The following is a 101,035-nucleotide window of genomic DNA, read 5'->3' on the forward strand; positions in this document are numbered from 1 at the left end:
AGAGCCCAATTAAGGCGAGGGGCTTGAAGGCTTGTGAAGGTATCTTTTGCCTGTTGAAGATACCATTTTTGGTGGATGATTAACTTCAACTTCTAAGCCTTTTTGGGGGTAGGTGTTGATGGCTTGGAAGCTTTAGGTGTTTTGGGTTGTTCGAGTGGAATTTCCTCAGCTGCTGATTCAGTTGATGTTTGTACGGCTTCTTGTTCTATCTGCTTAATTTGTTCAACTCCCTTGTCAGGCTTTATCTTTGTTTTAACATCAACAAAAGGTTTAGCAGCATTTGCACGCTTGAGACGTGCGTAGACTTGATTAGAAATCTCCACAAATGGATTATTGGGAGTTGAAGTTTCAAAACGAACAGTGCTTTTATTATCGCCAACAACACACATTGGCTTGGTGATGATTGCTTTCATCTTCGCTCCTTTTGAGGCAATGAATTAATGACATCATTGGTTACTGAATGGCTTTTGATATGTGCAAAATAGATTAGTCTGTTTTAACAATAAAAACAGCAACTTAATCCTTTTTGAAAGCTTAAGATTTTACCAAACTTTAGGAGATATTTTTGAATTTTAGACACAACACACCTAGAGACAGCACAGCCATTAAATAAAAATTTTTACACATTGTCAAGAGAAAAAATCTATATTTTGTACATTTTTTGTTTCTAAAAATCTAGACTTAGTATTCAGATAAACAAGAGATGCAATAATAATCCCATTTAAATGAATCTTTTACTTGGCTTTTTGCCTCGTTTCAAAGAACGATGTTTTACGGCACGAGATAAAGATTTGAACCAACTACGTAAGAAATGTTGCTAGCTTAGCAAGGACTTCGTTCATAATCATGGGGGGAACTGCTTCCATTTTCTTTCCCTGACGCACTCCAATATCAAGAGCACGTGGTTGGTCACAACGTATTATGCCCGTTGTATGTAATCCCACTCCCATTAATGAGACAGCAAAGCCTGCTGTTCTAGCAAAATTTCCTCCGCTTGTAATAGGCAAGACAATAGGTGTTTTCGTTACACGATTAAACGCTTCCGGTGATACAATTAATACAGGACGCGTTCCTTTTTGTTCATAACCCGAAGATGGATCAAGAGATACTAGCCAAATTTCGCCTCGCTTCATCACAACAGCTCTTTACCAACAGGTTTAGCATCAAACCATTCTATATCCTCATCTACAAAATCATCTGACGGATTACATTGGGCTAACAATTCATCAAGAGTATAATTAGGAAATGTTTGTGGTTTCACAACTAATTGTCCATTATCAATAGTCAAACCAACTTGCGCATTTTCAGTAAGATGAAGGACATCAAGCAGTGAAGGTGGTATAGAAAGCATCACTGACCCTCCAACTTTACGTAATTTCGTTGTATGCATAAAAACAACCTCTCTAAAATATTATATAAAAATATAACATTTTAAAAGCTATTTCAAGAGCTTCTGATGCTTTTATAAATATACTAGTAAAACATTTAGCATTTATTTTTTTGGTTAAAATATTTCTGGAGAGCGTTAAGGACTATTCGCAATGAAGGTACAAGGTACGGTAATTCTTGATCTTCACTAACAAGATACTGTAGCGCAGCATAAAAATTATGCTGTCTGTAAAGGTGTTGTGTTTCTTTTATTACCTCTTGCATATTCAAAAATTGTTTTGTTGCAAATTCAACCCATTTTTTTCTAGCTTCTTCATTAGAAGATGAGGGCATTTTATCATAAATTGCACTAGGCAATGTTTTTGCACAGAGATAATCATTTCTCACTTCAAGATATTTTTGTGCAGCATCATACTGATCTTGATTAATCACACCTTGCAGATAAAGCCGTCCGATATAAGTAGCAGAAAGCGGATTTTTTGCTTCTTCTATGGTCAAGCCAAAACGTTTGGCCCGTATTTCTATTGCCAACTTATCAATGGGATCATGAGGCATTTTTGTCCGTGAGATACGACCATTTGGTTCTCTGATACATCCTTTAATTCGAGGACGACCACGTTTTGCATGTTTTTTTCTTTTAGCCATATTTTTTCAATCAGAATGGGACGCTATTGTTAAGAGCTGTTCTATAATCTTGAGCACCTGAAGCGATAGCATAATTTTGAGAAGTAATGGGTGAAGGGGTAGGGGATGCTGATTGCTCTTTCTTCGCATCAAGCAAATACAACTCGCCTTTGAATTGTGGTAAAACAATCTCTGTTGTGTAACGGTCATGCCCATTTTTATTTTGCCATTTGCGCGTTTGTAATTTTCCTTCTACGTAAACTTTTGAACCTTTGTTTAGATACTGAAGTGCAATTTTTGCTAAATGTGGATTAAAAATCACAACTGAATGCCATTCTGTTTTCTCTACTTTTTGATTGGTTTTTTTATCTGTATAGCTCTCAGAAGTCGCTATACTAAAATTGACTATTTCTGCTCCAGAATTCATTGTTTTGCTTTCGGGATTAGCACCAAGGCGTCCGATTAATGTCACTTTGTTTAGCATGTTTTTTCTTACCTTAAATTTGTATTTAAATATGTAAAAAATCTTAGCGTAATTTTATTATTTTTTCAATTATTTCAATGATATATTATTAATTATTAACATATAAAATTATGTTTAATATGCTCTTTGATAAATAATCAATTGACATAAATGCATGGTGTGTAGTATCAAGAGGGTATATATGGCAATCGTTAGTTTTAAGCATAAAGGGTTGAAATTATTCTTTGAAAGAGGAGTCTGCAAAGGCATACAACCCGCGCATGCTAAAAAATTAGCAAACATTTTAGTAATTTTAGATACAATATCCGCGCCTGAACAAGTTACTCTTAAATCGTATCGTCTACATGCGCTTACGGGCGATTTAAAAGGTTACTGGTCAATGCGTGTCAATGGAAATTGGCGTGTTACCTTTCGTTTCATTGGGACAGACGTTGAACTGGTTGATTATCAAGATTACCATTGAGTTTTGAGGTGTTCTTATGATGTACAATCCTCCACACCCTGGCGGCATTTTGAAAGAAGAATTGCTTGATGAATTAGGGTTAACAGTAACAGAAGCTGCAAATCGTCTTGGCGTTGCACGTTTAACTTTATCCCGCGTCTTAAACTGCCATGCGGCGATTAGTATTAACTTAGCTTTACGGTTAGAAAAAGCGGGTTTAAATGATGCGGAATTCTGGCTTAAATTGCAACAAAAGCATGATTTGTGGCAAGCTCGGCATAACAGCCCAATCCCACATATTTCACCTCTAGAGCAAGTAGGGCATCTTTAAAAATACTTAGTCCATCTTTCTTCACACCTAGAGGTCATGTTCTTTAAAATCAAGCAGCCCACGATAGTTTTTTATGCTCTTGTTGATTTTATCGAACGTTGAGAAGAGACAACGTAATCTGAACAGTTTTATAAAATCGGAAATTTTACTATAGCTTTTTAACGGAGCACTGTAGTGTGTAAATAGATATATTTATTAAACTGCGTGTACGTAACATAAGGAAAAATACACAGACTAAAAAAGAATACCAAAGAGCAATATCTGAGTACCAAAGTACGGTATCCAATGGAAAAGAAAGCTTGTACTCCACATACTTAGAAATGAAAGGTAAAGAAACAGTTTCTTTATAACTATTTGGAAAAATTAAAACGATAAGCGCTAAACTTATTAGCTTTAAAAGTCTGTGCATATACTGTTGTAAATCACGTGTTAATGTCTTCCAACCTGTTGTATTGCCGCGTTTGTATTTTGGATTGTTCTGCAACTCAAAAGGAATATGAGAATTGCATAAAATTGCAAAAACCGCTGTGACTATTACCAAAGAAACAGATGCGAATGTCAAAATACTTTGAATAAAGTAGGGATTTTTTTTTAATTCCTAAAAAACATAAAAATATAAAAGTTATAATGCCAAACAAGGCTCTTAGCTGTTTATCTGTGAACATATTTATTTCCTGCGGTTTTCGATAATTTTTTGATCTCTCTGTTGATCTCATCTATAAGAGGTTCGTAATTGAGAATGCTTTTCGGAATAGCACCACCGTAAACCCATGCTTTCACCTGCGCTTTGGTACTAAAATCCGCATTTTCTGGTGTGGTATAATACTGTCCGCCATCAAACTTTTCACACTCTCTTGTACCGTCTTCATATTCGTAGAGGTTGTAAAAATACTCCTCTGCTCCATCCCCCCAAGGAACATAACCAACAGCTGTTGCAACAAACTCTTTTTGCATTGGCTGTTGACGGTTTTTTAAGAACAGGTGTTTTAATATTTTCATGTTTTTAGTCCATAATTTTACCAATTGGTCTATTTACCTAAAATTTGACCGTACAGAGCGTTTTATATTGCGGATATGGTTTCCCCATCGTAAAATCTTTAAATCGCTTTTTACGGTACATTTTTGTCGATTTAAATGCATGTCTAATCGTAAAATGATCAGCACTTTTCACTATTTTGCTAACTTGCAATGTTTTTCATTGTTCCCCCAATCCCATTTAAAACCTTTTCAAGCTCTTGCTTGTGAACAAGCGTTAGTGGTCTAAAATGCTCTTTCGCTGTTTTTTCTTTGAGTGCTTTCTCACGTGTGTTTTCAATTGCTCTACGTACACTTTCGGCTTTTGAAAAAGGGTATTTTCTAGTGCCTGGCAATAAGTTAAAAGCTCTCCACAAGTTGGCATAAATGTTTTTGATATCCCAATTGCTTGACCAGTTACGATATCTTCAACGCCCTTTTTCAGAGCATATGACGAAATGCGGTCCAGCATCATGCCATAGGATAAAACGACGGCTTTAGCGTCTGTATTCGCAGGGACTCTCATGCTTGAGAGTAGGAAAGAAGCTTGTTCAATTTGTTTAACTGAAGCTTTCACAGAGAGCAACGCTTGTAGACGATTGCAAGCATCTAAGGTTTGCGCTTCCTCCTGTTTCGTCAATGTATTCCCAGCCTTCAGCGTCAATGGATACCCCGGACTGATCATTTCCATAATCTTCTCCAGATGAGAGATGATCTCTGAGTTCGTTGAAGCCTTCTGCAAGCTGTTCTGTGAAAGTTTTCTGAGTGAATTTTCCATGATAACCACCTAACCGTTTTTCCTGTTCTAATCTTGCTTTTTTCTTTGCTAGCGTTCCGATAGGGCTTGTAACCCAATTGTACCAAGTCCTTTGCCAATCTCGTTTGTTTGCATTTTTACCTGGGTTTGCTATCCAGTAATTTGTGAACCGTTCGAACTCTAACAGCGCCTCATCATGCGTTAATCCTTGATCGACTGCGTATTGCAAATTAGGTTCAAAATCTTCTGGCAATCGACAACTGCGATTAGCTTGCGCTCGTTTTGCTTTTTTGGGAACGTTCTCTTGCTCGTGAATGGGGGGTTGGTTGTCTACACCCGTTGTGATTTGCTCTGATGTGGTCTCAACAGCAGCAACCTCTGTTGGTTCGTCAACCAAATCGATTGTTGCTAAACTTTCAGAACCAATTTCTTTTTTTGCTAAAACGATAGTTTTAGTTTTTTTATTATATATGTTTGTATTGTTTGTTATAGCATCACAAGCATCATGCTTAGCATCCTTAAGCATGCTGTTAGCATCATGCTTAATATCACAAGCATCATTTGTATGTTTATCCCATCTTGCCTTCGCTGCCTTCTGCGCTCTCTCTGAAAACTTATTCAAATTCTCATTAGAGTTGTTGAGTTCCTCTTCAACCTGTAAACTCCATAAACGACCGTCTTCTAAACGTATCAGTTTCTCATCACTCAATAAAAAATCTAGCGCTTTATTAAAAGCTTTTACTGAACAACCAGAAATGCGTGCTAATATAGAGGCATTCTCAAGAATTGGCTGTCTCTTCTTATACATTAAGCAATATCAACATCATATAAGTCGATATTTGATGCGACGTCATTCCACTAGCATCAGATACCCAATCAGAAGGAAAACAACGAACCCAAGTTAACTTAGTTGACATATTTCCCCTCCTGTTCTTTATTATTATTTAGATCTTCATTGAAGTTATTGAGTTCCTCCTCAACTTGTGAACTCCACAAACGACCATCTTCTAAACGAATGATGTATCCCTCTTCTAGCAAAACATTCAATGCTGTCTCAAATTTCTTTACTGAATAACCAGTGTAATGAGCTAAAACTTTAATATTATAAAAAAGAGGTTCACCAGTACGAAGCATGCGAAATCGCAATCTCATATAGATATTACCTTCTACAGGAGGTAAATAATCGACGACCACCGCCCATTTATCGGCAAACAGTCTCGTCCATGGTATTTTACTGGACATGTATATCCCCTTCTTTCATCAAATATAAAATTGCTAAAGCATCTGCTTCGTTGTCGTCTTTAGGTACATGTCCTTTTGCACATACCGCCTTAATCATTTCTTCTTTTGAGGCGTTGCCTTTTCCTGTCGTCGCCTTCTTAATTGTGCCAACAGGAATGCCTTCATATGGTATCTGATGATGTTCACATCACGCTGTTAAGGTTGCTAGAAAGCCCCCATAAATATGAGAAGCATCTGTACCCACATGCCGGCGCACCTCTTCAAAATACACCGCGTCAATTTCATCAACAGATCTCTTTAGTTCAGTAAGCCACCGTTTAAAGCGTAAATAACGCATACCACCGCCTTCAAAACGGCGTGATTGAAAATCTTCTGTATCGCTTGTTATATGACCATCCGCACCACGTATCGCCCAGCCTGTCTTAGTCCCTAGATCAAGACATAAAATGGTTTGTGCGTTAGTGATCATAATCCCCCCTTAAGGCTCTACGTATTTATATGTGTGCTATGACAGAGCGTGTTGTGATTGCTTGTCTTGAAAAAATGTTTATGAAAAAGTATCCTCCCAGCGATTCTAAAAAATTGGGGGGAGTTATGATGCAAGAATGGGTAGTTGATAAGGTTGTATTTTTATTGCACCGGATAAATGATAGTGCTGTATTTTTGCTGCACTGGATAAGTGATAATCTTACGATTGCTCCTATCATTGCTACGATAGTTACTGGAATGGTGACACTTTTTGTACAACAACGAAGCTTAAAAAAACAACTTAAAATCTTCCAACGACAAACTATAGCATCAGAAACCCAGACAGCTATTCTATTAGAAGATAAAAAAGCACGGGATTTGGGACCATATTTGAAATTGAAGGCAGTATTCTTCCCACAAAAATATGAAGGCACTTTACGCGTTAGGGTGAAATTGTGCATTAAAAATCTTACTAGAGAAGATATAATGATAAGGAATATACGCATATCGAAAAAAAGTCCCTTTAAGTTTGTTAAAAATGCTTGCCCTTTCGTTAGATGGCCATCTAAAACTTCAGGTGAACACCTCGTCATTAAAAGAACAACTCCAAAACTCATTGCGTTATGTCCCCAAAATATAAAATCAAATGCTTCATCAGAGTTCGCTTTGAATTTTTTTATTATACGTGCTAAATGCTACACTTTTTTAGATTTCATAATTAGCTGCCGTAAGCCTAATTCCCGCAACATTGCAAATTTTACACTTGACCACACTTCGATTGTTAACCCAGAGGAAACATTCACTGTTCATTTTTGGGCCTCATATCCACGCTCAAAAGATACATATGACGAATTTGGCCCTGAATATTCCTTTTTGGCTGATAATCCTCATTTGTGGTTTTTTTGATGCCAAAATTAAAAGCATTCTCCTGCAAAAATAAAATCGATCAATCTTGGTTCTTCTTTTTTGTTGATTAACTCAATGATTTTATTGTTTAATTCATCAATAACTTTCATCTGTGAAGCTAACTTTAGCCTTTGGCTGTATAGCGTTTCATTTTTTTGCTTAATTAAAGAGGATAGGTTTTCAAGTACTACTTGCTGTTGTTCAATTGACTTATCTCGCTCTACAAGAGTTGCTTCATGCCATCTCATCCAATTATCAAATTGTGACTTATGCCATTCTTCTTGTTTTGCAAGAACTTTTGTATGAGTTCTATGTCGTTTTATAAGATCTTCTATGCTACAATCACGATCCGGTATTTGTATAAATTCTTTCACAAACTTATCTCCATTCTCAATTTTCATATTACAACCTATTAATCTACAAAACTGTGTGTAGAGTTTCTTTAATATTCCGTTTCTCATGATCTTTCTTCTTTAAGAGTGTGAATGATGCTGTGGGTGTTTGTTGTTATCTGTAGAATTATTCATACGAATTGCCCCATCCGATGTTGTAAATTTCTCCGTTAAAGAAATCGTACTTTTTCCTTGTTCTGTTATTAAAAGAGAAACACCATGAGATTTATTCTCATACATATGAAGAAACCAATCTAGTGTAACCCAAGGTGGACCTTTGGATTCAGACAATTGGATAATTATGTTCCAATATTTTGGAGAAATACTATTGCGATCGCGCATTTTACGTGCAGCTTCATAGCTACAACCGATTTCCTTCGCAAATTGACCTATAGATCCCCAAGACTCAATCAAATTTTTGACATAAAAATTATTAACTATGATCAAAATAGTATATTACGTACAATTTTAAATCAAGATAAAATCGTACACAATGAATGAAAAAAATAGTGGATAATGTACGAATGAGTTATTTGCCAAAAGATAGACTTAAAATAGCGCGTAAAAATGCTGGGTATGCAACACCGAGCGAGGCTGCGCGCGCTATATCAGCTCTTAATCAAAATACTCTAATTAGTCATGAAAATGGAAATCGTCCTGTTTCTCGACAAAAAGCCGAACTCTATGGACAAGTATTTAACGTCGATCCGGGATGGATTTTATATGGTGAATCTCCTCAAGAAAATCCTAGTCTTAATATAAGTATTCCTCTTATTTCATGGATTAGTGCTGGAGAGTTAAGCGAGCAAGATGGGATAATGGATTTTTCAGATTATCCTATGACAGAAGCTGTTAATCTTCCTGCCGGTGAATGGATTGCATTGCGTGTAGATGGTGCATCCATGAATAAAATTAGTCCTCCAGATTCCATAATACTTGTAAATATGCGAGACAAAAAGCTTGTACCTAATGCCTGCTATGTAATTGCAGATGAAACTGGGCAAGCTACATATAAGCGATATAGACCAAATGATAATCCTCCTTTTCAGCCTGCTTCGTACGATAAAACAATAAAAGCTCCAAAACTTGAAGGTGCCATTTCTATAATAGGTCGTGTACGACGCACTATTCTTGACATGTAAGTACAATTAAGATTCTCTATTTAAGTTATCAATTAGATGCCATCAGCAAGTCATAGCAGATTATTGATTCTACAATAAACTGCATGCTTATTGATTCTTAAATTAGTCGATGATTCGTCATTTTTTATTTTTTTGAAAAAATAGTACACTTTGTACTCGACTGTATTTCATTCATATTGTACTAATATATCCATAAACCACGCACAAACAATCGCCAAGAGGCGTTAGGGAGGAGAAATTATGGAAAATCCAATTCTTATAAATTCTGATGAAATCTTATTAGTTGTCTATGATGATGATCAAAACATTGGTCGGTCGGGACCACTGGATGAAAGCCAAGTTCTAAAAATTATTGACGAGGCAGATGATGCAATCCAAATCTTTCGCATCAATCCTTCTGAGAATAATTGTGAAGATATCTCTGAAGAAATTGCAGAAGTATATGTAAAAGAAAATATCGAACATCTCCATGATGAGAGTAAAGTTCATGACTTTGTACGCGAAAGTGATGCTTACCAAGAACTTTTAGACGAAATCGCAGACGAAAAATATAATGATGAGATTTACGGTACTTATGAACAACAACACCGTTTGCGTCCTTGTGATGTGCTTTAAAAATTCTAAAGGGCGCTTTTAAAAGCGCCCCCTTTCATTCATCAATCCCATCAACATGAGGTTCGTAATGGAAAAGCTTCTTGCTACTCAATACAATATTATTCAGCATCAAAAGGTTCAAACTATTAGCGCTCGTGATTTATATACCTTTTTAGAGGTAAAAACCGAGTTTAGAAAGTGGATAACAAACTGTATTAAAGAACTTAGCTTTAGAGAAGATGTCGACTTTGTACTTTCTACTAAAGAATTATCAAACTCCTCACGTGGAAATCCTTTTAAAGATTATGCTCTCACTTTAGACACAGAAAAACACATTGCCATTTGTGAACCTGGTCTCAAAGGTAAACAAGTGCGTGAATATTTTCTGAAATGCGAAAAAAAAGTAAATTCAAAAATCGATTATTCAAATCCTGAAACATTAGAAGATTTCTTAAGACATCTAAGACAGCAAATCAAGCACAATGACAATGTTGTCACAACGAATGGAGTGAAGCATGCATAATTTTATCACAACATCTGAAAGAAATTTTCAAAACACAACAGTTCAAACGATGTCTAGTCGTGAAATTGCAGAGTTATGCGGTAAGCAACATGCGCATATTATGCGTGATATTCGACAAATGTTAGGAGAATTATATCCTGAAGGGGGTCAATCCAAATTTGGATCCACCTATTTAGATAAACAGGGTAAGCCCCAAAACTGTTACAACCTCCCTAAACGCGAATGCCTCATTTTAGTTTCTGGTTACAGCATGACATTACGTGCTAGGATTATAGACCGTTGGCAAGAATTAGAAAAGCAAGCAGCAATACCACAAATCGACTACTCAAGTCCTCAAGTTATGCTTGGTGTTTTAACGTATCTCAAAAATGAAAATGAACAAAAAGATAATATTATTGCAAATTTAAAACCAAAGGTAATGGCTCTTGAAAGCTTACAGCGCCATGATGGACTCTTCGGTCTTACAGAAGCCGCTAAAATACTCGAGATGCAACCAAAACAGTTCATTCTCTTCTTACAGCAAAAAGGTTGGGTTTACAGACGAGCAGCAGGTGGAAATTTGCTTCCTTATCAAGACAAAATCCAAAAGAAACTTATGGATTGTCCAACCATCACATTTCAAACCGCAAGTGGAATAGAAAAGGTCATTCCTTGCGCAAAAATCACAGCAAAAGGAATTGGTGTGTTGTCTCAAGAACTTAAACGACAAAGCATGCATTAAGAGAAACAATCATGGAAAAGAAATACGAATTTACTGATAAAATCGATATAGTTTATAAGCGCCGATTTTTTAATTTTTTATTTGACAAAATACTATCAGTATGTCTATTGTCGAATCAGGTGCCTAGAGAACACCTTAAAATACCAAGCGGATTGGTTGCCGAAATAATCAGTCTTCTGAACATTAAAGATTTTGACTCATTATATGCTGTAGCATATAACGGTCTTGTCGGGTGTAGTTACACTATACAATACCCTCACGGGAAAGGTGTGACGACGGACTTGGTACCGTGTTTTCTAGCACCCGGCACTCTTTTAGAGTGTCAATAGAAAACCTCTATTACCAAGGAGTTCACAGTGAACACACTTATAGAAATTAAAGAAAGCACTGCTAATAGTGCTACCACTCAGACTATGTCGAGTCGTGAAATTGCAGAATTATGTGGTAAAGAACATCGGAATGTTATGCGGGATATTCGGCAAATACTCACTGAGCTCAAAATTGAGCTGAGTGAATTTGCAGGATTCTACAGAGATTCAATAGGTCGTACTCTTCCTTGCTACAATCTTCCCAAACGTGAGTGTTTAATTCTTGTTTCGGGTTACAGCACTGCTTTACGAGCAAAGATTATTGACCGCTGGCAAGAATTGGAAAGACAAGTAGCAACACCACAAATAAATCTTGCCAATGCTTTGGAAAATCCTCTTACGATTAAACAGCTCCTTTTAGAGAGTATCAATCAATTAGAAGACTTAAGAAATGAGGTGAGTACACTCAAGCCTAAAGCAGAAGCTTTGGAAGGTTTAAAACGCTCTGATGGTTTATTCGGTCTTATCGAAGCAGCGAAGATGTTGGAGGTGCGCCCAAAGGACTTAACCAATTACTTGCGTAAACATGATTGGGTGTATCGACGGGCTCCAGGGGCGCCTCTGTTACCTTATCAGGATAAAATCAAAAAAGGTTTCATGGACTGTCCTGCTATCACTATCCAAAGACCAGATGGTACAGAAAAGGTACTCCCTTCAACAAAAATCACATCCAGAGGATTGGCTTGTTTGAGAGAACAAATCTTTGGGGGTGTGCAATGAATACCAGTATCGACTTTTTATGTGATTTGTGGATAGCGTTGTCTCAGTTTATCAATTGTGAATACGTAGATGACAAAGACTGTAGTGACTTGGTTGACATCATGAGCATAGTAGAAAAAGCTTTGATTTTAAAACTTCAAGATGAAATTCCAAATATTACAAAGATTCTAGCAGTTTTAACGGATTTTGGAGATTCAGAGCTGCCCCATAGAATGGATTCTTTGTTGCGAGCTTATGATCCGAGTTTGCAGAAGCCCGTCACGAAAGCGGCTTAGTTTTAAACAATTGATTTCATCTCCTCGTCCTATAGGACGAGGAGGGGATTAAGTAACATAAAAAAGAGAAAGGTAATGAGATGATATTTGATGATGGAGATAGATATGTAACGACACGTGAGTGTGCACAGCTTTTTAGTGTATCCACAACAACGATTCGCAATTGGGTGCTTCAGGGTTTGTTTCCGGAGCCATATAAGCTAGGGAGAGCAGTGAGGTGGAGAAAGAAAAAGATCTTAGCCTTCACTCCAAAGAAAAATAAGGAGCAAATTAGATAAAATTATATAAACTGTAGAAGGTGGTCTAAAAATGGTTATTTAAAGAAAAAACTGTATATTTCAATATTTTAAACACAAAAAGTGGTGCCCAGACGCGGATTCGAACCACGGACACGCGGATTTTCAGTCCGCTGCTCTACCAACTGAGCTATCTGGGCATGCTTCATAAAAAATATAAAGCGTTTGCGGTTATAACATTAAAATTTTCTCTGTCCAGTCATCAAAAGAAAAATAATTGATTTTTTAATAAGTTTATCTCCCTATTCTAGAGCGTTATCAATGAATCTTTATCATAAAATAAATTTGATAGGTATATTGGACACTTTAGTGTATTGTTATTAGAATGCTGTCTTATCGTGGTGGTGATACGAAAAAAAGTTAAGAGAATCAATCGAGAAGAATGATTAAGAAAGATTTTTTTATAAAGTTTCCCTAAATTTTAAGCATACGAAATAAGAGACAACATTTTTGACTTTTTTCTAAAAAGATTATTGATTAGTCTTTATAATAATTTGTTTTTCTTTATAAAGAAAGAAAAACATCTAAAAGGGGAGAAATAATGATAATGTTACAAAAACCAAGTAATCGTCCCAATAATACTAATTTTTCTTCAGGTCCTTGTAGCAAACGGCCTGGTTGGACTCTTGATGTTCTTAAAAATGCATTAGTTGGGCGTTCACATAGATCTAGAGAAGCAGAATTAAAACTTGCTGAAGTTGTTAATTTAACCCGTGAGATTCTTGAGGTTCCTTCTGATCATCGTATAGGAATTATGCCAGGATCAGATACCGGTGCTGTTGAGGCTGCTCTATGGTCTCTATTAGGTGAGCGTGGCATTGATATGGCAGCGTGGGAAAGTTTTGGGTTTGGGTGGAATAAAGATGTTGTCGAGCAATTAAAGCTTTCTGATGTGCGTCGTTTTGAAGCTCCTTATGGTGAAATACCAGATTTAACACAACTTGACTTTGATCGGGATGTTGTTTTTACATGGAATGGGACAACTTCTGGTGTGCGTATTCCTAATGCGGATTTCATTCCGCATAAGCGGGCTGGATTGACCATTTGTGATGCAACATCGGCAGCTTTTGCGCAATATCTTGATTTTTCAAAATTAGATGTTGTTACTTTTTCATGGCAGAAAGTTTTGGGAGGTGAGGCTGCACATGGTATGGTGATTTTAAGTCCTCGTGCTGTTGAGAGGCTTGAGAATCATGTTCCAGCTTGGCCTATGCCCCAACTTTTCTATATGACAAAAAATGGAAAATTGAACGAAGATATTTTTAAAGGAAAGATCATCAATACACCTTCTATGCTTTGTGTTGAGGATTTTCTTGATGGGTTGAAGTGGGCAAAATCTCTAGGAGGTGCAGCGGCATTAAGAGCAAGGGTTGAGAAAAATTTTTCTGTACTTGATGCTTTTGTTCGCAAAACGCCATGGTTAGAATATTTGGCAAAAGATCCTGAAGTGCGTTCTAACACCGCTATTTGTTTAGATATTGTGGATCCAGTGATTACTGCTTTGGATACGGAAAGGCGAGTATCTTTTATAAAAGCGGTTGTGAAGCGTCTTGATGAGGAAGGGGTTGCTTATGATATCGGTTCGTATCGCGATGCTCCTCCTGGGCTTCGAATTTGGGCGGGTATAACAATTGAGGCTTCCGATCTTGAAATTTTAACACAATGGCTTGAGTGGGCGTTCCAAGTTGAAAAAGCACAGCTTTAAATAATTACTGTTGATTTTCACAACGTGTTTTTAAACAAAAAAGGATACGAGAGATTATGATGATCTTTCGTATTCTTGTATCAGACAAACAGCCTCTAAATATTACATGAATTGTAAAAGATTAAGACGGGGAATGAATGCTTTGTCAGGTGTTGGATACGCACAAATTAAAATCTCTAATGTTTTTACTTTTTGTAGCGAAAATGACAGATTTAAAATATTTGGGTATTTGCTTATCTTTATTATCATAAATTTGAAAATTTAATCACTTGAAGATTGAGAAAAATCTGAAATGAGGAGTCGCACTTGCTCTAAGGTTTCGTTATAAAGAAGAGTTTGTTTTTGAATGCTGGTTTTTTTGACCAAACACGACGGAGAAAGTTATGGCCAATGTAGTTGTTGTCGGTACACAATGGGGTGATGAAGGCAAAGGTAAAATTGTAGATTGGTTGTCTGAGCGAGCAGATATCGTGGTGAGATATCAGGGGGGGCATAATGCTGGCCATACATTGGTTGTTGATGGAGTCAGTTATAAATTATCACTTTTACCGTCTGGTTTAGTGCGTGGCAAGTTATCAATTATTGGTAATGGTGTTGTTGTTGACCCTCATCATTTTGTTGCAGAAGTAAAAAAACTATGTAATCAGGGTGTAAAAATCACACCAGAAATTTTGCGTATTGCTGAAAATGCTCCTTTGATTCTTTCTTTGCATCGTGATCTTGATGCAATTCGAGAAAGCGGTTTATCTGGTTTAAAGATTGGTACAACAAAGCGCGGTATTGGACCGGCTTATGAAGATAAGGTGGGACGTCGTGCTATCCGAGTGATGGATTTAGCAGAAAAAGATACACTTATGGCTAAGATTGAGCGGCTTTTGAGGCATCATAATGCTTTGCGTCGTGGGATGGGTGTTTCAGAGATTGATTCTCGAGCACTTTATGATGAATTGATGCAAGTTGCGGATAAAATTTTGCCCTTTATGGATTGTACGTGGCGTCTTTTAGATGAAGGTTATCGAGGAGGGAAACACATTCTTTTTGAAGGTGCGCAAGGTGCTTTATTAGATAATGATTTTGGAACTTATCCTTATGTAACGTCATCTAATACAGTTGCTGGGCAAGCATGTACAGGTTCGGGGATGGGACCTGATGCAATTCATTATGTTTTGGGTATTGCAAAAGCTTATACTACACGTGTTGGAGAAGGGCCGTTCCCGACAGAGCAGATAAATGATATTGGTGAATTTCTAGGAGTGCGTGGACATGAATTTGGTGTTGTAACGGGTCGAAAGCGTCGATGTGGTTGGTTTGATGCTGTCTTAGTACGTCAGATGGTAACAATTTGCGGTGTTCAAGGTATAGCATTGACAAAACTTGATGTTTTAGATGGTTTGGATGAAATAAAAATTTGTATTGGTTATGAGCTTGATGGTAAAAGGATTGATTATTTACCTTCTTCCATGGGAGCTCAGGATCGGGTGAAGCCTATTTATGCAACATTAGAAGGTTGGAAGGAAGAAACAGCACATGCATTGAGGTGGGAAGATTTACCAGTGCAGGCTATTAAATATATACGCTATATTGAAGAACTGATTAATACAAAAGTGGCTTTATTATCCACAAGTCCAGAGCGTGAAGATACTATTCTTATTACGGATCCCTTTGTTAATTGATTATTGTTTTTAGATTTCTATATATGCTCTCTGTTCGTTTTTGTATCTTTTTACAAAAAAAGTTTTTAAGAGCACGTAAAAGAAAGGTGCAAAATAGCATTGTTTATTTTTCATATTCATTTTACATTATTGCAATAGTTGTACCAATATTAAATGGCAACCAATTTAGAAGGCTAAAATAAAGTTTTTTGGCTTTACTATTGATTTTTTCTCAGTTTAAGAGAGATTATAGAGGAAATGGTAGATTTCGTTGGAATCTTAAAAAAGACAATTAATGCACAAAATAATATTACACCACAAGTGCGTAAGCGGATTTATAAGCGGGCTACCGAAACACTAGAACATCAATTTGTAACAGCAAAAATACCACAAGCAATAGCGGATGAACAAAGAAAGATTCTTCAAAGTTCTATTGCAACTGTTGAAGGAGAATATTTAGCAGTTGAAAAGAAACGGCTTTCTTCAGTTATTGGGTGGAATCCCACAAATATAAATGAAGATAAGAAATATACAAAAAAAACTATATTACCAAAAAATAATGAATTGTCAGAGGTAAACATAAAAAGAAAGCAAGATTTTGTTACACGTTCAAAGGATAACAAGGTATTTGTTGAGCTTTGTGTATCAGATATACCAGATGCAGAACCTGTTAATATGGAGGCTGATGTGCCTTCTCAGCATGTTAATAGCAGTGTGTTAAAGATTTCTCCTTCGCAGGAAGATAATCCGCATATTGTTTCGCACATTTTTTCTCAGGCTTTACGTCGTGCTAATAAATCGTTAGTGCAAAGGCGTATTGTGATAAGTGCTGTTTCTGTTGTTAGTTTTGTTGTTTTACTTGTTGGTATTTTTTTTGTTGGTGAGCGTGTATTTGTATCAAATGATCATCAGTTTTTAGAAGAAAATCTTCAAGCTTCTCACAGAGTACCAAAGGCATTTCCAATTAAGAGAAAGTTAACACAACGCTTATTAGAGGATGGAAGTGAAATTGATGTTGGTTTAAAACAAGCGATAGATTCTTCGGATGAAGAAGTACTCTCAACAGTTGTTGATAGCAATTTGCAATCGCTTGAAAAATCAGGTGAAGCTGTTTTCTATCAAGCACGTACAAATTATGATGCAGAAAAGATAGCAACGGGAAGTGCTCGCTGGACGCTTATAAAAGAGTCTCAAGTGAAGGGGGCTCCAGAAGAAACAACTATACAAGGTGATATAACAATTCCTGATGAAGGGGTATCATTACGGTTAATTTTACGTCGTAATACCGATCAGTCATTTCCTGCTGCATATATTATGGACCTTGTTTTTATTCTTTCTGATAAATTTTCAGGTAAAGCTATAAGCAATGTTCAAGCATTAACCTTTAAAGCAAGTGAACAATCCATTGGACAGGCTTTAACAAGAACCATTGCTGCAAAGATTAACGATGACTTTTTTCTTGTCGCATTGAGTGGAAATCATCCATTTCTTGATCGAAATTTACAATTGATGCGAGAATTAGATTGGATGCGTTTGGTGTTAACGGATAAAAACGGGCGTATAAGTGAATTAACCTTTGCAAAAGGACCAACAGGTAAGTCTATTTTTAATGAAGTTATTGGACAATGGCTTGCACAACAAGATAAGTTAACAGTTCTTGGTCAAAAAAATAAAACATAGATGCAAAAAAATAAACGGCTGTGAAGAATTTTCTACGACCGTCTTTATCAATTATATACCAAATATATTAAATAAAGCTTTACATATCAATAACTTAAAGAATTCTATAGGCTGATTTACAAGTATAAAGCCAAGGCATGCTTTTTTTCATTTTCACATTTAAAGAATGTGCAAACCATTGGCTTTATACTTAACTCTAGGTTTTATACTTGACTTTGAGATAAAGTAGAATCTTTGATAGAGTTTTGCACTTTTTCAAATGCACGCATTTCAATTTGTCTTACTCGTTCTCGACTAATATTAAATTCACCAGAGAGTTCTTCTAGGGTTAGTGGTACATCGTTTAAACGACGCGCTTTAAATATACGCTTTTCGCGTTCATTGAGATTGTCCATGGCATTTATGAGCATGGAACGGCGATTTTCTAATTCACTTTTTTCAATTAAAATTTGTTCTTGATCGTTAGATTCATCCACCAACCAATCTTGCAACTCACTGTTTTCCCCTTCTTTTGTTCGAATTGGTGCGTTGAGTGAAGTGTCACCACCAAGCCTACGATTCATTGATACAACTTCATCTTCTGTGACATTCAACTGGATTGCAATTTTTTTCACTTGTTCTGCATTGAGATCGCCACTATCAAGTGCTTGAAGTTTACTTTTTAACTTACGAAGGTTGAAAAACAAACGCTTTTGATTAGCTGTTGTCCCCATTTTCACCAAACTCCAAGAGCGCAATACATATTCTTGGATTGATGCTTTAATCCACCATATTGCATAGGTTGCAAGACGAAAACCCCGCTCTGGTTCGAAACGTTTAACAGCTTGCATGAGTCCAACATTGCCTTCTGAAATGACTTCCCCAATGGGAAGTCCGTAGCCCCGATATCCCATCGCGATTTTAGCTACGAGACGCAAATGGCTGGTTACTAGCCTATGCGCAGCTTTTAGATCATTATGCTCACGGTAACGCTGAGCTAACATATATTCTTCTTTTGGCTCAAGCATTGGAAAACGACGCACTTCTTCCAAGTAACGGTTTAAAGCACCATCACCTGTCATTACTGATAATAAATTCATATGGGCCATATAGCACCCTCCTTTTGTTTGAATTCCCTGATAAGGCAAATTCTATGTTTTAGATAGCTAACTATCCTCATAACCTCACTCTAGCATATTTTTCAATTTTGTTCAAAAAAAGATATTTTATTGTGAAATCTTGAGAAGGGGAAAAGTTTCAATTCATTTTTTTTAAAAGTTTAATAAGTTTAGCCATATCTTGAGGCAGTGGTGCGGAAAACGACATAACTTTACCGGTAGAAGGATGTTCAAAAGTAAGACTTGCAGCATGGAGTGCATGTCGGTTGAATTGATCGATTGCATTTCTAATAGTGGAGTTGAATGTGTTTGATTTTGTTTTAAAAGCGTTTCCATAAACTGTATCGCCTATGAGTGGATGCCCAATATGAGTCATATGAACACGGATTTGATGGGTGCGTCCAGTTTCCAAGCGACATTCCAGAAGGCTAGCAAAAGATGTTGAGTCTGCATGAGAGCCATATTTTTCAAGCAGAGAAACATGTGTAACAGCATGACGAGCATAAGGGTTTTGGTTATGGATGACAGCTTGCTTTGTCCGGTTATGGGGCGAACGGCCAAGTGATGCATCAATTGTCCAGACATTGCGCTGAGGTGTTCCCCAAATCAAGGCATGGTAGCGTCGATCTAATGCGCAGGTACGTCCATGATCAGAAAATTGAGCACTGAGACTTTTATGAGCTAGATCATTTTTTGCAATAACCATAACACCGCTTGTATTTTTATCAAGACGATGGACAATACCAGGGCGTTTAACACCACCTATACCAGATAAACTATTCCCACAGTGGTAAATAAGGGCATTAACCAATGTACCGGTCCAATTGCCATTCCCAGGATGAACAACAAGACCAGCTGGTTTGTTAATAACAATGACATGATCATCTTCAAAAAGAATGTCCAATGCAATGGCTTCAGCGCTAGGTTCTGCATCACGAAGGTCCGGCATTTCCAATTCAATTATTTGGTTAGGTTTTAATTTTATTTTGGGTTCCTTTATGAATTGACCATCAATTTTAAGACAGCCTTCACGGATGAGAGTTTGCAAACGCGAACGTGAGAGCACATCATGATATTGTTTTGCGAGCCACTGATCAAGACGTTGCCCAAGAGCACCTTCATCCGTTATTTTCTGTATTACCATACGATTCCTATTAAGTTTTTAATAAGATTTTACCAGTACGAAATTGCTTTACTATCGAGAAATTCTTTAATTCCCCAATGTCCTCCTTCACGAGCGCGCCCAGAAAATTTTACACCTCCAAAGTAGCTTCCACTGGGTAATCCATGTCCATTAACTTCTACCATACCAGAGCGTACTTGTGCCGCAATACGACGACATTTGTTGCGATCTTGCGATTGAATATAGTTTGTAAGACCATACTCAGTCTCATTCGCTAAAGCGATGGCTTCTTCTTCTGTACTAAAAGAAAGAATCGAGAGAACTGGACCAAAGATTTCTTCTTTAAAAATACGCATATGAGGTTTTACATCAGCAAAGACTGTTGGACGGACATAATAACCGCGTTCCATTCCTTTCGGTAAACCAGTCCCGCCTGCAACAAGAGTTGCACCTTCATCAATTCCCGATTGGATAAGATCTTGAATTTTATCATATTGTTTTTTTGAAACAACGGGCCCAATATGATTTCCTTCTTGGCAGTTTGGTCCTACTTTTGTTGTTTCTGCAATATCTTTGGCTATTTTCACGGCTTTGTCATAGATGCTCTGTTCCACAAGCATACGAGTTGGTGCATTACAACTTTGTCCACTATTATAAAAGCAATGTCGTGCACCACGTTGAACAGCATCTGAGTCGGCATCAGCAAAGATAATATTCGCTCCTTTTCCCCCAAGTTCCAGACAGACTCTTTTTAAAGTAGCGCTGGCATTTTTAGAAATATCTTTTCCTGCTCTAGTTGAACCAGTAAAGCTGATCATTTCTAAATCTGAATGTGCAGAGAGGTAAGAGCCGACAGTCGCACCATCACCATTGATTAAATTAAAAACACCGGCTGGAAGTGCGGCTTCATCTAAAAATTCAGCAAAAAGCATAGCAGAAAGAGGCGCAATTTCAGAGGGCTTTAACACCATGGTACAGCCAGCCAAGAGAGCAGGAATAACTTTAAGAGTTACTTGATTCATGGGCCAATTCCATGGCGTAATTAATCCTACGACGCCGATAGGATCGTAGTGAAGGATTGCTTGCTCATTTCCCTTTATTAAAGTTTCTTGGAACGAAAACTCTTTATAAGCTTCGATAAAATTGCGAATATGGGAACTTCCGGTTGCAGTTTGCGCATTAAGCGCCATATCAATTGGTGCTCCCATTTCCATTGAAATGGTTTTTGCCATGTCTTTGGAACGTTTTTCGTAGATCTCTAGAATTTTTTCAACAAATCCAAGACGCTCATTTGGTGACGTTGTTTTCCATTTTTGAAAGGCTTCTTTAGCCGCATTAATTGCTTTATCAGCATCTTTTGTACTTCCAAGGCTAATGACAGCACAAGCCTCCTCTGTTGATGGATTAATGACGTCAAAATCGTGAGGAGTGCTTGGCTCATCCCATAGACCATTGATATAAAATTTCCGTTTATTAAACATAATTCACTCCCTTTTTTCTATTTATATTTATGTAATTATGATTGTCTTAGTCTAAGCCTTTTTAAACGAGGATAACAAGGATAATCTTATAAAAACGTGAGAAATTAGATTATATCGTGATAATTGAGCATGGAGAATTCAATAGAGCAATGCTTATTGTATTATTGAGACTAGTTTCTTTTATGAAAAGGGAGAGAAAGAGAGGCATAGACAATTTTCTTGAAGCTTTTTTATCATGAAGTTTTCTTCAAAACAAATGAAATACGAGCTCTATGACACCATAAACTGGGCAATTTATATCGTAAATATGCAAAAGGCAGATTATGAATATGCATTATGGCATTATTTTTTTCATTAAAAAGTAACCATCAGCAAAAGGTTATTAACCTTCGTATGATAGTTTCTACGAATTCTTTTTGAAAAGGTTATTTTTCTCATTGCTATAAATTTGTTGGGTGCCATGCATAATTCGAAAACAAAATCTATTTCTACGTCTTCTTTTTCTGATGATGGTACAAAAGGTGCATCAAGAGAAGATTTATCTGTTAAGATTACTGAGATATTTCCTTATCCGGAAGTGTGGAAAAAGGCATTTGCCCTCGGAAAAAACGTCCGTTTCACGAGAACCCCAGAAGTTGAGATTTTGCGTCGTCGTATAGAAACAGATCCAGTTTTTGCAAAACAGTTTAAAATTTTTACGAAGCAAGATCAAAAAAAAATTACAGATACAGATATTGTACGTTGTAACAAGAAAACAACAAATATTCTTTCGACAAAAAAAGTCATTAATCCTCAATCAATAGAGAATAAAACATCAGTTTGTCATTCAACGGTTCTGAAGCAGTTGTCACGACAAGCTATTCATATGCCGTCAGCAAATATTCCACTTGAGGAGGATAAACAAGAACATAAATTACAAGTGGAAAATGTGCTACAAAAAATAAAACCTGCGTTGCATCTTTCCGACGATGCATTTTTTGAGTGTGAATCTTTGATATTTGAACATGTGGAGACTCAAACATCAAAAGAGGATGGAACATCAATTGACACGACAAATGAAATTACACCGGATATTCCCACAGCCTTTGATGAGTCAATAACGGCTCTTTACCGTGTTCTTGAATACCGCTTTCCACAACTCTATGATTCAATTACATCAGAATCTCCAGCGGAAAGGATGCGAGGTGTTGAGAAAATTTCTGATTTAATGCATACAAATAATGATACTACTAAAGAGTGTCATTCTAAGCTTTCTGTTGAAGATTTTGCTCATACGTTAAGTAATACAGGGGCGTTAAGTGATGCAGGGGCTAGTATAGAGACTGAAAATACCAATAATATTGTCGCCAATAATACTGTTGATTGTATAAACAAAGCCGTCATAAAGAATTCAAAAGATTTTTCTGTGGTGCAAGCAAACAGTAAAACTAAAACATTGCAATCTACTCGTATGCCATTAGGTAATTATGATTCTGCTTTTATGCAAAATATTCAATCTATTGACTGTGATGTTTATGAATTTCCTCCGATCAACTTATTACAGGAACCTGTTTTTCATGAAGGTACGATGATTCCTCAAGAAACATTAGAACGTGGTGCTGGACTTTTGGAAAGTGTTTTGGAAGATTTTGGCATTAAGGGTGAAGTTATCCATGTTCATCCAGGGCCAGTGGTAACAATGTATGAATTTGAACCCGCCGCGGGCGTAAAGTCATCGCGCGTTATTAATCTTTCTGATGATATTGCGCGTTCTATGTCTGCTATTTCTACACGCGTTGCTGTAATTCCTGGACGTAATGTTATCGGGATTGAGTTACCCAATGCGGTTCGTGAAACCGTTTATTTACGAGAATTAATCCAAACACGTTCTTTTCGTGAAAGTGAATTTAAACTTGCTCTTGCTTTGGGGAAGGGGATTAATGGTGAACCGGTCATTGCAGAATTAGCAAAAATGCCTCATTTATTGGTTGCAGGAACAACAGGATCAGGCAAGTCTGTTGCAATTAATACAATGATTTTGTCGATTCTTTATCGTATGACACCAAAGCAGTGTCGTTTGATCATGGTTGATCCTAAAATGTTAGAGCTCTCTGTTTATGATGGCATTCCACATCTTTTAACACCCGTTGTCACAGATCCCAAAAAAGCAGTAACAGCTTTAAAATGGGCGGTTCGTGAAATGGAAGAGCGTTATCGCAAAATGGCTAAGTTGGGTGTGCGTAATATTGATGGTTTTAATGCACGCGTTGCACTTGCAGCTCAAAAAGGCGAAACAATCATGTGTACTGTTCAGTCGGGTTTTGATAAGGAAACAGGGGAAATGCTTTATCATGAAGAAGCCATGGATCTCACGCAGCTTCCTTATATTGTTGTGATTGTTGATGAGATGGCTGATCTTATGATGGTGGCAGGGAAAGAGATAGAGAATGCCATTCAGCGCTTAGCGCAAATGGCGCGTGCGGCAGGTATTCATCTTATTATGGCAACACAACGTCCTTCTGTTGATGTTATCACAGGTACAATTAAAGCGAACTTTCCTACCCGCATTTCTTTTCAAGTAACATCAAAAATTGATAGTCGTACGATCTTGGGTGAACAAGGTGCTGAAACGCTTTTAGGTCAGGGGGATATGCTTCATATGGCAGGTGGTGGACGCATTGTGCGCGTTCATGGACCTTTTGTCTCAGATGAAGAAGTTGAATCCATCGTTGCACATCTTAAAATGCAAGGAAAACCTGATTATTTAGCAACGGTAACAGATAATGAAGACGATAACAAAGAGGATACTTCTGCTGATTCAGCTGCTGAAATTTCTGAGGAAGAAAATTTTGATGAAGAGGGTGAGGAACTTTATAACCAAGCTGTAAAAATTGTTATGCGTGATAAAAAATGTTCAACATCTTATATTCAGCGCCGACTTTCAATCGGCTATAATAAAGCAGCTTCTCTCGTCGAGCGAATGGAAGAAAAAGGCATTGTTGGAGCCGCTAATCATGTTGGAAAACGTGAAATTTTACTCAATGAAGGAAAATAAACAAACGCATTTAAAAATATGCAATTTTTTAAATATCTGACAGTCATTATTTAAATGTGCTTGTTTTATTTTTTTATATAATATTAAAAATTTAAATGGAGAGTAATAAAGCAAAAGCGATCTTTTGTATTAAGACTTCTGATGAGGTAAACAAGCTGATATCAAAGGAGATTATGAGATGTTTTTAACATTTCTAAATGATCTGGAATATAAAGAAATTAAACAAATCTTTATATGAAAACAGATAATTTGTGTTCTCTTTTTTACAGAGAAATTTTTTAATAAAATAGTGCGGTGGCATATTTTTTGTTTTTTCTTTTGTAGCGATTCTAATGAAAGAAAGATCTTTGGGAGATTATTGAGAGCATCATAAGAAAAATGCCCAATATGCAAGTTCTGTTGCATAGGATACTTTAAAGCGTCACGCTGAATTTATTATCATTTGATATTATTGGCTCAAGAAAGATGTTCTTACGAGAAGCTTTATTTGAAAAAGAGATTTTGATAATGCAGTATATTGATTTATAGTAATTTATCATTATTCACAGTGAATAAAAGTCTCAAACATTGTAAGATTTTCTCATTTCAAATCTGTTTCTGTTGAAACAATTAAAACCGTTTTCTTGCGTATCATAATAATGTAGGAGTAAAAAAGTTAAAAAATAAAAAGGCTGCTTATGAACGCCTTCAAATGCCGAGAACTATTGATAACATTAGGGGCTGAAATTAGTATAATGATGGTGCTAACCAGCTCTTTTATAAGTATAAAAATGGTAATGCACAATGCCTTGATATCCTCTATAGGGACTTTTACATTACACCATTTACAGATGACGTCGTAAAATAAGCTTGGGGATCTTGGGAGATATCTTTTCAAAAAAGGCGCATGAATGTGTAAAATAAGTGTATTCTTTTTGAGTACTATTTATGCGAGGGAGATGTTACCATTATTGTAACAAGATTTATTACATAATGGGTGAATAAGCAACAAGAGCTGGAAGCTTCTTTTTATTCTTGTTTTGTTGATGAAACAGTCAAAATTTTGCTACAGACAATTGATATGAGATATCAAGTTATTTTAACCAGAATAGATAATTGTAAACAAATTAGCATTATTCATTTGAGAGTAAATTCAACACTTTTTAGTTTTAGTTATGCCATTAAAAGCAGATGAGTTAAAGTTAAATACAAATGAATTAAAATGTCAGCAAGAAGCTTTTCGTTTTACACCAGAGCTTTTGCCACGGCCTTTTACGTGGGAAATCGATCACAATGGTTTGTTTTGTGAAGTCTCAAAAGAGCTAGCTGAAGTTGTTGGTCCTCTCTCTTCTTCTATTTTAGGGTGTAGTTTTCATGAGCTTGCTCATCAATTTAATGATGATCGATATCTGGTTCTCAGTCGTTTTATTGAAGCGGCTATGCCTTGGAGTAAAGAGATTGTTCAATGGCCTGTTGATGGTTGCTTACAATGGCTTGATGTTGAATTGTCGGCTTTGCCAATTTTTGATGTTAAAAAGCAGCTTAAGGGGTTTCGTGGCTTTGGTGTTTTAAAAATACAAAAAAAAGTCCAAGAAAAAAGAAATGAAAAGCTAGAAACAGAAATGCTATGTCTTACGGAGATAGAACGCTCAGCTTTTCGTGAAATTGCAGAGCAATTGCGTGATGAATTGAATTCATCGGTAAAAGAAGAAAATTTAGTTGAAGAAACAGCTATTCAGTTACCATATGCACAAACATTGCCGGTAAATGCTATAGAACAAGCTCTCGTAAAAGAGCCCGCTGCAGTTTTATCATTGTTGGATACAGCAACAGATGGTGTTTTATGGTTGGATGAAGAGGGCTTTGTTCAATCAGCGAGTAGGGCAGCCTTAGCATTAATGGGTTATGAAATAAATGAACTACGAGGACAACCATTCTCTTCATTATTTACTTTGCAAAGCCGACTTTTGGTTGAAAAGTATTTTAAATCAATCCGTATGGAGGAAAAAAATCAGGTTTTAAATCGCAGTGAAACCGCTGATTTAATGACAAAAAATCATAAAAATATAACCGTTTTGATAACGATTGTATTTTTGGTAAAGCAAGGCAATTATGCTGTTATGTTGCGTGATAGGACACAAACAGTTCCATCAGGAGAAAAAAAAGCAGAAGAGGATAAAATCGTTGGAGTTGTTCATGAAATACGAACACCTTTGAATGCTCTTATTGGTTTTGCAGAAATTATGAGAGAAGGCCGTTTTGGTTCGATAGAAAATGAGCGCTATCATGGATATTTACGCGATATTATTTCCTCTGGAAAACATATATTATTGCTGATTAATCAATTACTAGAGTGCTCGAAGATAAATTATTCTGGTTCCGATAACCAGATTGATTCTTCCCTTATTTCTGAAACATTTGATGTAATATCTTGTTTACGTGCGACGATAGCTTTTCTTGAAACTCAAGCCAATCAGAACGGCATTATCATGCGTATTGTTGCTCCACCTCACGTTCCATTTATTCCTGTATCACAACAAGTGTTTCGCCAGATTATATGGAATCTTCTTTCCAATGCTATTCGTTTTACACCTTTGGGTGGACAGATTATTGTTCACGTTTCTTATAGAAAAGAACGTGTAAAAATTTCAGTGAGTGATAATGGTATAGGGATGAACGAAGAAGAGATTATACAGGCACTGCAACCTTATGGTCAAGTAGAGCGCAAAGATGGACGATCTGGTGATAGCGCTTTTATGGGAACAGGTTTAGGCCTCCCAATGTGTAAAGCAATGGTGGAAGAAAGAGGGGGACAATTTTTACTGTTCTCAAAACCCAATCATGGAACAACTGTGGAAATGTTTTTTCCTCGTGTTCCATGATGTAAATCTTGCATAAAATTATTTTTTCTTAGCCAAAAGATCTCTAATTTCTGTTAAAAGTTGTTCTTCTGAAGACGTTTTTTTGGGGCTTTCTTCTTCTTTTCTACGAATTTTATTCATAGCCTTAACGAATAAAAAAAGAACCCAAGCAATAATGAGAAAATTGATGAGTAAAGTAATAAAGTGTCCATAGCTAATGGTTGCTCCAGCTGCTTTGGCGGCACTCAATGTTGCTTGTTTTTCGCCAGCAAGTTGAATAAACATATTAGAAAAATCAATCCCACCTGTAATCAGCCCAATGATTGGCATAAAAATATCATTGACAATTGAGTTGACCAAGCTACCAAAAGCACCCCCTATAATCACACCGATAGCAAGATCAATCATATTACCTTTTAGGGCAAATTCTTTGAATTCTTTAAGCATTGCATTTTCCCCTTTATATAAGCGATATACGGTAATTTACTTACCGCTTTTGATGAAAAAGGAAAGGGCAGATTTTATTTTTAGGATTATATTACGATATTAATATTATTTTCAAAGAACTTTATAAGGTTTAATAAAGAGCTTTAGGGCTCTATTTGAATGTACATAGAATATTTCCTAGAAAAAAGCTTTTTTGATAAAAACTATATCTGCTTTTTCAACAGAAAGTAGAAAACTGTAGCTTAATTTATATAATTGCCTCAAGATTTTTATGTTAACATTAAAAAGAGAGGTTTTTACACAATACCACAAAATAAGTAGTGTAGAAAGTTGAGCTATCAGAAAGCTTTTCAAATGAAGTACATATATTAGCATAACATTTTGTCATAAAAAGAGAATTTAGGAATAAAAAATATATTTCAGCACTGATAGAAGAAATAGATAGATGAGACAGGAGTAAAACTTATAATTTAATTCCTCTTAATTTAGTAAGCGATAATAGCAATTAGGAGGGCATTATGGCTTATCTAAAAGCTATTTGTATTGGGTTACATGAGCTAAAATGGCGATAATTCGGATGGAAGAAACACATTTCATCTGCTGGAAGATTGTATCAGTTTATAAATAGCAGAGCTCTAGGGTTTGCAAGATCATTTTGGTTTGGAAGTCGTTGGTATGATGTTTGAGTTCAATAATCAACTGTCATTACTTAAAATATATGTTAGGCAGAGCACTTAATAGATGCAAAATTGTATTTAATACATCAGAAATGGCAAAGAAAACAACGCAGATTATCAATAGAGTACAAATTGATTGAACATTCTGTTGCTCATAAATAGTGCAACAATAGTATGAATTTAGATGATTTTATGAACTATGTATCCTATAAATGCTAGGAAAAAATAGCTTTATAGAACAAGCTTTGTTTCTATTGAAAACAATATTACACAAAGGAACTTTGGGAATAGAGATAATTTGCCTGCATTTTTAAGAAAATTATGAGCGTGCCTGCATAAGGCGTCATAAAACCATGACTATGGTAAGAGCCATTGATGTTCCAATTCATGCTGAATTTTATAAGATTAGGATTCATATTTTAATCTTTAAAAAATGTCGAAAAAGAGAAACATTTTTTAAGAATAAAAAGTTCTTTACATAGTATAACCAATATAAACATGTATGGCTATTATGTGATGAGTTTTCTTCTAGAAGGGGAATATTATTTGGATAATATGCTTGCTTTGATTGGAAATCTTTTGTGTTAAAAGGTAGAGGTGAGGTGCGATGGATCATTTTTATGTTGTGGAGAAGAATTGATGAGTTTTTTTCGTTGTATTGGCCGTTCTGCCTTATTTATGTTGGATCCAGAGCAAGCACACGGTTTAGCGATTCTTGGGCTGAAAAGTGGATTAAATGGTTGTCAAAAGGTTATCGACAAACGTTTGTGTGTAACTGTTGCTGGTCTTGAGTTTGAAAATTTTATTGGTCTTGCAGCGGGGTTTGATAAAAATGCAGAGGTTGTAGATGGTATTTTTCGGTTAGGATTTGGTTTTACTGAAATTGGGACAGTGACACCAAAGCCTCAGATTGGAAATCCTAAACCACGGCTTTTTCGTTTAAAAGAAGATGAAGCGATTATTAATAGAATGGGCTTTAATAATGACGGACATCAAGTTGTTTACAATAGATTGCATGCGTGTAAAAAAACTGGTGTTATAGGAGTCAACATTGGAGCCAATAAGGATACGGTCGATAAGATTGATGATTATACTGTTGGTATTGCTCATTTTTATGATGTTGCTGATTATTTTACGGTTAATATTTCTTCTCCTAATACACCAGGTTTACGTGATTTACAGGCCCGTGACAGTTTGCATCTTTTGTTGAGTGCAATTTCGCAAGCGCGAAATGAGCAAGAGAACAAGCATGGATTCTCCATTCCCATTTTTTTAAAAATTTCTCCTGATTTATCAGAGAAAGAATTAGATGATGTTGCTGAAGAAATAAAACTTTCTGATTTTGATGGACTCATTGTTTCTAACACAACTCTTTCACGCCAAGGTCTTAACAATAGTCACTTCCGTAATGAAGAGGGTGGGCTTTCTGGACGTCCACTCTTTGAGCGTTCTACTATTATGCTTGCAAAAATGCGTCAAAAATTAGGGAAGGAGATTGCAATTATCGGTGTTGGCGGTATAAAGGATGCACAGACTGCTTTGGAAAAAGTAAAAGCTGGTGCAGATTTGATTCAATTATATAGTGGGATGGTTTATGAAGGTCCAAATCTTGTCATAACTATTCTGCAAGAGATTTTGCAGATGATGCAACAAGATGGAGTTGATAACATAAAAGGCTATCGTGATCATAGTATTGAGCATTGGGCAAAATTTCCTTTGTAAAAAACGCTTTTTTCTTCACAAAAAATTGCGAGATTTTTTTAAAGGGGCTTGCAAACTTTGTTGATCTTCCTTATGTCACATAAGCAAAGAATAAATGTTTACGAAATCGTGAACAGTTATGATACATTTGATTTTATGCGGTTGTAGCTCAGTTGGTTAGAGCGCTGGTTTGTGGCACCAGAGGTCGTAGGTTCAAATCCCACCAACCGTACCAAAAAATTTTATTGAAAATACTGAAAATGGATATACAAGACGAACAAACGGCTCGCTGAGGATCTTTTATCAATGACTGTAGTTGCTTGGGGGCATAATATTGTACAAAAAAAACGCATGGCATAAAGTCCAAAAAACCAATAAAGGGGCATTGCGCTTCTTTTTTAAGAACTGGGCATCTCCTCTTACCTTAATGCGTTCTCATTATGCATCCTTTACACAAGACTTGTGATGGAAAGACTTTACGGAAAAAATCAATGTGTTTTGTTTAAAAGATCCGAGCTTAATATGCCCTTCAATATGGAAGGGTATTTCACAATGTTTGTTGTGATGAAGCAATTGCTCTCTCTTGGCATGCCACTGGCTGTTGGGTTTATCTCTCAGATGATGATTTCCTTCACAGATGCAGCGCTTGTAGCGCATTTAGGCGTGCAAGCCTTGAGTGGTACAATGTTAGCTCTGAGTATATTTAGTTTTGTTATGTTGTTTGGGCTAGGTATTATTACCGCGGTTGCACCAAAACTTGCGGAAAGTTTTCGTAGACAAGATAGATATGCATTAAAGGCATGGTTTGATCAAGGAATATGGCTTTCACTTGTGATTGGAATAATGAGTGCGATCATTTTACTCAACACGAGGAATATTTTGTGTTTTCTCGGCCAAGATGGGACAATTGCCAATATAGCGCAGGAATATAATAGTGGTGCTGCTATAGGAGTGGTGTTTTTTTATCTTTATGTGAATAGCCGGGGATTACTGTCAGCAATTGGTAATCCAAAGCCGTTAACCTGGGTTATGCTTGCGGCTATCCTTGTGAATTTTCTTATCTCTTGGCCGCTTATTTTTGGTATAGGTTCTGTAAGCGGATTAGGTGTCTTTGGTGCAGGAATTGCGAGCAGTTTGATCCGTATTTTAATTGTTATTGCAGCAGCAATAATTTTGTCCCGCAATTCTGCTTTTCATTCTTTTCGCTTTAATTATTTGAGACCAAAGTTAGAGATTTCACGAATAATAAAATTGCTGCGAGTAGGGCTACCCATTGGTATACGTATTCTTATTGCGGAGGGCTTTCCTTCGTTCATTGCATTCATGATTACGGCTTATGGGGTCGAATCTTTGGCCGCGCATACGATAGGGATGCGTCTCGATATGCTTATTTCTGTGGTGGCTTTGGGGATTTCCAGCGCAGCCGCGACAATAGCAGCGTGGTATAGAGCAGATAGGAATAATATGGCTCTAAAACAGCTGCGTATGAGTGTCACTGTTTTTGCTGTAGCTTATGTCTTGTTTTTATCAGGGATTGTTTATCTCTCTTATGGATTCATCCTTACAACCATCTTTAATATTTCTTCAGAACGCGTTGTTGTTTTCTCTTGGAAGTTGCTTCCGTTCATTTTATTGTCTTTTGCTTTTGGCACTTTAGGTGCTATGCTCAATGGCATACTTGTGGGCTTGCTTGATACGTTTTGGTCAACAATTGTTGTAGCAATAAGTTATTGGGGGTTAGGCCTATTTGGGGGAGCACTAATGGCGCATTTTTTTGAATATGACTTTATTGGCTATTGGCTTGGCATGATTGGTGCAAGCTTAATCGTTTCTCTCTTTAATTATATGCGCGTGGGTTATTTAATAAAATGCAATCCTATATTTGGGGCAGAGTGAGTGTTATAAAAGCGCTTGTAAAGCACTAGCTGTGAAGGCTTAGCTACTCATCGTCCATAGAGGCTGTTTTACTTCTATGGAGATAACAATATAGGTTACAAAACTTGCTTAATATTGAAAAGAAGTGTCTTTGATTGTAGCCTCAATATTATTTGTTGAGTTTTTAAAATAATATGGGTTTATTAAAATCATTCGGCTACAATTTAAGAGTAAGTTCGGTAGATTGGAAGAGTTTAATACCTTAAAAAATGACGAGAAAAAACGTGCTTATATTCATACGCCGTTGAGGAGGCATTTAAAAAAGTTGTTGTTTTTATAAGTCATTACCATTGTGATGCTAAAACGCATGCATTTGTCAAAACAATCGCAGACGCTAACGATGTTATTCTTGCAAGCCCTGTTTATCACGGGTCTTATTCAGGGGGATTGAAGAATGCTCTTGATAATTTAGAGTATAATGCTTTTGGGATAAAGTTTTTGGTCATCTCTCTCATGACAATATAACCCAAAATGCGCACTGCCCTGTGTATATTTGGTACCAATTGTGCATACGCTTTATGGACCGGCGCTGCAATATCAAGTTGCTTCGGCTAAAGATGATTTTGTGTCTGAGAATGCAGGCCGTACATGGAGACTGAACAGCGAAGATGTACGGGCTCGCTGCGCACATCTTGTTGATGAAATGTATAAATTTTAAAATAATAAGGGTGGAGGATATGATCAAAAATGATAAGAAATACCGTTAGTTAGTCGTTGGTGGTACAGGAATATTGGCGCCCTTTTGCCGGTCATAAGGGCTGAACAACGTGATTATCGCAGCGCGTTTTCGTTCTCATCAATCCAAAATTGAGTTATTTCAGACAAGGGCTAAATGTATATTTTGGAGATTATTATAAGCCATAGGCACAATTTTTAAAAGGGGTACCCCTCTGGACGGGCTTGAAATATTGCATATTATGGAGGGCATTCGCCTGCACATGCATTTTCGTGTAGGTTGAGATTGAGCGGTTGGCCTTCTTACCGAAGCCTCTGCGTATTGTTCATGTTTTTGGTTCTAATGCAGAGGATAAAATAATCTCTGGATGTGCGCATCATAATAAGATTGATTCTACATCTGTAAAATTAGGTCGGAAAAGGCGATCATAGGGCCAACGGTGGTCAATGAGAAAAGTGTTTATGATCATGAGATTTGTGAGAGCCGTATTGAGAAAGAGTTTGCGCAAAATCTCGATAATGACTCTGATGTAAGATTATTTTTTAAACTGCCAAGAAATTTAAAAATAGCCACTCCCATTGGTTCTTATACGCCTGATTGGGCGGTTTTTTAGAGAGGGATGGCGAACAAAAGCTTTACTTTGTGCTGGAAACAAAAGGAACGAATAGCGATTTTGATTTGCGCCTTAAAGAAATGCTGAAGATTAAATGCGGCAAGGCGCATTTTACCGCCCTTGAGACTGGTGTGGTGTTTAACGAGGCACTGGTGATGAGTTGGCGCGATTCTAAGCGGGGGGGATGGTGGTAGAGAGAGTGGGGGGCTGTGGTAGGAGTGGGCGGCACGAATGACGCTGTCTTTAGTTGTGTACCACCAAGCTAATTTTGTGCTTTGCGAAATTCGCCAAGGCTTTTGGACGTACCGCGTTTACCGCGTAATAAAATCTTATGAATATTATGCAGAAGGCGCGCAGAAATGGGTGATTGCGTGTCTAGCTTCCCAATGCCGTAATTAAGTACAGCCACATAATGAGATAGCTCTTCAATATCATCAGTCGCACTGATACTTTTTTTATTTTCAAACAATAATAGGTCAGATGGTAACGATTATGTCCTTTCTATCTGAGAAAAGAGTAGCACCGCTTGCGTATATGTACGAGTAAAAGTTAATCAACATTGGTCTGAGGTAAAAACCGCCAATTATTTCTAATACACCTAAGGATTTCATAGCTTGCTCTAACGGTTTATATAAAGCCGCCCTTTTAAAAGGTGGATTGGGTGGAAAATTTATTGGAATATAGGCTTTATGAATCTCTCGAACTAAGCTTTCTACTATGCAGGCCCTAAGGCGTGATTGCATATATGGTCGCATCTGTTGCTGCGTTGTGTAGGCAGAGATCCTAAACTAGGAAAGGAGGGCTGCTCTTTTGATTACAAAGGAAGAATACGGCTAATTACAAAGGAAGAATACGGCGCGTAAGTGCAGCAAAATGTATTTTGAGGAGCAGAGGGGTGAGGCATTTGATGTCCAGCGGGTAACGGATTAACTGGAGTATAAGTGGGTATTGCTAGGGCGGAGTTTTTGGTTAAGAATTGCACTTCGTACGCTATAAGCTCTCTACATCCTTCATATAGGCGTTGGATCATCGCCCAATCAACGTAAAGGGGCTGTTTTGTCTTTAGCGTTTGTTTGGCTGCTTCTATAGTGCCGCTGGCTCTATCAGCCATTATGGTGATAATTTTCTCGTCCAAAGAACAGATCAATCGATTGCGTAATAGGGTATGTGTGCCTTTTTGACCGTGTCTTTTTTTTAAAGCAGCTGTTACCTCGTGGAAGGATTGGGTGTGTCTATATGATCAGCCTGCCAAAGAAAAGGAAGCGTTATTGCGATAGCCACCAATAGTAGTCCAGCGATAAAGGTGGCAGCAAACTGCAATGATATAAAAGAACCAAGGACGCCGACCAAAAAGCTTCCGACCGGCGTTCCAGCATAGCCTATCACTCGAAAAGCAGAATTAGCTCGCCCGAGAAGTTGCTTTGGTGTGAGGCGCTGCCTGAAGGCGGTAACACCAATAAACCATAAGCTTGCTCCAACGCCAGCAATAAAGATGACGCCCCATACGACGACAGCACTTTTTGAAAAGGCTGGAATCAAAAGCAAGACAACAGTTCCTAAACCGTCAGTGAGAACAGCTAGGCGCACCGGTGCATAGCGTATACGCGACGCAAATAGGGCACCTGCCATTGTTCCAAGCGCGTAGGCTGCAAACATCACGCCATATTGGCTGCTATGTAGGCCCAGATACCGACTGTCGGTAACGAAGAAGATGAACGAGGTTAGGAATGCTCCAAATACCACCGATAGAAAGAATGTGAGTAATGTAAGGGAGGTAAGATGCCGATTTGAAAAAATGAAACGAAATCCGGCAATGATATAACGGAAAGTGATGTTTTCTTTATCAGGTGTTGGCGATATCGGAACAGCACGGCGAGCGGTAAAAATCAATGTGATAAAAAGCACGATTAACAGGCCGAGAAATAGCAGTGTGCTATGCGCTAAAATGCTGCTTGTTATGACAGGGGCAAGAAAATAGGAGACTCCGAAATCTAAGAACAAGACAATTGAGTAGAAGGTCATCAATCGCTCTCCCTCCATGATAAGTGGTGGAATCGTCATTATATAAGCTTCGGCAGAAACGACGATGAATCCAGCAATGGTTGCATAGAAGAAAATTTGTTCGGCTGGAGTAATCTGTATCATGAGCAGTATGAACAGGACAATATGCAGTAGCATGAAGATGAAGAGAGCTGAGGTGGCAAGTTTTATTTTGTCGCAGCGATCAAGTAAAACGCCTGCAAGGATGCCGAAAATTGGCCACGCTAATGAGAAGAGACCTTGCGCCCAACTTACTCCGACTACGCCATATCCAGATTGTCTTGCTAATAGCGGGATGGCAGTGCGCAAAGCACCGCTGAGTAAGGCGAGCAGACTAACGGTTAGGCAAAAATAGCGTATGTTCTTGTTGGAAAAAAGCCTGAACATTCTGTTCTCCTTAAGATGCCACACAGGTTTCCACTGTTCCATCAAGTACGGCGGTTGTATTCAGCATGTTTGAGACATAGCCGTCCAAAATATTCCTATCCGCCTGAGGTAGAAGAAAATACATAAGGTTGGAATACCATTGCCAACCACGCTGAGTCAGCTGGAGATTGTTATCACTTTCTGCGATGAGACCTGCATCTATGAGCTGTTGTAGGTTATTGTATACGAAAGAGGGAAGTGCGGTCCAGTCAATTCTTTCTTTTTCGGCATGGCCGTTATAAGGTAGCCGCATAAAAAAAGCTTTGGAGGCTTGTTGCTCCGCTGATACCCAATTGTAGTATACTTTGGATTTTCCTTTAAGTTGTATGTCGGTAATGTATCCGCTTCGACTGGGATTGGCTCGTGTGACGAGTGAGCCGAGAATCGACAGTGCTGACGCCCCGAAGCCAACCACATAATCGTCATGATAACCATGCAAATATTTGTGATAGCGGAAATAATTAGCTGAACTCGTTTTAGCGAGCGTTAGAGGAGTGTTATTGGCAATTTTGATATAGGAATGCCCATTACACGGCGCATAGCCGCAGCTGCGCATAACGATGTCGCTAAATAATCGAAGCATCTGTCGATGCTGTAGGCTGGACGGTTTAAGCCCTTTTTGTGCGTAAGACTTATGCAGTTGCGACGTGATAGCCAGATTGTTGATTGCATAGAGGTTGATGGTTTCAGGGTGAAGCTCGCTGGTTTGCTTCAAATCGTATAATAGTTCTTCGGTTTGCTGGCTGTGCATGCCATATAGTAGGTCGAAACCGACATGTCCAATTATCTCTTGTGACCAAGCCACGGTATTGTTGATTTGTTCACGTGTTGAGGTGAGGTTAAACAATGATCGGAAACGCTCAATGAAACTCTGTATACCGAAGCTGATCCGGTTAACGCCGATCTCACGGGCAGCATAAAGTTTATCACGTGTGACGCTCTTCGATTCGCTTTCCAGTGTAAACTCGGCTAAGGAAGAGAGCTCAAATTCGGCATGCAATACTTTTCCGATGTGGCGGATATTATCTGCGGACAAGAGCGACGGTGTGCCGCCCCCTATATAGATGCTGCGGATGGGCCCTCTAAGCGAGCGAATGAAATTTCCTTTGGTTCTGATCTCTGTGGTAAGCGCTGACATATAAGATTCGATTTGCTTAACGTGCTTGTAGGCCCCTTTCTGAAAGGGACAGAAGGAACAGATGGTTTCGCAAAAGGGAATATGCAAATAAAGAGAAATGGTACGCGCTTGTGGAATCTGCTTACTTTGCGCTAGTTTATTAAAGTCTAGGTAATCGTAAAATTCATTTGAAATAGTGCGAAATAACGGATATGTGAAGTTGTAAATCGGCTTGAGTTGATCGAACTTCACAAAAGGATGATCCACGAGTTGCATAGTTTACTCCCCCAATTTCTTAACTCGCACTATATTATTGACGGGCGACTGGTGACCCAATCATCCGAGTGTATTACCAAAGATTTTCACGGAACATAATGAATCCTCCTTTTGTAGAAGTTATATGTATTATACATATAACTCATTATATGAACAGATGAGCTTGTTTAAGAGGCAATGTAAAGATAAAAATATAAAAGAACTTTCTCTTGCAGCCTTATGGTCTGATATTGTAATTGGTATCCTGTTTTACGTGGTCGGGCTATGAATGCCTAGGGCGAGAAAAAGCAGGGTATTTTAATGGACGTGCGGGGCATCTTTGTTATGTTGCTGGGATTTGGAATTTGCGTCTGGTTATGAAATATCATTAGCGCAAAAAGATGGTTTTAAAGGTAGATATATATTTTTTAATATCCCTGTAAAACTTCGAGAAGAGATAGAATTATCCTATTAGAAAACATATAAATGTCCAGTGTGATAATATTATCGAATTACATGACATCATCACTCGTGCACGCCATTTTGACATATTACCTAAAATCTCATTGAGATTGTGCCATGTACTGGAAAACGGGGATAGATCGTGTTTTGGTATGACTGCGGCGAAGTTACGTGCCGCATTATCTTTGCTAGAATCTAATAGGATTAGGCTTAATGGGGTGCATTTGCATGGGGGGCGTGTGCTCGGTCTGCACAGTATCACGAGATCATAAGTCAAAGTATGTGAAAGCAACTGATACAAAAAAGATTTTACGATGGTGGAAGATCGACGATGAAGGACGTTAGTTCAAAGAAAATTGATATTATTGTGTTTTCATATCCTGATTTTTGGGCTTTTGAGATATAAATAACACACCTCTTAGTGGGCTGGAGATTATCAAATGTTGAATCACGCATGGCGCAATTAGCAAAAAATCCTATCTATTGGATTTGGTATGCTCTACTGGATTCTCAGCTCTAAATATTGTGTGCGAAGTGCAATGTCAAGCGGTGGGAATTGATATAAGTGCAGAGTCGTACCATCCGCTCAGAACAAGGTTGATAGCTCTGTTATGCAGGCGATGGTTAAGTTTTATGTCGGAAATGTTGAGCGTATGACTTATCCTGAAAATACATTTACGCATATTATGGCGGGGTGAGTATTTGTAAGCACAGCTGTAAAGGCTACTCACCATCCTAGGGTGTTTACTTCTATGTGGATAACAATAGAGTTACAAAACTTGCTTCATATTAAAAGAAAAGTTTCTTTTCTTTTAATTAAGCATTGCTACAACCAAAAGGAAATTAAATATCTCGCCTTTATTATTCTCGCCAATGTTTGCTTATATATGATTATTTGAATCGGAATTAGGTTACGTACAATATGGTATTTCTCGCTGTTTTATATAAGGAGAAGGTTCGCACCGATGTATCGCGTGCAATATCAATTTTTTCACTATGGTGATAGGATAGCTTTTTGAGCGCAAAGTTCTTTTACCTTGATGGATCTTATAGTATTCTTCAAAAATATCAGTTGATAATTTTTTTTCGTGTCGTTTATGCATGGGCTGATACAATAAGAATAGGACTTGATTGTTTTTAAAGTTGGTATGTTATGGCTGTAAAAAATGGTGAACAAACGAAAAGTAAGAATTTTAAACCTGTCTCTCGTTTTCTCAAAAGTTTACGTGGTGTGTGCAATTGGGAACAAGTTTCACAATGGCTTGCTTCCCGTAAGGTAGAGGATATTGAATGTATTACGCCTGATCAAGCAGGGGTACCACGGGGCAAGATGATGCTTTCTAAAAAATTTACATCGGAAACATCATTGGCATTGCCTTCAGCAGTTTTTATGGCAACAATTTCAGGGGATTATCCGGAAGATGGTCATGGTTTTGAATATCCTAAAGCAGATGGTGATTTACGCCTTGAGCCTGATCTTTCTACGTTAAGCATTGTTCCATGGGAAGATGCTCCTACGGCACAGGTGATTTGTGATCTTGTGTATCAAAATGGTCAGGTTGTGGATTACACACCACGCAATGTTTTACGAACAGTGGTTCATTTTTACACAAAAATGGGTTTAAGCCCTGTTGTTGCACCAGAAATTGAGTTTTATTTGGTACAAAAAAATCCCGATCCTGATTATCCGTTAGTTCCACCAGTTGGTCGTTCTGGGCGTTCAATTGGTGGTGGACAGGGGTATTCCATTGCTGGTGTTAATGAATTTGATGATTTGATTGATGATATTTATCAATTTTCAGAGGCACAAGGATTGGAAATTGATACCCTCATTCATGAAGAAGGAGCAGGTCAGTTTGAAATTAATTTACGTCATGGTGATCCTATTGAGTTAGCGGATCAAGTTTTTATGTTTAAACGAACAATTCGTGAAGCAGCACTAAAACATAATATGTATGCGACATTTATGGCAAAACCCATTCAGGGGCAGCCAGGTTCTGCGATGCATATTCACCAATCGGTCGTTGATAAGAAAACGGGTATGAACATTTTTACACAGGAAAATGGTGAAGAAAGTATCTGTTTTCGCCATTTTATTGGTGGATTGCAAAAACATATGCCAGGGGTTCTTGTGATGCTTGCGCCTTACGTGAATTCTTATCGACGTCTTGTACCTGATAATTCGGCTCCTGTTAATTTGCGGTGGGGATATGATAATCGTACTACAGCTTTTCGTGTTCCTCGTTCTGCTCCTCAAGCGCGGCGTGTCGAGAATAGGCTTCCTTCATCAGATGCGAATCCTTATTTAGCTCTTGCAGCTTCTTTAGCGTGTGGTCTCATTGGTTTACAGCAAAAAATTGAGCCAGATGAGCCAACGACAAATAATGTGAATGCTGATAATATTGAGTTACCGCGTGGACTCATTGAGGCAGTTAATTTGTTTGAACAAGATACAGCAATACATGCTATTTTAGGGGATGTGTTTGTCAGTACTTATGCTGCAATCAAACGACAAGAGTTTGAAACTTTTATGGAAGTAATTAGTCCGTGGGAGCGTGAATATCTCCTGCTGAATGTTTAAATTTTATGACGATGATTGATGATAATTCAATTTCTCCAGGAATTTCTTGGTATGAAGATACTTTAAAAGAGCGCCCCTCTTATCCTTCTTTTTGTGAAAACAGACAGTGTGATGTTGCCATTATTGGAGGCGGATTTACGGGTCTTTCGGCTGCTTATCATTTAGCCAAGGCTGGAGTAGATGTTGTTTTATTTGAAGCATCACGTTTTGGTGATGGTGCTTCAGGGCGCAATGGTGGACAGCTGGGAACAGGGCAACGGCAATGGGTAGAAACATTAGAAAAAAAGTATGGTTTTGAGCGCAGTAAGGCTCTGTTTGATTTGGCAGAAGAAGCTAAAAGAGATATTTTAGCTTTATGCGCAATGCCTAATTGTCCGTGTGATTTGATAGGAGGACAGCTTTCTGTAACTCATAAAAGGCGTGAGCTTCTCTCTTATCAACGGCATATTGAGGCGATGCAGCGTTATGGCTATCACGCGCTTACTTTTATGGATAAGGCTGAAACATTTGAGCGACTTGGATCAACTTTTTATTGTGGTGGTATTTATGATGCGGATACCGGTCATATAAATCCCTTAAAATTGATTATTGGGTTGGCAAAAAGAGCACAAGATGCTGGTGCTAAGCTTTATGAGAAGTCACAAGTAACGACCATAAGGCGCAAGGGAGCACATTGGAAAGTAATAACAGAAAAAGGCAGTGTAACAGCAGAGCATGTTTTACTTGCAACAAATGGGTATAAACTTGGTCTGGAGCGTTTTATTGAGAAAAATATTGTTTCTATTCGCTCTTATATTGGAGCAACGGACCCATTACCAAAGCATAGTTCAATTCTTATAGGGGGGGAATCGGTTGATGATTCCCGTTTTATGGTTCGCTATTTTCGCAAAAGCATTGATAATCGTCTCTTATTTGGTGGTGTAGAAAGTTATGATAATAAGCATCCTCTAAATTTAGATGAACGTATAAAACGGCAAATTGTTGAAATTTATCCTCAATTACATTCTATCAATTTAAGCCATCGGTGGGGAGCAACGGTTGCCATCACAGTTGAACGCATGCCCTATGTTCGCCAACTTTTCTCAAGGATGACTTATTGTGGTGGTTATTCAGGGCATGGCGTTATGCTGGCTCCTTTCGTGGGAAAATTATACGCAGAATGGTTAACTGGAAAATATGAACGTTTTTCCTATTTCCAAGACTTAAAGATTTCATCTTTTCCGGGGGGACGCGTTTTGCGTTATCCGCTTATATTTTTAGCAATGCGTTGGTTTTCTTTATTGGATCGCCTTTAATGTAAACATTGCTTGAAATGAAGAAAATTAATGGCTTATTTAGTATCTGTCTGCTTTAATGATGAAAGCTTTTATAAGTGATATGGGATTTCATAATCGAATAGAAAAATAAACAAGTTCATGGTGCGTAAAATTATTCCAGTTTCTTCCTTTGATTGTATTGTTTTTGGTGGCAATGGTGATCTGGCGTTGCGCAAGCTTTTGCCGGCTTTGTATCATTGTCAGTGTGCTGGGCAATTCAGTGAGCCAACACGTATTATTGGGGTTTCGCGCACTTTCTTAAGTTGTGAAGAATATCAAAATTTTGTTCGCATTTCTTTAGAAAAACATATCCATCCAAAAGATCTCAATTCAACAGAACTCAATCGTTTTCTTGCACGTTTAACTTACGTTTCTGTTGATGTTACCTCAAATCGAGGGTGGGAGGATTTAGCCCTCCTTCTGTCACAAGATTCAGCGGATATTCGAGCTTTTTATTTGGCTGTTGGTTCGTCACTTTTTGCTGATATTGCGATGAAGTTGGAAAAAAATGATTTGGTGACACCACAAACACGGATTATCATTGAAAAACCAATTGGTTGCGATGTAAAAACAGCTATTTCACTTAATGATGTATTTGCAAGCGCCTTTAATGAAGAGCAGATCTTTCGTATTGATCATTATCTTGGGAAGGAAACTGTTCAAAATTTAATGGCATTGCGGTTTGTTAATACACTTTATGAACCGCTATGGAACTCCAATTATATTGATCATGTTCAAATAACCGTTGCTGAATCTTTAGGGTTAGAAGGGCGTACAGAATATTATGAAAGCACTGGTGCTTTACGCGATATGGTTCAAAACCATATGCTACAATTACTTTGTTTGGTTGCGATGGAAATACCATTTACCAACAGTGCTAATGCTGTGCGCGATGAAAAACTTAAAGTTTTACATTCTTTAACACCGCTTGATGTCCATAATGTAGGGCAGCATACTGTACGTGGGCAGTATCTTTCTGGTCTATCAAATGGTATATCGGTAGAGTCTTATTTTGATGATCTGGGAAGAGTGAGTAAGAGTGAAACATTTGTAGCACTTAAGGTTAAGATTGATAACTGGCGTTGGGCTAATACGCCTTTTTATTTACGAACAGGTAAGCGCATGTTCACGCGAATGTCTGAAATTGTTGTGGTTTTTAAACCTATTCCTCATAATATTTTTAATGTGGATTTAGATGAAATTTTTTCTAATCGGCTTGTAATTCGTCTCCAACCTGATGAAGGTGTAAAACAATGGTTGATGATTAAGGATCCAAGTTATGGCGGTATGCGGTTTTGTCACATTCCATTAGACATGAGTTTTGCTTCTGCATTTTCTGAACGTAATCCTGATGCTTATGAACGTTTATTAATGGATGTTATTCGTGGAGATCAAACACTGTTTATGCGTCGTGATGAAGTTGAGGCTGCTTGGCGTTGGATTGATCCAATCATTGAGGGATGGGAAACAATACAACAGCCTGTTCATAGTTATAACGCTGGTTCGTGGGGGCCGTCTGCTTCGATGAGCCTCATGGAACGTGATGGGCGTATATGGAACAATTTAGTTTAGAGCAATAAGTATGTATAGAATGAATATTGACCGTTTAGATTTTGAAACCCCTCAGACTTTAGCCTTGGCATTGGCAGATCGAGTAGCCGCAGAGCTTAGTGTATCTGTTCTTGAGCGCAAGAGAGCAGTTTTAGCGGTGTCTGGTGGTAAAACACCAGAATTGTTTTTTCATTATTTATCAAAAGCGGATATTGATTGGCAAAATATTATTATCACTTTGGTCGATGAACGTTTTGTTCCTACACACGAGGAACGTTCAAATGAACATATGGTACGGTGTCATTTGTTACAAAATTTTGCCGAAAAAGCACGTTTTGTAGGGCTTTATCATAAAACAATTACTGCTGAACTTGCTGCTTTTTCAGCGGCGAGTCGTGTTAATACTTTGCCTAAACCCTTTGATGTTGTTGTTTTAGGAATGGGGGAGGATGGACATACGGCATCTTTTTTTCCTGATGCTGATCGTTTAAAGCAAGCGCTTGATTTACGAACACAAGCACTTGTTTTACCCCTTCATGCTAAGAGTGCTGTTGAGCCAAGACTCTCACTAACTTTGCCAGTTATTATGCAATCTCGTTGTATTATTCTCCATTTCGAAGGTTTTCAGAAACGCGATTGTTTTGAAGAAGCTTGTCAAGACGGGTCTGAAATAGAAATGCCTATTCGGGCAATTCTGCGTAATTCCCCTCATCTCGTTCAGGTTTATTGGTCGCCTGCAGAAAATGAAATAAGTGAATCAAAATATGTGACACAAAGTGAATAAAACGTAATCTCTCTCAATGAATGAGGGGAAGAAACAATGAAAGGGGGAGAGAAATATGGCACTTTCCAAGACAATTGCCACAGTTACACGAAGAATTTATGAACGTTCTCGATCAACACGAGAAATTTACTTAGATCGTATTGCGAAAGCACAAGTTCATCGCCCCAAACGGAGTTTTTTAGGATGTGCCAATCAGGCTCATGGCTTTGCTGCTTGTGGTGCAATAGATAAAGAGCGTTTGAAGGGAAATATCGTTGGGAATATTGGTATTATCACGGCATATAACGATATACTTTCAGCACATCAACCTTTTGAAAAATTTCCTCACTTAATTAAAGAGTCGGCCCGTATGGTTGGTGGTGTTGCACAGGTTGCAGGTGGTGTTCCCGCGATGTGCGATGGTGTTACGCAGGGAAATGCGGGGATGGAGCTTTCCCTTTTTTCGCGTGAAGTAATTGCAATGGCAACAGCTATAAGCTTATCACACGATGTCTTTGATGCAGCATTGTATCTTGGGGTGTGTGATAAAATTGTGCCAGGTTTATTGATTGGTGCCCTAACATTTGGTCATTTACCAGGAATTTTTATAGCTGCTGGTCCTATGACAAGTGGTCAAGGTAATGATGAAAAAGCAAAGATACGTCAACTTTACGCGGAAAATAAAATAGATCGCCAAACACTTCTAGCATCGGAAGCACGTTCTTATCATGGGCCAGGAACATGTACATTTTATGGAACAGCTAACTCTAATCAGGTGATACTGGAGATGATGGGGCTTCATATGCCTGGAGCTTCTTTTATTAATGCGAATACACCGTTGCGTGATGCTTTAACAAAAGAAGCTACGAAACGTGTACTTGAAATGACAGATCTTGGTGATCATTATAGTCCACTTGGTATGATCATTGATGAGCGTTCTTTTGTGAATGCCATTGTAGGATTAAATGCAACAGGAGGTTCTACCAATCATGCGATTCATTTGATTGCTATGGCTGCTGTTTGCGGTATTAAATTGACATGGCATGATATTGCAGAAATTTCATCCGTTGTGCCTCTTTTAGCGCGCATTTATCCTAACGGTTTAGCAGATATTAATCATTTTTACGCTGCGGGGGGAATGGGATTTATTATTCGCGAGCTTATCGAGGCAGGTTTGGTACATGAAGATGTTTCTACGGTTTTTGGTAAAGATCTCAATGCTTATGCAATTGAAGCAAAGCTTTCTGCTGATGGTCATGTGGTGCGTGAAGCGGCTCTTAAGGAAAGTGGTGATCATAAGGTGTTAGCGGGGTGGAGAAAGCCATTTCAGCTTGATGGTGGTCTTCGTGTTTTATCAGGAGATTTGGGAACAGCTATTATAAAAGTTTCCTCTGTTAAACCAGAGTATTGGCAGATTAAAGCACCAGTCTTTGTTTTTAATGATCAAGAGGAACTACAAAAATCTTTTAAATCTGGAGTGTTGCATAATAAAGACTTTATCGCTGTCATTCGCTATCAAGGACCAAAAGCCAATGGTATGCCAGAGCTTCATAAATTAACGACCATTTTAGGCGTTTTACAAGATCGCGGTCAAAAGGTAGCATTGATAACCGATGGGCGTATGTCAGGAGCGTCAGGAAAAATTCCTGCTGCTCTCCATGTGACACCAGAAGCAGTGGATAATGGCCCCATTGCACGTTTGCAGGATGGTGATATTGTTTTTCTTGATGCTCATGAGGGTAAATTAACCCTTTTGGAGGATTTAGCAAAATTTAACGCGCGAAAAATCATATCTCCGGATCTTTCAAAAAACGAACATGGTGTTGGACGCGAACTTTTTCATGTTTTTCGTCAATCCGTTAATCGTGCAGATCAAGGGGCATCTGTTTTTATGACATGAAAAATGCAAAAATAAATAAGCTGAATCATATACAATGAAACCATATACAAGGAATTGTTACAATTTTTAGAATTTTGGTATCGGCAGATTGTGTGATCGCGCGGCGGCTTTGAGTGTATTAACCATAAGCATGGCAATTGTCATTGGTCCAACGCCTCCTGGAACAGGGGTGATCGCAGCAGCTTTTTCTTTTACGTTTTCAAAATCGACATCACCAACAAGACGTGTTTTCCCTATACCTTTTTCTGGTGCAGCAACGCGGTTAATACCTACATCAATAACAATTGCACCATCTTTTATCCAGTCTTTTTTAATCATTTGTGGGCGGCCTACAGCTGCTACTAGAATATCAGCGCTTCGACACACATCATCAAGGTCACGGGTACGACTATGGGCAATTGTCACAGTGGCATTGGCTGCTGTTAAAAGGGCAGCCATAGGTTTTCCAACAATATTAGAGCGTCCAACAACGACAGCATCAAGTCCAGATAAATCTCGTCCACAGTGTTGTTCAATCATCATCATGGCACCAGCTGGAGTGCAGGGAATAATTGCATCTTCAAGTGCATTTGCCGCGAGTTTTCCTACATTAATATAATGAAAACCATCAACATCTTTTTGGAAAGCAACGGCTTGTGTTATGCGATTTGTATTCATATGAGCAGGGAGAGGCAGCTGTACCAAAATACCATGAATTTTGGGATCAGAATTTAATGTTGCAATAAGTTGAAGGAGTTCTTTTTCTTGCGTTTCTTTGGAAACGGCATGTTTGATTGAAAGAAACCCACATTCTTCGGCTTTTTTATTTTTTGAGGTGACATATACTTGACTTGCAGGATCATCTCCAACGATAATAACAGCGATACTAGGTTGTATATTATAGTGATGGCGGAGCTTTGCTGTTTCGGCCTTAACTTTCACAATAATCTCTTCAGCAAGTTTTTTTCCGTCGATAATATTATTCATTCAGAGATCCTTTCGGTAAGGCTGTTTGTTTTTTTTTTGTAAAGCATTTTCTAATAATACGATAGAGTTTTATAGCAATATTCATATGAGAACAGTAAGAATGGTTTTATAATGTTGTGGATTTATAGTTTTGAAGACTTTTAAATAATTGCTTTATAAAGAAGCAGCAACATTGCTGTTTGAATAAATTTTGGATAAAGAACAAAAATAATGAAGATACAAAGTGGATATAGTGAATTATAGGGTTATAAAAACTTTTTATGATCATTTAAGTTTGTTTTTAATCTGTTATAGGGGGATAAGTATAGAGGGATAATGTGCGCATCAGAATAATAAAATTTTTGAGCGGAGTTTTTATTACAATTATCTTTTTATTTGGAGTGGGGATTCTCGTTTTACCTTATCTTATTTCTACAGATGCGATTCGTATTCGTTTAGCGCAGGATTTAAGTGCATGGACGGGTTACAATGTGCAATTGCGTGATCCACCGCGGTTACATCTTTTTCCTTATCCTAAAGCATTTCTTTCTGGCGTTACTTTAACATCAAAAATGGATGATGTTGCGCCATTAATGGAAGCTGAATCAATAGAAGTTGATCTTTCTGTCGTCGATCTTCTTTGGGGACATATTTCTTTTTCAGAGACGCGGATTATGCGTCCTCAATTTGTTATGGAAAAGCCTGTTAAAACAATAGCAGATTTTTTTGATCGGTTTTCTCGCTCACAAGGTGCATTAGGGGTGGCAATACGTAATACGCGTGAAATATTAAAACATAATCCTGAGCATCCAGAGATAGAGCACCTTTTAAAACAACCTTTTGGACGGATTGTCATTAAAAATGGTGTTCTTGTGTATCACGATAGTTTTTCAGGAGTAGCAGAAAAAATAACAGGATTAAATGCAACTTTAGATTGGCCGGAATCAACTCAGGAAGTACGGTTACGTGCAGATGCGCGTTGGCGCGGAGAGTTTACAAAATTATCACTTGATGCTTCTCAAGCATTACTGCTTCTTGCTGGAGGCAAAAGTCATATTAGGGCAAGTCTCAATTCTGTACGTGGGGGAATAACTTTTACAGGAAAGGCTCGATTATCTGAATATTATATTTTTGACGGAAAAGTGTCAATGCGTTCTCCTGGATGGAATCAGACATTGTCTTGGGTTGGTGGAAATCAGTTTTGGGGACATAAATTAAAAATACCCATTGTATGGGAATCTCATTTTTTAGCGCAGCCAATGCATATCCAAATGAACAATGTTACATTTACGATGGGGAAAGCCAATGCGCGAGGAGCTTTAAAACTCGATTTTCAAGATTATGTACCAAATGTCATGGGCTCTTTAGCCTTTGATAATCTAGACCTTAGCCTCTTGGGTTCAATGTTTTTTTCAGGTAAAAAGAAAAATGCCTGCTTTGACATGAGAACTTTTGATTGTATTGGCGTGGATATACGACTTTCTGCGCCACAAGCTAAAATAGGAAATATTTCACTCACAAATTTAGCTGCTGCAATACAAATAAGAGATGGTCATGGTATTTTTGATCTTGGACATGCGAATATTTTTGGTGGATCTGTGCAAAGTAATATTGAAGTTACTTCAGCTGGACAGAAAGTGCGTATTGGAGGAAATATTTCAGGTGCTTCTATTGATATGCAGGAGACTTTAGAAATCTTGGGATTTATTCCATTTATACAAAGCAAAACGAATTTTACTGCAACGGTACGAACACTTGCTGATTCTTGGCCAGAAATTTTTACGAAAATGCAGGGTGAGTTAACACTGAAGATGTCTTCTGGTCGGCTATTAGGGTATGATCTGAATGAATTACAAACAAGACTTTCAAATAAACAACAATTTCTTTTAATGAATAATGATACTTTTTCAACAACATTTGATCACTGGGATATTCAGACAAGCTTTTCAGAAGGTATGATGAAGGTAACAGAGTCATTAATGCGTACAGCAGACTTGAGCTTATCCATTCAAGGAATCATTGCAACTGCTATTGCGCAAGGGAAGGAAAATGAACTGATATTACAGGCACAACTACGCAAAAACTATAGATCAGAAACTTTATGTAAAGATGTCCAATGTCTTGCTAATAGCCTTGCATGGCCTTTTACATTTTCTCTAAGCTCTAAAGGACAAAATCATGGCGATTTTTGGGTTACAAAAGATATTAACACAGATTGAGTATCGTTTTTCATCTGTATAATATTCTATCCTATAATGGTAATTCGTCTTTTTGCAACTTAAAATTGTCTTTTAAATTTAAATCAGAGCTCCCATTATCGGAAGATTCTCTCATTTTAAATCCGTTCGTCGTGAAGCAGTAAAAACCATCCTCACCGTCATAATAAGTGAGGTTGGTATAGATAAATGACTGAAGAGAGGAATAAAAAACCTTCTTATGGAATCTTTCAAATACAAGAGATTCATAATATCGGTGCTAATCTTATAAAAATTGCTAAAAAACATTAAAATTTTAAGGAGGATGTTGGCCAGTGCTTATTGAATCGCAGAAGAAATACCATAGCCATCTTTGGTAATTGTATGCTTCCCGTCGGCTCCAACAGAACCAATTCCCACTGTAATCAAAATAAAGGCTAAGAGGGTTGTAATCGTAATAATTGTAGCTTTTTTAGCAGACATATTTTTCCTCCACGGATGCATCAATGACTGAATGCAAAGATGAATGGTGCATTATTTAAACTTTTATGAAAGCAGAATCACTTAAGGATCTATAAGTTCCTATTATTATCTCATAAAGCTAAAAAAACTCTATAATTCTTTAATATATTATAGTTCTATAGATATAATTTTTTCTTTTTGCTATATATTTTTCTTCATTTTCTCGATGACGATAGTGAGCATTGGCAAAATTTTTATGCGCATAAATTATAAACTTAAAAGATTATTTATCCGGCAGACATTGGCTTTGAATGAAGAAATAAAGATAGAGGGGGCACAAGCTTCTTATCTTATGCATGTTTTGCGTATGAAAGAAGGAGCAGAAATTTTACTTTTTAATGGACAGGATGGTGAGTGGCTTGCTAAACTTATCACTGTTAAGAAAAAATTTGTTGTGGTTCAGCTTATCCATCAAGAAAGATTACAAACGACGCATTCCAATCTTATTTATTGCTTTGCTCCACTCAAAAATGCGCGGTTGGATTATATGGTGCAGAAAGCTGTTGAAATGGGGGTATCGATTTTGCAGCCTGTTATAACGCATCATACGCAGGCTACGCGTATCAATATGGCGCGTATGGAAGCCAATGTTATTGAAGCTTCTGAACAGTGTGGAATTTTATCTCTTCCTAAATGCGTATCGGCTCTATCATTAGCAGAACTTTTAGCACAGTGGGATGAGACACAGCCTTTATTCTTTTGTGATGAAGAGCATAAATTGCATAATCCATTACCTTCTTTTAAAAAGCGTGACGTTACAACACCTGGTATTCTTATTGGACCGGAAGGTGGCTTTAGTGAAGAAGAGCGGAGCTTTTTAAAAAAACATCCTTTTGTGTTTCCAATATCACTAGGTCCGCGTATTTTACGCGCTGATACTGCCGCTGTTGCTGCTTTGGCTCTTCTTAATGCTACCGTGGGGGATTGGGCAATGGATTGAGAAATCTGTAAAATCATTCTAAACAATTTATTTAAGATGATGATACCAATTATAGGATACGGTAAGTTATGGCGCTTGATATAACTGATGAAAGTGAAATTTATAACTTAGATTCTTTGGTTAGCTATTTCCAAGGGGGGTATAAAGCAGAAGATGATTGGCGCATTGGTACAGAACATGAAAAATTTCCGTTTTATAGAGATGGTTTTCACCCTGTTCCTTATGAAGGAGAGAGGGGAATCCGAGCGCTTTTAGAGAGGATGCAAAGCGCCTTAGGATGGAAACCTATTTTAGATGAAGAGAATATTATTGGGCTCGTAGGATCAGTTGATCAGGGAGCCATTTCTTTGGAACCTGGGGGACAATTTGAATTATCTGGTGCACCATTAAAATCAGTAAGCCATACATATTACGAGTTGATGGAGCATTTAACTCTTCTCAAAAAAATTGCAGAACCATTAGGTATAGGTTTTTTAGGTCTTGGAGCTAGTCCAAAGTGGACTTTAGCTGAAACGCCGCGAATGCCTAAATCACGTTATCAGATTATGACTGATTATATGCCTAAAGTGGGGTATAATGGTCTTAATATGATGTATCGCACATCAACAGTTCAGGTTAATCTTGATTTTTCATCTGAAAGTGATATGCGGCGAAAAATGCAAGTATCCATGAAGTTACAGTCCATTGCAACGGCATTATTTGCAAGTTCGCCCTTTACAGAAGGGCGCCCAAATGGCTTTTTATCGTGGCGTTCTGAAATTTGGCGTAATACGGATAATCAGAGGACAGGCGTTCTGCCCTTTGTATTTTCTGAGCGTTTTGGTTTTGCTGATTATGTTGAATGGGCCCTTGATGTTCCAATGTATTTTGTTGTGCGGGATGGTCGTTATTATGATTGTACACACATAACGTTTCGTCAGTTTATGAATGGAGCATTAAAAGGACAAGTTGCAAATTCAATTCCAAACATGGGAGATTGGATTAATCACTTATCAACGTTATTTCCTGAAGTCCGCTTAAAAAGATTTTTAGAAATGAGGGGAGCTGATTGTGGTTCTTGGAAGCGCATTTGTGCGTTGTCGGCTTTTTGGGTTGGGCTTCTTTATGATAGGGAAGCACTTAATGAGGCAGAGGCTTTGACAAAAGATTGGTGTTTTGAAGAAGTTTTAGAGTTGCGCCAACGCGTTCCTAAAGAAGGGTTAAGAACTCCTTTTCGTCAAACTATTCTTTTAGAGTTAGCACGTCAAGCTCTCGCTATTGCTCGCAAAGGCTTAAAAAATCGCAAACAGTATGATACGAATGGTTTTGATGAAACAAATTTTCTTAATCCTCTAGAAGAGGTTGTTGCAATGGGACAAACAGATGCTGAAAAATTTTTGTCCCATTACTATTCTATTTGGAATGAGTCGGTAGAACCTTTATTTTTAGAATGTGCCTATTAAATTTGAAGCAAAGATACTTCCTACTTTTTTAAAAATGCATATCACCGTGGTGGTTCATTCACTCATTTGCTCTAGAGAGCATATCCTATCTTTCTTTTAACATTTCTCATAACGGAAAGGATACAATACAAAAATTTCTTGGGGAGTGTGATTTTTATACCCAATAATATCACGATATTTCCGTAATCATAATGTTGTCCCTTTGTACAAAAGATAGTTCATAAGAGATAAAGCTTATTATCAAACATTTTTTATTCACTTGGCTAAGCCTACTTATGAATAGGTCTGAAAATTATATTTTTTACTTTTAAAAGGGATAAAAAATATAATTTGCGGTTAATAGTCAATTATTATAATTCAATATACGATGCTTATATGAAAGAGTATTTTATTATACAAAAATTACGATATCAATCTTTCAGTGCGCTAAAAAGACAGTAGAAAAAATACCGATAGATCTATGTATGTATAACTCAATTTTATTTTTATAAAAAAAATAAATATATTATGTAAATAGATAGAAATAAAGATTATTATATATAATGAATGTGTTAATTACATCATTAAATATTGATAAATAAAAAATATTATCTTCATAGAGTTATATGAAATTATAAGCTATTCATAGATAAGAAATAACTATTTGTATGCAAAGGGGTATTATATTAAAATACTATTATTCTTGATAAAGAGGCACGAGATAAAGAGATTGAGCTTGTAACGAATGAGTGTTTGAATACGCACAAAAATTCAAAAAAGCACAACATTTCTATAGCAGAATAATCTTTATCAGTATGAGCGCAACTTATTATAGGCAATTAATCATCCCCATACATTGTAAATCTACTGTAAGACTGCTTTTAATGCTTTAAACTGTACTATTCATAAAATTTATAATATTTGTAGACTTAAAGCCTCTCATTTTAATCATATATCCTCAGTCTTTTCCATTGTTTTCATTATCTAGAAATTTGTAATCGTCTTTGTTATGCTCTCACTAGGATAAGCAGCTTTAAAATGTGCTCGTCCTTCATCCGTAATGGTATCACGCCTCTGTAAACCAGATGTTTTTCTTTCCTTTATTGAATTTGCAAACAAATGGGATTGTTTTTCATCATGAACAGTTACAGAGATTCAACGTTTTTATAAAGATACCGTGGAAAGCATTGACCTGTATCTATTGCATCTAGATTAGGCAAATTCTTAGCTATCAATACAGAAAAAACGCTTCGTGCTCCTATGCCTGTAATTTGTATCATCCTATTTTCAACTTTTTGTCCTATCAGGACTATACGAGGCATTTGGTAAATTCCATCGTTGAGATTCCGATTATAATAAAACCACTGTTGCGTAAAAGGATGATATGAACTCTGAGTGAGGCATGCCTCTTCAAATTCAAAAACCTTTCCTCTTATTAGTTCTTGCGTAACATTATAACTCCAACTTATCTTTTTTATATCTAAAGTGACAAAATTATCTATAGCACATGCACGTGTTGTTCGATCAGCATATGAATAGGTATCGTTAAAACGTTTTACTGCGCTATTATAAAAAGCAATCATATTATTTATATTTTCTGCTCAAGCTCCGCCCTCCAATGTTACGGCAACTCTTGCATTAAGATGTTTCATAAGAGGTCTTTCTACTCCTTTCTTATACATTTTTACTCATACGCCAGCCCTGCTTGTGACGTGCAAGCAAATGATTTTGATTGATTCAAGATAAACAGGTTTGAAATGAGAGAATCTTACGTTATTCGGGACTCTCATTTAATATGCAAAACAGTAAATTATGATTATAAATCAACATGTTGTATTTCAAAGCCTTTTTATGACTATAAAAAGAGTTTTGAAAAATAAAAAAGCTTTCATTGAGAGCAAAGAAAGAATGTATAAAAAGTATTTTCAATAAAATAATTATATTTGAAGTGCTGATCAAAGCTATTGAGAGTGCAGTCCATAAAATGAGCAGAAGTAGCTTGTTGGTGTATTTTCTAGAAAAATCATGAATGTTCGATTGTTAATTCATCCTTGCTTGGAAAGCTCGCTTCAGTTCAAATAGAAAAAGAGAGAGGTAAAGAGATTTATAGGATAAGATATGCTGGAATTATTCAGTATTAAGATGCAATGAATGCTGCTTATATTTCTCTTTTTTAACTATTTTATGAGAGTGAAAATTTAAATAATAAGAAAATAATTTTATTTATTTTCTTTAAACAGTTATTAGTAGATAAAAAATTCTCTTTTAATCTATAAATTAAAAAAATAATGATTTTGTAAAAGCCTTGTAAGCTTTATAGGTTAATTTTAAATATCATGCATTGATTTTGAATTATGCAGATTATTTATGTCAACCATAATAATAGTGAGCATAGACAATGACATTTAATTTTTTCGTCAATTTATTTCTATTTGTTATTTTTTTATTGTTGGTTTCTCAAAGTAAGAAAATGCAATGGAGTCTTTCACTACGTGTTATGCTATGGCTTATCCTTGGCTTGATTTTTGGAAGTGTTTTGCAGTTTATTTATGGAGAGGGTGAAAGCACTTTATTGAAATCCGTTGAATGGTTTAACATTGTCGGTGAGGGCTATATTTTATTGTTGCAAATGATTGTTATGCCATTGGTTTTTATCTCTATCGTTTCAGCAGTTGCTCATTTACATTCTGTTTATGCTGTTGGAAAGATGAGTATAATAACAATTTCAATATTGCTTTTTACAACGGCTCTTTCAGCATTGGTTGGTGTGCTTGTGGTTAATTTTTTTGGATTAACAACCGATGGTTTGGTGCATGAAGGGCAAAATGTTTCTGCTCTTCTTGAAGGTCATATTTCTAAACTTGGAGATATGAATATACCAAAGATGATTTTGTCTATGATTCCTAAAAATCCATTTGCTGAGTTGAGTGGAGCTAAACGTACGTCAATTATTAGTGTTGTGATTTTTGCGTCATTTTTAGGTGCATCGGTTCTTCTTTTAAAGAAAGATGAGCCAGAAAAAGGAGAAAAAGCGCTTTTATTTATTCAAGTGGCACAAGCTTGGATTATGCGGTTAGTCCGTATTGTGATTGCTTTGACGCCTTATGGTATTTTTGCACTTATGACGAAAGTAGGAGCAATATCGCGTATTACAGATATTTTAAATTTACTGGTTTTTATCATTGCCTCTTATGTCGGTATTATTTTAATTTTTGGAATTCATGGTGTATTGCTTGGTATTTCTGGGATTAATCCCTTTCGTTTTTTCAAAAAGGTTTTACCAGTTTTAACATTTGCTTTTAGCAGTCGTTCAAGTGCTGCAAGTATTCCTTTGAATATTGAAGCGCAAACACAGTGGATAGGTGTACCACAATCCATTGCGAGTTTTGCAGCTTCTTTTGGGGCAACAATTGGACAAAATGGTTGTGCTGGTCTTTATCCAGCGATGCTTGCGACCATGATTGCACCCTCTATGGGTATTAATCCTCTTGATCCTACTTGGATTGCTACGCTTATTGGTGTTGTAACGTTGAGTTCTATTGGTGTTGCTGGTGTGGGGGGAGGTGCTATTTTCGCTGCATTGATTGTGTTACCAATTATGGGGCTTCCTGTTACTTTGGTTGCTGTACTTATCTCTATTGAACCGCTAATTGATATGGGACGGACTGCTCTAAACGTGAGCGATTCAATGATAGCTGGAACGGTCACCAGTCAAATATTACGGACAACAGATAAAAGTATTTTTAAAAAATAATTTTAGATTATATTTTTGGGGGCTGTAAAACATCTGTAAGAGATATTTGCGCTGAACCAGGTTGTAGCGGTTTTTGTTGATTGGGATGAGGAGCCCAACCAGAGAGCCAGATGAAAGAAAAATGTGCACGAATACGTCCATCAGGATCACTAAATCGTTGTGCATAGATTTCAGCTGCGCGGAGAAAAAAACGTTTGGATACAGGGCGTCGTGAACGATTGATGAGTGCATTTTGCATTCCCATAGCTTTAAGATCGTGCATAAGGTCAAACATTGTATTATAACGTATTGTGATATCTTCAACGTCTGCTACAGGCAGGGCAAAGCCAATACGCTGTAAAAGAGCGCCTGCATCACGAATGTCGGCAAAAGGGTAGATTCTAGGGCTTGCTCCATCATAAATTTCACTTTCAGCTTGCAGCAGGCTTTCGCGCAATTCTCTTAATGTACCAGCTCCTGCCATAACAGCAAGAAATAAGCCATCTGGTTTAAGGGTATTTTTTATCTGGCTTAGAACACCAGGGGTATCATTGGTCAATTGTAATGAAAGAAGTGAAACAATAAGGTCACAGTAACTTTGAGGTAAATCAAGAAATTCTCGATGACGTAAATGAAATTTTTTATCATGGCTTTGATAAAGCGGATCGGTCTCAATGCGTTCTATGGAACAAACTTTTCCAGATTTCATTAAAGCTTGCGCAGCAAGGTCTGTATGGCTGTGTAAATCGAGAGCTAATGTAAAGAGGCGATCAACAGTGCTAAGGCGTTTATAGAGATCTTCTGCCATGTGAGAGAGTAAAAAGTCACATCCTTTTTTTGCTTTTTGAAAGGCACGTTTTCGGAATTGTTCAATGCGGTTATGATCAAAAATTAAAGGATGCGACATATTGTAGAACACTTTCGATCTATGAAAGAATATATTTTGAAAAGGTTCATTATTTGTGCAAGCTCTGTCAAGTTTATAATATGAAAGAAATAAATTTATAGAAGGTAAGAGTTTTTAAAGGAATTAAAATTATAAGTTTAGGAAATACAAAGGAACTTTTGTTCTGAGGGAAACTTGTAAAAGCCTAAATTTATAATGTTGTATTTTCGAGAAGCGGCGTTAAATAGCGGAGATATACTAAGTAAGTTCGTTGAACGCTTGAAAACGATGCTTTATCCACCAATTTGTCCTGGATGTAAGCAAAATGTTTTTACTTATGGTACGATTTGCTCCGAATGTTGGAAAGATCTTCAATTTATCACAAAACCTTATTGTCCTGTTATGGGGACTCCTTTTGTTTGTGATATGGGGGATGGTTTTCTTAGTGGTGAAGCACTCCGTAATTCCTATCCTTTTTCACGTGTTCGCTCAGTCATTGTTCATAAAGGGCTTGCACGAACTTTAGTAACGCGCTTAAAATATGGTGATCATATAGAATTGGCATCATTTATGGCCAATTGGATGATGTTTGCTGGACGCGAGGTTATTGATGATTGTGATGTTATTATTCCCATTCCATTGCATTTTCGTCGTTTTTGGGAGAGGCGTTATAATCAATCTGCTGAGCTTGCACGTTACATTGCAGCATCACAAAAAAAGCTTTTAAAACCGAGTTGGCTTGTTCGTTGTCGGCATACCCGTCCGCAGGTTAGTCTTTCTTCGAGAGAGAGAAAACTTAACGTAAAAAATGCTTTTAAGGTTTCGCATAAAGTTAAAAAATATCTCAAAGGATGTTCTGTTTTGCTGATTGATGATGTATTTACAACGGGTGCAACAGTTACAGCAGCAGCTGCTGCATTAAAAGATGCAGGTGCACGACAGGTTGATGTGCTAACATTTTCGCGTGTTCTCAAAGAAGATTCTATTTTTCCCTCTTCTTAAGAGGAATTTAAAATGAATATTATTAAAAAATATTGGAGGATAATACTATGAAAGAGGTAATAATTTATACACGCCCTAACTGTCCTTATTGTACAAAAGCACGTGATTTGCTTAATAAAAAAGGCGTAAAGTATACAGATATTGATGCTTCCACATCTCTTCGCCAAGAAATGGTACAGCGTGCAAATGGACGTAATACATTTCCACAAATTTTCATAGGTGATTATCACGTTGGCGGTTGTGATGATCTTTATGCTTTAGAGGCTGAGGGAAAGCTCAATTCTTTATTACAAGGCATATGATATTTGTAAATTACATATTCTTAAGACCGTTTTGCAAGAAGGAGATAGTTAACGCCCATGTCTTTTGAGCGATTCCAGCTGTCGTTTAATGGGTTATAAGTAATACCTATCTCATCAACGACAGTCAGAGCGTTTTTTGATAAGAAATTTTTAAGTTCTAGAGGTTTTAGGAATTTTTTATAATCATGGGTTCCTTTAGGAAGCCAACGTAGAATATATTCAGCGCCTACAATAGCAAGCCCCCATGCTTTCCATGTGCGGTTGAGTGTTGAGACAAACATCACCCCTTGTGGTTTCAGCATTTTTGCTGTAGCTTCTATGAAGAGATTAACGTCAGCGACATGTTCAACAACTTCCATATTAAGGATGATATCAAATTTTTCTCCTTCATTGGCAAGTACTTCTGCTGTCGTCGTGCGGTAATCAATGGAAAGATCATTTTGGGCTGCATGGGTTTTTGCGACTTCAATATTCGTTTGTGAAGCATCAACGCCTACAACTATAGCACCAAGACGTGCCATTGGTTCAGATAACAAGCCTCCTCCACAGCCAATATCAAGAATTTTCAAATTGTGAAAGGGCGTAAGTGAAGAAGGGTCACGATTAAACTCTAAACAGATTTTTTCTCTGATGTAAGCAAGGCGCGTTGGGTTAAATTGGTGAAGAGGTCGAAATTTTCCTTGTGGATTCCACCATTCTGTAGCAATACGTGAAAAATGATCAATTTCACTTTGATCAATAGTTGTTTGTGTTTCATCGATCATGTTGCCTTCCTTTATTTTTAATGATCAGGTCAAGTAGATTTTATACAAAGTCAAGAGAAATTAATATAATCATAATGAAACTTGCACAAATGATAGATATTCGCTATGTCGAGAAAATGGTTAGTTGATACATCATCTAATTCTCATTACTGTTTGAGATAAGAGATGTAAAGGTAAGAGTGTTATTAATGGCGCGCATTGTCATGAAATTTGGTGGAACGTCTGTAGCAAACATTGAATGTATTCATAATGTTGCAAGGCATGTCAAAAGAGAGGTTGATGCAGGCAATGAGGTTGCCGTTGTCGTATCTGCGATGGCTGGTAAAACGAATGAACTTGTTCAGTGGACAAGTGATGCTTCCTCTATGCATAGAGATGCTCGTGAATATGATGTTGTGGTTGCTTCTGGTGAACAGGTTACGTCAGGTTTGTTGGCTTTGACACTTCAAGAAATGGGGGTGAATGCACGTTCATGGCTTGGTTGGCAAATTCCTATTCATACAGACAATGCGCATGGCCGTGCACGTATTACTAATATTGATGGATCTTTTTTAATCGAGTGTTTTCAGGAAGGTCAGGTTGCCGTTATTGCTGGTTTTCAGGGGTTATCTCCGGATAACCGGATTTCTACCTTAGGGCGTGGGGGATCAGATACAAGTGCTGTTGCTATAGCCGCTGCTGTACAAGCTGATCGCTGTGATATTTATACGGATGTGGATGGTGTTTATACAACGGATCCACGTATAGAGCCGAAAGCGCGTCGTTTACCAAAAGTAGCTTTTGAAGAAATGCTAGAAATGGCTTCTCTTGGTGCAAAGGTTTTACAGGTTCGTTCTGTTGAATTGGCAATGGTTCATAAGGTTCGTACCTTTGTGCGTTCAAGTTTTGAGGATCCTGATGCGTTAGGCATGGAGGATCCAATGAGTTCTTCTGGAACACTTATTTGCGATGAGGATGAAATTGTGGAACAACAAAATGTTACTGGTATTGCTTTTGCTAAGGATGAAGCACAAATTTCCCTTCGTCGGCTTGCCGATCGTCCAGGGATTTCGGCAGCAATTTTTGGTCCCTTGGCTGAAGAAAGCATTAATGTTGATATGATTGTGCAAAATATTTCTGAAGATGGCTCAAAAACTGATATGACTTTTACTGTACCATCATCAGATGTAGAAAAAGCCGTTACACTTCTTGAAAAGAATCGCAAAGAAATTGGATTTGATGTTCTCCAGTTTGAAAGCGATCTCGCCAAGGTATCTGTGATTGGTATTGGAATGCGTAGCCATGCAGGTGTTGCCGCTACAGCATTTAAGGCTTTGGCTGAAAAGGGTATTAACATTCAAGCAATTACGACCTCAGAAATTAAAATTTCTATTTTGATTGATAGTGCTTACACTGAACTTGCGGTTAGAACATTACATGCTGTTTATGCACTTGATAAGGGATAAGTATTTTTTAGTTTCAACAGAGTTTCAATAACGTAAAGCTTTAATATATATTAATAATTTTTGTTAAGGATATTTATATTTTAACTTAAATGGAATATTTAATACAGCAGGACTCTCTCATTTTAAACTTGTTCATGATGAATTTAAAATGGTCACTTATACATTACAAGAGAAAGATGTTTGGGTAAAAAACTGTTTAAGAAGGGATATAAAATATGCCGTCTATAAACGTTTTAGAGCCTATAGAGTGAGATGGAGAAGACTTTACGATAAGCCTTAATAGAACTAAGGAACAATGCACTGCGTTTATTCAAAGAATGCATGTTACATGAGGGACAGCCTCGTGAATACAGATTTAATATTATAAATCTTAGAGAAATGGGAGCTCATTGGATTAGTGACGGAATTACCAAAATAGAATTGATGATGTATTTTCTAGAGATGTTTAGTTTGTCATCAAATGATTGTTTATGACTTTATGTATATCTTGAAAATTTAATTTTTTCCGTATTACGAGGCAATAAAAAATATATCTCTATAGATAATATTTATGTTGCACTATAAGTTATAAAATTACCATGTCTTATGCGTTTATAGCTTCTTCAGAAGTACTTTTCATAAAATAATGATAATGTTACAGTGTGTTTCTTTTATGATTTTATTACTTAAATTTTTTTCATGTCTATTTCTCTTTTTTGAATTATGATTAAGATTTTCAAAGTTTTTGATACCTCCATATGTTCTTTAGGTTAACTTTCTTCCCTTAACTACTCTATTATAAGTATTTTCTGTGTCATACTGCCAATCACACATGAAATACATTCTTTCGTTTTTGCAGTATATTGTGCTAGTTTCTTATCATGTTTACATATTTTGCAAATGGTGGTCTTTGTAAGTAAAGCTCTTCTTGTGAGAAATATAGCCATATTATTTTACCCTTCTTGTATTTTATGTGGCGTTGTACAATTTGAAAGTCTCGGAAATATTGCTTTTTAAATTATCTATGAAGAGTATTTTATGATATCAAGAAATATAGAGCGTGCTCTTTAAACAAAAAGAAAATAAATATCAAATAAGAGCGGAAAAAGGGGAGAACAACGATATATATGCTCTATTTTTCCACCAATCATATGTTTTAGAATAGTCTAAATGACTAGGATTTTCTTTTTTTCCGCGAGTTAATTACGTAAACTAGAGTGCTCCCTATGGAAGCATGCTTCAAGTTTAATTCTTTCATGGAGTGAGACAAGCGATGTGTCGATGATAAAAAACGGGAATATTTTTCCACTCCATTGTCAATTTAATAGTGATGTTATGACGTTGTTATTCCAAATAAATCTTTTATTTTTTGTTACCTGTATCAATATCTAATGTCAGAGCAGATGCATATTTGATGGTATATTGAGACGGATAAGGGGCCTACGAGCAACTCCTGTTTTTGTATGCCAGATAGGAATAAGGATGTTGCGTATACCTGGTGGGGTAATTTCTGAAATGGAGATAAAACCTAATTGGGTGAGAATATGAAGCCATAAAAGTGAAAACCAACTTCCATTTTACAACTTCCTTTTAATTCTGCTTTACAATTTTCAAAGGTATTGACAGCAATATCTTTTAAATAATGGATATTACACATTGGTTCACGTTTTTGTTTATTGCGTTATTTAAATCGTATATACCTTTCACGTAAAACAAAACGCTATTATAGTGCCAATTTACGTGCTTGTTTTGAAAAAATATCTCTCAAGTCCATTTCACGGCACCGACCATGAATGGTATAACGGTAAAGCCATTGTGCGCCCCATCTCCTTCTTAGATCAAAGGTGTCAGTTGGCCGTCATCATTTAATTTTTAGTTTTTGTGTTGAACAACTCTTGTATGGATATGGTGAAGCAGTCTTCTTTCTTCAAATAATCCATATTTCTCATCGGCTTGTGACGTGTAAGAGAATAGTCTTGATTGATTTATCATGTACAGATTTGAAATGAAGAAATCATACGATATTTGAACTCCATTCAAGATTTATAATGATAAATTAAATATTTTTTATCCAAAAATAATGTGCTTTTAAGCAGATAAAAATTAAAGTTATTTAGAATACCGCAATAAAATCAGTAACGAGGAGGGTGGTTTATTGAAAAAAAATAAACCATGGAATTACTTAACTGATTATTGAATTTTGCTTATTCTTATCTGTTTCGTATGATTAAACATAAGATATTGATTCATAATAATTAATTTTTTTATAGTGAATAATAGTCCTGACGAAAGGCAGCTTTTCTGAAACCACGAAGCCTTTTATATTGAAACAATTAAAATCATTTCTGTGCATATCATGAGTGGAGCTGGTGCATGAGTAAAAGAATATTGAAGAAAGGAATAAAAATATCTCTTATAAGTCTTTTTAAGAGTCAAAGGTGTTGTAACATTAGAGGCTCGTAAATAGTATGATGATGTTAGTTTTCTCCTTCATAAGTGTAAAGATGAGGCGAGACAACAGCTTTTACATTAAATATCGTCCGAACCCAACAAATGAGCGAAATCGCTTTTTAAAAGTTCTGCATAAAAATGTATTTTCAGTTAGTTTGTTAGGAACTATGAGAAATTCCTTTATTGCGCTTAATATAAATAAATCCATATCCCAGACCGATAAGGGCAGATAAACCTGAGCCACAAAGGACCCCAATTTTTGCCGCATCAAGCAGAATAATATCTTTAAAAGCGAGCATTGAAACAAAAATAGACATTGTAAAGCCAATTCCTGCTAAAAAACCAATGAGTAAAACACCTGTCCAGGTCATATGAGGGGGTAGGCGGCATAGTCCTGATTTTACAGCTATATAACTGGCAGTGATAATACCAAGAGGCTTACCGATGAAAAGACCAATGACAACACCCAGAACAATCAAGAATGATTTGTCAGAAGAAAGATCAAAGTTTGCAAAACTTACTCCTGCATTTGCGAAGGCAAAAACTGGCATGATACCGTATGCAACCCATGGATGCAATGCTTTTTGAACACGTGTTACTGGGGCAATCATGGCCCGTTGTCCTTTGCGCATCTTTTTCAATGCTGTTGAAATATGATGCAGATCTGTTTTTGTATTTTTTTCTTGAAGAATTTGCATAGCGTTACTGAGCATGGTGAGTGGCGCTACAAGAGTACGGGTAGGAAGAACGGGAGTCATCATCCCTAAGATTACACCAGCAAGCGATGGGTGAACACCTGTTACCATTAAACCCCACCAAATGATTGCACCAGGTAAAATGTAAAGCCATGCTGATGCAAGCCCGATCCACTGAAAAAATAGTACCAAAGCAATACCTACTCCTGCAATCATTAAACCGCTAGGATCAATGTTTGTTGAGTAGAAAAAAGCAATAATAAGAACAGCGATAATATCGTCAATAATTGCTAATGATAGAAGAATAATATGAAGATTAGAAGGAATTTTTTTTCCTAGAAGAGCAAGAATACCTAGAGCAAAGGCAATATCTGTTGCTGTTGGCACAGCCCAACCGCGGATATGTCCCTCGTTAAAATTGAAGATAAAGTAAATAATTGCAGGAACACAAACGCCCCCTATTGCAGCAACAATTGGTAAGATTGCTTGTTTAAAATCGGCAAGAGCACCTTCATGAATTTCGCGTCGAATTTCCATTCCTGCGACGAGAAAGAAAATAGTCATAAGGGCATCATTAACCCAGAAATGTAAATCCCATGAAAGAGTGAAATGACCCAAATTAAAGCCAAGAGGTGTATGCCAAAAAGATTCATAGAAAGCAGCATATTTAGAATTGGCAAAAATAAGTGCAGCAGCAGCAGCTAATAAAAGAACAACACCACTAAGAGCTTCAATATGGAGAAAACGCTCGATAGCAGAAAGCGCTTGATTGGTGACACGAGAAGCGCGATTAGGCAGGCGATTTGAAGATAAATCAGACATGAACAACTCCAAGAATCGACAATTTTAGATTCTATATTCTCTGTATAAATGACTCTGTGTGATACCCTCTGTATCATATAAAAGAAAAAAGAGGAATAAAGTTCTTAATTTATAGGTAAGATCATCATGTTTAAAGCACAAAATGTTTAAGGTGATGTTTCATTTTTAATAGTGAGATGTACTTTGCTTAAAGCCTTGGATAGATCATTTTGTAGAGCAGATTCGAGATCAACTATTGCGAGACCTTTATTATCGTTTGCTTTAATTTTAACGATCAATGTTTGTGAATTTTTAGCAAATTCTCCTAAGGATTTTGAAATTTTTTCTGCTTCGTCATGATTTTTTATCAGAATTTTTGGGGTCTGCGTCATCATTAGATAGAAATCGTCATAAAGTTCCTTTTTTAGATCATGTTGGCTGTCATTAAGGTTTTGCGCAAGATAAGAAAAAAGCTTATCAATGAAACCTGCATCCGTATATTGTATATTAATTTCATTGATGCCAAGGTCTTGAGACGCAGCAATCATTATATTTTTCTGACCAGAAAAAAGCTTTTCATCAACATCAATAACCTTAGCAGATATGTTCCCAGATCCAACGTTTTTCATATTGAAAGACATTGTATCAAGAAAGAGCATACGTTTTTTTTCATCGTAAGAAATATCAATTTTTCCTGAAACATTAAAGCGCTCAAGATTGATTTTTTTAAGCAAATTTAAGTCTTTTTCATTCATTTTTTTAGGTAAAACGGAAAGGTTATTGAGAGAAAGAAAAAGCTTTTTAGGGATAGGCTGTTTCCACAAACTTGGTTTGAATTGGAATGATTCGAGCGTTGCTTTCAACTGCGGTATATCAACAGTGATATTATCAACTTTGGCATCCGCTGAGGTAATGGCGAGCAGTATGTTTAGAAGAAGACCATTTTGTGCTACTTTTTCAGCGATTTTATTATTCTCTTTTCTTGCATTAAGATAAGCTTTGATTAATTTTTCAGGAGTTTGTTCAAGCGGTTTCATCTTTAAACCAGATGTTTTAAACTGTCCAAGGAAGAAAGAGCTGTTTTTTTCTGCCTCTTCAAAAATATCGACACTTATATTATTCAAAGAAATGGGGCCAGTAACGGTTTTACCTTGATTGAGAGCATTGTTTTTTCCAAAAATGATAGAGTAGGCATAGTTGATATCGATATCATGGGCTTTTATTGTATCACTTTTAGCCATAAGTTGCATCTGTTTGGCACCATTTGCTACGACCGTTTTAAGATCCATATTTTTGATACTAACTGAATGGATATGGTTATTTCTAAAATCAGAAAGCTGGAAATTCTTGATTTCAACCGTTTCTGTTCGGTTATTTTTATTTTCTATAGAAAGTTGTATATTGGGAGCAATAATTGAGGAAAGCTCAATACGCATCATTGATTGTAAAAGACGTGATGTTATCGTTCTATCCTTTTCTTTTAAGGATACATTCCGAAGAGAAATTTGGGGAATTTGCACATGAATATTATTATGCTTTAAATCAACATTATAAAATGTAAAAGTTCCGGGAATAAAGGAAAGAGGAGGACGGGCAGAAATGGCACCAATTTTAAGTGATGTACCAGCTGGAACAGGTAATGTCACATTCTTCAAATTGATTTTACCTAGAATGCTTACTTCAGATGTTTTGGCTTTTATGGAATGACGGGCTATTTCTTTTCTTACAAAACTGTCAAGATAGGGTTTTGCAATATAAAATCCACCAACAATTATAATTGCCAAGATAGCAACAAATCCAATAATGCAAGTGAGCCAATATCTGAGGTTACTTTGATACCCACTATTAAGATTGACCATTCTTTCTTCTTTCATTTTTACCACTCTTTGAATTGAGAGTGAAGATAAATTCTTTTAAGCAACGACAAAGGTTTAAATATAGCGTGTACCAGTTTCAACAATTATCTACTCTCTATATTAGAGTTATTCTCATCTTTTTTACAATATAGCTTTATCAACTTTTATCAATTTTCTTTGGGTTCAGCACTTTATAGAAAAGCACGCATAATAAGGAGAGGCAAGTTTATGCGCATCATAATTTTTTATCACTTTAAAATTATCCTAAAATATTTCGATGTCTGCTTTTATCTTGCTGCTGTTTATAGGAATATTTAAAACATAAAAAATATGTTCTTGTTCATTATAATTTAATGGGGAGAGGTAAGTGTTATGACAGAAAATCAAATAATGGCTTTTTCGATCATTGGTCTCATGATGGTTGTTTTTATTTGGGATCGATTTCGTTATGATCTTGTTGCTATTTGTACTTTATTAATAGCTTGTGCCCTTGGTCTTGTCAGTCCGAAGGAAGCTTTTAGCGGTTTTAGTAATGATATCGTTATTATCGTGGGGAGTGTGTTTGTTGTCAGTACTGCTGTATCTCGCTCTGGTATAATGGAATTTATTATCCAACGGATATGGCCAGACGTGAAATCGGTGCGTCTTCAATTAGCTTTTTTGGTTCTTTCTGTTGTCGTATTATCAATGTTTGTTAAAAACATTGGTGCTTTGGCGATTATGCTTCCGATAGCTTTTCAGTTTGCACGTCGTTCTCAGGTTTCTCCTTCTGTCTTTTTGATGCCCATGGCCTTTGGTTCTTTGTTGGGGGGGCTTATGACACAGATAGGAACATCTCCCAATGTTGTTATTTCAGCGATGCAAGAACGTTTAGTAGGAACACCTTTTACTATGTTTGATTTTACACCAGTTGGTGCGGTTGTTGCGACGGCTGGTGTTGTATATTTGGTCTGTTTTTATTGGCTTTTGCCTGTGCGTGTGCGTTCAGGTGTATCGTTTGATGATGCCATTGATATTCGTAATTATGTTGCAGAAGTACATATTCCAATAAATTCACCGATTGTGGGAAAAAATATTGTTGATTTGGTTAAGCCATCAAGTGGTGATGTTATGGTGATTCAAATCATCAGAAACAAAGTATCTATTTCACCATTACCAGATTTTGTTTTGTCTGAAAATGATATTATTTTGCTGGAAGGATCACATACAGGGTTAGATAGCGTGATGAACTCTGCTCGTTTAGAGTTTTTTAAGGGGGGAACTATTGTTGCAGGTGATAAGGACAGTGATATTATTGAAGCAGTCATTACCCATAATTCACCTCTTATCGGTATTAGTGCGAAAGAGTTTTCTTTATTTGATCGCTATAATGTAAATTTGCTTGCGTTAAGTCGTCAACATGAAAGGGTGCGGGGAAGACTTGATGATATTATTTTCCATCTTGGAGATGTGATTGTTTTGCAAGGACAGGATGCAGTTATTCCAAATTTATTAAGAGAATTGAAATGCTTGCCCCTAGCAAAACGAAATATTGTGTTTGGAAATTTACGACATGGTTTCATCTCTTTAGCTGTTTTATTTATAGCAATTATTTTTACAGCTTTTCATATTGTTCCAGTTGCTTTTTCTTTCTTTTCTGCTGCTGCTGCAATGGTGATCTTTCGTGTTTTGCCCGCGCGTGATCTGTATCAGGCATTAGATGGCCCAATATTAGTGCTATTAGCGGCTCTTATTCCAGTGAGTGAAGCGTTAGAGAAAACAGGATGTACGGATCTCATTGGTCAATGGCTGAGCCAATTGGCAATATTTTTCCCGCCATCCGGTGCTTTAGCGCTTATGTTGGTGACAGCTATGTTGGTCACGCCATTTTTGAATAATGCAGCAACAGTGATGATGGTAGCACCAATTGCGTCAAGTTTTGCTCATTCCCTTCATTATAAGCCTGAAGCTTTTTTGATGGCTGTTGCAATTGGTGCGGGCTGTGAGTTTCTTACACCTATTGGACATCAAAGTAATATGCTCGTGATGGCGCCAGGAGGATATCGTTTTAGTGATTATCCACGTTTAGGTGCTCCATTGGCGGTGTTGATCGTTATTATTGCTGTTCCAATGCTTATGTGGGTTTGGCCTTTACAATAGGATATTTTTAGAAACTTTAAGAATCAATTATAAAAGGTTGTTAATCGTATGAAGATAAGTTGAAGGGATATACTTTATATAAAGAGCTTTAACTGAAGATTTGGAATTATACCACACTGTAATCATGGCGCTTCGGTATTTTTGATACAGATAAAAATTTATCTATTTGGTTTTAGTAGATATTCATGGAAATTTACTGTTTATTCAAGTTTTTTCAAGAATTGGTTTTTCTATTATAATTGTATAATCCAATACAACCAACGATTGCGGTTGAAGACTTTAAAAGATTATTCCTCTATATAATGGAGAGAAAGTTCGCTTGAGATGATAGGCAATCATGATAAATATTAAGGCAGTGAATTTTTCATAATATGTAAAAGCTGTAATGTGAACAAATAGGGTGCTTACATCATTTTCGATTAAGACTGTTGCAAAAATCTGATTGAATTGGCTACATATTGATTTAAAATAAATAAACGAGCAATTTAAAGATTTTTAGTTAATTAGGGCTACCATCTTTATCCATTTATGCGTAAAAGCACAGGTGAAGTAACTTTTTTCAGGGTATGATATATGTCGTATGATAGTTTTATTGCTGAAGTGAATGCAGAATTTCGTCAGGAAAAGGCGCTTGCTTTTTGGAGACGGTATGGTTTTTCAATTATTGGAGCGGCTGTTCTTTTTATATTCATGATAGTTGCTTATCAAGTTTATCATCATACACAAATAAAGAAAGCTGGTTATATTGGTGATGCATTTGTAAAGAGTCTTGATCTTGCGGATACACGTGATTTTGATAAAGCGATAAAGCAATTAGAAACTGTTAAAACCTCTCATTTTGGGGGGTATCCTTTTCTTGCTCGTTTACGTGAGGCTTCTTTACTCATGGAGAAAGGTGATATTATTAAGTCAGTGGAGATCTTTGATTCTGTTGCAGCGGATGAGAAAGCACCGCAGATTTTGCAGAAAGTTGCAAAAATTCGGGCGGCTTATATTCTGGTTGATACAGGGACATTAGCTGATGTTGAAAAGCGCATCAAAGATATGGCAAGTGATACCGATCCTATGCGTATGTCTGCAAGAGAAGCTTTAGGCTTAGCTGCTTATAAGGCGGATAAAATGGATGAGGCGGTTTATTATTTTAAGAAAATTTCTGAAGAAGGTTCTTTGGGTTTAAAAATAACAGATCGGGCTCGAATGATGCTTGAGCTTATACAAGCTGAGGGCAAGGCAAATAAGGAATAAATCGATGAGCCTTACCATTGCTATCGTTGGTCGTCCCAATGTTGGGAAGTCAACACTATTTAATCGTTTGGTTGGGCAAAAATTGGCTTTGGTTGATGATAAGCCTGGTGTAACACGTGATCGGCGTATTCATGCGGCAAAACTTCAAGATCTACGTTTTGATGTGATTGATACGGCTGGGCTGGAAGAAGCAGGTGATCATACACTTGAGGGGCGTATGCGTTCTCATACAAAAGTTGCAATTGATGAAGCGGATCTTATTTTATTTGTATTTGATGCAAAGAGCGGAATAACACCAAGTGATTTAAATTTTTCTTCATTGGTTCGCAAATCAGGAAAGCCAATTGTGCTTGTTGCCAATAAGTCTGAGTCAAGAGCGGCAACAGGAGGAGAGTATGAGGCGTGGTCATTAGGTTTGGGGGAGCCATGCCCAATATCGGCTGAACATGGTTTGGGACTTAGTGATCTGCGTGATGCAATTATAGATGCTGTTGGGTCAGAGCATGTTTTTGGCAACAACAAAGAAGAAGATAGAATGATACAACCTGCATCTGTTGGTGATGATGTAAAGGATTTGGAAGAAGAGGAGCTTATTTACGATGAAAGTAAGCCCATTAGGATTGCAATTGCGGGGCGTCCCAATACAGGAAAATCCACTCTTATCAATAGTATGTTGAAACAAGAGCGATTGTTAACAGGACCAGAAGCAGGACTCACGCGTGATTCTATTTCTGTAGATTGGGAATGGCGTGGTCGTCATATTAAACTTTTTGATACTGCAGGTTTACGTCGAAAGTCGAGAATTCAAGAAAAATTAGAAAAACTATCTGTTGCAGATACTTTGCGTGCTATTCGTTTTGCAGAAGTGGTGGTCATTGTTTTTGATGCAACGATACCTTTTGAAAAGCAGGATTTACAAATTGCTGATCTTGTGATTCGTGAAGGGCGTGTTCCAGTTATTGCTTTCAATAAGTGGGACCTTATTGAAAACAGTCAGACCACATTGATTGATTTGCATGAAAAATGTGCGCGATTTCTTCCTCAAGTTCGTGGTTTGAGAGCTGTTCCTTTATCAGGACAATATGGTCAAGGGATTGATAAACTGATGGAAAATGTCATGATGATGCACCGTGTATGGAATCGTCGCATTTCGACGGCTAAATTGAACCAATGGCTTGGAACTGTTGTGGCACATCATCCACCTCCTGCGGTTTCTGGACGTCGACTTAAGGTTAAATACATCACACAGGTTAAGACACGTCCTCCTGGATTTATGATTTCCTGCTCGCGCCCCAAAAGTATGCCTCAGTCGTATTTGCGTTATCTTGTCAATGGGTTACGTGAAACATTTGATATGTCTGGTATACCCATTCGCATATCATTACGAGCCTCTGATAATCCTTTTGCGACACGTTCTAAGAAGAAATGATAACTCTTTAATTTTTTAAGTGAATGAAATCTATACTTAAGAATCTTAAAAATAAGTTTTTTCAATGATCTTTCTTTTCATAAAAGAAAAAGTTTTATTTGCTAAAGTTTTAATTTTATTGATAATCATTTCATGAGAAGAGTTTAATAAGGAGTATTTAAGAAAGAGTACATAATCCTCTTAATGGGTTATTAAAGTGCAAGAATAGATGCAATATGAGGGTAGGGGAATGTAATTATGATGCTTGTTTGAAAAGCAGCATTAGATTATCGTTTCATAAAAATAAAGCTTATGAATAAGCGCTTTTGCTTACGATAGTTTGTCTGAATAAAAAGCAAAAATATTTGCTGAATCTACGGATATTCAATTGTAAAGAGCGAAATTCATAAAAGTGGATTAAAATTGTATAAAGTAGTATGGTAATCGTATTTAAATTTTATTGTGTTTTATTGGCTTAATCTATTTGAAATTTTGGATTTATTAATATCTTGTATTTAAAGGACCTTCTCTTAATACCCTCAAGCTCATTTCGTGATGTGGTCTGTAATGGCGGATGTAAAATACTTTGCGAATAGGATCATACAGAAACCATTGATTATTATCATTTTCATAAAATAAAAAGTGCCAGTTTATTCGAATAAAAGGAGAAAACCAACGCTCTCATACTGTTTTTAGCTTTCTATGTTCTCTTTCAAAACTAGGACTGATATAACATTGGGAGTCGGAAAATAAGATGGTATTAGTTTACACCTTTTGTTAAGCGTAAAAATGGTTGTTCTATGAGTTTTATATTATTCACGTGAACTTTTGTTATACATTCACGGGTGCTGTCGTGAAATCGGTTTAGGTGCTTGGAATATCTTTTTAAGAAAGCATGTAAATTGAAAAATACGTTATTTCTGCAATAAAATTTATATGATAACTTGTGATAGATTTCTTTTAGTATCTTGACGAATAAATTCGGGAACAATATGATGCACACGGTTTTATGAAATGTATTCTTATGTTGCTTTTTAATTAAGGAGCCAATGATGGCGATGGGCGAGAAACCCGTTATGAGCCGTAAGGAGGCTGAAGAGGAAAAGCAAGGAGAGTGTCTTCATTCAGAGGATTTGGAATGTCGTAGTAGGAACTTAAGCGTAGCTTTAGTGCGCAAGCAAGCATTAAAGAAGCGGGAGCATAGGAATAAGCGGGAAAAATCACAAGGAAGGATGGCAGGTGCAATTAAGCTTTCCAGTGAGTTTCTGGCAAGTATTATAGTTGGTATTGTTTTGGGGTTGGGGTTTGATAAGTTAGCAGGTTCATGGCCTTGGGGATTGGTATTTTTTCTCTTCTTTGGATTTGCTGCTGGTGTATTGAGTATTCTTCGGTCTGTGGGGTATGTTTCCTCCAGTCAATTAGGAAAAAAAGGCGTATTGCGCCAAGATAAACAAAATAAAGGGGCCAATGAGAGGTCCGATAAATGAGGTTGAAGTGACAGCGCACGCTCCAGATCCTATTCATCAGTTTGAGGTTTTAAGGCTGATTAAGATTTCCATAGGAAATATGGATTTATCGTTTACAAATGTATCATTGTTTACAGTTCTCACGGTTGTTGTAACTTCTATTTTTCTCTTTATTTCATCATCGAGTCGTGGATTGGTTCCAACGCGGATGCAGTCTCTTTCGGAAATGGCATATGAATTTGTAGCATCGACTCTGCGGGAATCATCTGGTGTGCAGGGAATGCAGTTTTTTCCTTTAGTTTTTTCTCTGTTTACTTTTATTTTGGTTGCTAACTTTATTGGTCTCTTTCCTTATTTTTATACGGTTACGTCTCAAATCATGATCACGTTTTCGTTAGCAATGGTGGTAATTTTGACGGTGATTGGTTATGGCTTTTATAAGCATGGGGTCAGTTTTTTGAAACTGTTCGTTCCCAGTGGAGTTCCTGTTGTGGTTTTACCTCTGGTGACAATGATTGAGGTTATTTCTTTTCTCTCCCGTCCAATTAGTCTTTCTCTTCGTCTTTTTGCGAATATGCTTGCTGGTCATATTACGCTTAAAGTGTTTTCTGGGTTTGTTGTTTCAATGATTGGGGTAGGAATTGTAGGTGTGGGTGGTTCGATTTTACCGCTTATTATGACTGTAGCAATTACTGCTCTTGAGTTTTTGGTCGCATTTCTTCAGGCTTACGTCTTTACGGTTTTAACTTGTATGTATCTTAATGATGCAATTCATCCAGGACATTAATAGAACTGGCGGTTTTCCGTCGAATAATGCAATTTCGCTTTAAAGGAGAATAACATGGAAATGGTGCTTGCAGCAAAATATATTGGCGCTGGTCTTGCTTGCTTTGGTATGGCTGGAACAGCTTTAGGACTTGGTAATATTTTTGGTAGCTATCTTTCTGGTGCATTACGAAATCCATCAGCAGCAGATAGTCAGTTTGGACGTCTCGTCTTTGGTTTTGCTGTAACAGAAGCTTTGGGAATTTTTTCATTGCTCATTGCTTTATTACTTCTTTTTGGGGTTTAATCATTATCAAAAGGGTATATCTGTTCTTGCATGAGGAAAGATTTACCCTTTTAGGCTCTTAACTAGAGAGATGCCAGAGAGATGTTTGTCAGTTATCATCGGTTATAGAGGGCTTTAATAAGCTATTTAAAGGATGAAAGAAGATGTTTGTTTCAAGCGCTTATGCACAGAACACTGAAACGTCGATAGAACATATTAAAAAGGTAGCAGAGCATGCAAATCGTGTGTTTCCGCCTTTTGATTTTGTGCATTTTGGTTCGCATTTTTTCTGGTTGGCAATTTCTTTCGGACTGTTTTATCTTTTTATCTCCCGTGTAATTGTACCACGTATTGGCGGTGTTATTGAAACACGGCGAGATCGAATCGCATCTGATTTAGATCAGGCAATGCGCATGAAGCAAGAAGCAGACATTGTTGTTGAAACTTATGAGCGGAAATTAGCAGAAGCGCGTTTGAACGCGCAGGCTATAGCGCAGGTAGCTAGTAAAGAATTAAAAGAAAAGGCAGAGCTTGAACGGAAAGAAATTGAAGAGAGTCTAGAGAAAAAACTCGCAGATTCTGAAAAACAGATAGCAAAAATTCGGGATAAAGCGATGCAAAATGTTGGTTCTATCGCTGAAGAAGTAGCTCTTGAAATTGTGAAAAAATTGATTGACGTTGATATCAGCAAAGAGGCTGTTCGTTCAGTTGTTAAAACTGCGGATTATTGAGGAAGACAAAGATGACTGATACTTTTTGGGCATTTGTTGGGTTAGTTCTTTTTTTGGCTCTTTTAGTCTATTTCCAAATTCCACAGAGGGTTATACACCATCTTGATGCGCGCGCGAAACGTATCAAAGATGAACTGGATGAGGCTCTGCGTCTTCGTGAAGAGGCACAGGAAATATTGGCTGAATATCAACGCAAACATGCAGAAGCAGAAAAAGATGCGCAAGAAATTATTGCAGCAGCAAAGCATGAAGTTGAATCTGTTATTGCTGAGGCCCGTGCAAAGGCAGAAGAATATGTAAAAAACCGCAATAAATTGGCAGAACAAAAAATTGCCCAAGCAGAAGCGGATGCAATACGCATGGTTTCTTCATCAGCGATTGATTTGGCAATTTCTACAGCACGTACCCTTATTGCAAGGGAAATAGATTCTAACAAGGCAGATGAACTTATCAAAGAGTCTCTTGAGAAAGAATCATTTATCAAAATGAAAACATATCTTAATTAATGATATTTGAGAGATAAAGAACAGTCTCTTTGGTTGCATAATTTTCTCAATATTAATTAATAAAAGTCATAAAAAAGAAAAAATTATCTTCATTGTTTTTATCAGTTAATAGGGTATTTTGATTTTAAATGACAAGTTTTGAGAAGTCTGCAACCGATTGTGTAACAATGTGAGTATGTTTGAGAAGAGCAAGACGGTTAGCACGAACATCAGGTTTTTTATCATTCACCAATACTTTTTCAAAAAATATATCAATCAATTTTCCAAGTGGCGCTAGCACACTGAGTGCAAATGATAAATTTGTTGCATTGATGGGAGCAAGAACCTTTCTTTCTACTTCACAGATTGCATGATAGAGCTGCTTTTCTTCTTTCTCGATAAAGAGCTCAGGATTAATTTCATTCGCTATTGTTGTGCTTTTTTGAAATTCATTTTCAAGAATATTGGCAGTACGTTTTACAGAGGCTACAAAGTTCATTCCATCATGGGTATTGATAAAAGCGATAAGCGATTCGACACGACGTGCAACCAATAAAAAATCATCAGAATCTTTATTTAAAACGGCTTCAAGGGCATCGTAACGAGCGCCTTCCTCTTTTAGATGGATTTTCAGACGGTCATGAAAAAAGAATAACAGATCTGATAAAATATATTCTGTTTTTTCTGGAAGCAGATTCTGCAATTGTGAATTTTCTCTTTGAGAGATTTCATATTTATTTTTTTGTTGTAAGAAAAGATTCGTTGCTAACTGGAACAGCGGCATAAGATTGATTTTCCAATCTCGCGAAAGTACAAGCCTAATAATTCCCAATGCTGCTCGTCTTAACGCATAGGGATCTTTTGAGCCCGTTGGTTTTTCATTAATGAGCCAAAAGCCAACGAGCATGTCAATTTTGTCGGAGAGCATAACGGTTATAGCAAGTGGTTCTTGTGGAAGACGATCTGTTGGTCCTTGAGGTCTATAATGGTCTTCGATTGCTACAGCTACGCGAGGATCTTCCCCTTGAAGAAGGGCGTATTTTTGCCCCATAACACCTTGTAGTTCAGGAAATTCTCCGACAATTTCTGTTTGCAAATCAGCTTTTGCAAGGATGGCTGCACGTTTTGCTAAAAGAGGATCTGTTTGTATCAAAGGAGCAATTTCTTGTGCGAGTGCAGCAATGCGTTCTACCCTTGCTCCTTGTGTACCTAATTTAGCATGAAAAGTTACATTCAAATGATCAAGTCGCGCCATTCTTTGATCGAGAGGTTTTTTTGTATCAAGTTGAAATTTTTTTATAGAAGATTCCAATTGTTGAAGATCAGGCAAATCACGCTGATCGGTTTGCCAAAAATGAAGTGCATCAGAAAGACGGGCACGGACAACCTTACTATTTCCTTTCGAAATTTCTTTGCCTTCATCATTTGCAAGAATATTAGAAACGAGAATAAAATGATGAGAAAGTTTTACTTTTTCTCCTTGTTTGCGGGTGACAAAACATTTTTGATTGGCTCGAATGGTCAAGCGAATAATTTCTGGAGGAATATCAAGGAATGATTTGTCAAAATCACCCATCAGGATAACAGGCCATTCAACAAGACCAGCAACTTCTTCTAGGAGGGGATTATCTTGAACCAGTTCTAAACCGTTTGCAAAGCAGAGATTTTGGGCATCAGCTAAAATAATATTCTTTCGTCTTTCGGCATCCAGAATGACTTTATGGGTTTCAAGTTGAGTAACATAGTCATCAAAGCGGCGCACTTGAAATGGCTCTCCATCACTTAAGAAACGATGACCATAAGTTAAATTATTGCTTTTAAGAGAACCAATTGTAAACGGAATAACATGTGTTTCACCAATTTCTGGTCCGAAGATGCAAAGAATGTTTTGTAAAGGTCTAATCCACTTCAAAGTACCACTTTGTGCTGAATCTTTTCCCCAACGCATAGATTTCGGCCACGGAAAGTTGCGGATAATATCCGGTAAAATATCGGCAATAATTTCTTCTGCAGCTCGACCTTTTTTAACAATTTTAGCAATATAAAAATGACCTTTTTTATCATCATGTCCAATATGCGCTTCAGAAACATCATTTAATCCTGTTGCACGTAGAAAACCATCAATTACATGCTGTGGTGATTTTATACTGGGACCTTTGCGTTCTTCATGGACATCTTTGGAGCGTGTGGAAAGTCCGCGTATGTCCAATGTTAGCCGACGAGGTGTCCAATATTCACGAGCAGCTTCATAGATCAATCCAGCATTCACAAGTTGATCTGTAACAGATTTCTTAAGATCAGCAGCAGCTTTTCGTTGCATACGTGCGGGGATTTCTTCACTGAAAAGTTCAAGAAGAAGATCAGACATTAGGCTTCTCCAGTATATATTTGTCCAGCTTCTGTGAGTAAGAAGGCTTCCCCACAACGGCGCGCGAGATTACGAACGCGAAGAATGTAATTTTGTCGTTCGGTTACAGAAATAACGCCACGTGCTTGCAAAAGATTAAAGATATGGCTCGCTTTAATACATTGATCATAGGCAGGAAAAACACAGCGATGGAATACATTTTCTTTATTTGGTTTTCCAGCATCAAGAAGTGCGCTGCATTCGCGTTCTGCATCGATAAAGTGCTGATGGAGCAGTTTTGTATCAGCAAATTCGAAATTATAATATGAGTATTCCTGTTCTGCCTGTAAAAAAATATCTCTATAACTTATTTTGTTTTCTCCCTCCAAACCATTAAAGTTAAGGTCATAGACGTTATCAACCCCTTGGATATACATCGCTAGACGCTCAAGACCGTATGTGAGTTCCCCTGAAACTGGAGCGCATTCAATGCCGCACACTTGTTGAAAATAAGTAAATTGAGAGACTTCCATTCCATCGCACCAACATTCCCATCCAAGCCCCCAAGCACCAAGAGTGGGACTTTCCCAATCATCTTCAACAAAGCGAATATCATGCAGTTTTGTATCAAGCCCGATAGCTTGTAGCGACTTTATATAAAGTTCTTGTAGATTGAGCGGAGAGGGTTTGAGAAGCACTTGGAATTGATAATAGTGTTGTAAACGATTTGGATTCTTACCATATCGGCCATCTGTTGGACGTCGAGAGGGTTGGACATAAGCAACTTTCCAAGGGCGTGGCCCTAGAGAGCGTAATGTTGTTGCTGGATGAAAAGTCCCAGCTCCGACTTCCATATCGTAAGGTTGCAAAATTGCACATCCATAGTGTGCCCAATAATTTTGCAAAGTTAAGATTAGTCCCTGAAAAGAACGTTTGGGGTTAAGATGTTCAGGCAGTTTCACGCTTTATACTCTTTATATTGGACTAAACAAAAAAACAAAGTAATTTTAGTTTCTCTATTTATTATTCATGTGGTTTATGGTTAAGCATCGTTTATTGCAAACCAAATTTCAACTTTTCTTGAATTTGTTCAGAATTTTCTGGTTTTCCGTCAATTGCGTGGTTCCATTGAAAGATTGCTTCACGTTTACGTCCAACTTTCCAATAGGCATCCCCTAAATGATCATTCAGTGTTGGGTCTTCAGGTTGTAATCTGACAGCATTTTCTAATATTTGCACTGCTTTATTATATTCTTTTAGTTTATAATAAGCCCACCCTAAAGAATCGAGAATATGACTGTTGTGAGCTTGCAAAGCAGAGGCTTTTTGTAGCATACGGAGCGATTCTTCAAGCTTCTCACCACGTTCCACAAGGGAATAGGCTAAATAATTAAGAACCTGCGGTTGATTTGGAAAAAATTCAAGTGATTTTCGCAAGTCAAGTTCTGCTTTTGGCCATTGCTTTAAACGTTCAAAAGCAATACCACGCTGATAAAAGAGTTTCCAATCGTCCTGCTGAAAGTTTTTTATCTTTGTAATAGCGTAGTCTAGAGTTTTAATAGCCTCAAGAAATTTATTGTCCTGCATATAAAAAGCAACGAGCGTTATCAAAATATTACGATCATTGGGAAATTTTTTATTTAACAATGTGAGTAATTTTATTGCTTCTTTGTAATTGTTGTTATTGGCAAGAAGGAATGCAAGATGAAGTTGTCCATCTTTATAATAAGGAGATTTAGGGGATAAAGCGCGATAAAGTTTAATTGCTTGATGTGGATCGTTCAATTTAGCAGAAATGTGTGCGAGCTGAAACAGTGTTGCGTCATTTTGAGGGTATAAGGCGAAAGATAATTGCTTAAAAATACGTGCAATTCGCCCTGAGTTTTTGTAGTTGAGGGCTGTTCCAAAATTATATAATACCTCGGCTGCTCCTTGTTGAGGTGTTTTAATAACTCTCTCTAAGAAAGAATTTTTTTCAATTTTTTCTTGAAAGTTTTTAAGGACTTCTCGACCTGACAACATTTGTTCGCCATGCTGGATTGTTTGAAGAGCTTGGTTGCGCATATTATGGCGCAATTGGAATGAGGCATAGGCTATGATAATACGCTCATAAGTATTAGGAGCGATAAGAGTTCCCTGTTTGTTACTCAGTGCTTTAATGAAATATTTTTTTGCATCCTTTGGCCGTTCTGCAAGGTCGCTCATAAGTGCTAGATGATAAGATATAAAAAGATCATACCAGACAGGACCTTTGAGTTTCTTAAGATCATCGATTGCCTGAGATTTTTGTCCAGATCCAAATGTAATCCAAGCGCCGATGAGTTCAGGTATTGGATTATTGGACGTAGGCAGTTCCTTTAATTTCAGAAGAGCCTTGGCATTCTTATAATCTTTTTTGATGAGACTTTCTACTGACAAAGTTAAGGAAACAAAGGGAGTTATAACATCGTTCTCTTTGAGTTTTTGGGCTTGTTGGACAGCTTCTTTAAAGTTTCCGACCGAGAGCATAGCTTCAAGGAGCTCTTTTTGTGTTTCAATGTTATCAGGTTGATAAACCAGTGCTTGTTTAAAATAATTGATAGCAAGTTCTGTTTTATTTTCATGATTTGCAACCCTTCCAGCTAAATAAGCACCTGTAAATGAGCTTGTATGAGTTGCTGCACTTATTTTACTGTAGGTGAGGGATGGCATCAGCATGATACCCACGATAAAGAGGGCAAAAAGTCGAGATACCGTTGCAGAGCACATGGAGCTAATCCTTTTCAAGATAATCAATTGATGGTGTTGTTTATAGATCATATCTTATTACTTTGTTGAGAAATACTGCGATTCTTGCAAAGAATTCAATTTACGCGCGCAATACAAAATTCAACAGTCTCAACGAGAGCATTATAAGCAAGATTTTCATTCATGGGAACAAGAGCATCAATTGCATATTTTCCATAGATGCGTGCTTGTTCTATTGTATCTGTGATACTATCATACTTTTCCATTAAGTGTTGTGCGTGTGCGAAGGATTCATCATTATTATTGTCATCTTCAAGCGCTTTTTTCCAGAAATCTTTTTCTACCATATTTCCACGCTCATATGCGAGAATAACAGGCATTGTGATTTTTCCTTCTCTAAAATCATCCCCTATATTTTTTCCTAAGTTTTGAGCACTACCGCTATAGTCAAGTGCATCATCAATTAATTGGAAAGCTAAACCTAAGGATGTTCCATATTCACGTAATGAAGAACGCTCTTTATTTCCATAGCCAGCAATAATGGGTCCTACTTCAGCGGCTGCTGAAAAAAGTGCTGCTGTTTTTGCATCGATGATTTTGAGATATTCTGAAGGGCTGGTTTTTATATTTTTTGCGGCAGAAAGTTGCATAACTTCTCCTTCAGCAATAATTGCAGCAGCGTTGGCTAGGACAGAGAGCGCTTCTATGGAACCGACATCGACCATCATTTTAAAGGCCTGCCCCAATAGGAAATCACCAACAAGTACACTTGCTTGATTCCCCCAAATCATACGTGCTGTAGATTTTCCACGTCGTAAATTACTTTCATCAATCACATCATCGTGTAGTAATGTTGCTGTATGCATAAATTCAACAGCTGTTGCGAGTTTTATATGCCCGTCACTTTGATAACCGAACATATGAGCAGAAGCGAGCGTAATCATTGGGCGTAATCGCTTTCCACCTGATGAAATAAGATGGTTAGAAATTTCAGGGATCATCTCAACCTCTGATTTTGCCATAGAGAGAATAAATTGATTTACGCAATCCATATCTTTTTGAGTAAGATTGACAAGAGATTGAAGAGAAATTTGATTATTTCTTATTTGTTTTGGTTTGATAGCTGCACTCAATGTGTTTACTCCTAGAGTATTGCAATGGACATATATAAAATTTACTTTATTCATTAGCATAAAGGGGGTTTGGTTTTGACTCAAGCTTTTGATGTCGTTTAAAAGTGTTAGCTTGGAATGTTATTGGCAAGAAATGTTCTTTAGCGAGTGTAATCTTATTGTTATAAAATAATAAAAAATTTAAAATAGCAGCTGAATGGCAAAAATGCAGTTTATAAAGGTGAGCATTAGGCTTTTAAATGGATAAAGCAGCGAATCAGAGTGGTGAAACAATTGACAGTTTTCACCGCGGGAAATTTTATTTGGTTCAACCCCATAAATATGGTCATCGTTCTGGAATGGATGCGATGTTATTAGCTAGTTTGGTTCCAAGTGATTTAAAGGGCAAGGTTGTTGATTTAGGTGCAGGTGCTGGAGCTGCGGGTTTGGCTGTTGCTTCGCGTTGTCTGAAAGTTCATGTTACCTTAGTTGAACGTTCAGCTTTTATGGTATCTTACGCTCAAAAAACGCTTATGCTAAAACAAAATAAACAATTTGCTAGCCGAATTTGTTTGCTAGAAGCAGATGTTACCTTCAAAGGGAATGCCCGTATAAAAGCAGGTTTGATAGATAATAGCTTTGATTTTGCGATTATGAATCCACCTTTTAATAATCCCACCGATCGTAAGACACCTGATAAACAAAAATCTGAAGCACATGTTATGTCTGAAGCGATGTTTGATAACTGGTTGCGGAGTGCAGCAGCTATTGTTAAGCCAGGTGGATACTTAGGGCTCATTGCACGTCCACAATCGTTGACAGATATCTTGCATGCTTTAGAAGGGCGTTTTGGTGGTATTTGTATAATTCCTGTGCATGCCCGTGCGAAAACAGCAGCAATTCGTCTTTTATTTTACGCAAAACGAGGAAGCAGAGCAGCTTTATCTATTTTACCGGCATTGGTTATACATGAAGGTAATGACCATACTTTTTCACCCCGAGTTGATGCAATTAATAATGGATATATAAGCTTGTGGGAACTTTTCTAATAGTATCTTGTGTTTTTTAGTTTATTATTTAAAGTCTACACTTTGTTGTTAGGGAGGTTTGACTTTGGGTGAAATTATATTTCTGCTTGTAATGTGGGGATTGATTGGCGCTTTTGGATGTTATCGCGTTCTTCCTTTTTGTTGTCCTTGCCTATTTAATTGTTCTTAATTTATAAGGAGATTTTGTTTTGATGGATTTTATTAAAAGTTTTATTCCACGCCGTTTTTCTTCCGATAAACTTGAAATTCCTGTGGTGCGCCTTCAAGGAGCAATTATGGATTCATCAGCATCTATATCTCGTACCCTTTCCCTCAGTAGGTGTGCAAATCTTTTAGAGAAGGCTTTCGCACACAAAAAGTCACCGGTTGTTGCACTTATTATTAATTCTCCTGGTGGTTCGCCTGTACAATCGCGTTTTATCTTTAAGCGCATTCGTGACTTGGCAGAAGAAAAAAATAAAAAGGTTCTTGTGTTTATTGAAGATATTGCAGCATCTGGTGGTTATATGATTGCTTGTGCAGGGGATGAAATTTTTGCAGATCCTTCTTCAATTGTTGGTTCCATTGGAGTGGTTTCAGCTTCCTTTGGTTTTCCGGAACTTTTGAAGAAAATTGGTATCGAACGGCGTGTATACACAGCAGGAAAGAACAAAGTTACATTAGATCCATTTCAGCCAGAAAAAAAGGCGGATATTGAGCATTTGAAATCTCTCCAACTTGAAGTGCATCAAACTTTTATCGATTTGGTTAAAGAACGGCGTGCTGAAAAATTATCAGATGATTCGAATCTCTTTACAGGAATGTTTTGGAGTGGAAAACAAAGCGTTGGGCTTGGTCTGGTTGATGGATTGAATGATGTACGTTCTGTTATTAAGGAGCGCTTTGGTAATGATGCAAAACTTCGACTTATTATGCCTCCAAAAAGTTTTTTAGGACCTAAAACGCCTTCAGGAGTGACGGCACATACGGTTTATACAGTCGTTGATAGTGCATTGATGGCAGCAGAAGAGCGAGCGCTTTGGCAGCGTTATGGTTTGTGATGGAAAGGATCATTCAAGCCAGAGAGATTTTATCTAAAAACAGATGCTAGAAGGAAAAAGGCTTGCAATGATACGAATGAGAACATGTCGTTTATTTTGTATGAGAACTCTTTATATTTATTGTTTTTTTAGAAAACGATTAAGAATATTCCAAGCTGTTTATAGGGCTCGTGCTAAAAGTATGGGTAAAAGGGGGGAATTTTTAAAAGAACCCTATGTAAGTGAATATTACGTCATATGATATCAAATGTACAAACTTCGTTCCAAAGACATTCCTATTTATTTACACCTATTAAATTGAATTTAGCTTTACATGTTGTGGGGCAACGTGTTGATGGGTATCATTTAATAGAAAGTTTGGTTTATTTTAGTCTTAGTGGTGATTGTCTACATTATGCACCTTGTGAAAATAATCAGTTTGTTTTGACGGGGTCGTTTGCAAAAGGACTTGTTTCTCATTTAGACAATTTGGTTATTCGCGCACGGGACTTTATGCATAAGACTTTTCCGGAATGTGCTCAACCTGCTTTTTTTCGGCTTGTAAAAACATTACCTGTTGCTTCAGGCATTGGTGGCGGCTCAGGTGATGCAGCTGGGGTTATCAGCATGTTGCGTCAACAGTGGAATCTTGATTGCCCTTACGAAGAATTAGCAAAAAAGAGCTTAGTTCTTGGTGCTGATGTTCCCATGTGCCTTTGTGCATTAGAATATCAGCAGCCGCTTTTGGTTAAAGGAATTGGTCAAGAGATGATACGACTAAAAGAAGCTTGTTCATTAGCAATGGTATTGGTTAATCATGGACAAGAGATTTCAACACAAGCTGTTTTTAAAGCGTTAGAGAAGCGTCATAATCCTTCTTTAAAAATTAATACAAACGCTTTAAAAAGTGTTGATTCATTGGTTGAAGCTTTACAAGAAACGCGTAATGATCTTTTTTCTCCTGCATTAAAAATAGCACCTCAGTTAGCTGAAGTGTTATCTATATTAGATGAATGTGGGGCTCTTTTTTCCCGTATGTCTGGAACGGGAGCAACTTGCTTTGGCATTTTTAAAAATAAACAAACGGCGCAACAAGCAGCTCTTTTTATCAAATCAATGCACCCAAATTGGTTTGTAAAACCTATCATGACTTTAGGAAATATTTGATAAATAAATATAAAAGCTTTTATTTCATCATGATTTTATTATACATAATGAAAGAGGGTAACCAAAGAAATGTGTTTTTTATTTTTTGTGCAAGAATTCGTGGAATGTTTGAAGAGCCATTTAAAACTGTAATGCTTGCAAAAAATGATCAGGCTACAGAAATAGATGTATGTTTGTTGTATTTGTGATGTATCAAAGATGTTTAATTTGCCGCTTCAACCAAATTTTTCGTGCGAATTGGATTTGCAAAAACAGGGTTTTTTTCATATAGCAGGTGTTGATGAAGTAGGACGGGGGCCTCTCGCTGGACCTGTGGTAACAGCAGCGGTTATCTTGGATAAAGATCGTATTCCTAATGGGTTAAATGATTCAAAAAAACTTTCTTTTCTCCAACGAAATAGACTTTATCATGAAATTTTGCAAAGTGCATTAGCGGTTTCAGTCGCCAGTCTTTGTGCTCGTACAATTGATCAATCCAATATTAGAAAAGCAACTTTAGAAGCAATGCGTCGCTGTATTATAGGATTAGTCATTCCAGTCCACTATGTCCTTGTTGATGGGCGTGATATTCCTTCTGAGTTGTCCTGTCCTGCAATGGCGTTGATTAAGGGCGATCAGCGTTCGGTTTCAATTGCAGCCGCATCCATTATTGCGAAAGTAACGCGTGACCGGATGATGGAATGTGCAGGACAAGTTTATAAAGGGTATGGTTTAGAGAAGCATGTAGGTTATGCAACGCTAGCGCATCGTACAGCTCTTGATAAATATGGACCAGTTATAGGATTACATCGTTATAGTTTTGCACCACTAAAAGAGTGTAAAAAAGGTAATTAAAATCAGTGATTTACTACAAGAGTAAAGGGTTTTATAATTCATTGATTCTATTATGTTTTTTGAGTGTCTATCCCTAACCTTTTTGAAGCTTTTTATCACTTATTCCTATCTATTTTTTCCAGATATAGAATCAGATATTTCTAACATGGGCTTAACTCTTATTTGTTATTAACCGTATAGCAATGATATATGACAAGGGGCGGTAATGGCAATTGTGAGTTTTAAATATAAGGGCTTAAAATTATTTTATACAACAGGTTCCACAAAAGCTATTTGACCAGATCACTTAAAAAATTACGCGTTATCTTAACGGCTTTAACAAGTGCTACTACGCCTGAAATGTTGAGAGCGCCTGCCTTTAAAATACACCCTCTTAAAGGTGAACTTACAGGGTACTATTCTATATGGATGAATGGAAATTGGCGTGTTACTTTTCGCTTTATAGGAACAGATGTGGAGCTTGTTGATTATCAAGATTACCATTGATGAAAGGAACGAAAATAATGATGCATAACCCCGCACATCCGGGCGAAGTTCTAAAAGTAGCTTTCTTAGACGAAATGGGGATAACAATACAAAAGTTAGCTAATCATCTCCATATGACAAGAGCTTCTCTATCAAGAGTGATTAACGGACATGCCTCTATGAGTACCGAACTTGCAGTGAAATTAGAACTAGCTGGTTTTAGTAAAGCGAAATTTTGGCTGGATATGCAAACAAATTATAATTTATGGCAAACAATGCAACAGACACAACCACCTATTTCTCCTCTGGTTTCTGAAGCACATCAAACGTCGCTTTGATTTCGTTTATAATTTTGACGGGGCTTTAGTTTTTTAGCTTCCGCCCGTTGCTCTAACCTTTTTGAAGTTTTTTAATGGCTTCTATTGCAAGGCGTTTTCTATCGGCTGTTTTGGTATAAAGAGATGCCATTTTATCTTCTGTCCAGCCAAAAAGCGCTTTCATTTGCGAAACCGTAGCACCAGCATTGGCAGCACGTTTTGCTGCTAATTTTCGCAATCGGTGCGCTGATTTTTTAATACCCGCCGCATTACATGCTTCACGAAAGAGGTTGCCAAAACTTTCTTTGACAAGCTTATTTCCACCTTTACCACAAATGAATGTTTGATCACCTATGGGACCAATTTTAAGGGTTTCCTCTAGTTCTGGTAAAATAGGAAAAAAAACATCTGTTTTAAATTGGCTCTTTCTGTTTTGAGATAAATGATATTATCTTTGACGTCTTTCCAGCTGATACGAACGGTGTCATCACGGCGCGCGCGCAAGCCTGTGAAAGAAGAACATCAATCCAGACGCGTTCATGTGTACCGTGTGACCAATGGTGATAATATTTGTCTATGTCCTCTTCTAGCCATGGCAGCAATCCCCCACTGTTTAAAGATTTTGGTGCTTTTATATTAAAGGCAGGATTTCTATTTAAAAGGGCATTATCAACCGCCCAATTAAAGAGATTGTTTAAAGAGGTCAAAAAATATTTTGCCGCTGCGAGAGTAGCTCGCCTTCTGTCTACGGCGTCAAGGATGTGGTGCTTTTATGTGCACGATCAGCAATATTTTTAGAAACATTGTTCAGAATTCTATACTTAATTTTTTAGTAGTTTCTAATTGATTATGCCATTGCATGCTTTGTAAATACTGATGCAATAACTAATCGAAAGAGCCTTTTGTAAGTCTGTTTATTTTCTTGGAGATGCCATTTTGCGCTTGTTTAATAGCCAGCGTATATTTGCTCTGATGGAAATCAATGGACTGTCATAAATTTTAGCTTTTCCACTAATAAATGTACCACCGAAAACTTGTGCATTGGCAAAAACACGAGCGTTTCCGTAAACATGTGCATCCCCAAAAACTTTGGCATAACCATAGACTTTTGCATCATCACTTATCCAGCAATTGCCATCATGACCTAGATTGTCTTCTTTTTGTATAAAAGCGCCAAGATCACCTGCCTTTACATCTCCAAAGTCTCTCAAAGCAAGGATGCAGTAAAGTGTAATGTATCCACCAACCTCAATTGTTTCATCAGTCAGTTCATATTTCTTTTCCTTGATTTGCGCAGAATTCACCCGTAGCGTGAATCATGCATCACTTAAAAGTTATTAGGAATGGGTAGGGGGCTGGGAGGCATATGGGCACTCACATTTTTTTAAAATATGCAAATTTATTTTTTTAGATGTGCTTAATTTCATATTTCCAATCAGGCAATGGAATGAGAGCTAATGCGAGTTGTCCTCTATGACACATGCATACATTAGCTTCAAAACAGGTGATTGCAACGCGCTTTTTGTTTAAAAAAATTTGATATAATTTGTTTATTGCACAAGAATTATCCTTGAGAGTTGTATTTTGATAATCTTCAAAAAGGCGATCATAATCTTTTGTGTTTTCAAATTTCTTCGTTTTTCAGAGGCAATTCCAAGTTCAGGCATATGCCATATATTCAATATCAATGTTGTTTACAACTTTCTCTAATTGTCTTTTTGAAAATCCGTATTTTCTGCTTATTGGATTTTTACGAATATCATACAAAAGTTTAATATTATTTTTGATAAGTTGATTGAAATAGTCCTCAAAGGATTTTCTTTCATAGCCAATGGTAAAAAACAAAGCTCTCATCTTTAGCAGGCTGTATGATGATATGTTTGATGTTACACACGTTTAATTTCCTTAGTAAATAGGTGGGGGGCTTTATGAGCGCCTCTTTCCAAAAGGGATAAATCCTCTAGCGATTATCATAGTGTTGTGGAGCAATCAGGTATCAAAGCGGGTGAAGGCGGCTTTAATATCATTGTTAAAGACAAAACGACCCTAACCGGAGGCATCATTGCCAGCACCGCGCCGGCAGATAAAAACAGCCTGACCACAGGAAGCATTAGCACCAGTGATATCAGCAACAGTGCCCATGCTAAAGCCAGCAGCCATGGGTTTAGCCTTTCTGGGAATGACACGATAAAAAACATTGCCAAGAATGTTTTAAATCACGGCAAAGCCAAGGATGCAGCAGAAGGGGAAACCAAATCTGCTATCAGTGATGGGACTATCATCCTTACTGATACAACTGGACAGAGGGCGATGGGGCAAGATGCTGGACAAATCATTGGCTCTCTCAACCGCAACACCGCAGCAGCCCACCAAGCTGTAGGACAGCTAGATGTCGCACCGCTTGAGGGAGCAGTGCATAATCGCGTAGATATGATCAATGATTTATCGGATGAAGGATTGGGATACTGGGACAAAATACGCGAATTCGCATATCTCAAAGAGCATCCTGAGGGTGAGGTTTTGCATGATGAAAATGGCAATGTCCTCTATGCAACAGATAAAAATGGAAAACCTATCAAAGACAGTTATGGAAGACAAGTCCCTCTGTATCGTTATTTAACGCCTGAAGAAGAAAAACATTTACAAAAAGGTTCTGATGGCAAGGTTCATATGTTTTACAATGGTATTTTTACCTCACCAGATGATGCTGCGCGTTATACTGTCCAGTTTGTTGACAATGATCATGGTCCCCTTTATTTTACATACTTCCCAGAAGCTGAAGACTGGGAAGTGGAAGTAGGGATAGCGATTTTTCAGAAGTTTCTGGAAGGTAGATTTTTTTTTGGATTGACCAATTCAACCAAGAAATTCTAGGATATAATGTATCTTTATGGCAATACAGGATTGCATGATGATGCCCATAGTCGTGGTACCATAACAGCAGGAAATGGATCATATAATTTAGTAAAGCATGGTGTTCTCGGTATAGCAAAGGAAACAACGGTTAATTTCTTTGGTCCAGCTTATAATACTCAAGACATGGCAGATACGTTATATATCTTAAAGGATGGCAAGCAAACCACTGTCGGCTTGGAAAACCATGCAGATGATTTTGTTGGTGTAGTATTTGGTGGAAATTCCGCTACTTTTTACCAAAGACCCTTTGGTAGTAACGCAGTTAAAGAGGCAAAGAAAGTACTATTTAGTTATCCCAGCCCTCATGTTTGTTATGCAAATGTGGATCGAGCATGTAGACATAATTATGGTTCATCTCACCGTATACAAATTGATTCAATTAATTCATGGAGCAAAAAATGAAACAAACCTTAAAATTATTAAGTGTGATAACTCTATTGAGTATAGCTGGGTGCCAGTTTAATAAACTCCCACATCTTCTATAGGGGCATGGGAAAAACCAGGAGCAGATTTTACAGAGGTAGCAAAAGCATTATTAGAATGTGGTATGCCAATTCCTTATGATAAGGATCCAGAAAGCTCAACTACAATGCAAATGCAACCATTGATGCTTGCATGCTCCAAGCGGGATTTCGCTATAAATATGATGTGGGGGGAGGCTGGTGTGGAAATCATAAAGCCGAAAACTTGCCCATTTGTCGTCCAGGTGCTATCATATCACAGCGCAGTGTCAAGAAGCGCTTAAACAGCCCTTATTGTAAAAAATATAAAAATGCACCTGAATGCAAACCTTAAGTCTTTCTTGTGATGATCAACAATCCGCCATCCTTGCCTTCGCTTGGAATGGCGGGATTATTTACTCAACCAATCATCTCAATATTGTTCACCGTTGTTTTAATGAAGCGATGACAGAAAATATCAGCAGGCTTATGAGCTTTTTATCGTAAATAAATCCATTAAAAGAGGGGAAGAATGAAGAAAATCTTAAAACTGTTGAGTTGTATAGCTCTGTTAAGTATCACTGGATGTGTTAACTCAATTCCCTCACTTTCTCCAGCATTATGGAGAAATAAAATACTTTTAGAATGTGGAGTACCGGACCTTAATAAGGTTGTGGCGCTAGATTTGAATCAATTTGCCAGTATTGAAATGTGTATGGCGCAATCAGGTTTTCGCCCTAGCTTTACAATACAAGATTGGTGTGAGAACCATAAATCAGACAACCTTCCCATATGTCGTCCTGGTGCTGTCATGCCTCAGCGAAGTGTTGAGAGACGCTTAAATAGCCCTTATTGTAAAAAGCATTCAGAACAACTTGAATGCCAGCCTTAAGTCTTGCTTCAGCAGAGAAAGCCTTGTCCGTCCTTACGAAAATTTCGCTTGTAACGTGCAAGCAAGTGATTTTAATTAATACAACATGGAACAGATTTTAAATGATAGAATCCTACAGAATTAGTTTTTTCATTCAACATGAAAACAATAAGTTATCTTTATAAATCAATGTGATGTGGCAGGATGAAGATGTTTATGCAAAGAATCTAAAAGTTTTTTTGCGAGTGTTTGAATAATTTCTTTGTTTTTCTGAATTTTAGATACAAAATACTATTGCTAAAGTACTAAAAGTAGATCATGCTGGTAAATAGATGAAACTTTGATGGCGCTTGGTTTTAAAAAAGGCAATATTTGATTTCACTGTTTGCGCTGGTATTGATTTTGCAATAACAGATAATAGTTTATTGTATGCAGAATACTGTTATTTAGATTTTGGTAAAAGAAATTTATAAAGAATATTATCATTAACAGTTATGCGAAACTTTAATGAAAATGAATCCAACTTTAATACACATAATTTTAGTGTGATTTAGTTTACAAATTCTTATTGAATGCAAAATTAAAAGTTTAAGAAGCCTTATTTGCAAAAATTCTTTATTTTTTTGTGAGTGTGTCATTTTTGCTACAGATCTTTCAGAAAAGATGCTCTATATGAATTTCATTTTGGATATTTGGAGAGATTTTATGAATACAAAACGTTTAATAACAGCGTCTATTTTTTCTTTAATTTCAGCGTCTACAGCACTAGCTGCTGATGTTATGATTCCTCATCAGCCAGCATCATCGACTGCTTCTACCATTGTTGCACCTACTTTTTCATGGACAGGTCTTTATTTAGGTGTCCAAGCTGGTGGTTTTTCAAGCAAAGCTGATATGGCTCTTGTTGGTCAAGAAAAGAGTTTACCACTGGATAAAGAGTTCTCTCCTAAACTTTCAGGGTTTGCAGGTGGTTTTTATGCAGGTTCTAATATTGATCTCGGTGACAACTTTATTTTTGGCATCGATACGGATTTAATGGTATCTGGAAAAAAACACACAAAGACCATTACCATAGGAGCGGCTGATAACACTACAGTAGAAAATGCAGTCGTAAGATCCCGCAGATCCGCAAAACCACAAATATCTCCAACCTCACAAGCAACAGAAGGAGTACAAACGCAAAAAGACACCTCAAGAGCACCTGCAGGTACAGGAACTACAACAGTAGGGACTCCAACAGCAGGATCCACGTCAGAACAATCTGTTGCAGCGCAATCCAGTCAAGCACTAACTAGATCAGTAAATACAGTTCAACAACCACAAACAGGAGCAACACAATCAAATAAAGCAGCAACAACTAGAAGTTCTGGCAATGTCAATTCAACAGCAGAAAAAACAGTGGTAGTGGGAAGGGAAAATTCAGGAGTTTCAACACCACCATTAAAAACGCCATCTGCATCGCCAATACCACAATCAGCATCCTCTAGACAGACGGTGAGTTCAGTGCAATCGCCATCGTCCTCATTGGAAAGATCAGGTACAGGACCGACATTGGTAAGCAGGGTAAATGGATTAAAATCACCTGCACCTAAATCAATATCCTCTACCACAGGAGCAAGCTCACCAGAGCAGTCAACGCTCCTATTGGCAAGATCAGACACAGGAGATCAACCATCAGTAGGAGGAACAAATGGAGTAACTGCGTCTGCAAAATCTGCAGAAACATCATCTGTATCAGCAGGGGCTGTACAAGTGCAAGCTAATCCAATAAAATCGGTTGCTGTAAAACCCGCGCCCTCTATCTCATCAACGGGAACAGAATCAAGTCAGCCAGCAGCAAAAGCACCTGCATCGGAACAATCATCATTAAAAGAAAGAACAGTACCGAGCGGAGGGACATTTGTCCTCGCGAGATCAGGATCATCTTCTGAAACAGCAAAAGCTTCCAATGGAACAAGCGGAGCCCAATACGGAGGTCATCATGGCACCCATGGTAGCGGAAATGCTAATCCACATGCTTCTCGTTCTCATGGTGGACAGAATATGGCTGGACACGGTGCACAAAGTACACAAGCGGTGGATAAGAACGCTTCCAGTGTATATGGTATAGAACAAATAAAAAAGATGGCTTCTGAACTTGGTCTTGATCAAGAGGATGCAGTTGAAACTTTAAGTCATACTTTCAAACAAAATTGGGGTGGTGCTACACGGGTACGTATTGGTTTTGCTGCTGATCGCTTTATGCCTTATCTTGCTGGTGGTATTGCTTATGGGCAATTCCAAGACACTGTATCAATATCTGTTAAGGATGAGGATGGAAGAGTCGTTTCTTCTAAGAACTTAGCTGATGAAACAAAAACCATGATTGGTTACACACTTGGTGGTGGCGTTGATTTCTCGCTTCTAGATAATGTGATTGTACGTGCAGAATATCGTTACTCTGATTTTGGTAAAAAGAAATTTGCAAAGGAAAAACTTGAAGTTAACTACAAAACCAATGATTTCCGTGTTGGTGTAGCTTATAAATTCTAATTTTTTAAAGAGTAAATTTCTAAGAGGCTCCACTGTCAGTGGAGCCTTTATTTTTTTTTAAGATCACTTTTTGGTTTCTTTTCTTGTGAATTTCATGATAAAGCCCATAGAGTGTGATGATATATTTTCCTGATCGCTGCTTAATACGAATGATAAGCTCGGCTTTCCCTATAGATAAAAACCAGAGTTGCAGGGTTCAGGGAAGTTATGCAAAAATGAAATCGTAAAAGTGGACAGGGATATTTCACAATGGCTGTGAAAAATGAAACAATAGATTATTCAAAAACTCTTTATCTCCCACAGACAAATTTTCCTATGCGTGCAGGGCTTCCGCAAAAAGAGCTTGAATTGATGGCGCGTTGGGAAAATATGGGGCTTTATGCGCAATTGCGTCAACAAGCAAAAGATCGTCCATTTTATATTCTTCATGATGGTCCGCCTTATGCAAATGGTCATATTCATATCGGGCATGCTTTAAATAAAGTTCTAAAGGATGTGGTTGTTCGTTCATTCCAAATGCGCGGTTTTAATGCAAATTATGTACCTGGTTGGGATTGCCATGGGCTTCCAATTGAATGGAAAATTGAAGAAAAATATCGAGCACAAGGAAAAAATAAGGATGAGGTACCTCTTAACGAGTTTCGTCAAGAATGCCGTGAATTTGCACAGCATTGGGTAACTATTCAAAGTGAAGAATTTAAACGCCTTGGTGTTGTGGGAGATTTTAATACGCCTTATACTACAATGGCTTTTCATGCAGAAGCACGCATTGCCAGTGAATTGATAAAATTTGCTATGTCAGATCAGATTTATCGTGGTTCCAAGCCAGTGATGTGGTCTGTTGTGGAACGTACGGCTTTGGCAGAGGCTGAGATTGAATATCATGATCATGAATCAGAGGTGCTTTGGGTTAAGTTTCCTGTTTTTGAAGCAAATTCTGATGATTTATATGGTGCTCATGTCGTCATTTGGACAACAACACCGTGGACGATTCCAAGCAATCGTGCAGTGAGTTATTCTTCGCAAATTTCTTATAGTATTTACGAAGTTGAAAGTGCTGAAAATGATTTTGGTCCTCAAGTGGGAGAAAAGCTTCTCTTTGCAGACGCTTTAGCGATGAGTTGTGGAGAAAAAGCCAAACTTGTTTTGAAGCATTTGCGTGTTATTTCTTCTGAAGAGTTGAAAGCTCTTGTTCTTTCTCATCCACTCAAAGGTTTAGCTGGAGGGTATAATTATAAAATTCCATTGCTTGATGGTTCGCACGTAACAGAGAGTGCTGGTACAGGTTTTGTCCATACAGCACCAAGCCATGGGCGTGAGGACTTTGAAATTTGGAATGATTATAAGTCCTTACTGGAGCAAGCGGGGATTGATTCATCTATACCGTTTCCTGTTGATGATGCAGGGTTCTATACGAAAGATGTTCCAGGTTTAGGACCAGATCGTGAAGGAGGACCTGCACGTGTTATTGATGATAATGGAAAAATGGGTGATGCCAATAAAGAGGTCATTAATGCTTTAATTAAAGCAGATCGATTGTTTGCACGGGGGCGTTTAAAGCATTCCTATCCCCATAGTTGGCGTTCAAAAAAACCCGTTATTTTTCGCAATACACCGCAATGGTTTATTTCAATGGATAAAGATTTTGGGGATGGTTCAACTTTACGTAGTCGGGCTTTGGAAGCTGTTTCAAAAACGCGTTTTGTGCCATCTTCTGGACAAAACCGCCTAGCTTCTATGATAGAAGATCGTCCTGATTGGGTTCTTTCTCGTCAGCGTTCTTGGGGTGTTCCTATTTGTATTTTTGCAAATGAGGATGGTGTTATTCTAAAAGATGAAGGTGTGAACGAGCGTATTTTACGGGCTTTTGAAGCAGAAGGGGCAGATGCATGGTTTGCTGAAGGAGCACGTGAACGTTTTTTAGGTGAGCGTGCACATGAGCCTTGGGTACAGGTTTATGATATTTTGGATGTTTGGTTTGATTCTGGAGCCAGCCATAGCTTTGTGTTAGAAGATCGGGCTGATTTGAAATGGCCTGCTGATGTTTATTTTGAAGGTTCAGATCAACATCGCGGATGGTTCCAATCTTCTCTTTTGGAAAGCTGTGGTACGCGTGCTTGTTCTCCCTATAAGTCCGTGATCACACACGGTTTTACTTTGGATGAGAATGGTAAGAAAATGTCTAAATCTTTAGGCAATACGGTTGTTCCGCAAGAGATCATTAAAACATCTGGAGCTGATATTTTTCGTCTCTGGGTTATGACAACCGATTATTGGGAAGATCAGCGTTTAGGCAAAAAAATACTTCAAACAAATGTGGATTCATATCGTAAACTACGCAATGCAATTCGTTGGATGCTAGGAACTTTAGCACATGATGATGGAGAAGAAATATCTTATGGTGCACTGCCGGATCTTGAAAAATTTATATTGCATAGGCTTTTTGAACTTGATCAGTTGATTAATCGCGCTTACGATGAATTTGATTTTAAAAAGATTATGCGTGCATTATTGGATTTTTCAATCATTGAGTTATCGGCATTTTATTTTGATATCCGCAAGGATTCTCTTTATTGTGATGCACCTTCATCAAAAAAACGCAAGGCTTCCTTGCAGGTTGTCCGTGAGATTTTTGAGCATATGGTCACATGGCTTGCTCCAATGTTACCTTTTACTATGGAAGAAGCTTGGTTAGAGCGTTATCCAGGAAGCCAATCGGTGCATTTGGAACAATTTCGCTCTGTACCAGAAGAATGGCAAAACCAATCTTTGGCTGAGCGTTGGAAAAAAATTCGGCAGGTCCGTAAAGTTGTGACAGGTGCTTTAGAGCTTGAACGTGCTAATAAGCGTATTGGATCCTCTTTGGAAGCTGCGCCTATTGTTTTTATTTCCAATCTGGTTTTACGAGAGGCATTAGAAAATGTGGATATGGCGGAGATCTGTATTACCAGTGCGCTCACAATTACGCAGGACACGATACCTTCTGATGCTTTTACTTTGAATGATGTTGAAGGTGTTGGTGTATATCCAGAGAAGGCATTAGGAAAAAAATGTGCTCGATCATGGCGTTATACACAAGATGTTGGAAGTGATCCAGCTTATCCGGATGTATCTGCTCGTGATGCAGCTGCTTTGCGGGAATTGCAGATTCTTGGCAAGATTTAAAGTTTTAGATCAAAGGAAAGAAATGCAAGTAAATTTCTCATATTGATGAATATAGTTTTTTGTGGTACGAAAAAAATTCCGTTGTTTTATCTGCAGGGGGGAAATTTGTGTATGGACCGTTCTCTCATAAATAACGGGAATATTAATCAGCCATACACCTAGGAAATGGAATAGGCAGTGAGAAAACGTGAAATAAAAATATTTCCAATAGGAATTTTAGGGATGTGCTTTGTTTTAACGGGATGCAATTTATCCGCTCCTACCTATGGTACCAATAAACCAGTTTCAATACAGTTTTTTGAAGATGTTGCTAATATCACTTCATTAACACCAACAAATAACAGCAGCCAGATTGTTATGAAACCTCATCCAAAACTTGTAATACCAAGCCCTAGTTCACGCAGATTTTTGCCGGTACCACAACAAGATAGATCTGTCAATGAAATGGCAGCATCGAAGAAGCATCAAGGAAATACTCCTTTTCCTCACAAAGGATCGTCAGTTAATGGCGTTGGTTCAGAAAATCCTTCACAGTTGAATGCGAAGCAACGACAGGAATATTTACGTCGTCAGAGAGCACAAGTTGGAAGTTCAAAATACCGTCGCTATCTCACTGAACCACCTTTAAGTTATCGCCAACCGGCAAAAACCGCACCTATTGGTCGATAGGGAAAAGACAAAATATTTAAAGTAAAGTATTTTTCCAATTACTTATGATACCAAGCTCTCATTCGCGCGCAGTTATAATGCTGCTGTAGGAGGGGGGTATTCTCATGAAATAGCAATATGACAACAGCATCGAGAGATTCCTTATGCGTTTCCTTAACACGAAACATTTCTCAAGCTCATTTTACAACATTGCTCATGTGGCTAGTATAACGTAAAATCTATTGTGCTCCAATACTTTATGCTTAGGAAGGAGAAAGTGGATACCATCATTTTATTTTACAGACTCCAATGTTGCGATAATTTTTGCATTTGAGAGCTTTCATAAGAGACATTTTTAGTCTTTTCTAAAACGTTCTTTATCCAGACGATAATTCCGCTTATGATGTGCAAGAAAGTGATTTTTACTGTTTCAATGTAATTTGAAATGAGAGCATATCTACGATATTTTGGACTTTATATTTTATATACAAAATAATGAATTATTCTTTTGAATGAATGTACCATCTAATAGAAACAATATGCAGAATTAAAAGAGAGAAAAAATGCTTCGAAATAGCTTTTGCTATATATATCAGAAGAATTAACAGTCTTTTTTGAGAAGTAGGATAGTTTTTAAAGAGTGAAAGTTATGGAAGAAGAATTATTTTTAGTATCGCTTTTGTACAAAAAAGTCTTTAAGTAATTGAGCTGCTTCTTTTTCCTTGAAACCAGAATAAATCTCAGGTTTGTGATGGCAGGTTGGTTGCTGATAAAAACGTGGGCCATTTTCTATAGCACCTCCTTTGGGATCATTTGTTGCATAATAGAGACGTCGTATGCGTGCAAATGAAATGGCAGCGGCACACATAGCACAAGGTTCAAGTGTTACATAAAGATCGCAATCAGGAAGCCTTTCGTTTTGCAATGTTTCGCAAGCCATACGGATTGCGCGTATTTCTGCGTGTCCTGTAGGGTCATATGCAGATTTTATAAAGTTACCAGCGCGTGCAATGATAGCTTTTCCACGTGTAATGACAGCACCTACGGGAACTTCATCTTTTTTTGCAGCCTCTTGCGCTTCTAAAAGGGCTATTTCCATGGGCGTCAAAGTCATAATATTCTTTCTACTGAAGGTATAGAAAATCTAAAGGTTATCTCGATAAGGAATGCTATGGAATGAATAATTTATTACGCTTTTATAATGAAAAGAACACCTCTATTTTTTAAAGAGTTTAAAACAAACTTGCAAGTCGACAGATACATTATTGTCGTTAAAGGATAGAAAATGATAAATGATTATGCTACTTCATTTTTCAGGATAAGCGGTATGGTGCATGTGAATAATTTTCTGAACATACTTGCAAAGATTGGTTTGAAACGCAAATGAATGAAAATAATGAGAGTGAACGAATTGCTAAAAGGTTAGCGCGTGCTGGTATTGCTTCGCGTCGAGATGCAGAAATGATGATTGTTGCAGGTCGTATTTCTGTGAATGGTAAAGTCGTGACAACGCCTGCTTTTAATGTTAGCCGCTCTGATGTTATTAAAGTTGATGGCAAACCTTTACCTCCTATAGAACGAACGCGTTTATGGCTTTACCATAAGCCAGCAGGTCTTGTCACCACGAACCGTGATCCTGAAGGCAGACCTACAGTCTTTAGTAATTTACCAAAAGGAATGCCGCGTGTTCTTTCTGTTGGAAGGCTTGACATTAACACGGAAGGGCTTTTGCTTTTAACCAATGATGGTGGCTTAGCGCGTGTATTAGAGCTTCCTGTAACGGGGTGGGTCCGCAAATATCGTGTCCGTGCTCATGGAAGAGTCAAGCAGAGCGCGTTGGATAACCTTAAAAATGGTATTGCGATTAATGGTATTTTTTATGGTTCGATTGAAGCATCAATTGAACGCGAACAAGGGTCGAATGTATGGCTTTCTGTCGCTTTGCGAGAAGGAAAAAATCGTGAAATAAAGAATGTTTTAGGGGCATTGGGATTATCAGTTAATCGATTAATACGTGTATCTTATGGTCCATTTCATCTCTCTGATTTAGAAGAAGGAGCCGTGCAAGAGTTAAAAGGGCGGATGTTACGAGATCAGTTGGGGGAGCGTTTAATTATGCAAGCCAATGCAGATTTTGATGCTCCTATTCTTAAGCCATTTTCAAATTCTGCAGTTGTTGCAGAAAAGCAAAGCCAGAAAGATCTTTCTGTTGCAAATGATGGTTGGGTTTTCTCAAGTGAAAGGGCGATACGACGCCGACCAAGAGATGGTTCTGTTGAACATAGTCGCGCACGATTAAGTACAAAGTCTCATGAGAATGTAAAGAAGGAGAAAAGTGAAGAAGGAAAAGCAGAGCGTTTTCTACCGCGTTCTCGCCGTGCTAATGTTTGGATGGCTCCTGGTGCACGTCCGCAAAGTGCACGTAGAAAGCCTTCCTATAGTGAGGAGAAATCGCATGATCATAAGAGCGATTTGGATGGTAGAAAGTCCTTTCATCGAGGCAAGGAAAAACTAAAAGAAAATCCGTCATACAAAGAGAAGAGGGAAAGTTTTGTTCAAAAACATGGCAAAATATCTTATGACGAGACGCATCCCTTTGGTAAGAAAGATCGCTTTTTAAAGGATAAAGAGAAAATGATAAAAGGTGGTCATGATGAGCATTCTTTTGAGAGAAAGAAAAAGGTAAAATCGTTTGGTGGTGCTATGAAAAAATCTAAACCACATAGGGACGGTGCAAAAACTTCGAAGCGATTTGGAGGTCCACGTGCGGATCATAGGCGGTAAATTTGCTGGGCGTGTTTTGTTTTCGCCTGTTAATCAGTCGATTCGCCCAACGAGTGATCGTACACGTGAAAGCCTTTTTAATATTCTTTCTAGCCGTGAAGAAGAGTTTTGGACCAATAAACGCATTCTTGATCTTTTTGCTGGTACTGGTGCTTTAGGCATCGAAGCACTTTCGCGTGGAGCAAAGGCGGCTGTTTTTGTTGAAAACTCGGTTGAGGGGCGTGGGTTGCTTCAAAAAAATATAGAAGCCTTTGAATTACAGTCGATAGGACGGATTTTGCGTCGTGATGCGACCAAACTTGGCAATATTGGCACAATGCTGCCATTTGATGTTATCTGCGCTGATCCTCCCTATAGCCGTTGTTTAGGTGAACGTGCTTTTGTAGAAGCTTTGCGAGGAGGGTGGGCAAAAGCTGATACACTCTTCATACTTGAAGAAAAGAAAGATACAATGATTTATTTACCTGACGTCTTTTATCTAGATGATGAGCGTTTTTATGGTGAGACAGCAATACGTCTCTATAAATTACGATCGCTTACATCTTGAGAAAGTTCTTGTTTTTATCCGATAGGATGAAAAAATGCTTTTTCACAGTTTTCTTCATTTTATATGGTTTTTAAAAGGTTAAGCAGAAAATCAATAAAAGATTCTAATGTTAAAGGAATTGATGAATTTTTATTAGCTTTAATACAGAAGGATGTTTTTTCTCCAATAGGATATATATTCCTCGATAATAGTTATGATCTTTTTTATCTAATTTCTTTCTGCCATACCTTAATCATCACATTTCATCAACAGTTGAAAGCTTTAAGCTATGCAGTCTGCATTGATATCTTATATGATGCGTAACTTCTATTTTTGCTATTGTCTAAACTTAAAAAAGATATTTTGTTTAGTATTGAAAATATTGTTCATTTATCCTGAATACTTGTGTGTTTAGTTTAGTAATATCGCTTGTTGAGTTAGTCATTACATATTAAGTAAATCTGAGAGTATTAAGTATCTTATCGTGGTGCAGCTTTAAGGATACTTTTTTATATTATTCTTTATCACTAAAGATAAGTAATTTGTAAAAAAGGGGAGATTATCGTGTTTAATTGGATATATAGTGAAGAGATTAGTACAGAAGCAAGTGCTGAGCAAATTTGGGCTATATGGGAAGATGTGGCATCATGGCCTTGCTGGGCATATTATATTACAATAAAATCAAATATATTAAGCAAATATAAGGGAATTTAAAGATTATTGATTCTATTATATTTTTTTGCCTCTATCCCTCATTTTTTTGAAGTTTTTTAATTGCCTCTATTGCGAGCTTTTTACGATCTGCGCTCTTGGTATAAAGAGATGCCATACTGTCATCTGTCCAGCCAAAAAGTGCTTTCAATTGTGAGACCGTTGCACCAGAGTTAGCTGCGCGTGTTGCTGCTAATTTTCTTAAACCATGCGCTGATTTTTTGATACCTGCTTTGGTACATGCTTTTAAAAACGCATGTCCAAAGCTTTCCTTGGTAAATTTTGTACCTTTTTTACCACAAATAAATGTTTCGTCACCAATAGGACCAGTTTTAAGGGTTTGTGCGAGTTCTGGTAAAATAGGCAGAAAAACATCTGTTTTAAATTGGCTCTTTTCTGTTTTGAGATGAATGATATTATCTTTTACGTCTTTCCAACCAATGCGAACAGCATCACCACGACGCAAGCCCGTATACAAAAGAACATCAATCCAAACACGTTCATGGGTACCGACAGACCAATGTTGATAATATTTTTCAACGTCTTCTTCTATCCAAGTGGGTAAGCCATTTTTGTTTTTGAGAGAGGGTTTTTTAACGCCTAAAGCTGGGTTACTTTCTAAAAGACCTTGTTCAATTGCCCATTTAAAAAGTCCATTAAGTGCTTTCAAAAAATTTTGAGCTGCTGCTGGCATTTCTTTGCGGCGTTCAACACCAGCTATAATATGTTTTTTTTCAATTGCTCGGTATGGAATATTTCCTATAGTATCACATACCTTCATAAGAATGAGTTCTCTTTGTTTTTTGGTATCTTTAGCAAGGCTATGCCAATGAACGCTGTTAAAATATTGTTTAAGCAGCCATGCAAATGACCCTTCAACAAGTTTACCGGTTTTGGATTTAGGAAGTATAAGCCCTTGTAACTCGGCAAGTGCGCTTTTGTAGTTGTCAACAAACTCTTGCGTTCCATAGGTACCGCGTATTCTAATACGTTTTCCATGACCAATACGTACATACCATACGATTTTGCCATGTTGGGTAATTTGTTTAACGAGATGAGGAGGGCGTGGTTTTGGCATGATCAATTTTACATCTTAGAGAGTGCGATTTCGTAATATTCATTCTTTGACAAATCTAAAAGTTTGTCTGGGTGGCTAACTGAATTTGGTATTGGAATATCTGCT

General features: G+C 37.3%; 87 protein-coding genes, 2 tRNA genes and 7 pseudogenes. 58 read left to right on the plus strand and 38 right to left on the minus strand.

Annotated features, from left to right (window positions below; translation table 11 throughout):
- Positions 1 to 92: 92 nt before the first annotated feature.
- The 5 genes from ACFIM6_RS05715 to ssb all read right to left on the minus strand — a co-directional run bounded on the left by ACFIM6_RS05715 (position 93) and on the right by ssb (position 2,497).
- On the minus strand, positions 93 to 413 hold the full coding sequence (locus ACFIM6_RS05715) for a hypothetical protein (protein WP_375612036.1): 321 nt from the start codon (positions 411 to 413) through the stop codon (positions 93 to 95).
- A 387-nt stretch (positions 414 to 800) separates the two neighbouring features.
- Positions 801 to 1,133, minus strand: coding sequence for a type II toxin-antitoxin system PemK/MazF family toxin (locus tag ACFIM6_RS05720; protein WP_375612037.1), 333 nt, complete (start codon positions 1,131 to 1,133; stop codon positions 801 to 803).
- The gene (locus ACFIM6_RS05725; protein WP_375612038.1) at positions 1,133 to 1,390 is read right to left on the minus strand and encodes an AbrB/MazE/SpoVT family DNA-binding domain-containing protein; all 258 of its coding nucleotides are present in this window, start codon (positions 1,388 to 1,390) and stop codon (positions 1,133 to 1,135) included. The genes ACFIM6_RS05720 and ACFIM6_RS05725 overlap by 1 nt, the downstream gene beginning before the upstream one ends.
- A 95-nt stretch (positions 1,391 to 1,485) precedes the next feature.
- Positions 1,486 to 2,034 (minus strand): hypothetical protein, encoded by a 549-nt coding sequence (locus ACFIM6_RS05730; protein ID WP_375612039.1) that lies wholly within the window; start codon positions 2,032 to 2,034, stop codon positions 1,486 to 1,488.
- A 10-nt stretch (positions 2,035 to 2,044) separates the two neighbouring features.
- The gene (gene ssb / locus ACFIM6_RS05735) at positions 2,045 to 2,497 is read right to left on the minus strand and encodes a single-stranded DNA-binding protein (RefSeq protein ID WP_375612040.1); all 453 of its coding nucleotides are present in this window, start codon (positions 2,495 to 2,497) and stop codon (positions 2,045 to 2,047) included.
- A gap of 181 nt (positions 2,498 to 2,678) precedes the next feature.
- On the opposite strand from ssb, the gene ACFIM6_RS05740 reads away from it, so the two are divergent.
- Both ACFIM6_RS05740 and ACFIM6_RS05745 read left to right on the plus strand, forming a co-directional pair.
- On the plus strand, positions 2,679 to 2,960 hold the full coding sequence (locus tag ACFIM6_RS05740) for a type II toxin-antitoxin system RelE/ParE family toxin (protein ID WP_252619286.1): 282 nt from the start codon (positions 2,679 to 2,681) through the stop codon (positions 2,958 to 2,960).
- Between the two features lie 16 nt (positions 2,961 to 2,976).
- Positions 2,977 to 3,270: a HigA family addiction module antitoxin gene (locus tag ACFIM6_RS05745; RefSeq protein WP_004856691.1), complete on the plus strand. Its 294-nt coding sequence runs from the start codon at positions 2,977 to 2,979 to the stop codon at positions 3,268 to 3,270.
- A 148-nt stretch (positions 3,271 to 3,418) separates the two neighbouring features.
- Here the strand turns inward: ACFIM6_RS05745 and ACFIM6_RS05750 are convergent.
- The 6 genes and pseudogenes from ACFIM6_RS05750 to ACFIM6_RS05775 form a co-directional block, all read right to left on the minus strand.
- Positions 3,419 to 3,935 (minus strand): annotated as a pseudogene (locus ACFIM6_RS05750) (hypothetical protein).
- The gene (locus ACFIM6_RS05755; protein WP_375612041.1) at positions 3,922 to 4,269 is read right to left on the minus strand and encodes a hypothetical protein; all 348 of its coding nucleotides are present in this window, start codon (positions 4,267 to 4,269) and stop codon (positions 3,922 to 3,924) included. The pseudogene ACFIM6_RS05750 and the gene ACFIM6_RS05755 overlap by 14 nt, the downstream one beginning before the upstream one ends.
- A 253-nt stretch (positions 4,270 to 4,522) precedes the next feature.
- Positions 4,523 to 4,861, minus strand: coding sequence for a hypothetical protein (locus tag ACFIM6_RS05760; protein ID WP_375612042.1), 339 nt, complete (start codon positions 4,859 to 4,861; stop codon positions 4,523 to 4,525).
- A pseudogene (locus ACFIM6_RS05765) lies at positions 4,845 to 5,958 on the minus strand (DUF1376 domain-containing protein). The gene ACFIM6_RS05760 and the pseudogene ACFIM6_RS05765 overlap by 17 nt, the downstream one beginning before the upstream one ends.
- Positions 5,948 to 6,283: a DUF1376 domain-containing protein gene (locus ACFIM6_RS05770; protein ID WP_375612043.1), complete on the minus strand. Its 336-nt coding sequence runs from the start codon at positions 6,281 to 6,283 to the stop codon at positions 5,948 to 5,950. Before ACFIM6_RS05770 ends, ACFIM6_RS05765 begins: the two are co-directional and overlap by 11 nt.
- Positions 6,273 to 6,752 (minus strand): annotated as a pseudogene (locus tag ACFIM6_RS05775) (crossover junction endodeoxyribonuclease RuvC). Before ACFIM6_RS05775 ends, ACFIM6_RS05770 begins: the two are co-directional and overlap by 11 nt.
- Positions 6,753 to 6,790: 38 nt before the next feature.
- Here ACFIM6_RS05775 and ACFIM6_RS05780 point away from each other — a divergent pair.
- Positions 6,791 to 7,657 (plus strand): hypothetical protein, encoded by an 867-nt coding sequence (locus tag ACFIM6_RS05780; RefSeq protein ID WP_375612044.1) that lies wholly within the window; start codon positions 6,791 to 6,793, stop codon positions 7,655 to 7,657.
- An 8-nt stretch (positions 7,658 to 7,665) separates the two neighbouring features.
- Here ACFIM6_RS05780 and ACFIM6_RS05785 read toward each other — a convergent pair whose 3' ends face one another.
- Both ACFIM6_RS05785 and ACFIM6_RS05790 read right to left on the minus strand, forming a co-directional pair.
- Positions 7,666 to 8,058, minus strand: coding sequence for a hypothetical protein (locus tag ACFIM6_RS05785; protein WP_375612045.1), 393 nt, complete (start codon positions 8,056 to 8,058; stop codon positions 7,666 to 7,668).
- A 72-nt stretch (positions 8,059 to 8,130) separates the two neighbouring features.
- Positions 8,131 to 8,463, minus strand: coding sequence for a hypothetical protein (locus tag ACFIM6_RS05790; RefSeq protein ID WP_375612046.1), 333 nt, complete (start codon positions 8,461 to 8,463; stop codon positions 8,131 to 8,133).
- Positions 8,464 to 8,573: 110 nt separating this feature from the next.
- On the opposite strand from ACFIM6_RS05790, the gene ACFIM6_RS05795 reads away from it, so the two are divergent.
- The 7 genes from ACFIM6_RS05795 to ACFIM6_RS05825 all read left to right on the plus strand — a co-directional run bounded on the left by ACFIM6_RS05795 (position 8,574) and on the right by ACFIM6_RS05825 (position 12,670).
- Positions 8,574 to 9,191: a S24 family peptidase gene (locus ACFIM6_RS05795; protein ID WP_038473481.1), complete on the plus strand. Its 618-nt coding sequence runs from the start codon at positions 8,574 to 8,576 to the stop codon at positions 9,189 to 9,191.
- A 240-nt stretch (positions 9,192 to 9,431) separates the two neighbouring features.
- Positions 9,432 to 9,806: a hypothetical protein gene (locus ACFIM6_RS05800; protein WP_375612047.1), complete on the plus strand. Its 375-nt coding sequence runs from the start codon at positions 9,432 to 9,434 to the stop codon at positions 9,804 to 9,806.
- A gap of 67 nt (positions 9,807 to 9,873) precedes the next feature.
- Positions 9,874 to 10,308 carry an antA/AntB antirepressor family protein gene (locus tag ACFIM6_RS05805; RefSeq protein ID WP_375612048.1) on the plus strand — a complete coding sequence of 145 codons (435 nt, stop codon included), beginning with the start codon at positions 9,874 to 9,876 and terminating at the stop codon, positions 10,306 to 10,308.
- Positions 10,301 to 11,029: a Rha family transcriptional regulator gene (locus ACFIM6_RS05810; protein WP_375612049.1), complete on the plus strand. Its 729-nt coding sequence runs from the start codon at positions 10,301 to 10,303 to the stop codon at positions 11,027 to 11,029. The genes ACFIM6_RS05805 and ACFIM6_RS05810 overlap by 8 nt, the downstream gene beginning before the upstream one ends.
- Positions 11,030 to 11,385: 356 nt before the next feature.
- Positions 11,386 to 12,117 (plus strand): phage antirepressor KilAC domain-containing protein, encoded by a 732-nt coding sequence (locus tag ACFIM6_RS05815; protein ID WP_375612050.1) that lies wholly within the window; start codon positions 11,386 to 11,388, stop codon positions 12,115 to 12,117.
- Complete coding sequence (locus ACFIM6_RS05820) at positions 12,114 to 12,392, plus strand: hypothetical protein (RefSeq protein WP_375612051.1); 279 nt, start codon at positions 12,114 to 12,116, stop codon at positions 12,390 to 12,392. The genes ACFIM6_RS05815 and ACFIM6_RS05820 overlap by 4 nt, the downstream gene beginning before the upstream one ends.
- Positions 12,393 to 12,472: 80 nt before the next feature.
- Complete coding sequence (locus ACFIM6_RS05825; RefSeq protein ID WP_375612052.1) at positions 12,473 to 12,670, plus strand: helix-turn-helix transcriptional regulator; 198 nt, start codon at positions 12,473 to 12,475, stop codon at positions 12,668 to 12,670.
- 82 nt (positions 12,671 to 12,752) lie between these two features.
- On the opposite strand, the gene ACFIM6_RS05830 is transcribed toward ACFIM6_RS05825, so the two are convergent.
- Positions 12,753 to 12,828 (minus strand) — tRNA-Phe (locus ACFIM6_RS05830).
- A 401-nt stretch (positions 12,829 to 13,229) separates the two neighbouring features.
- On the opposite strand from ACFIM6_RS05830, the gene ACFIM6_RS05835 reads away from it, so the two are divergent.
- From ACFIM6_RS05835 to ACFIM6_RS05845, 3 genes are all read left to right on the plus strand, one after another.
- Positions 13,230 to 14,393 carry a phosphoserine transaminase gene (locus ACFIM6_RS05835; RefSeq protein WP_375612053.1) on the plus strand — a complete coding sequence of 388 codons (1,164 nt, stop codon included), beginning with the start codon at positions 13,230 to 13,232 and terminating at the stop codon, positions 14,391 to 14,393.
- 383 nt (positions 14,394 to 14,776) lie between these two features.
- Positions 14,777 to 16,066, plus strand: a complete 1,290-nt coding sequence (locus tag ACFIM6_RS05840; protein WP_375612054.1) for an adenylosuccinate synthase — start codon at positions 14,777 to 14,779, stop codon at positions 16,064 to 16,066.
- 237 nt (positions 16,067 to 16,303) lie between these two features.
- The gene (locus ACFIM6_RS05845; protein ID WP_375612055.1) at positions 16,304 to 17,725 is read left to right on the plus strand and encodes a hypothetical protein; all 1,422 of its coding nucleotides are present in this window, start codon (positions 16,304 to 16,306) and stop codon (positions 17,723 to 17,725) included.
- A 203-nt stretch (positions 17,726 to 17,928) separates the two neighbouring features.
- On the opposite strand, the gene rpoH is transcribed toward ACFIM6_RS05845, so the two are convergent.
- From rpoH to ACFIM6_RS05860, 3 genes are all read right to left on the minus strand, one after another.
- Complete coding sequence (gene rpoH, locus ACFIM6_RS05850) at positions 17,929 to 18,813, minus strand: RNA polymerase sigma factor RpoH (protein WP_375612056.1); 885 nt, start codon at positions 18,811 to 18,813, stop codon at positions 17,929 to 17,931.
- A gap of 148 nt (positions 18,814 to 18,961) precedes the next feature.
- Positions 18,962 to 19,966, minus strand: coding sequence for an RluA family pseudouridine synthase (locus tag ACFIM6_RS05855; RefSeq protein WP_375612057.1), 1,005 nt, complete (start codon positions 19,964 to 19,966; stop codon positions 18,962 to 18,964).
- Between the two features lie 29 nt (positions 19,967 to 19,995).
- Positions 19,996 to 21,426, minus strand: coding sequence for an aldehyde dehydrogenase family protein (locus ACFIM6_RS05860; protein ID WP_375612058.1), 1,431 nt, complete (start codon positions 21,424 to 21,426; stop codon positions 19,996 to 19,998).
- A gap of 460 nt (positions 21,427 to 21,886) precedes the next feature.
- On the opposite strand from ACFIM6_RS05860, the gene ACFIM6_RS05865 reads away from it, so the two are divergent.
- The gene (locus ACFIM6_RS05865) at positions 21,887 to 24,460 is read left to right on the plus strand and encodes a DNA translocase FtsK (RefSeq protein WP_375612059.1); all 2,574 of its coding nucleotides are present in this window, start codon (positions 21,887 to 21,889) and stop codon (positions 24,458 to 24,460) included.
- A gap of 1,154 nt (positions 24,461 to 25,614) precedes the next feature.
- The gene (locus ACFIM6_RS05870; RefSeq protein WP_375612060.1) at positions 25,615 to 27,321 is read left to right on the plus strand and encodes an ATP-binding protein; all 1,707 of its coding nucleotides are present in this window, start codon (positions 25,615 to 25,617) and stop codon (positions 27,319 to 27,321) included.
- An 18-nt stretch (positions 27,322 to 27,339) separates the two neighbouring features.
- On the opposite strand, the gene mscL is transcribed toward ACFIM6_RS05870, so the two are convergent.
- Positions 27,340 to 27,747, minus strand: coding sequence for a large conductance mechanosensitive channel protein MscL (gene mscL, locus ACFIM6_RS05875; RefSeq protein ID WP_026500234.1), 408 nt, complete (start codon positions 27,745 to 27,747; stop codon positions 27,340 to 27,342).
- A gap of 1,316 nt (positions 27,748 to 29,063) precedes the next feature.
- Between mscL and ACFIM6_RS05880 the strand changes: the two genes are divergently transcribed.
- From ACFIM6_RS05880 to ACFIM6_RS05910, 7 genes are all read left to right on the plus strand, one after another.
- Complete coding sequence (locus tag ACFIM6_RS05880; RefSeq protein ID WP_375612061.1) at positions 29,064 to 30,146, plus strand: quinone-dependent dihydroorotate dehydrogenase; 1,083 nt, start codon at positions 29,064 to 29,066, stop codon at positions 30,144 to 30,146.
- A gap of 137 nt (positions 30,147 to 30,283) precedes the next feature.
- Positions 30,284 to 30,360, plus strand: a tRNA-His gene (locus ACFIM6_RS05885).
- A gap of 317 nt (positions 30,361 to 30,677) precedes the next feature.
- Positions 30,678 to 32,021 (plus strand): MATE family efflux transporter, encoded by a 1,344-nt coding sequence (locus ACFIM6_RS05890; RefSeq protein WP_375612062.1) that lies wholly within the window; start codon positions 30,678 to 30,680, stop codon positions 32,019 to 32,021.
- Between the two features lie 315 nt (positions 32,022 to 32,336).
- Entirely contained in the window at positions 32,337 to 32,525 is a 189-nt protein-coding gene (locus ACFIM6_RS05895) for an NADPH-dependent FMN reductase (protein WP_375612108.1), read from the plus strand.
- A gap of 40 nt (positions 32,526 to 32,565) precedes the next feature.
- A complete protein-coding gene (locus tag ACFIM6_RS05900) occupies positions 32,566 to 32,718 on the plus strand; it encodes a hypothetical protein (RefSeq protein WP_375612063.1) in 153 nt (50 codons plus the stop codon).
- Positions 32,719 to 33,175: 457 nt separating this feature from the next.
- The gene (locus tag ACFIM6_RS05905) at positions 33,176 to 33,349 is read left to right on the plus strand and encodes a hypothetical protein (RefSeq protein ID WP_375612064.1); all 174 of its coding nucleotides are present in this window, start codon (positions 33,176 to 33,178) and stop codon (positions 33,347 to 33,349) included.
- A complete protein-coding gene (locus ACFIM6_RS05910) occupies positions 33,334 to 33,543 on the plus strand; it encodes a hypothetical protein (protein ID WP_375612065.1) in 210 nt (69 codons plus the stop codon). The genes ACFIM6_RS05905 and ACFIM6_RS05910 overlap by 16 nt, the downstream gene beginning before the upstream one ends.
- 68 nt (positions 33,544 to 33,611) lie before the next feature.
- Here the strand turns inward: ACFIM6_RS05910 and ACFIM6_RS05915 are convergent, their stop codons facing one another.
- From ACFIM6_RS05915 to ACFIM6_RS05930, 4 genes are all read right to left on the minus strand, one after another.
- Complete coding sequence (locus ACFIM6_RS05915) at positions 33,612 to 33,758, minus strand: hypothetical protein (protein WP_273787870.1); 147 nt, start codon at positions 33,756 to 33,758, stop codon at positions 33,612 to 33,614.
- A 405-nt stretch (positions 33,759 to 34,163) separates the two neighbouring features.
- Positions 34,164 to 34,496, minus strand: a complete 333-nt coding sequence (locus tag ACFIM6_RS05920; RefSeq protein ID WP_375612066.1) for a hypothetical protein — start codon at positions 34,494 to 34,496, stop codon at positions 34,164 to 34,166.
- Between the two features lie 59 nt (positions 34,497 to 34,555).
- Positions 34,556 to 35,776: an MFS transporter gene (locus ACFIM6_RS05925; protein ID WP_375612067.1), complete on the minus strand. Its 1,221-nt coding sequence runs from the start codon at positions 35,774 to 35,776 to the stop codon at positions 34,556 to 34,558.
- A 10-nt stretch (positions 35,777 to 35,786) separates the two neighbouring features.
- Positions 35,787 to 37,208 (minus strand): coproporphyrinogen-III oxidase family protein, encoded by a 1,422-nt coding sequence (locus tag ACFIM6_RS05930; protein WP_375612068.1) that lies wholly within the window; start codon positions 37,206 to 37,208, stop codon positions 35,787 to 35,789.
- A gap of 1,594 nt (positions 37,209 to 38,802) precedes the next feature.
- Between ACFIM6_RS05930 and ACFIM6_RS05935 the strand changes: the two genes are divergently transcribed.
- The 5 genes from ACFIM6_RS05935 to edd all read left to right on the plus strand — a co-directional run bounded on the left by ACFIM6_RS05935 (position 38,803) and on the right by edd (position 45,760).
- The gene (locus ACFIM6_RS05935) at positions 38,803 to 40,230 is read left to right on the plus strand and encodes a glutamine synthetase family protein (RefSeq protein ID WP_375612069.1); all 1,428 of its coding nucleotides are present in this window, start codon (positions 38,803 to 38,805) and stop codon (positions 40,228 to 40,230) included.
- Positions 40,231 to 40,241: 11 nt separating this feature from the next.
- A complete protein-coding gene (locus ACFIM6_RS05940) occupies positions 40,242 to 41,525 on the plus strand; it encodes an NAD(P)/FAD-dependent oxidoreductase (RefSeq protein WP_375612109.1) in 1,284 nt (427 codons plus the stop codon).
- Between the two features lie 120 nt (positions 41,526 to 41,645).
- The gene (zwf, locus tag ACFIM6_RS05945) at positions 41,646 to 43,118 is read left to right on the plus strand and encodes a glucose-6-phosphate dehydrogenase (RefSeq protein ID WP_375612070.1); all 1,473 of its coding nucleotides are present in this window, start codon (positions 41,646 to 41,648) and stop codon (positions 43,116 to 43,118) included.
- A 10-nt stretch (positions 43,119 to 43,128) separates the two neighbouring features.
- Positions 43,129 to 43,881 (plus strand): 6-phosphogluconolactonase, encoded by a 753-nt coding sequence (gene pgl, locus ACFIM6_RS05950; RefSeq protein WP_375612071.1) that lies wholly within the window; start codon positions 43,129 to 43,131, stop codon positions 43,879 to 43,881.
- A 55-nt stretch (positions 43,882 to 43,936) separates the two neighbouring features.
- A complete protein-coding gene (gene edd, locus ACFIM6_RS05955; protein WP_375612072.1) occupies positions 43,937 to 45,760 on the plus strand; it encodes a phosphogluconate dehydratase in 1,824 nt (607 codons plus the stop codon).
- Between the two features lie 66 nt (positions 45,761 to 45,826).
- On the opposite strand, the gene folD is transcribed toward edd, so the two are convergent.
- A complete protein-coding gene (gene folD, locus ACFIM6_RS05960; RefSeq protein WP_375612073.1) occupies positions 45,827 to 46,726 on the minus strand; it encodes a bifunctional methylenetetrahydrofolate dehydrogenase/methenyltetrahydrofolate cyclohydrolase FolD in 900 nt (299 codons plus the stop codon).
- 317 nt (positions 46,727 to 47,043) lie between these two features.
- Here folD and ACFIM6_RS05965 point away from each other — a divergent pair, with 317 nt between their 5' ends.
- A complete protein-coding gene (locus tag ACFIM6_RS05965) occupies positions 47,044 to 48,924 on the plus strand; it encodes an AsmA family protein (RefSeq protein ID WP_375612074.1) in 1,881 nt (626 codons plus the stop codon).
- A gap of 315 nt (positions 48,925 to 49,239) precedes the next feature.
- Here ACFIM6_RS05965 and ACFIM6_RS05970 read toward each other — a convergent pair whose 3' ends face one another.
- Entirely contained in the window at positions 49,240 to 49,383 is a 144-nt protein-coding gene (locus ACFIM6_RS05970; protein ID WP_273790383.1) for a hypothetical protein, read from the minus strand.
- Between the two features lie 235 nt (positions 49,384 to 49,618).
- Here ACFIM6_RS05970 and ACFIM6_RS05975 point away from each other — a divergent pair, with 235 nt between their 5' ends.
- Positions 49,619 to 50,362 carry a 16S rRNA (uracil(1498)-N(3))-methyltransferase gene (locus tag ACFIM6_RS05975; RefSeq protein ID WP_375612075.1) on the plus strand — a complete coding sequence of 248 codons (744 nt, stop codon included), beginning with the start codon at positions 49,619 to 49,621 and terminating at the stop codon, positions 50,360 to 50,362.
- 68 nt (positions 50,363 to 50,430) lie between these two features.
- Positions 50,431 to 51,804, plus strand: coding sequence for a glutamate--cysteine ligase (locus tag ACFIM6_RS05980; RefSeq protein WP_375612076.1), 1,374 nt, complete (start codon positions 50,431 to 50,433; stop codon positions 51,802 to 51,804).
- Positions 51,805 to 52,928: 1,124 nt separating this feature from the next.
- On the opposite strand, the gene ACFIM6_RS05985 is transcribed toward ACFIM6_RS05980, so the two are convergent.
- Complete coding sequence (locus ACFIM6_RS05985; protein WP_375612077.1) at positions 52,929 to 53,366, minus strand: type ISP restriction/modification enzyme; 438 nt, start codon at positions 53,364 to 53,366, stop codon at positions 52,929 to 52,931.
- A gap of 815 nt (positions 53,367 to 54,181) precedes the next feature.
- On the opposite strand from ACFIM6_RS05985, the gene ACFIM6_RS05990 reads away from it, so the two are divergent.
- Positions 54,182 to 55,537 (plus strand): L-cystine transporter, encoded by a 1,356-nt coding sequence (locus ACFIM6_RS05990; protein ID WP_375612078.1) that lies wholly within the window; start codon positions 54,182 to 54,184, stop codon positions 55,535 to 55,537.
- Between the two features lie 7 nt (positions 55,538 to 55,544).
- Here ACFIM6_RS05990 and ACFIM6_RS05995 read toward each other — a convergent pair whose 3' ends face one another.
- Positions 55,545 to 56,423, minus strand: a complete 879-nt coding sequence (locus ACFIM6_RS05995) for a methyltransferase (RefSeq protein WP_375612079.1) — start codon at positions 56,421 to 56,423, stop codon at positions 55,545 to 55,547.
- Between the two features lie 195 nt (positions 56,424 to 56,618).
- Between ACFIM6_RS05995 and ACFIM6_RS06000 the strand changes: the two genes are divergently transcribed.
- Together ACFIM6_RS06000 and grxC are read left to right on the plus strand one after the other, a co-directional pair.
- Complete coding sequence (locus ACFIM6_RS06000; RefSeq protein ID WP_375612080.1) at positions 56,619 to 57,404, plus strand: ComF family protein; 786 nt, start codon at positions 56,619 to 56,621, stop codon at positions 57,402 to 57,404.
- Between the two features lie 47 nt (positions 57,405 to 57,451).
- Positions 57,452 to 57,706, plus strand: a complete 255-nt coding sequence (gene grxC / locus ACFIM6_RS06005) for a glutaredoxin 3 (protein ID WP_375612081.1) — start codon at positions 57,452 to 57,454, stop codon at positions 57,704 to 57,706.
- 20 nt (positions 57,707 to 57,726) lie between these two features.
- On the opposite strand, the gene ubiG is transcribed toward grxC, so the two are convergent.
- Positions 57,727 to 58,470, minus strand: a complete 744-nt coding sequence (gene ubiG, locus ACFIM6_RS06010) for a bifunctional 2-polyprenyl-6-hydroxyphenol methylase/3-demethylubiquinol 3-O-methyltransferase UbiG (protein ID WP_375612082.1) — start codon at positions 58,468 to 58,470, stop codon at positions 57,727 to 57,729.
- Between the two features lie 188 nt (positions 58,471 to 58,658).
- On the opposite strand from ubiG, the gene ACFIM6_RS06015 reads away from it, so the two are divergent.
- Positions 58,659 to 59,915, plus strand: coding sequence for an aspartate kinase (locus ACFIM6_RS06015; protein WP_375612083.1), 1,257 nt, complete (start codon positions 58,659 to 58,661; stop codon positions 59,913 to 59,915).
- Between the two features lie 2,588 nt (positions 59,916 to 62,503).
- Here ACFIM6_RS06015 and nhaA read toward each other — a convergent pair.
- A complete protein-coding gene (nhaA, locus tag ACFIM6_RS06020; RefSeq protein WP_375612084.1) occupies positions 62,504 to 63,862 on the minus strand; it encodes a Na+/H+ antiporter NhaA in 1,359 nt (452 codons plus the stop codon).
- 146 nt (positions 63,863 to 64,008) lie between these two features.
- The gene (locus tag ACFIM6_RS06025) at positions 64,009 to 65,715 is read right to left on the minus strand and encodes a hypothetical protein (RefSeq protein WP_375612085.1); all 1,707 of its coding nucleotides are present in this window, start codon (positions 65,713 to 65,715) and stop codon (positions 64,009 to 64,011) included.
- A gap of 354 nt (positions 65,716 to 66,069) precedes the next feature.
- On the opposite strand from ACFIM6_RS06025, the gene ACFIM6_RS06030 reads away from it, so the two are divergent.
- The 8 genes from ACFIM6_RS06030 to ACFIM6_RS06065 all read left to right on the plus strand — a co-directional run bounded on the left by ACFIM6_RS06030 (position 66,070) and on the right by ACFIM6_RS06065 (position 74,243).
- Positions 66,070 to 67,836, plus strand: coding sequence for an SLC13 family permease (locus tag ACFIM6_RS06030; protein WP_375612086.1), 1,767 nt, complete (start codon positions 66,070 to 66,072; stop codon positions 67,834 to 67,836).
- Between the two features lie 573 nt (positions 67,837 to 68,409).
- Positions 68,410 to 69,081, plus strand: a complete 672-nt coding sequence (locus ACFIM6_RS06035; protein WP_375612087.1) for a tetratricopeptide repeat protein — start codon at positions 68,410 to 68,412, stop codon at positions 69,079 to 69,081.
- Between the two features lie 4 nt (positions 69,082 to 69,085).
- Positions 69,086 to 70,510 (plus strand): ribosome biogenesis GTPase Der, encoded by a 1,425-nt coding sequence (gene der, locus ACFIM6_RS06040; protein ID WP_375612088.1) that lies wholly within the window; start codon positions 69,086 to 69,088, stop codon positions 70,508 to 70,510.
- Positions 70,511 to 71,541: 1,031 nt separating this feature from the next.
- Positions 71,542 to 71,976, plus strand: a complete 435-nt coding sequence (locus tag ACFIM6_RS06045) for an AtpZ/AtpI family protein (RefSeq protein ID WP_375612110.1) — start codon at positions 71,542 to 71,544, stop codon at positions 71,974 to 71,976.
- A 7-nt stretch (positions 71,977 to 71,983) separates the two neighbouring features.
- Entirely contained in the window at positions 71,984 to 72,742 is a 759-nt protein-coding gene (locus tag ACFIM6_RS06050; RefSeq protein ID WP_375612111.1) for a F0F1 ATP synthase subunit A, read from the plus strand.
- A 54-nt stretch (positions 72,743 to 72,796) separates the two neighbouring features.
- A complete protein-coding gene (locus ACFIM6_RS06055) occupies positions 72,797 to 73,027 on the plus strand; it encodes a F0F1 ATP synthase subunit C (RefSeq protein WP_005773968.1) in 231 nt (76 codons plus the stop codon).
- Between the two features lie 143 nt (positions 73,028 to 73,170).
- Positions 73,171 to 73,737 (plus strand): F0F1 ATP synthase subunit B, encoded by a 567-nt coding sequence (locus ACFIM6_RS06060; protein ID WP_375612089.1) that lies wholly within the window; start codon positions 73,171 to 73,173, stop codon positions 73,735 to 73,737.
- 11 nt (positions 73,738 to 73,748) lie between these two features.
- Complete coding sequence (locus ACFIM6_RS06065) at positions 73,749 to 74,243, plus strand: F0F1 ATP synthase subunit B (protein ID WP_375612090.1); 495 nt, start codon at positions 73,749 to 73,751, stop codon at positions 74,241 to 74,243.
- A gap of 124 nt (positions 74,244 to 74,367) precedes the next feature.
- On the opposite strand, the gene glyS is transcribed toward ACFIM6_RS06065, so the two are convergent.
- The 4 genes from glyS to ACFIM6_RS06085 all read right to left on the minus strand — a co-directional run bounded on the left by glyS (position 74,368) and on the right by ACFIM6_RS06085 (position 80,489).
- Entirely contained in the window at positions 74,368 to 76,590 is a 2,223-nt protein-coding gene (glyS, locus tag ACFIM6_RS06070; protein ID WP_375612091.1) for a glycine--tRNA ligase subunit beta, read from the minus strand.
- Positions 76,590 to 77,531 (minus strand): glycine--tRNA ligase subunit alpha, encoded by a 942-nt coding sequence (locus ACFIM6_RS06075; RefSeq protein WP_375606430.1) that lies wholly within the window; start codon positions 77,529 to 77,531, stop codon positions 76,590 to 76,592. Before ACFIM6_RS06075 ends, glyS begins: the two co-directional genes overlap by 1 nt.
- A gap of 91 nt (positions 77,532 to 77,622) precedes the next feature.
- Positions 77,623 to 79,317: a tetratricopeptide repeat protein gene (locus tag ACFIM6_RS06080; RefSeq protein WP_375612092.1), complete on the minus strand. Its 1,695-nt coding sequence runs from the start codon at positions 79,315 to 79,317 to the stop codon at positions 77,623 to 77,625.
- Between the two features lie 95 nt (positions 79,318 to 79,412).
- Positions 79,413 to 80,489, minus strand: coding sequence for a polyprenyl synthetase family protein (locus ACFIM6_RS06085; RefSeq protein WP_375612093.1), 1,077 nt, complete (start codon positions 80,487 to 80,489; stop codon positions 79,413 to 79,415).
- Between the two features lie 179 nt (positions 80,490 to 80,668).
- Between ACFIM6_RS06085 and ACFIM6_RS06090 the strand changes: the two genes are divergently transcribed.
- The 6 genes and pseudogenes from ACFIM6_RS06090 to ACFIM6_RS06115 all read left to right on the plus strand — a co-directional run bounded on the left by ACFIM6_RS06090 (position 80,669) and on the right by ACFIM6_RS06115 (position 85,280).
- Positions 80,669 to 81,457, plus strand: a complete 789-nt coding sequence (locus tag ACFIM6_RS06090; protein WP_375612094.1) for a tRNA1(Val) (adenine(37)-N6)-methyltransferase — start codon at positions 80,669 to 80,671, stop codon at positions 81,455 to 81,457.
- A 191-nt stretch (positions 81,458 to 81,648) separates the two neighbouring features.
- Entirely contained in the window at positions 81,649 to 82,497 is an 849-nt protein-coding gene (locus tag ACFIM6_RS06095; protein ID WP_375612095.1) for a S49 family peptidase, read from the plus strand.
- A 237-nt stretch (positions 82,498 to 82,734) separates the two neighbouring features.
- Entirely contained in the window at positions 82,735 to 83,643 is a 909-nt protein-coding gene (locus ACFIM6_RS06100; RefSeq protein WP_375612096.1) for a 4-(cytidine 5'-diphospho)-2-C-methyl-D-erythritol kinase, read from the plus strand.
- Between the two features lie 198 nt (positions 83,644 to 83,841).
- A complete protein-coding gene (locus tag ACFIM6_RS06105; RefSeq protein WP_375612097.1) occupies positions 83,842 to 84,477 on the plus strand; it encodes a ribonuclease HII in 636 nt (211 codons plus the stop codon).
- 205 nt (positions 84,478 to 84,682) lie between these two features.
- Positions 84,683 to 84,963, plus strand: a pseudogene (locus ACFIM6_RS06110) (type II toxin-antitoxin system RelE/ParE family toxin).
- 17 nt (positions 84,964 to 84,980) lie between these two features.
- Positions 84,981 to 85,280 carry a HigA family addiction module antitoxin gene (locus ACFIM6_RS06115; protein ID WP_183194585.1) on the plus strand — a complete coding sequence of 100 codons (300 nt, stop codon included), beginning with the start codon at positions 84,981 to 84,983 and terminating at the stop codon, positions 85,278 to 85,280.
- 52 nt (positions 85,281 to 85,332) lie between these two features.
- Here the strand turns inward: ACFIM6_RS06115 and ACFIM6_RS06120 are convergent.
- The 3 genes and pseudogenes from ACFIM6_RS06120 to ACFIM6_RS06130 all read right to left on the minus strand — a co-directional run.
- Positions 85,333 to 86,222: pseudogene (locus ACFIM6_RS06120) on the minus strand (tyrosine-type recombinase/integrase); the annotation flags it as partial.
- The gene (locus ACFIM6_RS06125; RefSeq protein ID WP_375612098.1) at positions 86,174 to 86,563 is read right to left on the minus strand and encodes a hypothetical protein; all 390 of its coding nucleotides are present in this window, start codon (positions 86,561 to 86,563) and stop codon (positions 86,174 to 86,176) included. The gene ACFIM6_RS06125 and the pseudogene ACFIM6_RS06120, both read right to left, overlap by 49 nt.
- Positions 86,564 to 86,666: 103 nt before the next feature.
- Positions 86,667 to 87,113: pseudogene (locus tag ACFIM6_RS06130) on the minus strand (DUF488 family protein).
- A gap of 126 nt (positions 87,114 to 87,239) precedes the next feature.
- Here ACFIM6_RS06130 and ACFIM6_RS06135 point away from each other — a divergent pair.
- From ACFIM6_RS06135 to ACFIM6_RS06170, 8 genes and pseudogenes are all read left to right on the plus strand, one after another.
- Positions 87,240 to 88,133: a hypothetical protein gene (locus tag ACFIM6_RS06135; RefSeq protein ID WP_375612099.1), complete on the plus strand. Its 894-nt coding sequence runs from the start codon at positions 87,240 to 87,242 to the stop codon at positions 88,131 to 88,133.
- A gap of 30 nt (positions 88,134 to 88,163) precedes the next feature.
- On the plus strand, positions 88,164 to 88,577 hold the full coding sequence (locus ACFIM6_RS06140; RefSeq protein WP_375612100.1) for a hypothetical protein: 414 nt from the start codon (positions 88,164 to 88,166) through the stop codon (positions 88,575 to 88,577).
- Positions 88,574 to 88,970 (plus strand): annotated as a pseudogene (locus ACFIM6_RS06145) (hypothetical protein). The gene ACFIM6_RS06140 and the pseudogene ACFIM6_RS06145 overlap by 4 nt, the downstream one beginning before the upstream one ends.
- Positions 88,958 to 89,122, plus strand: a complete 165-nt coding sequence (locus tag ACFIM6_RS06150) for a hypothetical protein (protein WP_375612101.1) — start codon at positions 88,958 to 88,960, stop codon at positions 89,120 to 89,122. Before ACFIM6_RS06145 ends, ACFIM6_RS06150 begins: the two are co-directional and overlap by 13 nt.
- A 25-nt stretch (positions 89,123 to 89,147) precedes the next feature.
- Entirely contained in the window at positions 89,148 to 89,507 is a 360-nt protein-coding gene (locus ACFIM6_RS06155; RefSeq protein WP_273724680.1) for a hypothetical protein, read from the plus strand.
- Between the two features lie 684 nt (positions 89,508 to 90,191).
- Entirely contained in the window at positions 90,192 to 92,018 is a 1,827-nt protein-coding gene (locus ACFIM6_RS06160) for an outer membrane beta-barrel protein (protein WP_375612102.1), read from the plus strand.
- Positions 92,019 to 92,267: 249 nt separating this feature from the next.
- Positions 92,268 to 95,183, plus strand: a complete 2,916-nt coding sequence (gene ileS, locus ACFIM6_RS06165; protein WP_375612103.1) for an isoleucine--tRNA ligase — start codon at positions 92,268 to 92,270, stop codon at positions 95,181 to 95,183.
- A 177-nt stretch (positions 95,184 to 95,360) separates the two neighbouring features.
- Positions 95,361 to 95,852: a hypothetical protein gene (locus ACFIM6_RS06170; RefSeq protein ID WP_375612104.1), complete on the plus strand. Its 492-nt coding sequence runs from the start codon at positions 95,361 to 95,363 to the stop codon at positions 95,850 to 95,852.
- Between the two features lie 646 nt (positions 95,853 to 96,498).
- Here ACFIM6_RS06170 and ACFIM6_RS06175 read toward each other — a convergent pair.
- Positions 96,499 to 96,945: a nucleoside deaminase gene (locus ACFIM6_RS06175; RefSeq protein ID WP_273790416.1), complete on the minus strand. Its 447-nt coding sequence runs from the start codon at positions 96,943 to 96,945 to the stop codon at positions 96,499 to 96,501.
- A gap of 269 nt (positions 96,946 to 97,214) precedes the next feature.
- On the opposite strand from ACFIM6_RS06175, the gene ACFIM6_RS06180 reads away from it, so the two are divergent.
- Both ACFIM6_RS06180 and rsmD read left to right on the plus strand, forming a co-directional pair.
- Positions 97,215 to 98,615 carry a pseudouridine synthase gene (locus tag ACFIM6_RS06180; RefSeq protein WP_375612105.1) on the plus strand — a complete coding sequence of 467 codons (1,401 nt, stop codon included), beginning with the start codon at positions 97,215 to 97,217 and terminating at the stop codon, positions 98,613 to 98,615.
- Complete coding sequence (gene rsmD, locus ACFIM6_RS06185) at positions 98,596 to 99,162, plus strand: 16S rRNA (guanine(966)-N(2))-methyltransferase RsmD (RefSeq protein WP_375612106.1); 567 nt, start codon at positions 98,596 to 98,598, stop codon at positions 99,160 to 99,162. Before ACFIM6_RS06180 ends, rsmD begins: the two co-directional genes overlap by 20 nt.
- A 724-nt stretch (positions 99,163 to 99,886) precedes the next feature.
- Here the strand turns inward: rsmD and ACFIM6_RS06190 are convergent.
- Positions 99,887 to 100,930, minus strand: coding sequence for a tyrosine-type recombinase/integrase (locus tag ACFIM6_RS06190; RefSeq protein WP_375612107.1), 1,044 nt, complete (start codon positions 100,928 to 100,930; stop codon positions 99,887 to 99,889).
- Positions 100,931 to 101,035 lie beyond the last annotated feature (105 nt).

The sequence above is a fragment of the Bartonella sp. AA9NXGY genome, from assembly GCF_042196845.1.
In the GTDB taxonomy this organism is placed as follows: domain Bacteria; phylum Pseudomonadota; class Alphaproteobacteria; order Rhizobiales; family Rhizobiaceae; genus Bartonella.

What these genes read in the sequence shown, in the direction of transcription:
- ACFIM6_RS05715 (WP_375612036.1), bottom strand. Translation starts at nt 413, where the DNA reads ATGAAAGCAATCATCACCAAGCCAATGTGTGTTGTTGGCGATAATAAA.
- ACFIM6_RS05720 (WP_375612037.1), bottom strand. Translation starts at nt 1,133, where the DNA reads ATGAAGCGAGGCGAAATTTGGCTAGTATCTCTTGATCCATCTTCGGGT.
- ACFIM6_RS05725 (WP_375612038.1), bottom strand. Translation starts at nt 1,390, where the DNA reads ATGCATACAACGAAATTACGTAAAGTTGGAGGGTCAGTGATGCTTTCT.
- ACFIM6_RS05730 (WP_375612039.1), bottom strand. Translation starts at nt 2,034, where the DNA reads ATGGCTAAAAGAAAAAAACATGCAAAACGTGGTCGTCCTCGAATTAAA.
- ssb (WP_375612040.1), bottom strand. Translation starts at nt 2,497, where the DNA reads ATGCTAAACAAAGTGACATTAATCGGACGCCTTGGTGCTAATCCCGAA.
- ACFIM6_RS05740 (WP_252619286.1), top strand. Translation starts at nt 2,679, where the DNA reads ATGGCAATCGTTAGTTTTAAGCATAAAGGGTTGAAATTATTCTTTGAA.
- ACFIM6_RS05745 (WP_004856691.1), top strand. Translation starts at nt 2,977, where the DNA reads ATGATGTACAATCCTCCACACCCTGGCGGCATTTTGAAAGAAGAATTG.
- ACFIM6_RS05755 (WP_375612041.1), bottom strand. Translation starts at nt 4,269, where the DNA reads ATGAAAATATTAAAACACCTGTTCTTAAAAAACCGTCAACAGCCAATG.
- ACFIM6_RS05770 (WP_375612043.1), bottom strand. Translation starts at nt 6,283, where the DNA reads ATGTCCAGTAAAATACCATGGACGAGACTGTTTGCCGATAAATGGGCG.
- ACFIM6_RS05780 (WP_375612044.1), top strand. Translation starts at nt 6,791, where the DNA reads ATGACAGAGCGTGTTGTGATTGCTTGTCTTGAAAAAATGTTTATGAAA.
- ACFIM6_RS05785 (WP_375612045.1), bottom strand. Translation starts at nt 8,058, where the DNA reads ATGAAAATTGAGAATGGAGATAAGTTTGTGAAAGAATTTATACAAATA.
- ACFIM6_RS05795 (WP_038473481.1), top strand. Translation starts at nt 8,574, where the DNA reads ATGAGTTATTTGCCAAAAGATAGACTTAAAATAGCGCGTAAAAATGCT.
- ACFIM6_RS05800 (WP_375612047.1), top strand. Translation starts at nt 9,432, where the DNA reads ATGGAAAATCCAATTCTTATAAATTCTGATGAAATCTTATTAGTTGTC.
- ACFIM6_RS05805 (WP_375612048.1), top strand. Translation starts at nt 9,874, where the DNA reads ATGGAAAAGCTTCTTGCTACTCAATACAATATTATTCAGCATCAAAAG.
- ACFIM6_RS05810 (WP_375612049.1), top strand. Translation starts at nt 10,301, where the DNA reads ATGCATAATTTTATCACAACATCTGAAAGAAATTTTCAAAACACAACA.
- ACFIM6_RS05820 (WP_375612051.1), top strand. Translation starts at nt 12,114, where the DNA reads ATGAATACCAGTATCGACTTTTTATGTGATTTGTGGATAGCGTTGTCT.
- ACFIM6_RS05825 (WP_375612052.1), top strand. Translation starts at nt 12,473, where the DNA reads ATGATATTTGATGATGGAGATAGATATGTAACGACACGTGAGTGTGCA.
- ACFIM6_RS05835 (WP_375612053.1), top strand. Translation starts at nt 13,230, where the DNA reads ATGATAATGTTACAAAAACCAAGTAATCGTCCCAATAATACTAATTTT.
- ACFIM6_RS05840 (WP_375612054.1), top strand. Translation starts at nt 14,777, where the DNA reads ATGGCCAATGTAGTTGTTGTCGGTACACAATGGGGTGATGAAGGCAAA.
- ACFIM6_RS05845 (WP_375612055.1), top strand. Translation starts at nt 16,304, where the DNA reads ATGGTAGATTTCGTTGGAATCTTAAAAAAGACAATTAATGCACAAAAT.
- rpoH (WP_375612056.1), bottom strand. Translation starts at nt 18,813, where the DNA reads ATGGCCCATATGAATTTATTATCAGTAATGACAGGTGATGGTGCTTTA.
- ACFIM6_RS05855 (WP_375612057.1), bottom strand. Translation starts at nt 19,966, where the DNA reads ATGGTAATACAGAAAATAACGGATGAAGGTGCTCTTGGGCAACGTCTT.
- ACFIM6_RS05860 (WP_375612058.1), bottom strand. Translation starts at nt 21,426, where the DNA reads ATGTTTAATAAACGGAAATTTTATATCAATGGTCTATGGGATGAGCCA.
- ACFIM6_RS05865 (WP_375612059.1), top strand. Translation starts at nt 21,887, where the DNA reads ATGCATAATTCGAAAACAAAATCTATTTCTACGTCTTCTTTTTCTGAT.
- ACFIM6_RS05870 (WP_375612060.1), top strand. Translation starts at nt 25,615, where the DNA reads ATGCCATTAAAAGCAGATGAGTTAAAGTTAAATACAAATGAATTAAAA.
- mscL (WP_026500234.1), bottom strand. Translation starts at nt 27,747, where the DNA reads ATGCTTAAAGAATTCAAAGAATTTGCCCTAAAAGGTAATATGATTGAT.
- ACFIM6_RS05880 (WP_375612061.1), top strand. Translation starts at nt 29,064, where the DNA reads ATGAGTTTTTTTCGTTGTATTGGCCGTTCTGCCTTATTTATGTTGGAT.
- ACFIM6_RS05890 (WP_375612062.1), top strand. Translation starts at nt 30,678, where the DNA reads ATGTTTGTTGTGATGAAGCAATTGCTCTCTCTTGGCATGCCACTGGCT.
- ACFIM6_RS05925 (WP_375612067.1), bottom strand. Translation starts at nt 35,776, where the DNA reads ATGTTCAGGCTTTTTTCCAACAAGAACATACGCTATTTTTGCCTAACC.
- ACFIM6_RS05930 (WP_375612068.1), bottom strand. Translation starts at nt 37,208, where the DNA reads ATGCAACTCGTGGATCATCCTTTTGTGAAGTTCGATCAACTCAAGCCG.
- ACFIM6_RS05935 (WP_375612069.1), top strand. Translation starts at nt 38,803, where the DNA reads ATGGCTGTAAAAAATGGTGAACAAACGAAAAGTAAGAATTTTAAACCT.
- ACFIM6_RS05940 (WP_375612109.1), top strand. Translation starts at nt 40,242, where the DNA reads ATGATTGATGATAATTCAATTTCTCCAGGAATTTCTTGGTATGAAGAT.
- zwf (WP_375612070.1), top strand. Translation starts at nt 41,646, where the DNA reads ATGGTGCGTAAAATTATTCCAGTTTCTTCCTTTGATTGTATTGTTTTT.
- pgl (WP_375612071.1), top strand. Translation starts at nt 43,129, where the DNA reads ATGTATAGAATGAATATTGACCGTTTAGATTTTGAAACCCCTCAGACT.
- edd (WP_375612072.1), top strand. Translation starts at nt 43,937, where the DNA reads ATGGCACTTTCCAAGACAATTGCCACAGTTACACGAAGAATTTATGAA.
- folD (WP_375612073.1), bottom strand. Translation starts at nt 46,726, where the DNA reads ATGAATAATATTATCGACGGAAAAAAACTTGCTGAAGAGATTATTGTG.
- ACFIM6_RS05970 (WP_273790383.1), bottom strand. Translation starts at nt 49,383, where the DNA reads ATGTCTGCTAAAAAAGCTACAATTATTACGATTACAACCCTCTTAGCC.
- ACFIM6_RS05975 (WP_375612075.1), top strand. Translation starts at nt 49,619, where the DNA reads ATGCGCATAAATTATAAACTTAAAAGATTATTTATCCGGCAGACATTG.
- ACFIM6_RS05980 (WP_375612076.1), top strand. Translation starts at nt 50,431, where the DNA reads ATGGCGCTTGATATAACTGATGAAAGTGAAATTTATAACTTAGATTCT.
- ACFIM6_RS05985 (WP_375612077.1), bottom strand. Translation starts at nt 53,366, where the DNA reads ATGATTGCTTTTTATAATAGCGCAGTAAAACGTTTTAACGATACCTAT.
- ACFIM6_RS05990 (WP_375612078.1), top strand. Translation starts at nt 54,182, where the DNA reads ATGACATTTAATTTTTTCGTCAATTTATTTCTATTTGTTATTTTTTTA.
- ACFIM6_RS05995 (WP_375612079.1), bottom strand. Translation starts at nt 56,423, where the DNA reads ATGTCGCATCCTTTAATTTTTGATCATAACCGCATTGAACAATTCCGA.
- ACFIM6_RS06000 (WP_375612080.1), top strand. Translation starts at nt 56,619, where the DNA reads ATGTTGTATTTTCGAGAAGCGGCGTTAAATAGCGGAGATATACTAAGT.
- grxC (WP_375612081.1), top strand. Translation starts at nt 57,452, where the DNA reads ATGAAAGAGGTAATAATTTATACACGCCCTAACTGTCCTTATTGTACA.
- ubiG (WP_375612082.1), bottom strand. Translation starts at nt 58,470, where the DNA reads ATGATCGATGAAACACAAACAACTATTGATCAAAGTGAAATTGATCAT.
- ACFIM6_RS06015 (WP_375612083.1), top strand. Translation starts at nt 58,659, where the DNA reads ATGGCGCGCATTGTCATGAAATTTGGTGGAACGTCTGTAGCAAACATT.
- nhaA (WP_375612084.1), bottom strand. Translation starts at nt 63,862, where the DNA reads ATGTCTGATTTATCTTCAAATCGCCTGCCTAATCGCGCTTCTCGTGTC.
- ACFIM6_RS06025 (WP_375612085.1), bottom strand. Translation starts at nt 65,715, where the DNA reads ATGAAAGAAGAAAGAATGGTCAATCTTAATAGTGGGTATCAAAGTAAC.
- ACFIM6_RS06030 (WP_375612086.1), top strand. Translation starts at nt 66,070, where the DNA reads ATGACAGAAAATCAAATAATGGCTTTTTCGATCATTGGTCTCATGATG.
- ACFIM6_RS06035 (WP_375612087.1), top strand. Translation starts at nt 68,410, where the DNA reads ATGTCGTATGATAGTTTTATTGCTGAAGTGAATGCAGAATTTCGTCAG.
- der (WP_375612088.1), top strand. Translation starts at nt 69,086, where the DNA reads ATGAGCCTTACCATTGCTATCGTTGGTCGTCCCAATGTTGGGAAGTCA.
- ACFIM6_RS06045 (WP_375612110.1), top strand. Translation starts at nt 71,542, where the DNA reads ATGGCGATGGGCGAGAAACCCGTTATGAGCCGTAAGGAGGCTGAAGAG.
- ACFIM6_RS06055 (WP_005773968.1), top strand. Translation starts at nt 72,797, where the DNA reads ATGGAAATGGTGCTTGCAGCAAAATATATTGGCGCTGGTCTTGCTTGC.
- ACFIM6_RS06060 (WP_375612089.1), top strand. Translation starts at nt 73,171, where the DNA reads ATGTTTGTTTCAAGCGCTTATGCACAGAACACTGAAACGTCGATAGAA.
- ACFIM6_RS06065 (WP_375612090.1), top strand. Translation starts at nt 73,749, where the DNA reads ATGACTGATACTTTTTGGGCATTTGTTGGGTTAGTTCTTTTTTTGGCT.
- glyS (WP_375612091.1), bottom strand. Translation starts at nt 76,590, where the DNA reads ATGTCTGATCTTCTTCTTGAACTTTTCAGTGAAGAAATCCCCGCACGT.
- ACFIM6_RS06080 (WP_375612092.1), bottom strand. Translation starts at nt 79,317, where the DNA reads ATGTGCTCTGCAACGGTATCTCGACTTTTTGCCCTCTTTATCGTGGGT.
- ACFIM6_RS06085 (WP_375612093.1), bottom strand. Translation starts at nt 80,489, where the DNA reads ATGCTAATGAATAAAGTAAATTTTATATATGTCCATTGCAATACTCTA.
- ACFIM6_RS06090 (WP_375612094.1), top strand. Translation starts at nt 80,669, where the DNA reads ATGGATAAAGCAGCGAATCAGAGTGGTGAAACAATTGACAGTTTTCAC.
- ACFIM6_RS06095 (WP_375612095.1), top strand. Translation starts at nt 81,649, where the DNA reads ATGGATTTTATTAAAAGTTTTATTCCACGCCGTTTTTCTTCCGATAAA.
- ACFIM6_RS06100 (WP_375612096.1), top strand. Translation starts at nt 82,735, where the DNA reads ATGATATCAAATGTACAAACTTCGTTCCAAAGACATTCCTATTTATTT.
- ACFIM6_RS06105 (WP_375612097.1), top strand. Translation starts at nt 83,842, where the DNA reads ATGTTTAATTTGCCGCTTCAACCAAATTTTTCGTGCGAATTGGATTTG.
- ACFIM6_RS06115 (WP_183194585.1), top strand. Translation starts at nt 84,981, where the DNA reads ATGATGCATAACCCCGCACATCCGGGCGAAGTTCTAAAAGTAGCTTTC.
- ACFIM6_RS06150 (WP_375612101.1), top strand. Translation starts at nt 88,958, where the DNA reads ATGCAAACCTTAAGTCTTTCTTGTGATGATCAACAATCCGCCATCCTT.
- ACFIM6_RS06155 (WP_273724680.1), top strand. Translation starts at nt 89,148, where the DNA reads ATGAAGAAAATCTTAAAACTGTTGAGTTGTATAGCTCTGTTAAGTATC.
- ACFIM6_RS06160 (WP_375612102.1), top strand. Translation starts at nt 90,192, where the DNA reads ATGAATACAAAACGTTTAATAACAGCGTCTATTTTTTCTTTAATTTCA.
- ileS (WP_375612103.1), top strand. Translation starts at nt 92,268, where the DNA reads ATGGCTGTGAAAAATGAAACAATAGATTATTCAAAAACTCTTTATCTC.
- ACFIM6_RS06175 (WP_273790416.1), bottom strand. Translation starts at nt 96,945, where the DNA reads ATGACTTTGACGCCCATGGAAATAGCCCTTTTAGAAGCGCAAGAGGCT.
- ACFIM6_RS06180 (WP_375612105.1), top strand. Translation starts at nt 97,215, where the DNA reads ATGAATGAAAATAATGAGAGTGAACGAATTGCTAAAAGGTTAGCGCGT.
- ACFIM6_RS06190 (WP_375612107.1), bottom strand. Translation starts at nt 100,930, where the DNA reads ATGCCAAAACCACGCCCTCCTCATCTCGTTAAACAAATTACCCAACAT.